Annotated in this window: 107 protein-coding genes and 3 tRNA genes (2 of these 110 running past the window's edge); 81 read left to right on the top strand and 29 right to left on the bottom strand. The window is 65.4% G+C overall.

The genetic code is table 11. The features are described 5' to 3' along the window. From serC to cysM, 14 genes are all read left to right on the top strand, one after another. On the top strand, positions 1-421 hold the final stretch of the coding sequence (gene serC, locus AB3147_RS07350) for a 3-phosphoserine/phosphohydroxythreonine transaminase (protein WP_367351658.1). Its footprint begins 710 nt before the window's first position; only the last 421 of its 1,131 coding nucleotides appear in the window; its start codon lies off the left edge, out of view; the stop codon is at positions 419-421. Beyond that, positions 414-1,499, top strand: coding sequence for a prephenate dehydratase (gene pheA, locus AB3147_RS07355; RefSeq protein ID WP_367351659.1), 1,086 nt, complete (start codon positions 414-416; stop codon positions 1,497-1,499). The genes serC and pheA overlap by 8 nt, the downstream gene beginning before the upstream one ends. A 10-nt stretch (positions 1,500-1,509) precedes the next feature. Beyond that, on the top strand, positions 1,510-2,631 hold the full coding sequence (gene hisC, locus AB3147_RS07360; RefSeq protein WP_175137462.1) for a histidinol-phosphate transaminase: 1,122 nt from the start codon (positions 1,510-1,512) through the stop codon (positions 2,629-2,631). After that, positions 2,628-3,530: a prephenate dehydrogenase gene (locus tag AB3147_RS07365; RefSeq protein ID WP_367351660.1), complete on the top strand. Its 903-nt coding sequence runs from the start codon at positions 2,628-2,630 to the stop codon at positions 3,528-3,530. Before hisC ends, AB3147_RS07365 begins: the two co-directional genes overlap by 4 nt. A gap of 4 nt (positions 3,531-3,534) precedes the next feature. Further along, positions 3,535-4,857: a 3-phosphoshikimate 1-carboxyvinyltransferase gene (aroA, locus tag AB3147_RS07370; protein WP_367351661.1), complete on the top strand. Its 1,323-nt coding sequence runs from the start codon at positions 3,535-3,537 to the stop codon at positions 4,855-4,857. Positions 4,858-4,878: 21 nt separating this feature from the next. Further along, on the top strand, positions 4,879-5,559 hold the full coding sequence (cmk, locus tag AB3147_RS07375; RefSeq protein WP_370633081.1) for a (d)CMP kinase: 681 nt from the start codon (positions 4,879-4,881) through the stop codon (positions 5,557-5,559). A 214-nt stretch (positions 5,560-5,773) separates the two neighbouring features. Continuing rightward, on the top strand, positions 5,774-7,486 hold the full coding sequence (gene rpsA, locus AB3147_RS07380) for a 30S ribosomal protein S1 (RefSeq protein ID WP_175122832.1): 1,713 nt from the start codon (positions 5,774-5,776) through the stop codon (positions 7,484-7,486). 3 nt (positions 7,487-7,489) lie between these two features. After that, the gene (locus tag AB3147_RS07385; RefSeq protein WP_056322254.1) at positions 7,490-7,852 is read left to right on the top strand and encodes an integration host factor subunit beta; all 363 of its coding nucleotides are present in this window, start codon (positions 7,490-7,492) and stop codon (positions 7,850-7,852) included. Positions 7,853-8,061: 209 nt separating this feature from the next. Further along, complete coding sequence (locus AB3147_RS07390) at positions 8,062-8,376, top strand: LapA family protein (protein ID WP_062838607.1); 315 nt, start codon at positions 8,062-8,064, stop codon at positions 8,374-8,376. Between the two features lie 45 nt (positions 8,377-8,421). Further along, positions 8,422-9,636, top strand: coding sequence for a lipopolysaccharide assembly protein LapB (gene lapB, locus AB3147_RS07395; RefSeq protein ID WP_175122831.1), 1,215 nt, complete (start codon positions 8,422-8,424; stop codon positions 9,634-9,636). After that, on the top strand, positions 9,633-10,574 hold the full coding sequence (gene rfaE1 / locus AB3147_RS07400) for a D-glycero-beta-D-manno-heptose-7-phosphate kinase (protein WP_343739011.1): 942 nt from the start codon (positions 9,633-9,635) through the stop codon (positions 10,572-10,574). The genes lapB and rfaE1 overlap by 4 nt, the downstream gene beginning before the upstream one ends. Then, a complete protein-coding gene (gene rfaD, locus AB3147_RS07405) occupies positions 10,571-11,560 on the top strand; it encodes an ADP-glyceromanno-heptose 6-epimerase (protein ID WP_343738984.1) in 990 nt (329 codons plus the stop codon). Before rfaE1 ends, rfaD begins: the two co-directional genes overlap by 4 nt. 222 nt (positions 11,561-11,782) lie before the next feature. After that, positions 11,783-12,292, top strand: coding sequence for a ComEA family DNA-binding protein (locus tag AB3147_RS07410; protein WP_367351662.1), 510 nt, complete (start codon positions 11,783-11,785; stop codon positions 12,290-12,292). 76 nt (positions 12,293-12,368) lie between these two features. Continuing rightward, positions 12,369-13,277, top strand: coding sequence for a cysteine synthase CysM (cysM, locus tag AB3147_RS07415; RefSeq protein ID WP_056569425.1), 909 nt, complete (start codon positions 12,369-12,371; stop codon positions 13,275-13,277). Between the two features lie 116 nt (positions 13,278-13,393). On the opposite strand, the gene mltB is transcribed toward cysM, so the two are convergent. Beyond that, positions 13,394-14,554, bottom strand: a complete 1,161-nt coding sequence (gene mltB, locus AB3147_RS07420) for a lytic murein transglycosylase B (RefSeq protein WP_218345144.1) — start codon at positions 14,552-14,554, stop codon at positions 13,394-13,396. A 10-nt stretch (positions 14,555-14,564) separates the two neighbouring features. Here mltB and AB3147_RS07425 point away from each other — a divergent pair, with 10 nt between their 5' ends. The 16 genes from AB3147_RS07425 (at position 14,565) to AB3147_RS07500 (ending at position 33,214) form a co-directional block, all read left to right on the top strand. Continuing rightward, complete coding sequence (locus AB3147_RS07425; protein ID WP_175124735.1) at positions 14,565-15,488, top strand: histone deacetylase family protein; 924 nt, start codon at positions 14,565-14,567, stop codon at positions 15,486-15,488. Positions 15,489-15,560: 72 nt separating this feature from the next. After that, on the top strand, positions 15,561-16,310 hold the full coding sequence (locus AB3147_RS07430; protein WP_175137468.1) for an electron transfer flavoprotein subunit beta/FixA family protein: 750 nt from the start codon (positions 15,561-15,563) through the stop codon (positions 16,308-16,310). A gap of 2 nt (positions 16,311-16,312) precedes the next feature. Next, a complete protein-coding gene (locus tag AB3147_RS07435) occupies positions 16,313-17,242 on the top strand; it encodes an electron transfer flavoprotein subunit alpha/FixB family protein (RefSeq protein ID WP_056567625.1) in 930 nt (309 codons plus the stop codon). A 182-nt stretch (positions 17,243-17,424) separates the two neighbouring features. Continuing rightward, positions 17,425-19,116: an aspartate-alanine antiporter gene (gene aspT / locus AB3147_RS07440; RefSeq protein WP_367351663.1), complete on the top strand. Its 1,692-nt coding sequence runs from the start codon at positions 17,425-17,427 to the stop codon at positions 19,114-19,116. Between the two features lie 108 nt (positions 19,117-19,224). After that, complete coding sequence (locus AB3147_RS07445) at positions 19,225-21,045, top strand: bifunctional aspartate transaminase/aspartate 4-decarboxylase (protein WP_239212445.1); 1,821 nt, start codon at positions 19,225-19,227, stop codon at positions 21,043-21,045. A gap of 99 nt (positions 21,046-21,144) precedes the next feature. Further along, positions 21,145-22,845 (top strand): aspartate-alanine antiporter, encoded by a 1,701-nt coding sequence (gene aspT, locus AB3147_RS07450; protein WP_367351664.1) that lies wholly within the window; start codon positions 21,145-21,147, stop codon positions 22,843-22,845. Positions 22,846-23,065: 220 nt separating this feature from the next. Beyond that, entirely contained in the window at positions 23,066-23,707 is a 642-nt protein-coding gene (locus AB3147_RS07455) for a peroxiredoxin (RefSeq protein ID WP_175124722.1), read from the top strand. Between the two features lie 213 nt (positions 23,708-23,920). Continuing rightward, positions 23,921-24,949 carry a sulfate ABC transporter substrate-binding protein gene (locus AB3147_RS07460; RefSeq protein ID WP_313066061.1) on the top strand — a complete coding sequence of 343 codons (1,029 nt, stop codon included), beginning with the start codon at positions 23,921-23,923 and terminating at the stop codon, positions 24,947-24,949. A gap of 24 nt (positions 24,950-24,973) precedes the next feature. Next, entirely contained in the window at positions 24,974-25,864 is an 891-nt protein-coding gene (cysT, locus tag AB3147_RS07465; RefSeq protein WP_279973142.1) for a sulfate ABC transporter permease subunit CysT, read from the top strand. Continuing rightward, entirely contained in the window at positions 25,861-26,760 is a 900-nt protein-coding gene (cysW, locus tag AB3147_RS07470) for a sulfate ABC transporter permease subunit CysW (protein ID WP_367351665.1), read from the top strand. Before cysT ends, cysW begins: the two co-directional genes overlap by 4 nt. Positions 26,761-26,787: 27 nt before the next feature. After that, positions 26,788-27,852: a sulfate/molybdate ABC transporter ATP-binding protein gene (locus AB3147_RS07475; RefSeq protein WP_175124718.1), complete on the top strand. Its 1,065-nt coding sequence runs from the start codon at positions 26,788-26,790 to the stop codon at positions 27,850-27,852. Then, the gene (locus AB3147_RS07480; RefSeq protein ID WP_367351666.1) at positions 27,849-28,592 is read left to right on the top strand and encodes a phosphoadenylyl-sulfate reductase; all 744 of its coding nucleotides are present in this window, start codon (positions 27,849-27,851) and stop codon (positions 28,590-28,592) included. Before AB3147_RS07475 ends, AB3147_RS07480 begins: the two co-directional genes overlap by 4 nt. 38 nt (positions 28,593-28,630) lie before the next feature. Continuing rightward, a complete protein-coding gene (cysD, locus tag AB3147_RS07485; protein ID WP_367351667.1) occupies positions 28,631-29,539 on the top strand; it encodes a sulfate adenylyltransferase subunit CysD in 909 nt (302 codons plus the stop codon). Between the two features lie 42 nt (positions 29,540-29,581). Continuing rightward, the gene (locus tag AB3147_RS07490) at positions 29,582-30,880 is read left to right on the top strand and encodes a sulfate adenylyltransferase subunit 1 (protein ID WP_367351668.1); all 1,299 of its coding nucleotides are present in this window, start codon (positions 29,582-29,584) and stop codon (positions 30,878-30,880) included. Between the two features lie 212 nt (positions 30,881-31,092). Next, the gene (locus AB3147_RS07495) at positions 31,093-32,631 is read left to right on the top strand and encodes a PA0069 family radical SAM protein (protein WP_367351669.1); all 1,539 of its coding nucleotides are present in this window, start codon (positions 31,093-31,095) and stop codon (positions 32,629-32,631) included. 76 nt (positions 32,632-32,707) lie between these two features. After that, the gene (locus AB3147_RS07500) at positions 32,708-33,214 is read left to right on the top strand and encodes a hypothetical protein (RefSeq protein ID WP_239212431.1); all 507 of its coding nucleotides are present in this window, start codon (positions 32,708-32,710) and stop codon (positions 33,212-33,214) included. Between the two features lie 33 nt (positions 33,215-33,247). Here AB3147_RS07500 and AB3147_RS07505 read toward each other — a convergent pair whose 3' ends face one another. Next, the gene (locus AB3147_RS07505) at positions 33,248-34,120 is read right to left on the bottom strand and encodes a DMT family transporter (protein ID WP_218345137.1); all 873 of its coding nucleotides are present in this window, start codon (positions 34,118-34,120) and stop codon (positions 33,248-33,250) included. A gap of 361 nt (positions 34,121-34,481) precedes the next feature. Between AB3147_RS07505 and rplS the strand changes: the two genes are divergently transcribed. Then, positions 34,482-34,862 carry a 50S ribosomal protein L19 gene (gene rplS / locus AB3147_RS07510; protein ID WP_175124715.1) on the top strand — a complete coding sequence of 127 codons (381 nt, stop codon included), beginning with the start codon at positions 34,482-34,484 and terminating at the stop codon, positions 34,860-34,862. Positions 34,863-34,985: 123 nt separating this feature from the next. Continuing rightward, positions 34,986-35,717 carry a CoA pyrophosphatase gene (locus AB3147_RS07515; protein ID WP_175137478.1) on the top strand — a complete coding sequence of 244 codons (732 nt, stop codon included), beginning with the start codon at positions 34,986-34,988 and terminating at the stop codon, positions 35,715-35,717. Between the two features lie 96 nt (positions 35,718-35,813). Here the strand turns inward: AB3147_RS07515 and rsgA are convergent, their stop codons facing one another. Next, a complete protein-coding gene (gene rsgA, locus AB3147_RS07520) occupies positions 35,814-36,716 on the bottom strand; it encodes a ribosome small subunit-dependent GTPase A (protein ID WP_175137479.1) in 903 nt (300 codons plus the stop codon). Next, complete coding sequence (locus tag AB3147_RS07525; RefSeq protein ID WP_367351670.1) at positions 36,713-37,963, bottom strand: M48 family metallopeptidase; 1,251 nt, start codon at positions 37,961-37,963, stop codon at positions 36,713-36,715. The genes rsgA and AB3147_RS07525 overlap by 4 nt, the downstream gene beginning before the upstream one ends. A gap of 61 nt (positions 37,964-38,024) precedes the next feature. Between AB3147_RS07525 and orn the strand changes: the two genes are divergently transcribed. Further along, a complete protein-coding gene (gene orn, locus AB3147_RS07530) occupies positions 38,025-38,570 on the top strand; it encodes an oligoribonuclease (RefSeq protein ID WP_367351671.1) in 546 nt (181 codons plus the stop codon). 52 nt (positions 38,571-38,622) lie between these two features. Continuing rightward, positions 38,623-39,264, top strand: coding sequence for an NAD(P)H-hydrate epimerase (locus AB3147_RS07535; protein WP_367351672.1), 642 nt, complete (start codon positions 38,623-38,625; stop codon positions 39,262-39,264). 19 nt (positions 39,265-39,283) lie between these two features. Here the strand turns inward: AB3147_RS07535 and paaX are convergent, their stop codons facing one another. Next, on the bottom strand, positions 39,284-40,213 hold the full coding sequence (gene paaX / locus AB3147_RS07540; protein ID WP_286893134.1) for a phenylacetic acid degradation operon negative regulatory protein PaaX: 930 nt from the start codon (positions 40,211-40,213) through the stop codon (positions 39,284-39,286). A 172-nt stretch (positions 40,214-40,385) separates the two neighbouring features. Between paaX and paaA the strand changes: the two genes are divergently transcribed. From paaA to paaK, 9 genes are all read left to right on the top strand, one after another. Next, positions 40,386-41,375 (top strand): 1,2-phenylacetyl-CoA epoxidase subunit PaaA, encoded by a 990-nt coding sequence (gene paaA / locus AB3147_RS07545; protein WP_175124709.1) that lies wholly within the window; start codon positions 40,386-40,388, stop codon positions 41,373-41,375. A 191-nt stretch (positions 41,376-41,566) separates the two neighbouring features. Continuing rightward, positions 41,567-41,851 carry a 1,2-phenylacetyl-CoA epoxidase subunit PaaB gene (paaB, locus tag AB3147_RS07550; RefSeq protein ID WP_006388300.1) on the top strand — a complete coding sequence of 95 codons (285 nt, stop codon included), beginning with the start codon at positions 41,567-41,569 and terminating at the stop codon, positions 41,849-41,851. A gap of 16 nt (positions 41,852-41,867) precedes the next feature. Beyond that, positions 41,868-42,632 (top strand): 1,2-phenylacetyl-CoA epoxidase subunit PaaC, encoded by a 765-nt coding sequence (gene paaC / locus AB3147_RS07555; protein ID WP_312994673.1) that lies wholly within the window; start codon positions 41,868-41,870, stop codon positions 42,630-42,632. Beyond that, on the top strand, positions 42,629-43,135 hold the full coding sequence (gene paaD, locus AB3147_RS07560; protein WP_175124734.1) for a 1,2-phenylacetyl-CoA epoxidase subunit PaaD: 507 nt from the start codon (positions 42,629-42,631) through the stop codon (positions 43,133-43,135). The genes paaC and paaD overlap by 4 nt, the downstream gene beginning before the upstream one ends. Before the next feature lie 14 nt (positions 43,136-43,149). After that, positions 43,150-44,238: a 1,2-phenylacetyl-CoA epoxidase subunit PaaE gene (gene paaE, locus AB3147_RS07565; RefSeq protein WP_175124707.1), complete on the top strand. Its 1,089-nt coding sequence runs from the start codon at positions 43,150-43,152 to the stop codon at positions 44,236-44,238. Between the two features lie 47 nt (positions 44,239-44,285). Continuing rightward, the gene (paaN, locus tag AB3147_RS07570; RefSeq protein ID WP_175124706.1) at positions 44,286-45,950 is read left to right on the top strand and encodes a phenylacetic acid degradation protein PaaN; all 1,665 of its coding nucleotides are present in this window, start codon (positions 44,286-44,288) and stop codon (positions 45,948-45,950) included. Positions 45,951-45,965: 15 nt separating this feature from the next. Further along, positions 45,966-46,754, top strand: a complete 789-nt coding sequence (gene paaG, locus AB3147_RS07575; RefSeq protein WP_367351673.1) for a 2-(1,2-epoxy-1,2-dihydrophenyl)acetyl-CoA isomerase PaaG — start codon at positions 45,966-45,968, stop codon at positions 46,752-46,754. Next, positions 46,754-47,224 (top strand): hydroxyphenylacetyl-CoA thioesterase PaaI, encoded by a 471-nt coding sequence (gene paaI, locus AB3147_RS07580; protein ID WP_056569414.1) that lies wholly within the window; start codon positions 46,754-46,756, stop codon positions 47,222-47,224. The genes paaG and paaI overlap by 1 nt, the downstream gene beginning before the upstream one ends. A 36-nt stretch (positions 47,225-47,260) precedes the next feature. Next, positions 47,261-48,574 (top strand): phenylacetate--CoA ligase PaaK, encoded by a 1,314-nt coding sequence (paaK, locus tag AB3147_RS07585; protein ID WP_313697714.1) that lies wholly within the window; start codon positions 47,261-47,263, stop codon positions 48,572-48,574. 60 nt (positions 48,575-48,634) lie between these two features. On the opposite strand, the gene AB3147_RS07590 is transcribed toward paaK, so the two are convergent. From AB3147_RS07590 to radC, 6 genes are all read right to left on the bottom strand, one after another. Beyond that, a complete protein-coding gene (locus tag AB3147_RS07590; RefSeq protein WP_175124703.1) occupies positions 48,635-50,035 on the bottom strand; it encodes an MATE family efflux transporter in 1,401 nt (466 codons plus the stop codon). Next, positions 50,032-51,762 carry an ArnT family glycosyltransferase gene (locus AB3147_RS07595; RefSeq protein ID WP_175124702.1) on the bottom strand — a complete coding sequence of 577 codons (1,731 nt, stop codon included), beginning with the start codon at positions 51,760-51,762 and terminating at the stop codon, positions 50,032-50,034. The genes AB3147_RS07590 and AB3147_RS07595 overlap by 4 nt, the downstream gene beginning before the upstream one ends. A 124-nt stretch (positions 51,763-51,886) precedes the next feature. Next, positions 51,887-52,153 carry a type B 50S ribosomal protein L31 gene (locus tag AB3147_RS07600; protein ID WP_008164119.1) on the bottom strand — a complete coding sequence of 89 codons (267 nt, stop codon included), beginning with the start codon at positions 52,151-52,153 and terminating at the stop codon, positions 51,887-51,889. A gap of 221 nt (positions 52,154-52,374) precedes the next feature. After that, positions 52,375-53,223, bottom strand: a complete 849-nt coding sequence (kynA, locus tag AB3147_RS07605; RefSeq protein WP_367351674.1) for a tryptophan 2,3-dioxygenase — start codon at positions 53,221-53,223, stop codon at positions 52,375-52,377. Positions 53,224-53,367: 144 nt separating this feature from the next. Then, complete coding sequence (kynB, locus tag AB3147_RS07610; RefSeq protein ID WP_175124733.1) at positions 53,368-53,994, bottom strand: arylformamidase; 627 nt, start codon at positions 53,992-53,994, stop codon at positions 53,368-53,370. A gap of 92 nt (positions 53,995-54,086) precedes the next feature. Further along, positions 54,087-54,764, bottom strand: coding sequence for a RadC family protein (radC, locus tag AB3147_RS07615; protein ID WP_175124701.1), 678 nt, complete (start codon positions 54,762-54,764; stop codon positions 54,087-54,089). 50 nt (positions 54,765-54,814) lie between these two features. Here radC and AB3147_RS07620 point away from each other — a divergent pair, with 50 nt between their 5' ends. From AB3147_RS07620 to maiA, 3 genes are read left to right on the top strand one after another with little or no spacing between them, the layout of a single operon-like run. Next, on the top strand, positions 54,815-55,291 hold the full coding sequence (locus tag AB3147_RS07620; RefSeq protein ID WP_175137484.1) for an FKBP-type peptidyl-prolyl cis-trans isomerase: 477 nt from the start codon (positions 54,815-54,817) through the stop codon (positions 55,289-55,291). Further along, positions 55,291-56,268 carry a 4-hydroxy-3-methylbut-2-enyl diphosphate reductase gene (gene ispH, locus AB3147_RS07625; protein ID WP_175124699.1) on the top strand — a complete coding sequence of 326 codons (978 nt, stop codon included), beginning with the start codon at positions 55,291-55,293 and terminating at the stop codon, positions 56,266-56,268. Before AB3147_RS07620 ends, ispH begins: the two co-directional genes overlap by 1 nt. Positions 56,269-56,317: 49 nt before the next feature. Then, positions 56,318-56,962 (top strand): maleylacetoacetate isomerase, encoded by a 645-nt coding sequence (maiA, locus tag AB3147_RS07630; RefSeq protein ID WP_175137486.1) that lies wholly within the window; start codon positions 56,318-56,320, stop codon positions 56,960-56,962. An 11-nt stretch (positions 56,963-56,973) separates the two neighbouring features. On the opposite strand, the gene AB3147_RS07635 is transcribed toward maiA, so the two are convergent. The 4 genes from AB3147_RS07635 to AB3147_RS07650 form a co-directional block, all read right to left on the bottom strand. Continuing rightward, positions 56,974-58,419, bottom strand: coding sequence for a DegQ family serine endoprotease (locus AB3147_RS07635; RefSeq protein WP_175124697.1), 1,446 nt, complete (start codon positions 58,417-58,419; stop codon positions 56,974-56,976). An 83-nt stretch (positions 58,420-58,502) separates the two neighbouring features. Further along, the gene (locus AB3147_RS07640) at positions 58,503-59,831 is read right to left on the bottom strand and encodes an ATP-binding protein (RefSeq protein ID WP_367351675.1); all 1,329 of its coding nucleotides are present in this window, start codon (positions 59,829-59,831) and stop codon (positions 58,503-58,505) included. Continuing rightward, positions 59,828-60,487: a response regulator gene (locus AB3147_RS07645; protein ID WP_175124695.1), complete on the bottom strand. Its 660-nt coding sequence runs from the start codon at positions 60,485-60,487 to the stop codon at positions 59,828-59,830. The genes AB3147_RS07640 and AB3147_RS07645 overlap by 4 nt, the downstream gene beginning before the upstream one ends. A gap of 142 nt (positions 60,488-60,629) precedes the next feature. Next, positions 60,630-60,705 (bottom strand) — tRNA-Thr (locus AB3147_RS07650). 212 nt (positions 60,706-60,917) lie between these two features. On the opposite strand from AB3147_RS07650, the gene AB3147_RS07655 reads away from it, so the two are divergent. The 3 genes from AB3147_RS07655 to AB3147_RS07665 all read left to right on the top strand — a co-directional run bounded on the left by AB3147_RS07655 (position 60,918) and on the right by AB3147_RS07665 (position 63,179). Next, a tRNA-Asn gene (locus AB3147_RS07655) sits at positions 60,918-60,993 on the top strand. Positions 60,994-61,122: 129 nt separating this feature from the next. Then, positions 61,123-62,172 (top strand): CobW family GTP-binding protein, encoded by a 1,050-nt coding sequence (locus AB3147_RS07660; RefSeq protein WP_367351676.1) that lies wholly within the window; start codon positions 61,123-61,125, stop codon positions 62,170-62,172. Between the two features lie 101 nt (positions 62,173-62,273). Then, complete coding sequence (locus AB3147_RS07665) at positions 62,274-63,179, top strand: LysR family transcriptional regulator (RefSeq protein ID WP_218345123.1); 906 nt, start codon at positions 62,274-62,276, stop codon at positions 63,177-63,179. Between the two features lie 718 nt (positions 63,180-63,897). Here the strand turns inward: AB3147_RS07665 and AB3147_RS07670 are convergent. Beyond that, positions 63,898-63,974 (bottom strand) — tRNA-Met (locus tag AB3147_RS07670). Positions 63,975-64,037: 63 nt separating this feature from the next. Between AB3147_RS07670 and scpB the strand changes: the two genes are divergently transcribed. The 8 genes from scpB (at position 64,038) to typA (ending at position 75,903) form a co-directional block, all read left to right on the top strand. Next, a complete protein-coding gene (gene scpB / locus AB3147_RS07675; RefSeq protein ID WP_367351677.1) occupies positions 64,038-65,315 on the top strand; it encodes an SMC-Scp complex subunit ScpB in 1,278 nt (425 codons plus the stop codon). A 35-nt stretch (positions 65,316-65,350) separates the two neighbouring features. Further along, a complete protein-coding gene (gene rluB, locus AB3147_RS07680) occupies positions 65,351-67,222 on the top strand; it encodes a 23S rRNA pseudouridine(2605) synthase RluB (protein ID WP_367351678.1) in 1,872 nt (623 codons plus the stop codon). Positions 67,223-67,736: 514 nt separating this feature from the next. Beyond that, a complete protein-coding gene (gene rimP / locus AB3147_RS07685; protein ID WP_367351679.1) occupies positions 67,737-68,237 on the top strand; it encodes a ribosome maturation factor RimP in 501 nt (166 codons plus the stop codon). After that, entirely contained in the window at positions 68,234-69,712 is a 1,479-nt protein-coding gene (gene nusA, locus AB3147_RS07690; RefSeq protein ID WP_056322387.1) for a transcription termination factor NusA, read from the top strand. Before rimP ends, nusA begins: the two co-directional genes overlap by 4 nt. A gap of 97 nt (positions 69,713-69,809) precedes the next feature. Next, entirely contained in the window at positions 69,810-72,866 is a 3,057-nt protein-coding gene (gene infB / locus AB3147_RS07695; protein ID WP_367351680.1) for a translation initiation factor IF-2, read from the top strand. Between the two features lie 21 nt (positions 72,867-72,887). Continuing rightward, the gene (gene rbfA, locus AB3147_RS07700; RefSeq protein WP_175124688.1) at positions 72,888-73,289 is read left to right on the top strand and encodes a 30S ribosome-binding factor RbfA; all 402 of its coding nucleotides are present in this window, start codon (positions 72,888-72,890) and stop codon (positions 73,287-73,289) included. Between the two features lie 41 nt (positions 73,290-73,330). Then, positions 73,331-74,083 (top strand): tRNA pseudouridine(55) synthase TruB, encoded by a 753-nt coding sequence (gene truB / locus AB3147_RS07705; protein WP_175124687.1) that lies wholly within the window; start codon positions 73,331-73,333, stop codon positions 74,081-74,083. Further along, positions 74,080-75,903: a translational GTPase TypA gene (gene typA / locus AB3147_RS07710; protein ID WP_175124686.1), complete on the top strand. Its 1,824-nt coding sequence runs from the start codon at positions 74,080-74,082 to the stop codon at positions 75,901-75,903. The genes truB and typA overlap by 4 nt, the downstream gene beginning before the upstream one ends. Before the next feature lie 100 nt (positions 75,904-76,003). Here the strand turns inward: typA and AB3147_RS07715 are convergent, their stop codons facing one another. Beyond that, entirely contained in the window at positions 76,004-76,402 is a 399-nt protein-coding gene (locus AB3147_RS07715; RefSeq protein WP_367351681.1) for a tautomerase family protein, read from the bottom strand. A 106-nt stretch (positions 76,403-76,508) separates the two neighbouring features. Here AB3147_RS07715 and AB3147_RS07720 point away from each other — a divergent pair, with 106 nt between their 5' ends. Next, a complete protein-coding gene (locus tag AB3147_RS07720) occupies positions 76,509-77,372 on the top strand; it encodes a LysR family transcriptional regulator (RefSeq protein ID WP_175137495.1) in 864 nt (287 codons plus the stop codon). A 75-nt stretch (positions 77,373-77,447) separates the two neighbouring features. Here AB3147_RS07720 and AB3147_RS07725 read toward each other — a convergent pair whose 3' ends face one another. After that, positions 77,448-78,074 carry an LOG family protein gene (locus AB3147_RS07725; RefSeq protein ID WP_175137516.1) on the bottom strand — a complete coding sequence of 209 codons (627 nt, stop codon included), beginning with the start codon at positions 78,072-78,074 and terminating at the stop codon, positions 77,448-77,450. Positions 78,075-78,126: 52 nt separating this feature from the next. Between AB3147_RS07725 and polA the strand changes: the two genes are divergently transcribed. The 3 genes from polA to AB3147_RS07740 all read left to right on the top strand — a co-directional run bounded on the left by polA (position 78,127) and on the right by AB3147_RS07740 (position 82,630). Beyond that, positions 78,127-80,844, top strand: a complete 2,718-nt coding sequence (gene polA / locus AB3147_RS07730; protein WP_367351682.1) for a DNA polymerase I — start codon at positions 78,127-78,129, stop codon at positions 80,842-80,844. Between the two features lie 103 nt (positions 80,845-80,947). After that, on the top strand, positions 80,948-81,784 hold the full coding sequence (locus AB3147_RS07735; protein WP_175124682.1) for a ZIP family metal transporter: 837 nt from the start codon (positions 80,948-80,950) through the stop codon (positions 81,782-81,784). A gap of 57 nt (positions 81,785-81,841) precedes the next feature. Next, entirely contained in the window at positions 81,842-82,630 is a 789-nt protein-coding gene (locus AB3147_RS07740; RefSeq protein ID WP_175124681.1) for a dienelactone hydrolase family protein, read from the top strand. 185 nt (positions 82,631-82,815) lie between these two features. Here AB3147_RS07740 and AB3147_RS07745 read toward each other — a convergent pair whose 3' ends face one another. Continuing rightward, the gene (locus AB3147_RS07745; RefSeq protein WP_175124680.1) at positions 82,816-84,477 is read right to left on the bottom strand and encodes a Na/Pi cotransporter family protein; all 1,662 of its coding nucleotides are present in this window, start codon (positions 84,475-84,477) and stop codon (positions 82,816-82,818) included. 175 nt (positions 84,478-84,652) lie between these two features. On the opposite strand from AB3147_RS07745, the gene AB3147_RS07750 reads away from it, so the two are divergent. Then, complete coding sequence (locus AB3147_RS07750) at positions 84,653-86,044, top strand: L-serine ammonia-lyase (protein WP_367351683.1); 1,392 nt, start codon at positions 84,653-84,655, stop codon at positions 86,042-86,044. A gap of 102 nt (positions 86,045-86,146) precedes the next feature. Here the strand turns inward: AB3147_RS07750 and htpX are convergent, their stop codons facing one another. Next, the gene (gene htpX / locus AB3147_RS07755) at positions 86,147-87,028 is read right to left on the bottom strand and encodes a protease HtpX (protein WP_056567464.1); all 882 of its coding nucleotides are present in this window, start codon (positions 87,026-87,028) and stop codon (positions 86,147-86,149) included. A gap of 153 nt (positions 87,029-87,181) precedes the next feature. Here htpX and AB3147_RS07760 point away from each other — a divergent pair, with 153 nt between their 5' ends. Together AB3147_RS07760 and AB3147_RS07765 are read left to right on the top strand one after the other, a co-directional pair. Then, positions 87,182-88,036, top strand: coding sequence for a DMT family transporter (locus AB3147_RS07760; protein ID WP_175124678.1), 855 nt, complete (start codon positions 87,182-87,184; stop codon positions 88,034-88,036). Between the two features lie 37 nt (positions 88,037-88,073). After that, positions 88,074-88,925, top strand: a complete 852-nt coding sequence (locus tag AB3147_RS07765) for a sulfurtransferase (RefSeq protein WP_175124677.1) — start codon at positions 88,074-88,076, stop codon at positions 88,923-88,925. A gap of 55 nt (positions 88,926-88,980) precedes the next feature. On the opposite strand, the gene AB3147_RS07770 is transcribed toward AB3147_RS07765, so the two are convergent. Then, on the bottom strand, positions 88,981-89,550 hold the full coding sequence (locus tag AB3147_RS07770) for a phosphonate degradation HD-domain oxygenase (RefSeq protein WP_175124676.1): 570 nt from the start codon (positions 89,548-89,550) through the stop codon (positions 88,981-88,983). 52 nt (positions 89,551-89,602) lie between these two features. Beyond that, positions 89,603-90,466, bottom strand: coding sequence for a LysR family transcriptional regulator (locus tag AB3147_RS07775; protein ID WP_175124675.1), 864 nt, complete (start codon positions 90,464-90,466; stop codon positions 89,603-89,605). A gap of 145 nt (positions 90,467-90,611) precedes the next feature. Here AB3147_RS07775 and AB3147_RS07780 point away from each other — a divergent pair, with 145 nt between their 5' ends. The 5 genes from AB3147_RS07780 (at position 90,612) to AB3147_RS07800 (ending at position 96,694) form a co-directional block, all read left to right on the top strand. Next, positions 90,612-91,685 carry a putative 2-aminoethylphosphonate ABC transporter ATP-binding protein gene (locus tag AB3147_RS07780; RefSeq protein ID WP_367351684.1) on the top strand — a complete coding sequence of 358 codons (1,074 nt, stop codon included), beginning with the start codon at positions 90,612-90,614 and terminating at the stop codon, positions 91,683-91,685. Continuing rightward, on the top strand, positions 91,663-93,477 hold the full coding sequence (locus AB3147_RS07785; protein ID WP_367351685.1) for a putative 2-aminoethylphosphonate ABC transporter permease subunit: 1,815 nt from the start codon (positions 91,663-91,665) through the stop codon (positions 93,475-93,477). Before AB3147_RS07780 ends, AB3147_RS07785 begins: the two co-directional genes overlap by 23 nt. A gap of 17 nt (positions 93,478-93,494) precedes the next feature. Then, positions 93,495-94,325 carry a phosphonoacetaldehyde hydrolase gene (gene phnX / locus AB3147_RS07790; RefSeq protein ID WP_376784596.1) on the top strand — a complete coding sequence of 277 codons (831 nt, stop codon included), beginning with the start codon at positions 93,495-93,497 and terminating at the stop codon, positions 94,323-94,325. 127 nt (positions 94,326-94,452) lie between these two features. After that, positions 94,453-95,475, top strand: coding sequence for a putative 2-aminoethylphosphonate ABC transporter substrate-binding protein (locus tag AB3147_RS07795; RefSeq protein ID WP_191576595.1), 1,023 nt, complete (start codon positions 94,453-94,455; stop codon positions 95,473-95,475). 88 nt (positions 95,476-95,563) lie between these two features. Beyond that, on the top strand, positions 95,564-96,694 hold the full coding sequence (locus tag AB3147_RS07800) for a TIGR03364 family FAD-dependent oxidoreductase (RefSeq protein WP_367351686.1): 1,131 nt from the start codon (positions 95,564-95,566) through the stop codon (positions 96,692-96,694). A gap of 103 nt (positions 96,695-96,797) precedes the next feature. On the opposite strand, the gene AB3147_RS07805 is transcribed toward AB3147_RS07800, so the two are convergent. The 3 genes from AB3147_RS07805 to AB3147_RS07815 form a co-directional block, all read right to left on the bottom strand. After that, positions 96,798-97,943: an aromatic ring-hydroxylating oxygenase subunit alpha gene (locus tag AB3147_RS07805; RefSeq protein ID WP_175124670.1), complete on the bottom strand. Its 1,146-nt coding sequence runs from the start codon at positions 97,941-97,943 to the stop codon at positions 96,798-96,800. A gap of 290 nt (positions 97,944-98,233) precedes the next feature. Further along, positions 98,234-99,244, bottom strand: coding sequence for an acyltransferase (locus AB3147_RS07810; protein ID WP_175138797.1), 1,011 nt, complete (start codon positions 99,242-99,244; stop codon positions 98,234-98,236). A gap of 213 nt (positions 99,245-99,457) precedes the next feature. Further along, positions 99,458-100,426, bottom strand: coding sequence for a Bug family tripartite tricarboxylate transporter substrate binding protein (locus tag AB3147_RS07815; RefSeq protein ID WP_175124668.1), 969 nt, complete (start codon positions 100,424-100,426; stop codon positions 99,458-99,460). Positions 100,427-100,594: 168 nt separating this feature from the next. Here AB3147_RS07815 and AB3147_RS07820 point away from each other — a divergent pair, with 168 nt between their 5' ends. The 12 genes from AB3147_RS07820 (at position 100,595) to AB3147_RS07875 (ending at position 110,699) form a co-directional block, all read left to right on the top strand. After that, positions 100,595-101,449 (top strand): IclR family transcriptional regulator, encoded by an 855-nt coding sequence (locus tag AB3147_RS07820; protein ID WP_367351687.1) that lies wholly within the window; start codon positions 100,595-100,597, stop codon positions 101,447-101,449. 82 nt (positions 101,450-101,531) lie between these two features. Beyond that, entirely contained in the window at positions 101,532-101,798 is a 267-nt protein-coding gene (locus AB3147_RS07825) for an exodeoxyribonuclease VII small subunit (RefSeq protein WP_056567431.1), read from the top strand. A 7-nt stretch (positions 101,799-101,805) separates the two neighbouring features. Beyond that, positions 101,806-102,717 carry a polyprenyl synthetase family protein gene (locus AB3147_RS07830; protein WP_175138796.1) on the top strand — a complete coding sequence of 304 codons (912 nt, stop codon included), beginning with the start codon at positions 101,806-101,808 and terminating at the stop codon, positions 102,715-102,717. A gap of 54 nt (positions 102,718-102,771) precedes the next feature. Continuing rightward, on the top strand, positions 102,772-104,634 hold the full coding sequence (dxs, locus tag AB3147_RS07835; RefSeq protein ID WP_175138795.1) for a 1-deoxy-D-xylulose-5-phosphate synthase: 1,863 nt from the start codon (positions 102,772-102,774) through the stop codon (positions 104,632-104,634). A 210-nt stretch (positions 104,635-104,844) separates the two neighbouring features. Continuing rightward, on the top strand, positions 104,845-105,642 hold the full coding sequence (gene folE2 / locus AB3147_RS07840; protein ID WP_175124663.1) for a GTP cyclohydrolase FolE2: 798 nt from the start codon (positions 104,845-104,847) through the stop codon (positions 105,640-105,642). 6 nt (positions 105,643-105,648) lie between these two features. Next, entirely contained in the window at positions 105,649-106,572 is a 924-nt protein-coding gene (locus tag AB3147_RS07845) for a DUF817 domain-containing protein (RefSeq protein ID WP_367351688.1), read from the top strand. A 186-nt stretch (positions 106,573-106,758) separates the two neighbouring features. Then, on the top strand, positions 106,759-107,133 hold the full coding sequence (gene rpsF, locus AB3147_RS07850; protein WP_056322467.1) for a 30S ribosomal protein S6: 375 nt from the start codon (positions 106,759-106,761) through the stop codon (positions 107,131-107,133). A gap of 50 nt (positions 107,134-107,183) precedes the next feature. Beyond that, complete coding sequence (gene priB / locus AB3147_RS07855; RefSeq protein WP_175124661.1) at positions 107,184-107,507, top strand: primosomal replication protein N; 324 nt, start codon at positions 107,184-107,186, stop codon at positions 107,505-107,507. A gap of 99 nt (positions 107,508-107,606) precedes the next feature. Continuing rightward, entirely contained in the window at positions 107,607-107,879 is a 273-nt protein-coding gene (gene rpsR, locus AB3147_RS07860) for a 30S ribosomal protein S18 (RefSeq protein WP_006218308.1), read from the top strand. A 14-nt stretch (positions 107,880-107,893) separates the two neighbouring features. Continuing rightward, positions 107,894-108,349, top strand: a complete 456-nt coding sequence (gene rplI / locus AB3147_RS07865) for a 50S ribosomal protein L9 (protein WP_175124660.1) — start codon at positions 107,894-107,896, stop codon at positions 108,347-108,349. Positions 108,350-108,480: 131 nt separating this feature from the next. Then, a complete protein-coding gene (locus AB3147_RS07870) occupies positions 108,481-109,320 on the top strand; it encodes an RIO1 family regulatory kinase/ATPase domain-containing protein (RefSeq protein ID WP_367351689.1) in 840 nt (279 codons plus the stop codon). Next, positions 109,317-110,699, top strand: coding sequence for a replicative DNA helicase (locus AB3147_RS07875; RefSeq protein WP_056322477.1), 1,383 nt, complete (start codon positions 109,317-109,319; stop codon positions 110,697-110,699). Before AB3147_RS07870 ends, AB3147_RS07875 begins: the two co-directional genes overlap by 4 nt. A 63-nt stretch (positions 110,700-110,762) precedes the next feature. On the opposite strand, the gene AB3147_RS07880 is transcribed toward AB3147_RS07875, so the two are convergent. The 4 genes from AB3147_RS07880 to AB3147_RS07895 all read right to left on the bottom strand — a co-directional run. After that, positions 110,763-111,740: a bile acid:sodium symporter family protein gene (locus tag AB3147_RS07880; protein ID WP_175184354.1), complete on the bottom strand. Its 978-nt coding sequence runs from the start codon at positions 111,738-111,740 to the stop codon at positions 110,763-110,765. 138 nt (positions 111,741-111,878) lie between these two features. Further along, entirely contained in the window at positions 111,879-112,859 is a 981-nt protein-coding gene (gene pdxA, locus AB3147_RS07885) for a 4-hydroxythreonine-4-phosphate dehydrogenase PdxA (protein WP_367351690.1), read from the bottom strand. Between the two features lie 18 nt (positions 112,860-112,877). Further along, positions 112,878-113,186: a hypothetical protein gene (locus AB3147_RS07890; protein WP_175124656.1), complete on the bottom strand. Its 309-nt coding sequence runs from the start codon at positions 113,184-113,186 to the stop codon at positions 112,878-112,880. Between the two features lie 82 nt (positions 113,187-113,268). Then, on the bottom strand, positions 113,269-113,503 hold the 3' portion of the coding sequence (locus AB3147_RS07895; RefSeq protein ID WP_175124655.1) for an Lrp/AsnC family transcriptional regulator. Its footprint extends 224 nt past the window's final position; the window shows 235 of its 459 coding nt (coding positions 225-459); its start codon lies beyond the right edge, outside the window; its stop codon occupies positions 113,269-113,271.

Below are 113,503 nucleotides of genomic sequence, written 5' to 3' on the forward strand. Positions count from 1 at the left end.
CTCGGCGTTCGACTACGCCAACGTAGCGGCCGAACACTCGCGCTACAACACCCCGCCCACCTTTGCGATCTACATCGCGGGCTTGGTGTTCAAGTGGGTCAAGGCCAACGGCGGCGTGGCCGGCATGGAAGCCGCCAACAAGGCGAAGGCCGATCTTCTGTACGGCTACCTGGACAGCACCGGCTTCTACCGCAATCCCATTCACGCGCCCGTGCGTTCGCGCATGAATGTGCCGTTCGTGCTGCATGACGAGTCGCTCAACGACGCCTTCCTGAAGGGCGCCGAGGCAGCGGGCCTCACGCAGTTGAAAGGCCACAAGAGCGTGGGCGGCATGCGCGCCTCCATCTACAACGCGCTGCCGCTCGAAGGCGTGGCGGCGCTGGTCGAGTACCTGAAGGAATTCGAGCGCCGCCATGGATGACGAGCTGCAGCGCAAGCTGCTTCCCCTGCGCAAGCGCATCGACGACCTCGATGCGCAGATCCTCGATCTTCTGTCGCAGCGCGCGCGCGCCGCGCTCGAAGTGGGTGAGGCCAAGCATGCCGCGCACGCCGATGGACCCGTGCTGCGTCCCGAACGCGAAGCCGAGGTCATCCGCCGCCTGCAGCAGATCAATCCGGGTCCGTTCCCGAACGCCGGCGTGGCGTCGGTCTGGACCGAAATCATCTCCGCATGCCGGGGCCTGGAGCGCGGCATGACCGTCGCGTTTTTGGGACCGCAGGGTTCGTTCTCGGAGCAGGCTGCGCTGGAACACTTTGGCCATGCGGTCCAGAAGCTGCCTTGCGCCTCGTTCGACGAGGTCTTCCGGGCTGTCGAGGCCGGTCAGGCAGACGTGGGCATGGTGCCGGTGGAAAATTCCACCGAAGGCGCTGTCAACCGCAGCCTGGACCTGCTGCTGAACACGCCGGTCAAGATCCTGGGCGAGCGTTCGCTCGTCATCCGCCATTGCCTGATGTCGCAATCGGGCGGCATGGACGGCATCAAGACCATTTCCGCGCACCCGCAGGCGCTGGCCCAGTGCCAGGGCTGGCTGACGCGCAACTATCCCGACGTCGAGCGCGTGGCCGCCTCCAGCAATTCCGAAGCAGCGCGCGCCGCCGCGTCGGATACGAGCATCGCGGCCATTGCCGGCGAAGTGGCTGCGCCCGCCTGGAACCTGCAGATCGTCGCCGCCGGCATCCAGGATGACCCGCACAACCGCACCCGCTTCCTCGCAATCGGCAACATCGAGCCCCTGGTCAGCGGCAAGGACAAGACCAGCCTGATCCTGGCGGTGCCGAACCGCGCGGGCGCCGTCTATGAAATGCTGGCGCCCCTGGCCGCCAACGGCGTGTCGATGACGCGCTTCGAGTCGCGCCCCGCGCGTACGGGCCAGTGGGAATACTATTTCTACGTCGACGTCCTGGGCCACCGGAACGACCCGAATGTCGAGCGCGCCCTGGCGGCCCTGCAGGCGCAGGTTGCCTACCTCAAAGTGCTGGGCTCGTACCCGGCGCAGTGAATCCCACATCATGACCCACGCATCCAAGCCCCTCGTTGCCCCCGCGCACGTCAGCGCCATCGCCCCGTACCAGGCAGGCAAGCCGATCGAAGAACTGGCCCGCGAATTCGGGCTGGATCCGGCGACCATCGTCAAGCTGGCGTCCAACGAAAACCCGTTGGGCATGCCCAAATCGGCGAAGGCGGCCATGCTGGCTGCGGCCGAATCGCTGGCACGCTACCCGGACCCCAACGGCTTTGACCTGAAGGCGGCGCTGGCTGAACGCTACGGCGTGCCGATGAACTGGATCACGCTCGGCAACGGCTCGAACGACATCCTGGAAATCGCTGCGCTGGCGCTGCTGGAGCCGGGCGCTTCCGCGGTGTACGCGCAGCACTCGTTTGCGGTCTACCGCCTGGCCACGCAGGCGCGCGGCGCGCGCCACATCGTGGTGCCGGCCGTGGACCACGGCCACGACCTGGATGCGATGTTCGACGCGATCGCCGACGACACGCGCCTGGTGTTCATCGCCAACCCGAACAACCCCACCGGCACCTTCGTGCCGGGCGACAAGGTCGCGGACTTCCTGGAACGCGTGCATGCCGCGCACGGCGACCGTGTCACGGTCGTGCTGGACGAGGCCTACAACGAATACCTGGATCCGGAGCTGCGCTTTGACAGCACCGCGCTGGCGCGCCAGTACCCGAACCTGATCGTGTCGCGCACGTTCTCCAAGGCTTATGGCCTGGCGGGCCTGCGCGTCGGTTTCTCGGTGGCGCAGCCCGGCCTGACCGACCTGCTCAACCGCGTGCGCCAGCCGTTCAACGTCAATACGCTGGCCCAAGCCGCGGCCATCGCAGCGCTCGGCGATGCCGAATACCTCGAGCAAGCCTACGCTTCCAACAAGGCAGGCAAGGCCCAGTTGTGCGCCGCGTTCGACAAGCTGAATCTGCGTTACGTGCCCAGCTATGGCAACTTCGTGCTGGTTCACGTGGGCGACGCGCCGCGCATCAATCTTGAACTCCTCAAGCGCGGCGTCATCGTGCGTCCCGTTGCGGGCGACGGTCTGCCGGAGTGGCTCCGCGTTTCCATCGGACTGCCTCAAGAGAACGCCCGATTCATCGACGCCCTGACCGCCATCCTGACCGCATGAACGACGCGTTACCTTCTTCAGATCAGGGGGCCGCGGGCCCCCTGATTCCTGTATTGGCAGTGGTTGGCGTCGGCTTGATCGGCGGATCGTTCGCGGCGGCCTTGCGGCAGGCAGGGCAGGTGGGCAAGGTGCTGGGCGTGGGGCGCAATGCGCAGTCGCTGGAACGCGCTGTGGCGCTGGGCCTCATCGACGAGGCCGTGACGGCCGAAGCCGCGGCGGCCCAGGCGGATCTCATCATGCTGGCCACGCCGGTCGGCGGCCTGACAAACGTGCTGTCGCAGATGCGGACGCACCTCTTGCCGCACGCCGTGCTGACCGACGGCGGCAGCACCAAGGCCGAAGTGGTCGAGGCGGCGCGCGATGCGCTGGGCGATCGCATCGGGCAGTTCGTGCCGGGCCATCCCATCGCGGGCGCCGAGCGCACCGGGCCGGAAGCCGCGGATGCGGACCTCTACCGCGGACGCACCGTCATCCTCACGCCCGTGCCTGAAAACGGCGCGGCGGCCATGGCGCTCGTGCGCCAGGCTTGGCAGGCTTGCGGCGCGCACGTGATCGACATGGACGCCGGCGCACACGATCGCGTGCTCGCGTCGGTCAGCCATCTTCCGCATCTGCTGTCGTCGGTGTATATGGAACAGGTAGCCACGGCCGCCGACGCCGCGACCCGGCTGGAACTGGCGGGCAGCGGCTTTCGTGATTTCACCCGTATTGCCGCCGGATCGCCCGAAATGTGGCGCGACATTTTTTTGTCCAATCGCGACGCGATGCTGGCCGAGTTGGCCGCTGTGCGCGGCGTGCTGGACCGGGCCGAGCGCGCCATTGCCGATGGCGACGGCGAGGCTTTGCTGACGCTGCTGGACACGGCGGCGCGTGCGCGCCGCGGCTGGCGCAAGGAGTAGTTCAATGGGCGCTTTGTCTTACCTCGATCTGCCGCGCGTGCGGCGTGCGCAGGGCGCGATGGCCTTGCCGGGATCCAAGAGCATTTCCAACCGCGTGCTGTTGCTGTCGGCCATCGCCGAAGGCACGACGGTCATCACCGGCCTGCTGGACTCCGACGACACTCGCGTCATGCTGGCGGCGTTGCGTCAGTTGGGCGTGCAGGTGTCCGACCTGGAAGCCGGGCGCGTCACGGTGCAGGGCGTGCGCCGTTTTCCGGTGGAAAGCGCCGACCTCTTCATGGGTAATGCGGGCACCGCAATCCGTCCGTTGACGGCGGCACTGGCCCTCATGGGCGGCGACTACCGCCTGTCCGGCGTGCCGCGCATGCACGAGCGCCCGATCGGCGACCTGGTCGATGCCCTGAACGCGCTGGGCGCGCGTATCGACTATCTGGGCCAGCCGGGTTATCCGCCGCTGCACATCGGCCGCGGCGACATCGCTGAAAACGCCGTGACCCGCGTGCAGGGTTCGGTCTCCAGCCAGTTCCTGACCGCCTTGCTGCTGGCCGCGCCTTTGCAGGCTGCTCGCAGCGGCAAGCCCGTCACGATCGAGGTCGTGGGAGAGCTCATTTCCAAGCCCTACATCGAGATCACGCTGAACCTGATGGCGCGCTTTGGCGTGCTGGTGCAACGGGACGGCTGGAGCCGATTCGTTGTGGACGCGGGCGCCGCCTATCGCAGTCCGGGGCAGATCGCCGTGGAAGGGGACGCATCGACGGCGTCGTATTTCCTGGCGCTGGGCGCCATTGGCGGCGGCCCGGTGCGCGTGACCGGCGTCGGCGCCGACAGCATCCAGGGCGATGTGGGATTCGCGAGCACCCTGGCCGACATGGGCGCCAAGGTTACCTACGGTCCGGACTGGATCGAGGTGTCGGGGGTGCAGGTTGCCGACGGCGAGCGCCTCAAGGCCTTTGATACCGATTTCAACCTGATCCCCGACGCGGCGATGACAGCCGCGGCGCTGGCCCTGTACGCCGACGGTCCTTGCCGGCTGCGCAACATCGGCAGCTGGCGCGTCAAGGAGACGGACCGCATCCATGCCATGCAGACCGAGCTGGAAAAGCTGGGCGCGCAGGTGGAGTCCGGCCCCGATTGGCTGCGCGTGACGCCGCCGGCGCAGGACGCCTGGCGCGATGCCCACATCGGCACCTGGGACGACCACCGCATGGCGATGTGCTTTTCGCTGGCGGCATTCGGACCGGCGGCGGTCCGCATTCTTGATCCCGGATGTGTCAGCAAGACGTTCCCGGGTTACTTTGACGTCTACGCCGGCCTGGTTTCGGCCTAGCGCTGCATCGCATCCATGACTTTGACTGCTTCAACTTCCGCCTCCCTGGCCCCGGTCATCACGATCGACGGTCCCACCGCGTCCGGCAAGGGCACCGTGGCTCATCGCGTCGCCAAGGCGCTGGGCTGGGCGGTGCTGGACAGCGGCGCCCTCTACCGGCTGACTGCGCTGGCTGCCATCAACCGCGGCGTTGCCGCCGACGACGAGCCCGCCGTGGCGCGCGTGGCCGAGACGCTGGATGTAAGGTTCGACGGACCGCACGTTTACCTCGAGGGGGCCGATGCCGGCCATGACATCCGCCGCGAGGAAGTGGGCAATTTCGCATCGCGCGTGGCGGCTTTCCCGGGGGTGCGGCAGGCATTGCTCGAGCGCCAGCGCGCCTTCCGGCTGCCGCCCGGCCTGGTTGCGGACGGCCGCGACATGGGCACCGTCGTGTTCCCGGACGCGTCGCTGAAGGTCTTCCTGGTCGCCGACGTGGTCGCCCGGGCGGAGAGGCGGCGTAAGCAGTTGATCGAAAAGGGAATTTCTGCTAATCTAGACGACCTTTTGCGGGATATGCGCGAGCGTGACGCGCGCGACACCGGGCGCGCCACTGCGCCGCTGGCTCCCGCAGCAGATGCACACGTGCTGGATTCGTCCAATCTGACGATCGCGGAAACGGTGCAGGCAATCCTGGATTTCTGGCAGCAAGCCAACCCGTGAAGTTAAGTGAATTTACGGGCAGTGTTGCTACAGGCAGTATTGCTACCGGCAGTTTTTTAGCATTTTTTGATTAGGCCCTGCTCAAGCCAGGCGACTCCCCCACGGGCCACCCCGCAAGGGTCAGCCAGCCGGCAGGTATTTTGACTCCACTGTGGCGGGCAATCCGCTGCGGTGTGTTCTTAACGGCCATTTCGGCCCAATGGATTTCAACCCCATGTCTTCCGTTTCCACTACCGCCACCGGCGGCGAAAGCTTCGCCGACCTTTTCGCACAAAGCCTCAAGAGCCAGGACATGAAGTCCGGCGAGGTCATCAGCGCCGAAGTCGTGCGCGTCGACCACAATTTCGTCGTCGTCAACGCCGGCCTGAAGTCCGAAGCGCTGATCCCCCTGGAAGAGTTCCTGAACGACCAGGGCGAGCTCGAAGTGCAACCCGGCGATTTCGTCTCGGTGGCCATCGATTCCCTGGAAAACGGCTACGGCGACACCATCCTGTCGCGTGACCGCGCCAAGCGCCTGTCGGCCTGGCTGCAACTGGAAAAGGCCCTGGAGAACGGCGAACTGGTTACCGGCACCATCACCGGCAAGGTGAAGGGCGGCCTGACCGTCATGACCAACGGCATCCGCGCGTTCCTGCCGGGTTCGCTGGTGGACCTGCGTCCGGTCAAGGACACCACCCCGTACGAAGGCAAGACCCTCGAATTCAAGGTCATCAAGCTCGACCGCAAGCGCAACAACGTTGTGCTGTCGCGTCGCCAGGTGCTGGAAGCCAGCATGGGCGAAGAGCGTCAAAAGCTGCTCGAAACCCTGCACGAAGGTGCCGTGGTCAAGGGCGTGGTCAAGAACATCACCGACTACGGCGCGTTCGTCGACCTGGGCGGCATCGATGGTCTGCTGCACATCACCGACATGGCCTGGCGCCGTGTGCGTCACCCCTCCGAAGTCCTGCAAGTGGGTCAGGAAGTCGAAGCCAAGGTCCTCAAGTTCGACCAGGAAAAGAGCCGCGTCTCCCTGGGCGTCAAGCAGCTTGGCGAAGATCCGTGGGTGGGCCTGGCTCGCCGCTACCCGCAAGGCACCCGCCTGTTCGGCAAGGTCACGAACCTGACCGACTACGGCGCGTTCGTTGAAGTCGAAGCCGGCATCGAAGGTCTGGTCCACGTGTCCGAAATGGACTGGACCAACAAGAACGTCGACCCGCGCAAGGTTGTGACCCTGGGCGAAGAAGTCGAAGTCATGGTCCTGGAAATCGACGAAGACCGTCGCCGTATTTCGCTGGGCATGAAGCAGTGCCGCCAGAACCCGTGGGAAGAGTTCGCCACGAACTTCAAGCGTGGTGACAAGGTCCGCGGCGCCATCAAGTCGATCACCGACTTCGGCGTGTTCGTCGGCCTGCCCGGCGGCATCGACGGCCTGGTTCACCTGTCCGACCTGTCGTGGGCGGAATCTGGTGAAGAAGCCGTGCGCAACTTCAAGAAGGGTGACGAAATCGAAGCCGTGGTTCTGGGCATCGACACCGACAAGGAACGCATCTCGCTGGGTATCAAGCAGCTGGAAGGCGACCCCTTCAACAACTTCGTCGCCACGTTTGACAAGGGCGCCGTCGTTCCGGGCACCATCAAGTCCGTCGAAGCCAAGGGCGCCGTCGTGACGCTGTCCGTGGACGTCGAAGGCTACCTGCGCGCTTCCGAGATCTCCTCGGGCCGCGTCGAAGATGCCACCACCGTGCTGTCCGCCGGCGAAAACATCGAAGCCATGATCGTCAACATCGACCGCAAGACGCGTTCGATCCAACTGTCGATCAAGGCCCGTGACAACGCCGAAACCGCCGACACGATCCAGCGCATGTCCGATGCCAGCGCTTCGTCCGGCACCACCAACCTCGGCGCGCTGCTGAAGGCCAAGCTGGACCAACAGCGCAACGACGGTTAATTCGTGACCAAGTCGGAGCTGATCGCCGCCTTGGCGGCCCGCTATCCTCAGCTGGCCGCCCGCGACACCGATTACGCGGTCAAGACCGTACTGGATGCAATGACTCAGGCCCTGGCCTCGGGTCAGCGCATCGAGATCCGCGGTTTTGGCAGCTTCTCGTTGTCGCAACGGTCACCCCGTATCGGTCGCAATCCCAAATCCGGCGAGCAGGTGCTGGTGCCTGGTAAACAGGTGCCGCACTTCAAGGCGGGCAAGGAATTGCGCGAGCGGGTGGACCTGGTCGGCGGCAATGACGAGGACGCTCAATCCTCTGGGTCGAGTGAGTCGATGCCGTCTTCCATGGCAGGTTTGCACGCCATGCACTGACGCGTCGGCCAGGCAGGGCTGCCTTCGGGCAGATCGGACCGCGAGCAAAGCCCCTTGAGAAATCAAGGGGCTTTGTTTTTGTGGCGCCGGTTCATGCGGGCGCCCAGCTTGCGCAAGGGCGGGCCGTGCTCCGCCGTGGGGCTTTTTTTTCTCTCGTCATGAAGACGTCGCTTACAATTGACGGTCTCGAATCATCTGGAGCATGCGCCATGCGCTATCTCGTCTGGGCCCTGCGATTGCTCGTCTTTGTTGCGGTGTTGATGTTCGCCTTGAAGAACACCGACCCCGTCGCCGTGAAGTTCTACGCCGACTACGTCATCCAGGATGTCCCGCTGATCGTCGTCATGCTGGTCGTGTTCGTGCTTGGCGCGCTGTTCGGCCTGCTGCTGACGGTGCCCGCCGCGCTGCGCCGCCGCCGCGAGGCCATCCGCCTGCGCCGCGAACTGGATCGCATCCAGGCCGCCGCCAATGGCACGACGCCCGTCGTGCCCCCCGAAGCCGTCGCTCCCATGTCGCCGCTGTGACACCGCGCCGCCTTTTTGCACCGAATTACCGCATGAGTCCGAATAGTGGATTTTGAACCTTGGTGGTTGATATTCGTCCCGGTGCTGTTCGCGCTGGGCTGGCTGGCCGCGCGATTCGACATCCGGCAGATGCTGCGGGAAACGCGCAGCCTGCCCGACTCCTATTTCCGCGGGCTGAATTTCCTGCTCAATGAAGAGCCTGATCGCGCCATCGACGCCTTCGTCGAAGTCGCCAAGCTGGACCCGGAAACCACGGAGCTGCACTTTGCGTTGGGCAGTCTGTTCCGCCGCCGCGGCGAAATGGAGCGCGCCATCCGGGTGCACCAAAGCCTGCTGAACCGTTCCGATCTGCCGCAGGCCGAACGCGAACACGCGCAGCACGAGCTGGCGCAGGACTTCCTGAAGGCCGGGATGCTGGATCGCGCCGAAAGCGGTTTCGAGCAGCTCAAGGACACGCGCTACGCCTTGCCCGCGCTGCGCTCGCTGATCCGCATTTATGAATCCGAGCACGATTGGCCGCGTGCGATCGAGGCCGTGAAGACCCTGCAGGGCCTGGTCGACGAGCCCGTCCCGCAAATCGTGCATTACTACTGCGAACAGGCCCAGACCGCGTTGGCGGCCAAGCCCGCCGACGTCGAGGCCGCGCACAAGGCGCTGGACGCGGCGGACCATGCGCTGTCCACCACCGAAGCCGCCTCGAGCAAGGGCGCCAAGGTGCGCACCGCCATGCTGCGGGCGCGCCTGGCGCTGATCGAACAGGATCCGAAGCGCGAACGGCTGTATCTCGAGTCGGTCATGACCGACGCGTCCGAATACGCCGGGCTGGTGGCCGAACAGTTGCTGGCCAATTACCGCAATGCCAATCAGGTGGCGGAGGGCTTGGATTTCCTGCAAAAGCAGTATGGCCGCCATGCGTCCCTGGACCTTTTCAATGTGGTGTTCCGGGAGCTGCGGGTGCAGCAGGGCGCCGCGACCGCGTGGGCCTTTGCCCGCGGCGCGCTGCGCAGCCATCCTTCGCTGTTGGGGCTGGATCGCCTGCTGGAAGCCGAACTCGCCAACGGCGACAGCGACGGCGATCACGGTCCGGTGCCGGGCGCCGACCTGACCCTGCTGCGCAGCCTGATTCACAAGCACACGCAACGGCTCGATCGCTACGCATGCCGCAATTGCGGTTTTCAAGCGCGTCGTTTTTACTGGCAATGTCCCGGCTGCAACGCCTGGGAAACCTATGCGCCGCGCCGTCTGGAAGAACTTGAATGAACTCTTTTCCCGCCGAAGCCATTTCGCGTAGCCGCGTGCTCGTGGTTGGCGACGTCATGCTGGACCGTTACTGGTTCGGTGAAGTCGAACGTATCTCGCCCGAAGCGCCGGTGCCGGTCGTGCGAGTCGCGCGACGCGAAGACCGTCTGGGCGGCGCCGCCAACGTCGCGCGCAACGTCGCGGCCCTGGGTGGCCACGTGACCCTGGTCGGCGTGCTGGGCCAGGACGAAGCCGGCGACAGCGTCCGGCGCCTGGCCACCGAGGCCGGCATCCAGGGCGACCTGATCGCCGACAACGAACTGCACACCACCCTCAAGATGCGCGTGCTGGGCCGCCAGCAACAGCTGCTGCGCGTGGACTTCGAACAGCATCCCACCCAGTCATCGCTTGACGCGGTGGACGCCGCGCTGGCCCGGCATCTGGCCAACCACGACATCGTCGTTCTGTCGGACTATGCCAAAGGCGTGCTGACCCGGGTCGAATCGCTGATTGCGCTGGCGCGCAGCGCGGGCATCCCGGTGCTGGTGGACCCCAAGGGCGACGACTATTCGCGTTATCGCGGTGCGACGCTGGTCACGCCCAACCGCTCGGAGATGCAGCAGGCAGTTGGCCGCTGGACGTCCGAAGCCGAATTGACCGATCGTGCGCAGCGCCTGCGCGCCGATCTGGACCTTGAAGCCTTGCTCGTGACGCGGTCCGAGCAGGGCATGACTTTGTTTTCCGACGCGGGACGCGACCACACCGACGCGCAAGCGCATGAGGTGTTCGATGTGTCCGGTGCGGGCGACACCGTGCTGGCCACGCTGGCGGTTACGCGCGCCATCGGTTTGCCGTGGGCCGAAGCCATGGGCTGGGCCAACAAGGCCGGCGGCATCGCCGTGGGCAAGCTGGGCACGTCCGTCGTCACGGCCGCGGAATTGGCAGGAGAATCCTCATGATCGTCGTTACCGGAGCCGCGGGCTTCATTGGCAGCAACCTGGTTCGCGGACTCAACCGCCGCGGCATCGAAGACATCATTGCCGTCGATGACCTGACCGAAGGCGACAAGTTCGTCAATCTGGTCGACTGCAAGATCGCCGACTACATGGACAAGGACGACTTCCGCCGGCGCGTTGCCGATGGCAGCCTGCCCGAAATCCGCGCGGTGCTGCACCAGGGCGCGTGCTCGGACACGACCGAGCGCAACGGCCGCTTCATGCTGGACAACAACTACCGCGTCACGCTGGAACTCTTCGAGTTCTGCCAGGCGCGCCGCGTGCCGTTCCTGTATGCGTCCTCGGCGGCCGTGTACGGCGGTTCGACGACCTACGTCGAGCATCCCGACAACGAAGGCCCGCTGAACGTCTACGGCTATTCCAAGCTGCTGTTCGACCAGGTGCTGCGCAAGCGCATGGACAGCCTGACGGCGCAGGTCGTCGGTCTGCGGTACTTCAACGTGTACGGTCCGCACGAGCAGCACAAGGGCCGCATGGCCTCGGTGGCGTTCCACAACATGAACCAGTTCCTGGAGCACGGGCACGTGCGCCTATTTGCGGGCTGGGACGGCTACGTGGATGGCGGCCAGAGCCGTGACTTCATCTCGGTCGAGGATGTGGTGGCGGTAAATCTGCATTTCCTGGATCACCCCGAGCAATCGGGCATTTTCAATTGCGGCACCGGCAAGGCGCAGCCGTTCAACGACGTGGCGGCCGCGGTGGTGAACACGCTGCGCGCCGAGCGGGGCGAAGCCGAGCTGACGCTGGCTCAGCTGGCCGAGCTGGATCTGATCCGCTACATCCCGTTCCCGGACGACCTCAAGGGGCGCTACCAGAGCTATACGCAGGCGGACGTCACGCAGCTTCGGGCCGCCGGTTTTGCTGCGCCGATGCGCGATGTGCAGACGGGCGTGGCCGAGTACGTGCGCTACTGGCGCGCCCGGAAGTAATCCGCCGCGCAGGCAAGGCGACAACGAAGGCCACCGCGACGCGGTGGCTTTTTTTTGCCCGCGACGTTGCCTGTCATTGGCCGGGGACATTGCCGGGGTATGTGCACGCGTAGTTGCCGGGGTGGATGTTTTGGTTCACCGGACCGGCGCTGCGAGCCGCCCGCCCCGATGATGGCAACGGGGCGCGGCAACCGTCGCGTCCGTAACTGTCAGGAGAACCCCATGAATCCCTTCGTCCATCCCACCGTTGCCCGCAACCTGCCTCTGGTCTCGTGGCGCCGCGCGCGTCCCGCTGCCATGACTGCATGCCCCCGAGAGCGGCACCGCATCCTGCGGCGGGCGCTCGGCGCGTTGCTGCTGTCCGCTGGCCTGGGCGTGGCCGCGCCGCCCGCGCATGCGGTGGACATCAACCAGGCCACTGCAGCCCAGCTAGAGGGCGTGCGAGGCATCGGCCCTCGCACCGCTGAAATCATCGTCCGTGAACGCGAGCGTGGCGGCGGCTTTGAGTCGCTGGACGACTTGACCGAGCGCGTGCGGGGCATCGGCCAGAAAAAGGCTCAGGCGCTGCAGGCGGCGGGGCTGACAATCGGCGCGGCGGGTGCGGCCGCCAAGCCGTCGGCAGGCGCGTCCGGCGCGGCGCCCGGAGCCCGGCCCGCGCCCGGCAAGGCCGCTGCGCCAAAGCCGGCGCCGCCTGCCGCCAGTGCGCCGGCACAGGTCCGCGCAAAGCCCTGAGTCGGGTTCTGGCTAACCCTGGCGGGTGCGCGGCTTTTGCGGCCGCGCGGCGCCGGGCGGAGTTATGATCGACCGCATGACTACTACCTACCCCACTATCGAGCAGACCGTCGGCAACACGCCCCTGGTGCGCCTGCAGCGCATTCCTGGGGCGGCGGGCGACGCGCGCGGCAATGTCATCCTGGCCAAGCTGGAAGGCAACAACCCGGCGGGGTCCGTCAAGGATCGTCCCGCCTTGTCGATGATCCAGCGCGCGGAAGAGCGCGGCGACATCAAGCCCGGCGACACCCTCATCGAGGCCACCAGCGGCAACACCGGCATTGCGCTGGCCATGGCGGCCGCCATGAAGGGTTACCGCATGATCCTGATCATGCCGGACAATCTGTCCGTCGAGCGGCGCGCAGCCATGGCCGCCTACGGCGCTGAGCTGATCCTGACGCCGGCCGACAAGGGCGGCATGGAATACGCCCGCGACCTGGCCACCGAGATGCAGGCCGATGGCCGTGGCGTGGTGCTGGACCAGTTCGCCAATCCCGACAATCCGCGCGCACACATCGAAACGACGGGCCCGGAACTCTGGAATCAGACGGAAGGACGCATCACTCACTTCGTCAGCGCGATGGGCACCACGGGCACGATCATGGGCGTGTCCACCTACCTGAAGTCTCGCAATCCCGCCGTGCAGGTGGTGGGCGCGCAGCCGGCCGAAGGATCGCAGATTCCCGGCATCCGCAAGTGGCCCGAGGCCTACCTGCCCAAGATCTTCGACCGCAGCCGCGTGGACGCCTACGAGTCCATCCAGCAATCCGAGGCCGAAGTGATGGCACGGCGGCTGGCTGCCGAGGAAGGCATTTTCGGCGGCATTTCGTCGGCCGGTGCGCTGGTCGCGGCGCTGCGGGTTGCCGAACGCGTCAACGATGCGACCATCGTGTTCATCGTGTGCGACCGCGGTGATCGCTATCTGTCGACGGGCGTGTTCAACTGACACGCAGGGCCCCCCCGGCCGCCCCGGCCGGTAGGGCACCCAAATGAAAAACGCCCTGGCGGTTGAACCTGCCAGGGCGTTTGTCTTTCGGCGCGGACGTGTCCGCACGAGGGCGCTCACCGCGCGACGCGGGCCTCGATCTCCGTGGCCAGGTCCGCCACCGACGTCGCATAGAAGTAACTGCGGTTGTACTTGGTCAGCGCAAAAAAGTTGGGCGTGCCCACGCGATACTGCGCCGTGCCGCGCATTTCTTCGACCAGATCCACCACGCCCAGCGGCTGGCTGCTCCAGCCATCGCTGGTCGCGCCGGGCTTGAGCTGCGAGCCGGCCGCCGACAGCGTGGTCCAGCTTTGCTTGGGCTCCAGGCCGCCGTCCACCAGCGCGGTGGGATCGGCGGGCAGCACCACGGGCGCGAACACCGGCAGGCCGCGCTGCCAACCGTGCTGCGCCAGGAAGCTGCCCACGGACATGATCGCGTCCTGCGTGTTGTTGGTCAGGTCGATATGGCCGTTGCCGTCGCCGTCCACGGCGTAGTGCATCACGCTGGTCGGCATGAATTGCGGCATGCCGATGGCGCCGGCATAGGAGCCCTGCGTTTCCAGCTCGAGCTTGTCGTTCATGACCAGCGTCAGGAAGTCCGCCAATTGGGTGCGGAACATGGTGGCGCGCTCGGGCTTGGCGGGATCGGGGTAGTCGAAGGCCAGCGTGGCCAGCGCGTCCAGGACGCGGAAGTTGCCCATGTTGCGGCCATACAGCGTTTCGACGCCGATGATGGAGGCAATGATGGGCGCGGGCACGCCGAACCGTTGCGCGGCCTGATTCAGGAGGTCGCGGTTTTCGTTGTAGAACTCGACGCCCCAGGCGATGCGCTTGGGCTCGACGAAGCGCGACCGGTAGGTCAGCCAGCTGCGCCAGACCTTTTTGCCCGGCGGGGAGGGCGCAATCAGCCGCGCGACCGTCGCGTTGTAGCGCGAGCTTTCCAAGGCGGACACCATCGGCGCCAGCGGCAGCTGCCGTTCGGCGGCCAGGTTCTCGACGAAGGTGCGGACCTCGGGGCGCAGCGCGCCCGACGGCGTCAGCGTGGCGGGCGCGTCGTCCGCCAGTTCGGGGCCGAGCGTCGGCGTGCTGGGCCCGATGCGGATGGGGGTTGTCCCTGAAGCCTGGGCCGTTTGGGGAGCGAGGGACGTGGAGGGTGCTGCGGTGGGAGTGGTGGTGGAGCACCCCGCCAGCAGGGCGGAAAGCGCGCCGAGTTGCAGTATTCGCCGACAGATGAACATAATCTTCCTTATGGAGACCATGTATCTTACCCACCCGGCATGCCGCTTGCATGAAATGGGAAGCTGGCATCCGGAAAGCCCCCAGAGGCTGGACGCCATCTCCGATCAGTTGCTCGCAAGCGGATTGATGCCTTATCTGGATGACCGGCAGGCGCCGCAGGCGTCCCGCAATGACCTCTTGCGCGTGCACACTGTCCAGTACCTGGACAGTTTGCAGAAACATACGCCGGACCAAGGGTATTACCCTATCGATCCCGACACCCTCATGAACCCGCACACCTACGAAGCCGCGCTGCATGCCGCGGGCGCCGGGGTGGCTGCGGTCGACGCGGTGCTGGGCGGGGAGGCGCGTACGGCCTTCTGCGCGGTGCGCCCGCCGGGGCATCATGCCTGCCGATCGCAGGCCATGGGATTCTGCTTTTTCAATAACGTCGCCATTGCGGCGCAGCACGCCATGGACTTCCACGGCCTGACGCGCGTGGCGATCGTCGATTTTGACGTTCACCATGGCAACGGCACGGAAGACGTCTTCGCCGGCGATGATCGGGTGCTGATGTGCAGCTTTTTCCAGCATCCGTTCTTCCCCAACAGCGGCGCGAATCATCCGGCCGCCAACATGCTGAATGTGCCCGTGCCTGCCTACACGGCGGGCGCCGCGGTCCGGACCATCGTCACGGACACGTGGCTGCCGCGGCTGGAAGCGCACCGCCCCGAACTGATCCTCGTGTCGGCGGGCTTTGACGCCCACCGCGAGGACGACATGGGGCAGATGGGGCTGGTCGAGGCGGACTATGCCTGGATCACCGAACAGCTTGTCGACGTGGCTGACCGCCACTGTCAGGGCCGGATCGTGAGCACGCTCGAGGGCGGTTACAACTTGTCGGCCCTGGGCCGCAGCGTGGTCGCGCACATACGGGCGCTGGCGAAGCTGTAGAATCAGGAAAAAATTGTGCAATGCGATCCCGGCGCAAAGCCGGGTCATTATTTTCCAATTGGAGGCAGCGGGATGAAGGTGTTGGTACCTGTCAAGCGCGTCGTTGACTACAACGTCAAGGTGCGCGTCAAGTCTGATCAGACCGGCGTGGATATCGCCAACGTGAAGATGTCCATGAACCCCTTTGACGAAATCGCCGTCGAAGAAGCCACCCGCCTGAAGGAAAAGGGCGCGGTCGCTGAAGTCGTGGCGGTTTCTTGCGGCGTTGCGCAATGCCAGGAGACACTGCGCACCGCCATGGCCATCGGCGCCGATCGCGGCGTGCTGGTCCAAACCGATGCCGAACTGCAACCGCTGGCTGTCGCCAAGCTGCTCCGCGCGCTGGTCGACAAGGAACAGCCCCAGCTCGTGATCCTGGGCAAGCAGGCCATCGACGACGACGCCAACCAAACCGGCCAGATGCTCGCCGCGCTGCTGGACTGGCCGCAAGCCACGTTCGCCAGCAAGGTCGAACTGGCCGACGGCAAGGTCACCGTGACGCGTGAAGTCGACGGCGGCCTGGAAACCCTGTCGCTCAAGCTGCCCGCCATCGTGACCACCGACCTGCGCCTGAACGAGCCGCGCTACGTCACGCTGCCGAACATCATGAAGGCCAAGAAAAAACAGCTGGACACCGTCACGCCGCAAGACCTGGGCGTTGATCCCGCGCCCCGCCTGAAGACGCTGAAGGTCAGCGAGCCGCCCGCCCGCAAGGCCGGCATCAAGGTTGCCGACGTCGCGGCGCTGGTGGACAAACTCAAGAACGAAGCGAAGGTGGTCTGATCATGACGACGCTGGTTATTGCCGAACACGATAACGCCCAACTCAAGGGCGCAACCCTGAACGCCATCGCCGCCGCCGCCAAGATCGGAGGCGACGTGCACGTGCTGGTCGCCGGCGCCAATGCGCGCGCCGTGGCCGACCAGGCTGCCCAAGCCGCTGGCGTGGCGAAGGTGCTGTTGGCCGATGCCCCGCATCTGGCGGACGGCCTGGCCGAAAACGTCGCGGCGCAGGTGCTGGCCGTGGCCTCGAACTACAGCCACATCCTGTTCCCGGCCACCGCGTCGGGCAAGAACGTGGCGCCGCGCGTTGCCGCCAAGCTGGACGTGGCCCAGATCTCCGACATCATCGGTGTCGAATCCGCCGACACGTTCCAGCGCCCGATCTACGCTGGCAACGCCATTGCCACCGTGCAATCGGCCGACGCCGTCAAGGTCATCACCGTGCGCACGACCGGCTTTGACGCCGTCGCCGCCCAAGGCGGTTCCGCCTCGGTCGAAGACGCCGCTGCCGTGGCCGATTCCGGCCTGTCCACGTTCGTGGGCCGCGAAGTCGCCAAGAGCGATCGTCCCGAACTGGCCGGCGCGCGCGTCGTGGTCTCGGGCGGCCGTGGTCTGGGCAGCGCCGAAAACTTCAAGATCCTGGATCCGCTGGCCGACAAGCTGGGCGCCGCACTGGGCGCTTCGCGCGCCGCGGTCGACGCGGGCTACGCGCCGAACGACTGGCAGGTTGGCCAGACCGGCAAGATCGTCGCGCCGCAGCTGTACGTGGCCGTCGGCATCTCGGGCGCCATCCAGCATCTGGCCGGCATGAAGGATTCGAAGGTCATCGTTGCGATCAACAAGGACGCCGAAGCGCCGATTTTCGGCGTCGCCGATTACGGCCTGGTGGGCGACCTGTTCACGGTCGTTCCCGAGCTGACGAACGCGCTGTAAGTTTCAGCCGGTTCGATCAAAACCGCGGGCCTTCGGGTCCGCGGTTTTTTTTTGCGGACGCGCCACGCATTTATTTCAGATATTCGAAAATCTTTGATTTTCTGAAAGACTCTGATAACGTACTTCGCGCTACTCACTGTTTGCGATTGTGCTTGACCTGTACAGAACGAAGGAGATTCGTGATGGAATGGTTCTTTGACACGCTACGTAAGTACCCGGAGCTGGCGATTTTCTTGACCCTGGGCCTGGGTTATTGGATCGGGGCCAAGAAAATCTTCGGATTCAATCTGGGCGCAGTGACCGGGACATTGTTGGTGGGCGTGCTGGTCGGCCAGCTCAACATCTCGATTGCTCCCATTCTCAAGCAGGTGTTCTTCCTGCTTTTTCTTTTTGGTCTTGGCTACGGCGTCGGACCGCAATTCTTCCGCGGCATGAAAAGCGATGGCCTTCCGCAGGTCATCTTTGCCGTCATCATCTGCGTGCTCTGCCTGCTCGTCACCTGGGTGACCGCCATCGGATTCGGCTTTGATGCCGGCACCGGCGCGGGGCTGCTGTCCGGCGCGCAGACGATATCGGCGGTCATGGGCGTGGCGACCGACACGATCAACGGCCTGTCCGTCGACGCGGCGACCAAGAAGCAGTGGATCGATAACATTCCCGTCGCGTACGCGGTCTGCTACATCTTCGGCACGGTCGGCAGCGCCTGGCTGCTGGCGTCCCTCGGTCCCAAGCTGATGCGCGTGGACATCGTGAAGGAATGCAAGGACTACGAGGCCAAGATGTCCGGCGGGGCCGATTCGATGGAATTGTCGGGCTACCGCAAGTTCACGGCGCGGGCCTACCGGCTGGACAATGCGGATTACGCCGGCAAGACGGTGGGCGAACTGGAAGCAAAGTTCGTGGACGCCCGGGTCTTTGTCGAGCGCATTCATCGCGGCGACCAGATCATCGACGCCGACTCGACCACGATGCTGCAGGCCGGCGACGTGCTCGGCGTGACGGGCCGCCATGACGCGCTGGTGCTGCAGGCCTCGGGCCTCATCGGCACCGAGGTCGAGGACCGCGACGTCATCAACCTGCCGGCGGAGATCGTCGAAGTCGTGCTGACCAACAAGAACGTGGCCGGCAAGACGCTCAAGGAACTTGCCGAAAACGAGACCGTGCGCCAACTGGGCCGCGGCGTGTTCCTGCGCAAGGTCGTGCGCGGCGGCCACGAGATGCCGGTCAACTGGGGCCTGAAACTGGACCGCGGCGACCGCCTCTTCATCCTGGGCGCCACACGCGACGTCGAACGCGTGGTCAGCAAGCTGGGCTACGTGGACCGCGCCACCAACCAGACTGACATGGTGTTCGTGGGCTTCGGCATCCTGCTGGGCGGCCTGTTCGGCACGCTGGTGCTGACGGTGGGCGGCATTCCGATCACGCTCTCCACCTCGGGCGGCGCGCTGATCTCGGGCCTCATCTTCGGCTATCTGCGGTCGGTGCATCCAACGTTCGGGCGCGTGCCCGAGCCGGTGCACTGGTTCCTGACATCGGTGGGCCTGACCGCATTCGTTGCGGTGGTGGGCATCGTGTCGGGACCGGGCTTTGTGCAGGGCTTCCAGCAGCTGGGCGCAAAGCTGTTCATCGCGGGCGTCATCGCCACCAGCATCCCGATGATCCTGGGCGTGCTCATTGCCCGCTACGTCTTCAAGTTCCACCCCGCCATCTCATTAGGCGTGTGCGCGGGGGCGCGGACCACCACCGCGGCGATCGGCCAGATCACCGAGACGGCAAAGAGCCAGGTCCCGGCGCTTGGCTACACGGTGCCTTACGCCATCGGCAATACCCTGCTCATCATCTGGGGCATTGTCATCGTCATGCTCATGGCTTAGCAGGATTGCCCGCAAGCGCCGGCTTGCGGGTGCTGGATAGAAGCGCGGCAATCGTAACGGCGCTCGACTTGATGGCGCCTGTCAACACGCACACCAGGAGTACACAAAATGGCTTCCACTGCGCCTGTCACCGTCAGCCTGGCCTCGGCCCTGAAGACCACGCGTTCCCACCAACGCGACCTGGAGCAACTCTCACCGTTCGAACTGAAGGACTACCTGATCACGTTGGCCAAGGACAGCCAGCAGTCTGCTGCGGCGTCCATGTTGAATGCGGGCCGCGGCAATCCCAACTGGATCGCCACGGAGCCGCGGGACGCCTTCTTCCTGATGGGCCGGTTCGCCATGAAAGAGGCGCGCCGGGTGCGCGACGAGGGCATCCTGGCGGGCATGCCGGCGAAGAAGGGATGCGCCGACCGGCTGCGCAAGTTTCTGTCCAAACACAAGAGCGAGGACGGCTACGATTTTCTGGTCGGGGTGCTGGAATACGGCGTCAAGATCAAGGGGTTCGATCCGGACGAGTGGATCCATGAACTGACCGACAGCATCATCGGCGACCACTATCCCGTGCCGCCGCGCGCGTTGGTGCACACCGAGCAGATCATCCACGACTACCTGATCAAGGAAATGTGCGACGGCCGCCCGCCCAAGGGCAAGTTCGACCTCTTCCCGGTGGAAGGCGGCACAGCGGCCATGTGCTACATCTTCGATTCGCTGATGGTCAACGGCCTTTTGAAGCAGGGCGACACCATCGCGCTGTTCCTGCCGACGTTCACGCCCTATATCGAGATCGCGCACCTGGAGCGTTTCCAGTTCAAGATCGTCGGCATCAACGCCAGCAGCCTGCGCGCCGACGGCACGCACGATTGGCATTATCCGGCCTCGGAAATCGCCAAACTGGAAGATCCCAAGATCAAGCTGGCGGTCACGGTGAACCCCAGCAACCCGCCGTCGGTGGCGTTCAGCCCTGCCGAGATGAAGCAGATCGTGCGCATCATCCGCAAGAATCCCGACCTGGTGCTGGTGACCGACGACGTGTACGGCACCTTCGTGCCGAACTTCCGCTCGCTCATGGCGGAGGTGCCGCAGAACACCATCTGCGTGTACTCTTTCTCAAAGAACTTCGGCTGCACCGGCTGGCGCCTGGGCGTCATCGCCACGCACGAAAACAACACGATGGACCGGCGCATCGCCGAGCTGCCCGCGTCCTGGAAAAAGCGCCTGGACAAGCGCTACGGCGCCATGACGATGGAGCCCGAAAAGCTGAAGTTCATCGACCGCCTGGTTGCCGACAGCCGCGAGGTGGCGCTGAACCATACGGCGGGGCTGTCCTTGCCGCAGCAGGTGCAGATGGGCTTTTTTGCGCTGTCGCACCTGCTGGACCTGAAGGACGCCTACAAGCACCTGACCATGCAGATCGTGCGCAGCCGGCGCGACGCGTTGTGGCGTGGGCTGGGCATCCCGATGCCGCCGGAAGATCCGATGCGCGGCTGGTATTACGTCGAACTGGACTTCATGGTCTGGGCCAAGATCATGTACGGCGATGCGTTTTGCAAGTACATGATCGACAACTACGAGCCGGTGGACTTCCTGTTCCGCCTGGCGGAGAAGACGGGCGTGGTGCTGATGGACGGCGGCGGGTTTGGCGGGCCGCCGTGGTCGATCCGGATCTCGCTGGCGAACCTGGACGATGCGGACTACGCCAAGATCGGCAAGTACATGGTCGAATCCGCGACCGAGTACGTCGAAGCGTGGAAGGCGTCCGAGCTGGTGCGCTCCGGCCCGACCGCGGGCAAGGGCCAGACGGTCAAGGCATCGGCCGCCAAAAAGCGCACGGCCGCCGGCAAGACTGCTGCCAAGAAGGCCGTGAAGAAGGCCGTGAAAAAGGCAGACACGGCAGCCAAGTCGGCCAAGAAGGCGACCGCGAAGTAGGAAGCCGTTCGGCGGGCAACTGTGAAGCGGGCAACTGCAACGCGGTTGTTCGCAGCGCAGGCCATTGCACAGCAGGCAACAACAGGGCGGCGTGGACTCATGACGTGTTCGGTCGGGTTTTTCAATAGCGTTCCCATCGCGGTGCTGTTCGTCACGGTGGGTTTGGGATACCTGATCGGCAAGCTGAAGGTCGGGCCGATACAGCTAGGCGGCGTGTGCGGCACGCTCATCGTCGCCCTGCTGATCGGCCAGACGGGCTGCCAGATGCGCGGCGACCTGAAGGAGGTCGCGTTTGCGCTGTTCATCTTTGCGATGGGCTACTCCGGTGGCCCGCAGTTCTTCGCGAACCTTAACCGGTCCAGCCTGCGCTATGTCGTCCTGCCGCTGATCGAGGCGGTGCTGGTGCTGACGATCGTGCTGGCGGCCGTGCCGCTGTTCGGGCTGGATGCCGGTACCGCCGCGGGCCTGGCGGCGGGCGCTGCGACCGAATCGGCCGTGGTGGGCACCGCCGCCGAGGCGCTCAAGCACCTGGGCCTGCCGGACGCGGAAGTGCAGCGCATGGAGGCCAACATCGCCACGGCCTACACGCTGACCTATCTGGTGGGCCTCATCAGCATCGTGTTCTTCACCAGCCAGGTGGCGCCCGCGTTGCTGCGCATCAACCTGCGCGAAGCGTCCAAGGCGCTGGAGGCCAAGCTGGGTGCGGCGCCCGGCGACAACGACGAGGCCAGCCTGCCGACGCTGCCGCGTCTGGTGGGACGCGCCCACGTGGTCAAGGACGTGGACGGCAAGCGGGTGGGCGACGTGGAGGCGCAACTGGGCGGGCGCACCGTGATCAGCCGCGTCCTGCGCAACGGCGAGGCCGTCGACGCCACGCCCGACTACGTGCTTGCGACGGGCGACATCGTGGTGGTGCTGGGGCTGCGCCGCTTTGCCCTGCGCGCCGGATCGGTGATCGGTCCGGAGATCCAGTTGCCCGAAGCGCACGCGGACGACCTGCAATTGAGCGAGCTGCAGGTCATCGTCAGCAAGAAGGCCGTGAACGGCCACACGGTGGGCGAGCTGGCTTTGCGGCCCAATGCACGACGCGCGCGAGGCGTGTTCCTGCAATCCATCTCGCGCTCCGGCCACGTGCTACCCCTGACGCCGGCGACCGTGGTGCAGTTCGGCGATCTGGTCACCCTGGTGGGGGCGGAGCCCGAACTGTCCGAGGCGGGCGCCGCGCTGGGTTCCGAATTGCGCCGCAGCGGGGTGACGGACCTGGTGTTTCTGGCGTTTGGCATTCTGGTCGGCCTGATGATCGGCAGCCTGGGGGCAAGACTGTGGGGGATTCCGGTCTCGCTGGGCAGCGGGGGCGGCGCGCTGGTCAGCGGTCTGGTGTGCGGCTGGATCAACGCCAAGCGGCCGTCGATCGGGCACATGCCGGCCCATGCGGTGCAACTGCTCAAGGACCTGGGTCTGGCGATCTTCGTGGCCTGCGTGGGCTTGTCCGCCGGACCGGATGCGCTGTCGCTGATCCGCGAGCATGGGGCGGTGCTGCCGCTGATCGGCCTGCTGGTGTCGCTGGGGCCCGCGTGCCTGTCGCTGTGGGTGGGACACAAGCTGTTGAAGATCGAGGGGCCGCTGCTGGTGGGCGCCATTGCCGGGCAGCATGTCAGCACACCGGCCATCAGCGCCATCCTGACCGCCAGCGGCAGCTCCGTGCCGCTGCTGGGCTACACGGTGACATACGCGATCGCCAATGTGTTGCTGCCCGTGCTGGGACCGATCATCGTGTCGCTGGCGTATCACCTGAGCTGACCCGGTGGCAGGGGCCGCCAGCGCTCGCCGTTAAGGCGGCTGCGAATATTGCATAAGGTTATATGACTTGCGTATTTCCTCGCCTAAAGGTTTGATGGAAGAATCGTTTCACACGCGGTAACGTCACACGGCAACCTCCGCCACGAAACGCGATTGCCCGCTGCAGTCCATGCCGGACCGTCAGCCGGTCCCTACAACTGAATCCCGTACAGGAGACATCATGAGTCAACTACGCCTGGGCGACGTCGCCCCCGATTTCGAGCAGGAATCCTCGGCTGGCAAGATCCGCTTCCACGAGTACCTGGGCAACAGCTGGGGTGTGCTGTTCTCGCATCCGGCCGATTTCACGCCGGTTTGCACGACCGAACTGGGCTACACGGCCAAACTGGCCGACGAGTTTGCCAAGCGCAACGTGAAGGTCCTGGCCCTGTCGGTCGATGGCGCCGATTCGCACGCCAAGTGGATCGAAGACATCAACGACACGCAATCGACGACGGTCAACTTCCCCATCATCGCCGACAAGGATCGCAAGGTTTCCGAGCTTTACGACATGATCCACCCGAATGCCAGCGCCACGGCGACCGTGCGTTCGGTGTTCGTCATCGATCCGAACAAGAAGGTCCGCCTGACCATCACGTATCCCGCCAGCACGGGCCGCAACTTCAATGAAATCCTGCGCGTCATCGATTCGCTGCAGCTGACCGACAGCCACAGCGTGGCCACGCCGGTCAACTGGGAAGACGGCGACGACGTCATCATCGTTCCGTCGCTGCAGGACGAAGCGGTGATCAAGGAAAAATTCCCGAAGGGCTACAAGGCCGTGCGTCCGTACCTGCGCATCACGCCGCAACCGAATAAGTAAATTCGAAAAATGGGGGGTTGGCCCCCCGGCTTGAACGCGGTCCCGCGCCGCCCGAACCGCCGCGATCTTCATAGAGGATCGCGGCGGTTTTTCGTTGTTGGGATGCCTGTCCTATATGCCTCTTGGCGATGAGCAACCAAATAATGATTCGTTCCGTTCAGATCGGCCAACACGCAAACTTGCCTCCACATTGCAGATCACAGGGAGCAAGGGATGTCTTTCAGGAAAGCCGGTTGGTTGGCCGCCTTGGCCGCAGTGACGGTTTCATTTGCCGCGATCGCGCCGGCGCAGGCGCAGCAGAAGCAGACGCTGCTGAACGTGTCCTACGATCCGACGCGCGAGCTCTACCGCGCGATCGATGACGCCTTCATCAAGCAGTACAAGGACAAGGCGAACGTCGATCTGACGATCCGCCAGTCGCACGGCGGTTCCGGCCGCCAGGCGCGCTCGGTGATCGACGGGCTGGAAGCCGACGTGGTGACGCTGGCGCTGGCCTACGACATCGACGCCATCGCCGACCGCGGTCTCTTGCCCGAGAACTGGCAGGCCCGCCTGCCGCAGAACAGCTCGCCGTACACGTCCACCATCGTGTTCCTGGTGCGCAAGGGCAACCCCAAGCAGATCAAGGACTGGGACGATCTGCTCAAGGACGGTGTGCAGGTCATCACGCCCAATCCCAAGACCTCGGGCGGCGCCCGCTGGAACTATCTGGCCGCCTGGGCGTATGCGCTGGAGAAGAATGGCGGCAGCGAGGACAAGGCGCGCGCCTTCGTCGGCGATCTGCTCAAGCACGTGCCGGTGCTGGATACTGGGGCGCGCGGCGCCACCACGACGTTCGTGGAACGCGGCGTGGGCGACGTGCTGCTGGCGTGGGAGAACGAGGCCTTCCTGGCGTTGGAAGAACTGGGTCCGGACAAGTTCGACATCGTGGTGCCGTCGCTGTCCATCCTGGCCGAGCCGCCGGTGGCAGTCGTTGACAAGGTCGTGGACAAGAAGGGCACCCGCGCCGCCGCGCAAGCCTATCTGGAATTCCTGTACACCCCGGCCGCGCAGGAAATCATCGCCAAGAACTACTACCGGCCGCTGGACAAGACGGTCGCCGCCAAATACGAAGCCAAGTTCCCCAAGGTCAAGCTCGTCACCATCGACGACAAGATCTTCGGCGGCTGGCGCAAGGCGCAGAAGGATCACTTCAGCGACGGCGGCACCTTTGACCAGATATATCAGCCGCAGAAGAAGTAACTGCATAACGTTCGGACGACGGCCATGACTTCAGCCTCGAACCCGGCGGCAATCGGCGCGCAAGCGCCTTTTGCCGTTCGGCGCAACAGCCCGGGCGTACTGCCCGGATTCGGCATTTCCATGGGCTACGCGGTGCTGTATCTCAGCGTGCTCGTGCTGATCCCGCTGGCCGCCTTGCCCATCAAGAGCGCCGGCCTGGGATGGCAGGGTTTCTGGGACGCGGTGACCGCGCCGCGCGTGGTGGCCTCGTACAAGCTGACTTTCGGCGCGTCGTTCATCGCCGCGCTGGTGAACCTGGTGTTCGGCACGGTCGTCGCCTGGGTGCTGGTGCGCTATCGCTTTCCCGGCAAGAAGATCCTGGATGCGCTGGTCGACCTGCCGTTCGCGCTGCCGACGGCCGTGGCAGGCATCGCGCTGACCGCGCTGTATTCGCAGAAGGGCTGGCTGGGCGGGCCGCTGTCCGACTGGTTCGGCCTGAAGGTGGCGTTCACGCCGCTGGGTATCGTCATCGCGCTCATCTTCATCGGGGTGCCGTTCGTCGTGCGCACGGTGCAGCCGGTGCTCGAAGACGTGGAGCGCGAAATCGAAGAGGCCGCCGCCAGCCTGGGCGCGGATCGCTGGCAGACCTTCCGGCGCGTGCTGCTGCCGACGATCATGCCGGCCCTGATGACGGGCTTTGCGCTGGCGTTCGCGCGCGCGGTGGGCGAGTACGGGTCGGTGGTGTTCATCGCCGGCAACATGCCGATGGTGTCCGAGATCACGCCGCTGCTGATCATTTCCAAGCTGGAGCAGTTCGACTACGCCGGCGCGGCCGCCATCGCGACCGTGATGCTGGTGCTGTCGTTCGTGCTGCTCCTCATCATCAACCTGTTGCAGGGCTGGCAGGCGCGCCGCGGCCTGGGGAGGCAGTCATGAGCGCACCGGATCGTCCCGCGCATTTGACCGAGCCGCGCTGGGTGCGCGGCGTTTTGCTGTTCATCGCGCTGGGATTTCTGGCGCTGTTTCTGCTGGTGCCGCTGGCGGCCGTGTTTGCCGAGGCTTTCCGCAAGGGATGGGCGCTTTATCTTGAAGCGATCGTCGAGCCGGACGCCTGGGCGGCCATCCGGCTGACGTTGCTGATCGCGGCCATCGCCTTGCCGGTGAACCTGGTGTTCGGCGTCGCCGCCGCGTGGGCCATCACCAAGTTCCAGTTCCGCGGAAAGCAGTTCCTGATCACGCTAATTGACTTGCCGTTCTCGGTGTCGCCGGTGGTGGCGGGCCTGGTGTTCGTGCTGCTGTTTGGCTCGCAGGGCTGGTTTGGCGAATGGCTGCAGGCCCACGACATCAAGATCGTCTATGCGGTGCCCGGCATCATTCTGGCGACGTTGTTCGTGACCTTTCCGTTCGTCGCGCGCGAGCTCATCCCGCTGATGCAGGCGCAAGGCAGCGAGGAAGAGCAGGCGGCGCTGACGTTGGGGGCGAGCGGCTGGCAGATCTTCTGGCGGGTGACGCTGCCGAACATCAAGTGGGGCTTGCTGTACGGGGCGATCCTGTGCAACGCGCGGGCCATGGGCGAATTCGGCGCGGTGTCGGTGGTGTCGGGCCAGATCCGCGGGCTGACCAACACGATGACGCTGCATGTCGAGATTCTCTACAACGAATATCAGTATTCCGCGGCGTTCGCCGTTGCCTCGCTGCTCGCGCTGCTGGCGCTGGTGACGCTGGTGGCCAAGAACGTGGTCGAGTGGCGCAACGCGCGCCTGCAGCAGAACGCGGACCAGCCGGTGGAGTATCCCGGCGCCGCGGTAGCCATCAAGCCGGCGGTTGCCTGACGTGGCCGGCCGGACAAGGAGACAGGCATGAGTATCGAAGTACGCAATCTATCCAAGCGGTTCGGACAGTTCCGCGCGCTGAACGACGTGTCGCTGCACATCGAAACCGGCGAGCTCGTGGCGCTGCTGGGCCCGTCGGGCTGCGGCAAGACGACGCTGCTGCGCATCATCGCCGGGCTGGAATCGGCCGATTCGGGCAGCGTGCTGTTCGCCGGCGAGGACGCCACCGCGGTGGACGTGCGCCAGCGCCAGGTGGGATTTGTTTTCCAGCACTACGCGCTGTTCAAGCACATGACGGTGTTCGAGAACGTGGCGTTCGGCTTGCGCGTCAAGCACCGTTCGCAGCGCCCGTCCGAGGACCAGATCAAGCGCAAGGTGCACGACCTGCTGGGCCTGGTGCAACTGGACTGGCTGGCCGACCGCTATCCGGCGCAATTGTCGGGCGGACAACGCCAACGCATTGCCCTGGCGCGTGCGCTGGCGGTCGAGCCGCGCGTGCTGCTGCTGGACGAACCGTTCGGCGCCCTGGACGCCAAGGTGCGCAAGGAATTGCGCCGTTGGCTGCGGCGGCTGCACGACGAGCTGCACGTGGCCAGCGTGTTCGTCACGCACGATCAGGAAGAGGCGCTGGAAGTCTCGGACCGCGTGGTGCTGATGAACGCCGGCCGCATTGAGCAGGTGGGCACGCCCCGCGAGGTCTGGGAAGGTCCGGCCACGCCGTTCGTCTACGGCTTCCTGGGCGACGTGAACCAGCTCCAAGGCACCGCCACGCGTGGCGTGTTTGAAGGCGCCGGCCTGTCGCTGCCCGCGCCCGAGCTGGCGCAGGCCGATGCGCAGCGCGCCACCGCGTACGTTCGCCCGCACGAGTTCGAGGTCGAGCGTTATCGCGCTGGCGCGGATGGCATTCCGGTGCGCCTGTCGCACGCCTATCTGGCCGGTCCCAGCGCGTATCTGGAACTGGCGCGCCAGGACACGGACGCGATCATCGAAGCCGAGGTGCCCGAGTCGCTGTATCAGGAGCTGAATCTGCGGGACGGCGAAATCCTGCTCGCGCGTCCCCGCCGGGCGCGCATCTTTGCGGTGCAGCCATGACGACGACCGATACCTCCGTTGAACTGACCCCGGCGCTGGCGGCGCGCTGGCGCGATCTGACGGCGCGCCTGGCGGACATCCAGCGCCGTTATCCGGACGCCGCGCTGGCCTCGTCGCTGGCGGCCGAAGACATGGTGCTGACCCACGCCATCTACGACTCGGGCCTGGACCTGGAAGTCTTCACGCTGGACACGGGCCGCCTGCACGCCGAGACGCTGGGCGTGCTGGACGCCGTGCGGGTGCGCTATGGCCGTGAGGTCACTGTATACCGGCCCGTTCAGGCGGCGGTCGACGAGCACGTCGCGGCGCACGGCGCTTATGCGTTCTACGAAAGCGTCGACCTGCGCAAGGCCTGTTGCCAGATCCGCAAGGTCGAACCGTTGAAACGCGCCCTGGCCGGCCGCGGCGCCTGGATCACGGGGCAACGGCGCGCGCAGTCCACGACGCGCGGCGAGCTGCTGCTGGAAGAGGACGACGCGACCTTCGGCCTCTACAAGTTCAACCCGCTGGCCGAGTGGAGCGAGGACGACATCTGGTCGGCCATCCGCGCGCTCGGCATTCCGTACAACCCGCTGCACGACCAGGGCTACCCGTCCATCGGTTGCGAACCCTGTACGCGCGCCATCCGCCCCGGCGAAGACCTGCGGGCAGGGCGCTGGTGGTGGGAGTCGTCCGACTCGAAGGAATGCGGCCTGCATGCGGGCAACCGGGTCATCACCATTGCGGCGCGCGCCGATTGAGCGCGGCCATGAATTCAAAATTGTCTTAGGGGAATACTATGTCTGCCGTGATCCAACGCAGCCACCTGGATTGGCTGGAATCGGAAGCGATCTTCATCCTGCGCGAAGTCGCCGCCGAATGCGAAAAGCCCGTCCTGCTCTTTTCGGGCGGCAAGGACTCCGTGGTGCTGCTGCGCCTGGCCGAAAAGGCTTTCCGGCCGGGCCGCTTTCCGTTCCCGCTGATGCACATCGACACCGCCCACAACTTCGACGAGGTGATCGCCTTTCGCGATGCCCGCGCGGCCGAGCTGGGCGAAACCCTGATCGTGCGCAGCGTCGAAGACTCGATCAAGCGCGGCAGCGTCGTGCTGCGCCGCGAGACCGATTCGCGCAACGCGGCCCAAGCCGTGACGCTGCTGGAAGCCATCGAGGAGTTCGGGTTCGACGCCTGCATCGGCGGCGCGCGCCGCGACGAGGAAAAGGCGCGCGCCAAGGAACGCATCTTTTCGTTCCGAGACGAGTTCGGGCAGTGGGATCCCAAGGCTCAGCGCCCCGAACTCTGGAACCTGTTCAACACCCGCGTGCATCGCGGCGAGAACATGCGCGTCTTTCCGATCTCGAACTGGACCGAGCTGGATGTCTGGCAATACATCCAGCGCGAACAGCTGGCGCTGCCGCCGATCTATTACGCGCACGAGCGCGAGGTGGTGCGCCGCAAAGGCCTGTTGGTGCCCGTCACCCGCCTGACGCCGCCTGCTGATGGTGAACAGGTCGAACGCCTGTCCGTCCGGTTCCGCACGGTGGGCGACATCTCGTGCACCTGCCCGGTCGCCTCCGACGCCGCCGACACCATGGCCATCATCGCCGAGACCGCCGTGACGGATATCACCGAGCGCGGCGCCACGCGCATGGACGACCAGACTTCCGAGGCCTCTATGGAGCGCCGCAAGAAGGAAGGCTATTTCTGAATGAGATGACGCGCCGGCGCATGCCGGCGCCTGGGGAACCACATGAATGCACTGAACGATTCCTTTCTTTCCGGCGCCGACACCGGCGTGCTGCGGCTGATCACGGCGGGCTCCGTCGATGACGGCAAGTCCACGCTGATTGGCCGCCTGCTGTACGACAGCAAGGGCGTCTTCGCCGACCAGCTCGACGCGATCTCGCGCGCCAAGCACAAGCGGGTGGCGGGCGACGGCATCGACTTTTCGCTGTTGACCGACGGCCTGGAAGCCGAGCGGGAGCAGGGCATCACCATCGACGTCGCCTACCGCTACTTCTCGACGCCCACGCGCAAGTTCATCATCGCCGACGCGCCGGGCCACGAGCAGTACACGCGCAACATGGTGACCGGCGCGTCGACCGCGGACGTTGCCGTGATCCTGATCGACGCGACCCGCGCCGCCGACGGCAAGCTGCTGCCGCAGACCAAGCGGCACAGCACCATCGCGCGTCTCCTGGGCATCCGCCACATCGTCGTGGCGGTCAACAAGATGGACCTGGTGGACTGGGACCGCGCGGTGTTCGAACGCATCCGCGATGCCTATGCGGACCTGGCGGTCAAGCTGGGCATCCCGCACTTCGACGCGCTGCCGCTGTCGGCGCTGAGCGGCGACAACGTCGTCACGTTGTCTGCCAAGACGCCTTGGTACGAAGGGCAACCGCTGCTCGCCCTATTGGAATCGCTGGATCTGTCGGGCGACGGCCGCACCTTGCCGCTGCGCTTTCCGGTGCAGTGGGTGTCGCGTCATGGCGGCGATCGCGCGGATGATTTCCGCGGCTATGCCGGCCGCGTCGCCAGCGGCGTGCTGCGCCCCGGCGATGAAGTGACGGTGCAGCCGTCGGGCGTGACGGCGGTGGTGCAGGAAGTGCGTGTGTTTGATCGTGCGCTGGATGAAGCGGTGGCCGGCGATTCGATCACGCTGGTGCTGGACCGCGACGTCGACGTGTCGCGCGGTGACGTGATCGTGCACACCGCCGCGCCGGCGCAGGTCTCGCGCGAGTTCGAAGCCGAACTGTGCTGGCTCGATGCGCAGGCGTTGAATCCTGCGCGCAAGTATCTGCTGAAGTCGGGCACGCGGCTGACGTCGGCGAAGGTGCGCGCGGTGTTGTCGCATCGGGACATCCATGAACTGCAGGAGGTCGAGAACACAGAAGGCACCTTGCGCATGAACGACATCGGACGCGTGACGTTGACGACGCGCGAGTCGCTGGCGGTTGATCGTTATGACGATGTGGCGGCGACCGGCGCGTTCATTCTGATCGACGAAGCCACACATCAGACGGCCGCGGCGGGCATGCTGCGGTAAACCGCAATCTTGGATGAAAGGCGGGCCCGCGCGGCCCGTTTTTTCGTGTTGTTTTTCGTCCAAACCCAATGTTGGCGCGGGTTTCCGGGCCATATCGCAAGATGAAATCGAATTGTTCAGACGATGTCTTCTTCTTGCGGTAAAGTTGGGCTGTCTTACGAAAAGGCTTTTGGTGCTTGTCAAAACCACTGTGTTTTTGTACAGTAGTTTTTATGGCACGCACCGATCATTCTTTTCCCGCCGGTTCTGGGTCCCCGGCTGCCGCCCCCGCCGCATTGCGCGGTCGGGGTGCGGTTACTAATGTTCGGCATCGCTTTCAGCGCGATGACCGCGTGCAGGTCGACGACGGCTGGTCCGCTTCCGGTCTGCCTGCCGACTTCGTCGATTCTGTCCCCGATTCCTTTCCCGATATTTCATCGTCCGCCGGTCAAGCCGCTGCGGTTGAACAGACTGCAGGCGCTGCTGCCCGCGCCACGGTCATCCCCATCCTGCCCGACACGCGCTCCACGCCGGCCGCCCCTAAAACCACGGTCACTGCAGAAGAGGCGCGCAAGATCCTGTCGCGCAACGATTCCCCTGACATTCCCTTTGAAGTGGCTGCCAATCCGTACCGGGGTTGCGAGCACGGTTGCGTGTACTGCTATGCCCGGCCCACGCATTCCTACCTGGGTTATTCACCCGGGCTGGACTTCGAAACCCGGCTGGTCGCCAAGGCCAATGCGGTCGAGGCCCTGCGCGCCGAACTGGCCCGCCCCGGCTACAAGCCGTCGCCCATCAATATCGGCTCGGCCACCGACGCCTACCAGCCCATCGAGCGCGACTGGCGCCTGACGCGCGGCATGCTCGAACTGGCGCTTGAAACCCGCCACCCGGTCACCATCGTCACCAAGAACGCGCTGGTTGCCCGCGACCTGGACCTGCTGGCGGCTCTGGCGCAGCAAAATCTCGTGGTGGTCTACATCAGCATCACCACGCTGGATGCCGGCATGGCCCGCACGCTGGAACCGCGCGCCGCCGCGCCGTGGCGCCGCCTGGAAGCGGTGCGCAGCCTCACCGACGCCGGCGTGCCGGTGGGCGTGCTGGTGGCTCCGGTCATCCCGTTCATCAACGACGAATCCATGGAACACATCCTCCAGGAGGCCAAGGCGGCCGGCGCGCATTACGCCAGCTACACGGTCCTGCGCCTGCCCTGGGAGGTCAAGATGCTGTTCGAGGACTGGCTCAACGCCCATTACCCGGACCGCGCGCAACGCGTCCTGCATCGCATCGAAGACCTGCGCAACGGCCGCCGCAACGATCCCAACTTCGGGTCGCGCATGCGCGGCACGGGCATCTGGGCTGACCTGCTGCGCCAGCGTTTTGCGGTTGCCACGCGCAAGCTGGGGCTGAACCGTACCCGCCTGTCGCTCGATTGCAGCCGGTTCGTGCCGCCCGCGGGGCCCGGTGCCTCAGCGTCGCTATTCGATGGCGCGGCGTCCGGAGCTGCAGGGGTTGACGCAGCGGGTGCTGCAACCGGCATAGCCGCAACGCCGTCGGGATCAACCAGCGTTGCTGGCGATGCTCGCTCGGCTGGCGCCGGCAACGCGGCCGGCTCCGCCAATGCCGCTACCGATTTTCAATCCCCGGTCGGCGCGAAAGCGTCTTCAGGGGTCCCTTTTCCTGGTGGTTTGCCCGCGGTCAGCGGCGCGTACGGGCGCGGTGCGCGCCAGTTGCGCGCCATGGCGGCCGGCCAATTGTCTTTGTTCGATTGACCGCAGGCTGCTGTTGCCTCGGGTGCATGCCAGGGCGATTTGCCTCGGCGCTGGAACGTTTATCCAAGGAGTTCCCATGAACACCGCTGATTTTTCCGTCCTGCCGGATGAGCTTGTCGTTTCCCTGAATCCGCTGCGCCGCGGCGCCAACCGCGCGCGCACCTTCTGCGCCCGGCTGACCGGCATGGCCATGCCCTGGAGCGGCACGATGTCCGGCCAGCCGGCACGGTCGACGCGCATGCCCGTCCGCTGGCCGTTCCCCCCGGCGCCCACCCCCGAGGAAGTCTCGGGCGCGGCAGGGGAGGCCGTCGCGCCGGCGGCCAGTGCTCCAGCGGTTGGCGTCCCGGCGGCCGGCCTTCCGGCGGCCGGCGTACTGGCGGGTCTGCCCGTCGCCGACGCCGCCACTTCCACGCCGGCCGCGACCGCCGCTGCGGCGCGCAATCACAGCATCGGAGACGCCAAGGCGCAGCCGGTGGCCAATCAGCTCACGATGAAAGCCATGATTACGGACGTAGTGCTGGTGCTGGCCTGGGGCGCGATGATCCCCGGCCTGATGTGGTTGGGCGTGGCTGGCGGCTTCTGATGGCCGCTGGCTTCTGACGACCCGCGGCGGCGGTCAGCTCGATCCCAGCAGGATCACGCCCGCCAGAATGGACACGCAACCAGCCAGACGGCCCACGCCCACTTTTTCGCGCAGCAGGAACATGCCGGCCAGGGTGCCGAGCATCATGGACATTTCCCGGGCAGGCGCCACCAGGCTTAGCGGCGCGCCGTTGCGCAGCGCATACAGCACCAGGATGTACCCCAGCGGCGACAGAAACCCCACGGCCAGTGCCAGATGCCAATGGCCGCGCATGGATTCCCACGATTGGGTGGGGCGGCGCAGCATATGCGGGGTCATCATGGCGGTGCGGGTCACACAGGTAAACCAGTCGAACAGCACCGGACTGATCAGCAGCACTTTCACGCCGTACGCGTCCACCACCGTATAGGCCGCGATGAACAGGCCGATCACCACGCCCCAACGCACGCCGATCCACGCCTGCGCTTGCTTGAAGATGGCGAGCCGACCCTGGGTGGCGATCAGCAGCACGCCGGCCACGACGCACAGCATGCCGGTGATGCCGGTGCTAGTGGCGGGTTCGCCCAGCAGCAGGAAAGCGCCTGTCGTCGACAGCAGGGGGCCGGTGCCCCGCGCAATCGGATACACCACGGACAGGTCGGCCACCTGATAGCCGCGCTGCAGGCACAGGCTGTAGCCCAGATGCAACAGGCTGGATGTCAGGATGGCGCCGACGACGGGCCAGGTCCAGTTCATGCCGTCGTGCATCAGCACCCAGATCACCCACGGCGCATACAGCACCGTCGCGCACAAGCCGTAGGCAAAGACGAACGGCGCGCCCACCATGGCCGCGCGCTTGGCAAGGAGGTTCCACGTGGCGTGGGCCATCGCCGCCAGGACGACCAAGATCAGGGACGAGTACGACATGAGGGAACAGCGTCAGATGACGTGTTTGTTACAGGGAGTTGGAAGGGTACCGCAAACCGTGCTCAAGGCGCACATGTTACCCGAGGCTCTGGGGAATTTTTGGTGTAGAATCATCGGTTTGCCAAATCTCATCCTCTGCTTGCGGCATAGCATCGCAATACACGCCAACAGGAAAACCGCATTGCGGCTTACGCATTGCGGCTTACCTAGCGGACAGGTTGCCATGCACACGCACCAGGCCGGATGTGGCCGAAATCTTGATTCTTCAGTCTGGAATCCTGGGCCACGCGAAAGCCGGGCGTGAACAACATCGATCGGCAAAAGTTTTAGTCCGCAAAGACATGATGATCTAGGAGTTCACATGAACCTCATCGCTATCCTGGAACAGGAAGAAATTGCCCGTCTGACCGGCGGTCAAGCCAAGCCTGAATTTGCTCCTGGTGACACCGTCATCGTGAGCGTCAACGTCGTTGAAGGCACCCGCAAGCGCGTGCAGGCTTTCGAAGGCGTTGTTATCGCCAAGCGCAATCGCGGCCTGAACTCCGCGTTCACCGTGCGCAAGATTTCGTCGGGTGAAGCCGTGGAACGTACGTTCCAGCTGTACTCGCCGCAAATCGCCAGCATCGAAGTGAAGCGCCGCGGCGACGTGCGCCGCGCCAAGCTGTACTACCTGCGCTCGCGCTCGGGCAAGTCGGCTCGCATCAAGGAAAAGCTGGTCAGCAAGCAAGCCCCCGCGGCTTGATCGCTTATCGGTACACGGCCCTGACAGTGTCGGACGTTCACGCCAATCCGCGTTTCCGTCCGGCACGGTTTTCCGGGTTAAAAAGGCACCTGCGAGGGTGCCTTTTTTCTTACTTCTGAGCGTATGTCTGAAACCTCGTCCTCCGCGCGGCCTCGACGGCCGCTGGCGCGCCCCGGATTCGATCCGGCGACGCAACCGTGGGTGGTGGCCAACGAATCGCTGCCGCCCGTGCCCACCCGCCTGCTGACGCCGGATTCCCTGCGCGGCACGCTGAGCCAGCCGTCCACCTGGACGCTGGAGCTGTCGCGCGACAACGATCTTCGCTATCCCGGCCGCGAGGGCACGCCTGTGCCCGCTGCCGTGCTGATCCCGCTGGTGACGCGCGACGAGGGCGTGAACATCATGCTGACGCAGCGCGCGGCGCATCTGCACGATCACGCGGGCCAGATCAGCTTTCCCGGCGGTCGCATCGAGACCAGCGACGCCACGCCGGTGGACGCGGCGCTACGCGAAGCCCAAGAAGAAACGGGCCTGCCGGCCAATCATGTCGAAGTCCTGGGCAGCATGCCGCCGTACCTGACGGCGACCGGCTTTTCGATCATTCCCGTGGTGTCGCTGGTGCGGCCGGGTTTTGAACTGGCGCCCGACGCGTTCGAAGTGGCCGAGGTGTTCGAGGTGCCGTTGTCGTTCCTGATGGACCCGGCCAATCATCGCCTTTATGAAGCCCGGCTCGATGACGGACGGGTGCGCCAGTATTACGGCATGCCGTACGGCAAGCACTTCATCTGGGGCGCCACTGCGGGCATGCTGCGCAACCTCTATCACTTGCTGCGCCACGGATTCACGCCACGCTGATTGGCCTTTGAATCCGCTTCGGAACGATCGGGCGTGCAGGCCCGCACAAGCAAACGGCCCCGATGGGGCCGTTTTCAATGGGGGGCGCGGCAAGCGTCAGTAGCGCTGCTGGCCCGCCAGGTTTTCTTCAAGGATGCGTTCGTACAGCGCGTAGCGCGCCGGATCGATCCTGCCGCTCTGCAGCGCCGCCACCACCCCGCACCCGGGTTCGTGGCGGTGCGTGCAGTTGTAGAAGCGGCATTCCTCGATGGGCTGCGTGAACTCCGGAAACCCGCGAATGATGTCATCCCGCGTCAGGTGATGCAGACCGAAGGCCTGGAACCCCGGTGAATCGATCAGGTCGCCCCCCGGCGCCGGCAAATGGTAGAGCCGGGTGCTGGTGGTCGTGTGCTTGCCCATGTCCAGCGCGGTGGAGTGCTCGCGCGTCGCTGCGGCGGCATCCGGCACCAGCGCGTTGAGCAGCGTGGATTTGCCCATGCCGCTCTGTCCCAGCAGCAGGTTCGTGCGGCCGGCCAGGCGCGGCGCCAGCAACGTGTGGACTTTCTCGGGCTCGAGCGCGCTCAGTTCGATGATGTCCACGCCCAGCGCCGCGATGGGCGCGAGCCGCGCGCGCGCGGCCGGCAGCTCGTCGGTCAGGTCCGTCTTGTTCAGGATGATGAGGGGCGCGATGCCGGCGCTCCATGCGCCCGCCAGCGCGCGGCCGGTCAGGTCGTCCGAAAAGGTGGGCCGGACAGCCACGACGATCAGCAACTGGTCGACGTTGGATGCAAACTGCTTGGACCGCATTTCGTCGGAACGATAGAGCAGGTTGCTGCGGGGCAGAATGGCGTCGATGGCGCCTTCGTCCTTGCCTTGCGGCGTGATCTTGACCCGATCGCCCACTGCGGCACCGGTTTTCTTGCCGCGCGGGAAGCACTTGCGTAGGGCCCCATCGGCCAATTCCACGGTGTAGTGGCGGCCATGCGCGGCGATGATGCGGCCTTCCATCGGCGCGCTCATGCGGCGGCCGCCATCAGGTGGCGGATGCGCACGGCGGCAGGAGGGTGACTGTCGTAAAAGGCGGAATGCACAGGGTCGGGCGTCAGGGTTGCAGCGTTGTCGTCGTACAGCTTGACCAGCGCGGAGACCAGACGGTCCGGCGAGCTTTGCTCGGCGGCATAGCGGTCCGCTTCGAATTCGTCGCGGCGCGAGTACCAGCTGGCCAGCGGCGTCAGCATGAAGGTGAATACAGGAATGACCAGGAAGAACAGCAGCAGCGCCATTGCGTCGTTGCGGCCGCCCAATTGCGGCATTACGCCCAGGCCCACATAGAACCACGGTTGCTGCGCGATCCAGCCCAGGATGGCAAAGAACACCAGCGCGGCGGCAAAGCTGAAGATCACGCGCTTGATGATGTGGCGCTTGGCGAAATGCCCCAGCTCGTGCGCCAGCACGGCCTCGATTTCGTCGGCGTTCAGGCGGGCCAGCAAGGTATCGAAGAACACGATGCGGCGGGATTTTCCGAAGCCCGTGAAATACGCATTGCCGTGGGCCGAGCGGCGCGAGCCGTCCATGACGAACAGGCCATTCAGGGCAAAGCCGCAGCGCTGCGCCAGACGCTGGATGCGGCCGGCCAGTTCAGGGTCGGACAGCGGCGTGAATTTGTTGAAGAGCGGGGCGATGAACATCGGGTAGATGATCAGCAGGGCCAGGTTGAACACGGTCCATAGCGCCCAGGCCCAGATCCACCAGTAGGCGCCGGCGCTGCCCATCAGCCAAAGCACCGCGGCGGCCAGCGGCAGGCCCAATACCGCCGCAACAAGGAGACCCTTGGCGGCGTCGGCGACGAACAGCGCCGGCGTCATGCGGTTGAAACCAAAACGCGCCTCCAGCTTGAACTGCCGCCAAAGCGTGAAGGGCAGACCGAGCAGGCCCAGCACCAGCGCAACCACCACCAGCAGCAGCATCTGCCGCACGAAGTCGTTGCTGGTAAGCTGGCTGACCATCAGGTCGATGAACTGCAGGCCGCCCAGCAGCGTCAGGGCGACCAGCACCAGGGCGTCATAGGTGCGCTCGAGCATGCCCAGCCGAACCCGCGCCACGGTGTAATCCGCCGCCCGCTGATGGCTGGTCAACCCGATGCGATGGGAGAATTCCGCGGGCACCTGGTCGCGATTGCGGGCGACGTGGCGGATCTGGCGAGACGCCAGCCACATGCGCACGGCAATATCGGTCAGCAGGAAGGCAACGAACAGCAGTGTGAACATGGGCAAAGCGTTTTGCTCAAGAAGGGATGTGCGAAAATCGCGCGTTTTAAAGGCAAATTATATGGCTGCGAACGAAAACCGCCTGATCTGGCTTGACATGGAAATGACGGGGCTGGACCCCGAAAAAGAACGCATCATCGAAGTCGCCGTCGTGGTGACCGAGCCTGACCTGACGGTCGTGGCCGAAGGTCCGGTGATCGTCGTGCATCAGTCCGACAGCCTGCTCGACGCGATGGACAACTGGAACAAGTCGACCCACGGCAAGAGCGGGCTGATCGACAAGGTCAAGGCGTCCACCGTGACCGAGGCAGAGGCAGAGGATACGCTGTTGGCGTTTCTTGCGCAGCATGTGCCGGCGGGCAAATCGCCCATGTGCGGCAACACCATCAGCCAGGACCGCCGCTTCATGTTTGCCTACATGCCGCGTCTGGAACAGTTCTTCCATTACCGCAACCTGGACGTCAGCACGCTCAAGGAGCTGGCGCGCCGCTGGGCCCCCACCGTCTACAAGGGATTCGAGAAAAAGAGCCGCCACGAAGCGCTGGCCGACATCTACGAGTCCATCGACGAGCTCAAGTATTACCGCGAGCATTTCCTGAAGGTCTGAGACCGTCGGGGGACCGGCCGGTTCCCACGGACTTTGGCCGCACCCGACTGTCATGCCGTCCTACTCCGTCGCGCAGATCCGCCAAGCCGAACAGCGCGCCCTGGCCACGGGGCGTGCGCTGATGCCGCTGGCCGGCGCGGCGGCGGCCGGCTTCGTCGCGGCGCGGGCGCCGGCCGGCACGTCGATTCTGGCGCTGGCCGGGCCCGGCAATAACGGCGGGGACGCATTGGAAGCGGCTGCGCTATTGCTGGCGCGCGGCCTGGATGTCCTCGTGGTGCTGCCGTCGGGGCCAGACAGGCTGCCTGCTGATGCAGCGCGCGCCTGGGACCGCTGGCTGGCCGCGGGCGGAGCATCCCGGACGCACGCCGTGTTGCCGGCCGGGCCGTTTCAGGGGCTGGTCATTGACGGGCTGTTCGGCATCGGCTTGAACCGTCCGCTCGATGCCGCGTGGCAATCCCTGATCGACACGGTCAATGCGTGGCAGGTTCCGGTGCTGGCGCTGGATGTGCCCAGCGGCATTGATGCCGACACCGGCGTGGCGCTGGGCCGCCCGATCCGGGCGCGATGGACGTTGTCGTTCATTGCGGCATGCCGTGGACTCACGCTGGCCGGCGCAGGACGCGAGGCGGCGGGAGAATGCCACGTCGACACGCTGGGCATCGTCATGGCCGGCGAGGACAGCCCGCGCCGCTAAGCCCGCAACGCGCCGGCCGTCAGGCTGGCCGGCCGCCAAAGCGCGATTCGACTTCGGACGACAGGGGGCGGTAGCGTTCGTTGTCCTGCCCGGCCAGGGCATTCAGGTGGGTTTCGGAGGGATCGAACACCTTCCAGTAGAGCCGTCCGCACAATTCCCGCGCGGCGTGGCCCGGCCAGTTGTCGGGCAGCATGGGGGCAGGCAGTTGCGGATCGTGCAGCACGATCCGGCGCCAGTTGTGCAGCACCATGACGCGTACGGTGAACGCCTCGGCGGGCGAGGGCGCCTCGTCCAGCAGCTTTTCCAACGGGCCGAAGTTGCGCGAGAACTGGCGGTATTGCTCGGCCACGTCGTCCAGGTTCCAGCATTGCGTGGCCAGGCTGGCGATCGGCAGCCCGCCGGCGCCGGCCAGGTCGCGAGCCGACAGCACCAGCGCCCGGTCCGGGATGCCCAGCTTTTCAAGAATGTCGTGCGCGGCGCGCGCCTCGGTATGCGGATGCGCAAACAGCCCCGGCGCGATCATGCCGAAGCCTTCCCATGTCAATTCGCGGCGCAGCTCGCCGCGTTCAGCCAGTCCGTTGCCTGTGCGCGGCAGCGCGACCAGCGTCCATTCCCCGTTCCATTCCTTGGCGCCGCCCACGTAAATGCGCTGCGACGCGTGCGACGTGTGGCGCAAGCCCTGCTCGGAGATCAGGTAGAGGCTGCGCCGGCCGTGGCGTTCGGATTGCAGCCAGTTTTGCGCCACCAGACGAAAGACGCTGGTGCGCAGCAGGCGTTCGTTGATCCCGAGCGGGGCCAGAAGCTCGATCAGGCTGCCCAGCCAGATGGCGCCGCCGTGCGGAGCCAATGCATCGCCCAGCACGCTGACGCAGAGCGATTTCGCGCGGGGCGGATCGCTTTTCAATAAGCGGGACAGAGCGCGTTCCAGGGTCGACTGAGGGTTTGCCATGAGGAGGGCCGCGGACGGCCGATATCGGGATGCCGGATATGATACATAAATCCAATGTGATACAGATTTGAGTTTGACAATGATTTTTTTGTATTAAATAATCGTCTCATGACATGACGGCACTGCGCAGCGTTTGCTTTGCGTTTTCGCAAACCGTCTCAAGGAGACAACTATGTACGCTCAACTCGTCGAAACCGGCGTCAAGCAGGTCAAGACCGCGGACCAGCTTGAAGGCCTGGAACAGACGTTCCAGCGGCGCATCGACGACGGCGTCCGCATCGAGGCCAAGGACTGGATGCCCGAGGCCTACCGCAAGACGCTGGTGCGGCAGATTTCGCAGCACGCGCACTCGGAAATCGTGGGCATGCTGCCGGAAGGCAACTGGATCACCCGCGCGCCGTCCCTCAAGCGCAAGGCCATCCTTCTGGCCAAGGTGCAGGACGAGGCGGGCCACGGGCTCTACCTGTACAGCGCCGCCGAAACCCTCGGCGTGTCGCGCGACGACCTGATCGACGACCTGCACGCCGGCCGCGCCAAGTACTCCAGCATCTTCAATTACCCCACGCTGAGCTGGGCCGACATCGGCATGATCGGCTGGCTGGTCGACGGCTCGGCGATCATCAACCAGATCCCGCTGTGCCGCTGTTCCTACGGCCCGTATGCGCGCGCCATGGTGCGCGTCTGTAAGGAAGAGTCCTTCCATCAGCGCCAGGGTTACGACCTGCTCATGCAGATGTGCCTGCACGGCACGCCCGAACAGAAGGCGATGGTCCAGGACTCGCTCAACCGCTGGTGGTGGCCCGCGCTGATGATGTTTGGCCCGTCGGATGCGGATTCGCCCAACAGCGCCCAATCGATGGCCTGGAAGATCAAGCTCTTCTCCAACGACGAGCTGCGCCAGAAGATGGTGGACCAGACCGTGCCGCAGGCCGAGTACCTGGGCCTGACCGTGCCGGATCCCGATCTGAAGTGGAACGCCGAGCGCGGTCACTACGACTTCGGCGAAATCGACTGGACGGAGTTCTACGCCGTGCTCAAGGGCAATGGTCCGTGCAACCGCGAACGGCTTGCCGCGCGCGTGAAGGCGCATGAGGACGGCGCCTGGGTGCGCGACGCGCTAGTCGCCTACGCCGACAAGCAGTCCGCCCGTAAAGCCGCTTGAGGTCCCCCCCCCGGAGCGCTGCGCGCTTCCCCCCCAGGGGGGCGCCGCAGCGGACCGGCGGAGCCCGGATCCGCGCGGCCCCGCTGGCCCTCGCTGCGCTTCGGGATTGGGCACATCAGGCATTCGCAGTCCTAATTCATTTATTGCAGACCGGCCGTGCACTGCGCACCCGGCACTAGAGGAAATCCATCATGAGCAAAGACTGGCCTCTGTGGGAAGTCTTCATCCGCAGCCAGCACGGCCTGGCGCACAAGCACGTGGGCAGCCTGCACGCGCCGGATGCGGAAATGGCGATCAATCACGCCCGCGACGTGTACACGCGCCGCAACGAGGGTCTGAGCATCTGGGTGGTGCGTGCGTCGGATATTTCGGCCAGCAGCCCGGGCGACAAGGATCCGCTGTTCGAGCCGGCCAACAGCAAGGTCTACCGGCATCCGACCTTCTTCCCGATGCCCGAAGAAATCAAGCACATGTAAGGCGGGTGGGGGAGACATGGACAAAGCATTGTTTGAATACCTGCTGCGCCTGGGCGACACGTCGCTCATCCTGTCGCAGCGGCTGGGCGCCTGGACGGGCCACGGTCCCATCCTGGAAGAGGACCTGGCGCTGACCAATACCGCGCTCGACCTGCTGGGCCAGGCCCGCATGTGGCTGACGCTGGCCGGCGAGGTCGAAGGCGCGGGCCGTGACGAGGACGCGCTGGCCTACCTGCGCGACACGCACGAGTTCCGCAACGCGCTGCTGGTCGAGCGCGACAACGGCAACTACGCCGACACGATGGCGCGGCAGTTCCTGTTCGACGTCTGGCACTACTTCCTTCTGCAGCGCCTGGAGGCGTCCACGGATGAGCGTGTCGCGGCCATCGCGGCCAAGTCGCTCAAGGAAGTGACCTATCACGTGCGCCGCTCCTCGGACATGGTGGTGCGCCTGGGCGATGGCACGGCGGAAAGCCACGCCAAGATGCAGGCCGCCATCGATGACGCCTGGCGTTTCACGGGCGAGCTCTTCACCGACGACGCCATCGACCAGGACGTCGCGGCGCGCGGTATCGGCTGTGCCCTGTCTGCGCTGCGCCAGCCGTGGCTTGCGCACGTGCGCGAAGTGCTGGAAGAAGCCACGCTGACCGTTCCCGACGAAGCCGCCGCCAACCATGCCGCGCATCGCGGCGGCCGCCAGGGCAAGCACACCGAGGCGCTGGGCTACGTGCTGGCCGAGATGCAGCATCTGCACCGCGCCTACCCGGGAGCCACGTGGTGAACGCGCTGGCGCCCATTTCCGCCGACCAGGTCTTTGCCTGGCTGCAGGAGGTCCCGGACCCCGAGATCCCCGTGCTGTCCGTGGTGGACCTGGGCGTGGTGCGTGAAGTGTCGTGGGACGGTGACGCCTGTGTCGTCGTCATCACGCCCACCTATTCGGGCTGCCCAGCCATGCGCGAGATCACGCAGGACATCCGCCAGACGCTCGAACGCCACGGCGTGTCCGAGGTCCGGGTGGAGACGCGTCTTGCGCCCGCCTGGACGACCGACTGGATGAGCGAAAAAGGGCGCGAGGCGCTCAAGGGCTACGGCATCGCCGCGCCCGCTGAACGCGCCATCGACATTTCGGGCATCAGCCGCCGTACGGCGGCCCCGGCCATCGCCTGCCCGCGCTGCGGCTCGCGCGACACGCGGCTGGTCAGCAATTTTGGGTCGACGTCGTGCAAGGCGCTGTATCGCTGCGTTTCGTGCCGCGAGCCCTTCGATTATTTCAAGACTCACTAAAGAGTGGTTTCGAGATGAGCCAGAACCAATTCCATGCTTTGAAGGTGGCGTCCGTGGCGCGCAATACGCGCGATGCCGTGGTCGTGACCTTTGATCTGCCCGACACGCTGACGAACGAGTTCGCCTTCCTGCCCGGCCAATACCTGACGCTGCGCACCCAGCTCAATGGCGAAGAACTGCGCCGTTCGTATTCGATCTGTTCGGCGCCGCACGACAAGCTCTTGCGCGTGGCGATCAAGAAGGTCGACGAGGGCGTGTTCTCGAGCTGGGCCAATCACGAGTTGCAGCCCGGCCAGACCCTGGAGGTCATGGCGCCGGCGGGCAACTTCACGGTGGACTTCTCGCCCGAGAACCAGCGCCACTACGTGGCGTTTGCCGTGGGCAGCGGCATCACCCCCGTGTTTTCGCTGGTCAAGACGGCGCTGTCGACCGAGCCGCGCAGCAAGTTCACGCTGTTCTTCGGCAACCGCGCGTCGTCCGCGGTGCTGTTCCGCGAGGAAATCGAGGACCTGAAGAACCTGTACATGGACCGCTTTTCGCTGGTCTACGTGATGAGCCGCGAAACGCAGGACATCGAGCTCTTCAACGGCCGCCTGGATGGCGACAAGGTCGACCAGCTGATGTCGGCCTGGATGAGCCCCGAAGATATCGATTACGCTTTTGTGTGCGGTCCGCAGACCATGACCGAGAGCGTGGTCGAACGGTTGCAGGCGCGCGGCATCCCCAAGTCGAACATCAAGTTCGAGCTCTTCGGCGCACCCAAGGGGCCGCGTGCGCTGCGCACCGGCCAGGACGCCCCGCAGGCGCCCGGCAAGGGGCAGTGCGAAGTCACCGTGGTGCAGGACGGACACAGCCGCATGTTCGTCATCGACAAGAACAAGGACAGCGTGCTGGATTCGGCGCTGGCGCAGGGCATTGAACTGCCGTATTCGTGCAAGGGCGGGGTGTGTTCCACCTGCCGTTGCAAGGTGATTGAAGGCGAGGTGGACATGGACGCCAACTTCGCCCTTGAAGATTATGAAGTCGCGCGCGGGTTCATCCTGAGCTGCCAGAGCTTCCCGGTCAGCGACCGGCTGGTCATCGACTTCGACCAGGAAACCTGACCCGGCGCACGCCAGGCAAGCATTCAAAACTTATTGGAGAGATGAGCGTGTCCCAGAAATTCTTCGAACGTCACCAGCCCCTGCTGGAACAATCCCTGGCTGCCGCCGCGCTGCGCGGTTACTGGAGCCCGTTTGCTGAGTCGCCCAGCCCGCGCAACTACGGCGAGACCGCCAACGACGAAGGCCGCGCCGCCTTCGAAGCGCTTCAGGGCAAGCCCTTTCCGCTGAACCTGCATGATGCCGACGGCGTCGTGGGCGGCGAAAAATCTCCTTATGGTTTCGACCTGGGCATCACGTATCCCCGCGTGCCGGCGGACAAGCTGATCGCCGCCTCCAAACGCGCGCTGGAAGACTGGCGCCGCGCCGGTCCCCACGCCTGGGTGGGCGTGTCGCTGGAAATCCTGGCGCGCCTGAACAAGCTCAGCTTCCAGATCGCCTACGCGGTCCAGCACACCACGGGCCAGGGCTTCATGATGGCCTTCCAGGCCGGTGGCCCCCACGCGCAGGACCGCGGCTTTGAAGCCGTGACGTACGCCTGGCAGGAAATGTCGCGCATCCCGGGCATCGCCGTCTGGGAAAAGCCGCAGGGCAAGAACGATCCCATTCGCATGGAAAAGCAGTTCACCGTCGTGCCGCGCGGCGTCGCGCTGGTGATCGGCTGCTCGACCTTCCCGACGTGGAACGGCTACCCGGGCCTCTTCGCCAGCCTGGCGACGGGCAACACCGTCATCGTCAAGCCGCACCCGGGCGCGATCCTGCCGCTGGCCATCACCGTGAAGGTGGCGCGCGAAGTGCTGCAGGAAGCGGGCTTCGATCCCGACGTCGTGCAACTGGCCGCCCACGAGGCAGGCGACGACACCGCGCAGAAGCTGGCGCTGGACCCGGCCGTCAAGATCGTTGACTTCACCGGCAGCACCGCCAACGGCGACTGGCTCGAAAACAATGCGCGCCAGGCTCAGGTCTACACCGAGAAGGCCGGCGTGAACCAGGTCATCATCGATTCGACGAACGACCTGAAGGGCGTGGCCCGCAACCTGGCGTTCTCGCTGGCCCTGTATTCCGGTCAGATGTGCACCGCGCCGCAGAACATCTACGTGCCGCGCGACGGCATCAACACGCCGGAAGGCCGTGTCAGCTTCGACGACGTGGCCGCCGCGCTGGGCGTGGCGCTGGAAAAGGTGGGCGCCGACGCCGCCAAGGCCGTCGAACTGACGGGCGCCATCCAGAACGAAGGCATCGTCGAGCGCATCGAGAAAGCCCGTGCGCTGGGTCTGCCCGTTGTGGCGGACAGCAAGACGCTGGCGCATCCCCAGTTCGAAAACGCCCGCGTGCGCACGCCGCTGCTGCTGCGCACCGAGGCCGGCAATGCGGCGCTGGGCCAAGAGTGGTTCGGCCCCATCGCGTTTGTCGTCGCCACGGATTCCACCGCTCACAGCATCCAGCTGGCGCGCGACAGCGTCATCAAGCACGGCGCGCTGTCGCTGTCGGCCTACACGACGGATGATCGCGTGGCCGAGCAGGTGCAGGATGCCGCCGAAGTCTCGGGCGTGTCGCTCTCGCTGAACCTGACGGGCGCGGTGTTCGTCAACCAGACCGCCGCCTTCAGCGACTTCCACGGCACCGGCGCCAATCCGGCGGCCAATGCCGCGCTGTCGGACACGGCGTTTGTCTCGAACCGCTTCCGCGTGGTGCAAACCCGCCGTCACATCTAAGCCGGGCGATCGCAGATGAGCTATCAGGATATTCAATTCGACCTGTCCGGCGGCGTTGCGCGCCTGACGCTGAACCGCCCGGACAAGCTGAACAGCTTCACGGCCAACATGCACGCCGAAGTGGCCGACGCGCTGACCCGCGTCGAAACCGAGGGCGCGCGCGTGCTGGTGCTGACCGGCGCGGGCCGCGGCTTCTGCGCCGGCCAGGACCTGAGCGAGCGCAAGCCCGCGCCGGACGGCACGCCGCCCGACCTGGGTGAGACCGTCGACAAGTTCTACGGCCCGCTGGTGCGCCGCCTCAATGCCTTGCCCATGCCGGTCGTGGTGGGCGTCAATGGCGTCGCGGCAGGCGCGGGCGCCAATCTGGCCTTCGTGGGCGACATCGTCATCGCCAAGGCCTCGGCCAGCTTCATCCAGTCGTTCTGCCGCCTGGGCCTCATCCCCGACACGGGCGGCACGTTCGTGCTGCCGCGTCTGGTGGGCCGCGCGCGGGCCATGGGCCTGGCGATGCTGGGCGACAAGCTCAGCGCCAAGCAGGCAGAAGAGTGGGGCCTGATCTGGCAGTGCGTGGCTGACGAGGAATTCGACGCCACGCTCGATCGCCTGGCCACGCATTTCGCGGCCGCGCCCACCAAAGGCCTGGCGTTCACCAAGCGCGCCCTGCAGGCCAGCTTGTCCAATGACCTGTCCACGCAGCTCGACCTGGAACGCGACATGATGCGCGAACTGGGCCAGAGCGCGGACTACGCCGAAGGCGTCGCCGCGTTCCTTGGCAAGCGTGAACCGCAGTTCAAGGGGCAATGATGAGCGTGCACGTTCCCCCCGTTGAAGTGCCGACCGACCCGCAGGCGCTGGCGCAGGCCGTGGGCTCGGTGATGTATGCCGGCGACGCGGCCACGCAAGGCCTGGACATGAAGATCGAGGAAATGGCGCCGGGCTATGCGCGGCTGACCATGCGCGTTCGGCCCGACATGCTGAACGGCCACAAGACCTGCCATGGCGGTTTCATCTTCGCCCTGGCCGACAGCGCGTTCGCGTTTTCGTGCAATTCGCGCAACGTCAGCACGGTGGCGTCGGGCTGCACGATCGACTATCTGGCGCCGGGCTTCGAAGGCGACCTGCTGACCGCCGTCGCCCAGGAGCGTTCGCTGGCCGGCCGCACCGGCGTCTATGACGTCACCGTCACCAATCAGGATGGACGCAACGTGGCCTTGTTCAGGGGGCGTTCCTACCGCATCAAGGGCCAGATCGTCGGGACGCCCACGGACGCCTGACTGCTGCACCGTACCAAAGAGAAGAGAGACATCATCATGCCCAACACCATGAGCAAGCCGGGACTGGATCCTATCGAGCATGCCAGCCAGGACGAGCTGCGGGCCCTGCAGCTCGATCGCTTGAAGTGGACCCTCAAGCATGCGTACGAAAACGTCCCGCACTACAAGAAGGCGTTCGACGAAGCCGGCGTGCATCCCGACGACCTGAAGCAGTTGTCGGATATTTCGAAGTTCCCGTTCACGACCAAGAAGGAACTGCGCGAGAACTATCCGTTCGGCATGTTCGCCGTGCCGCGCGAGCGCATCTCGCGCATTCATGCGTCCAGCGGCACGACCGGCAAGCCGACCGTGGTCGGCTACACCCAGGGCGACCTGGACAACTGGGCCAACCTGGTGGCGCGTTCGATCCGTGCCGCAGGCGGCAAGCCCGGCGATACCGTGCACGTGGCCTATGGGTACGGGCTGTTCACCGGCGGTCTGGGCGCGCACTACGGCGCCGAGCGCCTGGGTTGCACGGTCATTCCAATGTCCGGCGGGCAAACCGAAAAGCAGGTGCAGCTGATCAATGATTTCCGTCCGGACATCATCATGGTCACGCCGTCCTATTTCTGCAACATCCTGGAGGAGCAGCGCCGCCAGGGCATCGACCCGCGTCAAAGCTCGTTGCGCATCGGCATCTTCGGCGCCGAGCCGTGGACCGGCCAGATGCGTGCCGACATCGAAGCCGAAGCGGGCATCGACGCGGTCGATATCTATGGGCTGTCTGAAGTGATGGGCCCAGGCGTGGCGAGCGAATGCGTCGAGACCAAGGACGGTCCGGTAGTCTGGGAAGATCACTTCTATGCCGAGATCATCAACCCGGATACCGGCGAACCGGTGGCCGACGGCGAACCGGGCGAACTGGTGTTCACGTCGCTGACCAAGGAAGCGATGCCCATCGTGCGCTACCGCACGCGCGATCTGACCCGCCTGTTGCCGCCCACCGCGCGCAGCATGCGCCGCATCGGCAAGATCACCGGCCGCAGCGACGACATGCTGATCGTGCGTGGGGTGAACATGTTCCCCACGCAGGTGGAAGAACTGGTCCTGAAGATCGCGCAGCTTGCGCCGCACTATCAGCTGGTGCTGTCCCGGTCGGGCAACATGGACGAGCTGGAAATCCTGACTGAAGTGCGCGCCGAGTTCTCGAGCCTGTCCGACGCCGAACGCGCCAATCTGGGCAAGCAGCTGCAGCATGCCGTGAAGACGCACATCGGCGTGAGCGCGCGGATCCAGGTGTCGGATGCGGGGCATGTCGAACGCACCTTGACCGGTAAGGCACGCCGGGTGATCGACAAGCGTCCGAAGTAGAGGGCGCGTCCCTACGCAAAAAAGGCAGCCAACCGGCTGCCTTTCTTCATTTCGCGACCTTTATCGCCCCACCGTCCGCAGTATGCGCCGATACCAGAGGTGCAGCAGGACCGCCGACAAAGCCAGCCCGAACATGGCCATCAGCCACATGCTGCCGGCCCCCTGCGGCGAGCCCGGCACCAGCACTTCGCGCAGACCGTCGATCCCGCCCCGGCCGGGACCAAACCCAAACCACCAGCCCCCAACCAGCCCCACGCCCGCCAGCGCGACCGTCTGCAGGATCAGCGGCACGACCGCGATCTTGTACGCGCGCAGCAGGTACGAGTTGATGCACTGCATCGAATCGAACAGGTGAAAGAGCGGCAGCACGGCAAGTAGCGTGGTTGCGACGGCGGCGACGGCGCCGTCGTCCGTGTACGCGGCCAGGATCAGCGGGCGGCCGATCAGCAGCACCGCAGCCGTCAGCAGCGCGCCGATCAGACCCAGCGCCAGACCGGCCATGCCGGTGCGATGGGCGTGCGCATAATTGCCCGCGCCGATGGCCTGCGCCGTCAGCGCAGCGGTCGCCACGCCCAGCGCCATCGGCATCATGTAGCAGAGCGCGGCCAGGTTCGACATGATCTGATGCCCGCCGGTCACGAAGGTGCCCTCGCGCGCCACCAGCAGCGCCATGAACGTGAACGCTGAGACCTCGACCAGGTACGAGCCGCCCATCGGGATGCCCAGGCGCAGCAGTTCCTTGAGCGCCTTCCAGTCCGGCTTGCCGATGCGAAGCTGGAAGCGGCGGTAATAGCGATCGTGCGTGATCACCCACAGACCCAGGCCCAGGCTCATCCACGACACCACGGCCGTCGCCAGCCCCGCACCGGCCGCACCCATCGCCGGCAGGCCCAGCTTGCCGTAGATGAAGAGCCAGTTGAACAGCGCCTTGAAGCCGATGATGGACAGGTTGATGGCCATGACGAGCTTGGGCCGCGACACCGCGGTGCCCAGCGCGTAGATCGTGCGGAACACCAGCGCGGCGGGCAGGGCCAGCACCAGTGCCTGCAGGTACGACGCGATGCGGTCGCGTACGCCCGGGGCGACGTCCCCCGACATGAAGAGCCACATGTCCGGAAACAGCATCAGCGCGGCGCCCACGACCGACAGGCCGAGCGCCAGCCACACGCCCTGGCCCCAGCTCTTTCCGACTTCCGCGTTGTTGCCGGCGCCGAACTGCTGCGCCAGGATCGGGATCAGGGCGTGCACGACACCCATCAGGCCGACGAAGACGGTGATGTAGATGGAAGCGGAAAGCGCCATCGCCGCCAGATCGTCGGGGCTGGAGTGTCCCGTCATGGCGGTGTCCAGCACCCCGAAAGAGATGCTGGCCCACTGGCTGATGAGGACGGGCCAGGCCTGCTTGGCGATGCCGCGCAGGGTGGCGCCGAAGGTCATCGGCGCCCCGATCGCGGCGGTCATGGCTTGACGCCGGTTCGCAGCAGGCGGAAGACTTCGGAACGGTCGGCGCGGCGGCCGCCTTGCCAGAGGACTTCGGCGCCTTCGCTGTACGCGGCCGTGCCGTCGCGCAGGCTCTGGTTGGTGGTCTGTTGCAGGACCAGCGTGCAGCGCGTGTCGAACGGGAACGACAGGTTGTTGAAGATCAGGAACGAGGCACGCTGCCCGCTGCCCAGGCTGAGCCCCCGGATGCACTCGCCCGGGCGCTTGTGCTGCGCGATGGCCTGGGCCAGTTGGCCGGACACCGTGCGATAGCTGCGTGCGTAGTCCACGGCAGGTTGCCACAACAGCACGAGCAGGATCCACGTTACGGTCAGGCCGCCGGCCGACAGCACGGTGCCGCGCCACAGCGCCTGCGGGCGCACGCGCAGCCGCCAGACGACCAGGACGATCCAGCCCAGGGTGAAGAGCACCGCCAGCGCAAAGGCCACCCACGAGATCACAGGTTCATAACCGGTGGTCTGGCGGGCGATGTTGCGGGAAATCTGCGCTGGCCAATGGAAGTGCAGCGCCACCCAGCCGAGCCAGGCGGTGGCCACCGTCAGCGAAAAACACATGACGGCAAACCAGTCCAGCGTGTTCACCACGCCGCGGCGCAGCGTGGGCAGCGAGAACGCGCCCAGCACCGCGCACGGCACGGCCAGCAGCACGAATTCGGAATCGCTGGCCTCATCCACGAAGAACAGGATCACAGCTGAACACACCAGCAGCATCAGCGGCACCCAGATGTGCGGCGCGTAGATCCAGGCGCGCCACCGCCAGATCGCCAGCAGCGCCAGCGGCCAGGTCGGCCACAGGTACCACGGCAGGTCGCGTAGCGTGCGGGCGGCGTCGTGCAGGCCAGGGATGGCGAAGGACGACAGATTCCAGGTCTTCCAGTTGCGGATCCAGTACTCGCTGCCCTGGCTGGCGGGAATCCACCAGGCAAGGATCAGACCGGTGGCCAGCACCGCGGCCCACAGCATCCAGCGCTTGCACTTCCAGAGCTGGCTGCGCGGATAGAAGGCCAGCGCCACGCCGACCATGATGGGCAGGGCGCCCACCCAACCGCGCGTCAGGAAGCTGGCAGCCAGCGCAATGCCCAGCGTGGTCGAGCCGGTGACGGGACGATCCACCGTGCGCGCCAGCGAATAGAACGCAAGCGCCTGGCAGGCCATGATGGCGGGGATGACGGTGGTTTCGTGGGTGCGCTGCAGGATGCCGACCGTGGCAAGCAGCAAAAGGAGGGCGGCGTCGGCCAGCATGCGGCCGTAGTCGCGCGGTTCGGGTTCCCCGCCAAAAGGCAGCGCCAGCGGCTGGGCTTCGGCCCGGCGGCCGAGCAGATATGTGCCGTACCAGACGCTCGAGGCCGTGATGCCGAACCACAGCAGATTGGGCAGGCGGCCGGCAGTGATGTCCCCGATGAACGGCCCGAACAGCCAGATGCTGATGGCGCCCACCCAGGTGATCAGCGGACCTTCCTCGGCGTGGGCCAGGTGCCCCACCTGCGGCAGCAGCCAGGTCAGGCCGCCTTCGCGGATCGCGGTGATCATCGTCGCCAGTCCGACGGCGTCGTCGGTTTTCCACGGGTCGCGCATGAACAGCCCGGCCACGATGTAGGCCAGGGACAGGCCCAGCAGGATAAGGCGGGGCAGTTTTGCGGTGGCTACCGACGTAAGCCGGGCCGGCGTGGAAATGGAAAGTGGGGACACGGGCGTTAATGTAACCGAGTGGTCGGGATGCGCCACCCCCTGACCGGCCTTCTGGCGTCGAGGGGGGAAAAAAAAGCAGCCCGAAGGCTGCCTTTTTGCTGTGACTCCCGTAGGAGCAACAGGATCAGGAAGCGGACTTGACCGTGCCAGCCGTACGGGCGAAGCGGGCGCGGAACTTTTCCACGCGGCCGGTTTCGACGATGCGGGTCTGGGCGCCAGTGTAGAACGGGTGCGATTCGGAGGTCACGTCGCACTTGAAGAGCGGGTACGTCTTGCCGTCGAGTTCAACGGTTTCGCGCGTTTGGACGGTCGAACGGGTGATGAACTTGTTGCCCGTTTGCAGGTCGGCGAAGACGACTTCGCGGTATTCGGGGTGAATGCCTTCTTTCATGGTGCTTTCCTAGACTCGGTCGAGTCTTTTTCAAGAGTTAGGGTCGCCAGCTACAGCTGCCTGGTTCCGCTGCCGCGGTTCGCTACCAAATCTTGGCGCGACAGGCGCTAGCCACGTATCCAAAAAGTAACCCCGCATTCTAGCACGCGATCCCGCCTGCGGCCAGCCGCAAATGGGTGCCCGGGCTGTCACGCAGCCCGGGTTTCAGCGCGACGCAAATGTCAGAGATCCGTGCGCAGTTTCCAGATCTCCGGAAACAGCACCACTTCCAGCATGCGCCGCAGGTAATCCACGCCCGACGTGCCGCCCGTGCCCCGCTTGAAGCCGATGACGCGTTCTACCGTCGTAACGTGGCGGAATCGCCACAACCGGAAGGCGTCTTCCAGGTCGGTCAGCTTTTCACCAAGCTGGTAAAGCGCCCAATAACGGTCCGTGTTGCGGTAGACCGTCAGCCAGGCGGCTTCGACCGCCGCCGACGCCTGATACGGCTGGGTCCAGTCGCGTTCCAGGTGATCGGCCGGGATATCCAGGCCGTTCCGCGCCAGCAGCCGCAGTGCCTCGTCGTACAGCGACGGAGCTTCGTAGGCGCTCTGCACCTGGGCCAGCAGGTCGGCGCGGTGCGAATGCGGCTTGAGCATGGCCGCGTTCTTGTTGCCCAGCAGGAATTCGACCTGGCGGTACTGGTAGCTCTGGAATCCGCTGGAACGCGCCAAGTAGGGACGCAACGCAGAGTATTCAGGCGGCGTCATGGTTGCCAGCACGTCCCAGGCGTGGACGAGCTGCTCCATGATCTTGCTGACGCGCGCCAGCATCTTGAAGGCCGGCTGCAGGCGGTCCTCTGCGACGCTGGCGATCGCGGCCCGCAGCTCGTGCAGCATCAGCTTCATCCAGAGCTCGCTGGTCTGGTGCTGGATGATGAACAGCATCTCGTTGTGCTCGGGCGACATCGGGTGCTGGGCGCCAAGCAGTTCATCAAGATGCAGATAATCGCCGTAGGTCATGTCGCGCGCGAAATCGAGTTGCGCCTTTTCCTGGTGGACGATGTCTTCGGGGCGTTCGTTCTGGCTCATGCGCGGCCTCCGTGGCAGGGCGGCGCAGCGCGGCGGGCGGATGCGGGCAGGGCGCGCCAGTGGGGCGCGAATAGGAATTGCATGGTCGATTCTCCAAGCGGGGCGGCTGCTGTCGGGCAGCCGCGCCCGGGCCGGCAAATCAGCCTACAGTTCGCGCAGGACCGCGCGGACCGGGCTGGCATCGGCCTGGATCAGCGCCAACGGCAAGGCGATCAACTCGTAATCGCCTTCCGGCACGTCGTCGAGCACCAGGTTCTCCAGTACCCGCATGTCGTGCCGCAAGATCGTATGGTGGCTGTCCAGGGTCTTGCTGGAAGCGGGGTCGATGCTGGCGGTGTCCAGACCGATCAGCATGACGCCGCGTTCGGCCAGCCATTCGATGGTCTGGGGCGCGTAGGCGGAGAAGTCATCCGTCCACCAGTCCTGCGCGGCGTGCTTGGCGGTGCGCACCAGCACGCGGGGCGGCAGGTTGTGCGCCGCATGGGCTAGATGGTCGATCGTGATGAGATCGCCGCAGTCGATCGCATGGATTACGCGGCAAGGACCCAGGAAGGGTTCAAGCGAAACCGCGCCGATGGCTGCGGCCCCGTTCTGGTAGTGCAGCGGGGCGTCGGCATGCGCGCCGATGTGCGGCGACATCGTGATTTCGCTGACGTTGACCGGACAGCCGGGCGTGAGCGTCCACTTCCATTGCTGGCGGTACGGCGTGTCGCCCGGAAAGACGGGAGATGCCGTCGAGACGGGCGGGGAAATGTCCCACAGGCGTTTCATGGCGGGCAAGGAAAGGTCGCGAGGGCCGGAATTAGGTTAAGCCTAAAACAATATCGGGCGGTAGTCTAACGGAATTCCGGCGCTTGTTGCGGTCAGAGGCAGCCCAGTTCAGCCAGCGACACCGCCGAGCCTCCCGCGACGATCAGGTGGTCGATCAGTTTGATGTCCACGAGCGCCAGGGCTTCCTTCAGGTGCCGCGTGAAGCCGTGGTCTGCTGCGCTGGGCGACGCCACGCCGGACGGGTGGTTGTGCGCCACGATGAGGGCCGCCGCGTGGTGGCGCAAGGCCTCGCGCACGACCTCCCGCGGGTAGACTGCCGCCTGCGAGAGCGTGCCCCGCGCCAGTTCGCCCGTGGCGATCAGGCGCAGCTGGGCGTCCAGGTACAGGGCGATGCAGTGCTCCACTTGCAGATGGCCGAGCGCCGCCTTGCAATATTGTTTCACTCGGGTGGGGTGGTTCATGGCGGTGTCCCGGACCAGGTCTTCTTCCATGGCGCGGCGGGCCAGTTCCAGCAGCGCCGCCAGGGTGCAGGCTTTGGACGCCCCTAATCCGGCGATGGACATCAGGTCCTGGGGCGAGGTGCTCAGCAACCCGCGCAGCCCGCCGAACCGGTCCAGCAATTGACGGCACAGATCCACTACATTCAGCCCTGGAATCCCCGTGCGCAGCGCGACGGCCAGCAGCTCGGCATCCTGGATCGATGCGGCCCCGTGACGGAGCAGACGCTCTCGGGGACGGTCTTGTTTTGGCAGCCGGACGGACAATTTCATAAGAGGCTCTAAAATCAGGGTTTACTCAAATACCCATACGGTGGCAGATCGTGAGCATCGCCTCTAATGAAGTGAACGTTTTGGTCCGTCCGGATTCCTACCTGACGCTGCATTACCGCATTACCCTGGCCTCGGGCCCGGGCGCGGGTTCGGTGTTCACCGACACCTTCGACGGCCGTCCCGGCACGTTGCAGATGGGCGGCGGGCAGTGGGCGCCTGGCCTGGAGGCCGCGTTGGTCGGCCGCGCCGAGGGCGACAAGTTCAGCGTCACCATCGAGCCGTCAGACGCCTACGGCGACCGCAATCCCGAACTGATCCAGCGCGTGACGCGCGCCATGCTGGCGCAGCACGCCGGCGAGGACGCCACGTTCGAACCCGGCGACCTCGTGGAATTCACCGCGCCCAACGGCGGCCGCTATTCGGGCGTCCTCAAGGAAATCAACGACGAATCCGCGCTATTCGATTTCAACCACCCGCTGGCAGGCATCAGCCTGAAAGTGGACGTGGCGCTGCTGGGAGTGCTTTGATGAGCCAGGCTGTCACCGCCTCCGACGCCGAAGTCCTGCTGGCGCAGCCGCGCGGCTTCTGTGCAGGCGTGGATCGCGCCATCGATATCGTCGAACGGGCCATCGAACTGCACGGCGCGCCCATCTATGTGCGTCACGAGATCGTTCACAACCGCTACGTCGTGGAAGACCTGCGCGCCAAGGGCGCCATCTTCATCGACGAGCTCGACGATGCGCCCGCGGGCGCCATCGTGGTGTTTTCGGCGCATGGCGTCTCCAAGGCCGTGCGCGCTGAAGCGGAAGCGCGCGGGCTGCAGGTCTTTGACGCCACCTGCCCGCTGGTCACCAAGGTGCACATCGAAGTCGCGCGCATGCGCGCCGCCGGCCGCGAGATCATCATGATCGGCCACAAGGGGCATCCCGAGGTCGAAGGCACCCTGGGCCAGGCGCAGGGCGGCATGTACCTCGTCGAAACCGTCGAAGACGTCGCCAGCCTCGAAGTCACCGATCCGGAAAACCTGGCCTACGTCACGCAGACCACGCTGTCGGTCGATGACGCGGCCGCGGTGTCGCAGGCGCTGAAGGCGCGCTTTCCCAGCATCGCCGAGCCCAAGAAAAGCGACATCTGCTACGCCACGCAGAACCGGCAGGATGCGGTCAAGATCCTGGCGCCGGAATGCGATCTGGTGCTGGTCGTGGGCAGCCCCAACAGCTCGAACTCCAATCGCCTGCGCGAAGTGGCCGAGCGCAAGGGCGTCGCGTCCTATCTTATCGACGGCGCGGAATCCATCGACCCCGCCTGGCTCGTCGGCCGCAAGCGCATTGGCGTGACCGCGGGCGCCTCGGCGCCGGAAGTGCTGGTGCAGCAGGTGATCGCGCGCGTCAAGGAACTGGGCGCCGTCTCGGTGCGCAAGATGCCGGGGCTGGAAGAAAACGTCGCGTTCCCGCTGCCCAAGGGCTTGTCGCGCAAGGCGGCCCAGACCGAATCGCTGGAATGAACAAGCGCCGCCCACGCGGGCGGCGCCACAAGAATACCGAGGAGACACCATGCAGCTTTACAGCTACTTCCGCAGCTCGGCCGCGTATCGCGTACGCATTGCCCTGAACCTGAAGGGCCTGCCGTACGAGACCGTGCCGGTTCATCTTCTGAAGGAGGGCGGCCAGCAGTTGTCGGCCGGCTACCGCAAGGTGAACCCGACCGCGCTGGTTCCCACGCTGATCGACGGCGATGCGGTCATCGGCCAATCGCTGGCCATCATCGAATACCTGGAAGAAACGCACCCGGAAACGCCGCTGCTGCCTGCCGACGCCATCGGCCGCGCCCGTGTGCGCGATCTGGCGCTGGGCATCGCCTGCGATACGCATCCGCTGAACAACCTGCGCGTGCTGAAGTATCTGAAGCACACGCTGGGCGTGGATGAAGCCGCCAAGACGGCCTGGTACAAGCACTGGGTGCATCAGGGTCTTGAAGCGTTGGAAACCCAACTGGCTGCTTCCCGCGCCACGGGTAAGTTCTGCCACGGCGACACGCCGACCATCGCTGACCTGTGCCTGGTGCCGCAAGTGGCGAATGCGCAGCGCTTCGAGTGTGACCTGTCGGCCATGCCCAATGTGCTGCGCATCGACGCGGCGTGCCGGGCCCTGCCGGCATTTGAAGCGGCCGCGCCGGGCAAGCAGCCCGACGCGGAGTGACGCCCGGCTGATCAGCCGATCTGCACCGGCACGAAGATCTTGTCTTCGCCGCGTTGCACCAGCAAGGCTACGGTCTTGCCCGCCTTCGACAACTCGGCCTTCACCTGGCCGACGTTGTGCACCGGCACCCCATTGAGGGACAGCAGCACGTCGCCGGGCTGAATGCCAGCCTTGGCGGCGGGGCCTGCAGAACGCTCGATGAGCAGGCCTTCCGCCCCCGACTCCTGCTGCTCCTGCGGGCTCAGGGGGCGCAGCGCCAGGCCAAGCTGGCCGCGCTGCACTTCCTGGCCGTCGGCCGACGCCTGGGTCTTGTCCTTGGGCACGCCACCCAGCGTTGCGACCATCTCCTTCTGCCCGCCGTTGCGCCATACGTCCAGCTTGATCTTCTCGCCGGGGGCGGCCATGGTGATCGTCGAAGCCAGGTCGCCGGAAGACACGATGGTCTTGCCGTCGATCTTGCGCACCACGTCGCCCGGCTGCAGGCCGGCCTTTTCGGCGGCGCTGCCCTTTTCGACGCTCGACACCAGTGCGCCCGACGGCGAATCCAGCTTGAACGAGTCGGCCAGGTCCTGATTCACTTCCTGCACCGTCACGCCCAGGCGCGCATGCTGCACCTTGCCGTGCTCAAGGATCTGGTCCTTGATCTTGTAGGCCAGGTCGATGGGAATCGAGAACGACAGGCCCTGGAAGCCGCCGGTGCGGCTATAGATCTGCGAGTTGATGCCCACGACTTCGCCGCGGTCGTTGAACAGCGGACCGCCCGAGTTGCCGGGGTTCACGGCCACGTCGGTCTGGATGAACGGCACCGAGGTGTCGTCCGGCAGCGAACGGCCCTTGGCGCTGACGATGCCGGCGGTGGCGGTGTTCTCCAGGCCGTAGGGCGAGCCGATGGCCAGCACCCATTCGCCCACCTGCAGCTTGTTCACGTCGCCCACCTTGATGACCGGCAGGTTCTTTGCCTCGATCTTGATGACGGCGACGTCGGTCTGCGGGTCGGCGCCCAGGACCTTGGCCTTGTATTCGCGGCGGTCGGTCATCTTCACGGTCACTTCCTTGGCGTCCTGGACCACGTGCGCATTGGTCAGGATGATGCCGTCGGAACTGACGATGAAGCCCGAGCCTTCGCCGCGCATCGGGACTTCACGAGCCGGCGCGCGGCCACGAGCGCCGGGCACCTGGCCAAAGAACTGCGCGAACGGGTCGTCGCTTTCGGCGGCCGACACCTTGCGCGTGCCGCTGACGCTGATGTTAACGACGGCCGGACCGGACTCGCGCGTGATCTGCGCGAAGTTGGGCGGCACGGACGCGCTGATCGGCTGGGACGCAGCGGTGGCGGCGGGGGCTTCGGCAGCCATCGAAACGCTGCCGGTCAAGGCGGTTGCGCCTGCGCCGCCAATGGCGCCGGCTGCCAGCAGCGCCAGGACGAGGCGCGAGGGTTTGATTTGCGTGGTCTTCATGTCGGCTCCTGCGATCATGTTGGGAACATGGCGCTATCTTCGGGCCGCACACTTAGGGGAAACTTAAGCGCGAAAAATCCAGGCTAAGCGGGAAAATGGACGCGCGCCCGCAGGCCTTGGCCGGACGGCGCGTCTTCAAGGGTGATGGTTGCGCCGTGGCGGTCGGCAATGGTGCGTGCGATGGCCAGTCCCAATCCGCTGCCATGCGTCGTGTTGCCTTCGGCCCGGTAGAAGCGGTCGAACACGCGTTCGCGCTCATGGACCGGGATGCCGGGTCCCTCGTCGTCGATCATCAGCGAAATGCGGCCCGGGCCGTGTTCCAGACGCATCCCGATGCGGCCACCGGCAGGCGAGTGCTTGATCGCGTTGTCCAGCAGATTGCGCACCAGCAGCACCAGCGCATCGCGATTGCCCTGCATCTGCGCTTGCGTATCGCCGTCCAGCGTGACGTCGATGGATTTGGCGTTTGCGTCGGGCAGTGTCTCGGACAGCGCCTGCCGCAGCACGTCCGCCAGATCCACCGGCGCCAGCGGCGTCTGCTCCTGGGCGCCTTCTTGGCGCGCCATCGACAGCAACTGCTCGACCAGCCGCGTAGCGCGGTCGATGCCGGCAGTCAGGCGCTGTTCGGCAAGCTGGCGCGCGGCGGGGTCTGCTGCGCGCTGCAGCGCCTGCATCTGCAGGCGCAACGCCGCCAGCGGCGAGCGCAGTTCGTGCGCCGCGTCGCCCACGAATTGCTTCTGCTGCGCAAAAGCGCCGCGCATGCGTTCGAGCAGCAGGTTCAGTTCCTGCACCAGCGGGCGGATTTCATCAGGCAGCCCGCGTACGCTGACGGGCGACAGATCTTCGGGCTGGCGAGCGGCCACCTGGGCGCGCGCGCGCTTGACCGGACGCAGCGACCAACTGACGACGCACCAGATGATCAGCATCAGCAGCGGCGCGGCGGCGGCGATCGGCGCGACGGTGCGCAGCGCAAGGGCGCTGGCCATGTTCTTGCGCACGCGCATGTCCTGCGCCACCTGAATCACCTGGAAGGGCGTGGCCAGCGAATACACGCGATAGGTTTCGCCTTCCAGCTTCGCGTCGGAAAATCCCAAGACGATTTGGCTGGGCAGGCGCAGGCGCGAGCGTGAGTTGAAGACGCGCAAGCCGTCCGGCGTCCAGATCTGGATGATGAGGTCATCGGCAACCGGCGATCCGGCGCCGCGCGCATGTGTGGGGCCGGTGCTCAGCAGCCCGTCGCCGGTGCCCAACGACAGGGCGGTGCGCTGCAGCAGCGAGTCGAAGATGTCGTCGGCCTGCGCCAGGGTGCTGCGGTAGGCGATTGCGCCTTGCACGAGCGCGCCGACCGCGATGGCGGCCAGCAGAAAGAAAAGCAGCCGGGCTCTCAGCGAATAGCTAAGCGGAATGCTCATGTTTTGGGGATGACATAGCCGACGCCTCTGACGTTCTGGATCAGGTTGGGACCCAGTTTCTTGCGCAGGCCATGAATATAAACCTCAACGGCATTGCTGCTGATGCTGTCTTTCCAGCTATAGAGTTTTTCCTCGAGCTGTGCGCGCGAAAAAATCATGCCCGGCCGCGCGATCAGCGGTTCCAGCACCGCCCATTCGCGCGCGGTCAACGCCACCGGCGCGCCGTCGACCATGGCGGCGTGCGATTGCGGGTCGATGGTGACGCCGTCGTGTTCAAAAATGGGCTCAGCCCGGCCCGCGCTGCGGCGGATCAGTGCCCGCATGCGCGCCAGCAGTTCGTCCACGTCATAGGGTTTGACGATGTAGTCGTCGGCACCAGCGTCCAGCCCGGCGATCCGGTCGCTGACCGCGTCGCGCGCAGTGGCGATGAGCACCGGCGTGCGGTCCTTGCGGGTGCGCATGTCGCGCAGCAACGTCAGTCCGTCCCGCTTGGGCAGGCCCAGGTCGAGCAGTACAAGGTCGTAAGGATCGGTGCGCAGCGCAGAGTCCGCCGCGCTGCCGTCCCGAACCCAATCGACGGCGTAGTGTTCCGCGCGCAGGCAGTCCAGTACGCTTTCGCCGATCATCATGTCGTCTTCCACGAGAAGAATGCGCATGGTTTATTCCGCTGGGATGGTCCAAGGGGGTTGGACGCGCGGCGATCAGCGCGAGTTCCCGGCCGGGGTGGCGGGGTGGAGATGAGGGCGGGCAGGGATGAAAAGAAAAAAAGCAGCCCGAGAGGGCTGCTTTTTGGAAATCTGGTGCCGGCAATAGGAGTCGAACCTACGACCTTCGCATTACGAATGCGCTGCTCTACCAACTGAGCTATGCCGGCAAGACCATTTGCTTTTGTTTCTGGACCAAGCCGGAAAGCGCTAGCAAAACATCTTTTTTCTTCCAGTTCGTCGGCTTTTTAGGGCCCGATCTGGAAAGACCGAAACTATATCAGAGTTTTTTCGCGATGGGCAACAAGAAGCGCAAAAAATTCAGAAAAAAACGAGATTTGCATGCGCCGAATTTTTAGTTCATAATTTCGGTCTTGGCAGATCCCCGATAGCTCAGTCGGTAGAGCGACGGACTGTTAATCCGCAGGTCGCTGGTTCGAGCCCAGCTCGGGGAGCCAAAAGAATTTTGGGCCGCTCACGCAAGTGAGTGGCCCTTTTGGTTTTTGCGGTGGTGTTCGCGTCTCTGTGCGTAAAGGTCCACAGCATGGGTATTTACCAAGTGCGCATCGACAACTAAGGCGATCGGCATGAATGACGACAAGCGCGGCCGAGATCAACGCGGGCAGGGCGACCGGCCGGTGCAAGACAAGCGCATCGGTGTCACCGTCATCTCGGGCTTTCTGGGCAGCGGCAAGACGTCGCTCTTGAACCGGCTGCTGCAAGCGCCTGAGTATGCCGACGCGGTGGTCATCGTCAATGAATATGGCGATATCGGCGTGGACCATCATCTGGTGCGTCTGGCGCCGGACAAGGTTGTGCTGGTCGAGGGCGGATGCCTGTGCTGCGTGGTCAGCGGTTCGGTGGTCGACACCTTGCGTGATCTCTTCATGCAGGCGCTCGCGCGCAAGATCAAGCCGTTCCGGCACGTCATCATCGAGACCAGCGGTCTTGCCGATCCGGCGCCCATCCTCTTCACACTGAAGCACGAACGCTTTCTGGCCGAGCGCTACGCGTATCGCGGCGCAATCGTCGTGGTGTCGGCTGCGCACGGCGCGGAACAGCTGCGCGCGCAGCCCGAGGCGGCCCGGCAGCTTGCGCTTGCTGATGCCGTCGTAATCAGCAAATCCGATCTTGTCGATGCGGCGCAACTGCACGAAGTCGAACTGGCGATCGAGGCCATCAATCCTGGCGCGCGGCGCTACGTGCAGCGCCCGGATGCCCCGTTGGCCGATGGCTTGCTCCAGGGGCCGGACCTGCTTGCTCGTCGCGATGGGAAGGTCACGGCAAAGTGGCTTGGCGCATTCTCGTCATCGGCCGCTGTACGGCATGCGGACGTAAGCAGTTTTTCGCTCACGCTGGAAGCGCCGATGAGCCGAGCGGCGTTTCTGGCAGGCGTCGCGCGTATCCAGGAGCGCTACGGGCCGGGCGTGCTCCGGATGAAAGGCATCGTGTGTTTCGCCGGTGAATCAAGTCCGTGTGAAGTGCGTGGCGTGCATGGCGAGTTGTATCCGTTGCAGTCCTTGAACGAATGGCCGGATGATGTGCGCGTCTCGCGGCTGGTGTTCATCGTTCGCGGCTTGGCCGTGCCGGAAGTGGCTGCCGCTGTGCGCCACGCTTTGGGCCAATCGTCCGCGTGATTGCGCCGAAGGACCCCGTTTCATTGATCGATATTCCGTTGCGGATGCTGCACGGAAATACGGTATAACCGGTACGGTCTGATGCACTTGCCGAGACAGTGATGGATCGACTGAAAGCCATGCAGGTGTTCGTTGAGGTTGCCGATCGGGGCAGCCTGTCGGCGGCCGCCGTGCATCTGGACATGTCTCGCGCCATGGTGTCGCGATACCTGGCCGAGATGGAGCAATGGGTTGGGGTGCGCCTGCTGCATCGCACGACGCGGCGCCTGAGCCTCACGCCGGCTGGCGCCGAAACCCTGCCGCGCTGCCGCCAGATGCTGGATATGGTCGGCGATCTGCACAGCGCCGTCGCCACACCCGAGGATACGCCGCGCGGCCTGCTGCGCATCACGACGAGCATGTCGTTTGGCGCCCGCCATCTGGCGCCGGCCGTCACCGACTACGTCAAACGCCACCCCGGAACGTCCGTGGATCTGATGCTGGTCGAGCGCGCGGTCAATCTGGTGGAAGAGCGGGTCGACCTCGCGGTGCGCATCACCAACGATCTGGATCCCAATCTGATTGCGCGCAAGCTGGCGGTGTGCCGATCGGTGGTCTGCGCGTCTCCGGAATATCTCGCGCGCGAAGGCGTGCCTGCGCGCGTCGAGGATCTGTCGTTGCGCAACTGCCTGACCCATTCGTATTTCGGCAAGAGCCTGTGGCGTTTCGAGCGCGATGGCGAGCCGGTCGACGTGCCCGTGGGTGGAAGCATCAGTGCCAACGAAGTCTCGGTGTTGTGCAGTGCCGCCGTGGAAGGGGCGGGCGTCGCGATGTTGCCCACGTACTATGCGGCCGAATACATCGCGTCAGGCAAGCTGCAGGTCATCCTGCCCCAATGCAAACCCCAGGAGCTAGGCATTTATGGCGTGTACGCCTCGCGCCGGCAGATGCCCCTGATTTTGCGTTCGATGATGGATTATCTAGCCGAGCGGCTGGGGTCGGCGCCTTGGGACAAGCCGGCGGGCTGAGCGGCGGACGGGTGAGAGGTAGGCTGGCGCGGCTGGTTGGCGGGCCGATAACGGGTGCGCCGCAGCTTGAGGCCTGAGTAGATGGCGGTATAATTTGCCAGCTTTTGACCCAAAAAATACCTAACAATCGTTCCGGCCTGGTGGCAGGCCGGCGCAACCCAGAGCCCGGCTCGGTTTGCGCAAGGGGGCGAGCCGGTCTGGCAGCGGCGTTTCGGCCGCACGGCAATGGCCGATGCCCGTCGGTTCTAGTCTTTGCTATCAATCTTCGCGGAAAGGGTTGGTGCCGGAGGTTCCGGCGCGTTCCGCGGCCTTATTGGCGATAGGCGTCAGCGTTGCTGGCGCCAGCTTTTCCAGAATTTGCTCAGACGTTTTGCCGCAGCCGCGCAGCCGCGGCAGGCATTCCGCCTTACGGGCGCCAGCGTGGTGGTTTTAGCGCAGGGCAGCGCCATGAGGTGTGGGCGTGGCGGTAAACAGGAACCCAGTGACAATTTCGCAAGCCAACATTGACTGTTGCGTCGCCGCTTCTGCGGCGGCCCGGTCGTTTGCGGGCGAGCGTCGCGTTGGGAGATCCGGTTTGAGCTGCGGTGCGGGATTGAATCGCGGCACGGATTTGAACTGCCGCCCGGGTTTGAATTGCCACGCCGACCGCTCGATTAATTATTTTGAATCTGGCGCCGCAAATGAAAAAGGCCCGGCGAATGCCAGGCCTTCATCAAATTGGTTGCGGGGGCAGGATTTGAACCTACGACCTTCGGGTTATGAGCCCGACGAGCTGCCAGACTGCTCCACCCCGCGTCTGAGAAAAGAATATTAACCTTATTTCCAACCAAGCGCAAGTTAGCCCATTTTTGAATTTGGATGTCGATGAACGATAGCGAGGCAATACTCGTGCTGGAAACCGCGCTGCTGTGCGCGGTTCAGCCGATGCAGATTTCCGATATGCGCAAGCTGTTCGGGGATGATGAACAATTCGACAGCGGCACGGTGCGCCGGCTTCTGGAGACCTTGCAAGGCAACTGGGCCGACGGCGGGCTGGAGCTTGTACAGCTCGCCTCCGGCTGGCGTTTCCAGAGCCGCCCCAGCATGCAGCGCTACCTTGAGCGCCTCAGTCCTGAAAAGCCGCCCAAGTATTCGCGCGCCGTGATGGAAACGCTTGCCATCGTCGCCTGGCGCCAGCCTGTGACGCGCGGCGACATCGAAGATATCCGCGGCGTGACGGTTTCGTCGCAGATCGTGAAGGCCCTCGAGGACCGCGGTTGGATCGAAGTCATTGGCCACCGCGACGCGCCGGGTCGTCCCGCGCTGTTCGGCACTACGCGCCAGTTCCTTGACGATCTGGGGCTGCGTGCGCTGGACGAGCTGCCGCCGCTGGAAACCGCGCACGCTGCCGCCGCGCTCGCCGGGCTGGATCTGGGCGAAGTGCAGCAGGTGCTGGGCGAGACGCCGGAACCGGCTGAGGGCGAGGGCGGTGCGGACGCGTCGCCGGAGCCGGCTGATGGTGAGGGTGGTGCGGACGCGTCGCCGGCGGAAGATGGCGCGCAAGCGCCCGTTTCCGGGGCGGACGACATCGTCCAGGACGGGGCGGACGCCCCGCAACAAGCGTCGCAAGAAGACGAAAATCCGCCTGCTGCCGATCCTGATGCCGAATCCTCCGAGATTTTCCCCGTTGCGGAATTGTCTGTTTCGGAAGACGATGTCCCCATAGCGGCCATCGATAGCGTAGAATCCCAGCTTTCGCGCACAGAAGAAGGCGCGGATCCCGCCGACGAATCCACCGTCCGGGAGCAAGCCGAAGGCTTGTCCAATACGCCGCTCTCGTCCGATCTTCCCGACGACAGAGCTGGCAACGACATTTCCGATATGGCCGCCGATGCCTCCGAGGCCGGTGCTGCAAAGGAAAGAGTCGAGAACGCAAAACACGCGGAACCGACTGACCCGACTGACAAGACCGATGCCGAGGCCCCTGGCGACGCCAGGCGTGAGCCCGTTCATGGTCTTGACGAGGCCGTTCAGCCCGAACCCGATGCTGCCGCCGCGGCCTCGGAACAGGCGGACCCCGACCGGTCCGGGTCTGAACCGGATTCGGCGTCCCCAGATGATGACGAGCCTGCTCCCGGCAGGCCTACCCAAGTTTGAAATTCGGAGCTGTCCCAGTGACAACGAATACAGCAATGCAGGACGACACCCCCCGTTCGGATGACGCCGCTGCCGGCGCGCAGCCGGAATCCTCCGCCGCGCGCGAACCGGCCGCCGAGGGCGAAGCCGGCGCCCGCAGCCGCGGTCGCAAACTGAGGACCCCGTTCCGCCGCCGCCGTGGCGACGCTGCCGCCGAACAGGCGCCCGCCGCCGAAGGGCAGGCCACTGCGCCCGCCGCGCCGGTCGAGTCCGTAGACTCCCGGGGTGGCGAGCAGGAAGCCGAGCAGGCGCTGTCCTACCTGGATACGGCTGACCGCATGGAGCAGCGTCTGGGCAAGTACCTGAACAGCGAAGCGGTCATGCCCAAGCTGCACAAGGTGCTGGCCGATGCCGGCATCGGATCGCGCCGCGAAATGGAAGAGCTGATCGTCGCGGGCCGGGTGTCCGTCAACGGCGAACCGGCGCATATCGGTCAGCGCGTGGGGCCCAACGATCAGGTGCGTGTCAATGGCAAGCCCATCATGCGCACCAACACGAAAAAGCCGCCGCGCGTGATCCTGTATCACAAGCCCGCCGGCGAGATCGTCAGCCACGACGACCCCGGTGGCCGCGCCAGCGTGTTTTCCCGGCTGCCCAAGCTGCGTACCGGCAAGTGGCTCTCGGTGGGCCGCCTTGACCTGAACACCGAAGGCCTGCTGATTTTCACGACGTCGGGCGACATGGCCAACCGGATCATGCACCCCCGTTACGGCACGGAACGCGAGTACGCCGTTCGAGTCCTGGGTGAAATGGACGAGGCGCAGCGCCAATCGCTGGTCGACGGCATCGAACTCGAAGACGGCCTGGCCGCCTTCGGCGCGCTGGACTACCTGGGCGGAGACGGCAGCAACCGCTGGTACCGCGTCACGCTGCAGGAAGGCCGTAACCGCGAAGTCCGCCGCATGTTTGAAGCGGTCGGCGTCACTGTCAGCCGCCTGATCCGCACGCGCTTCGGCGATGTCGTGCTGCCGCGCACGCTGCGCCGTGGCCGCTGGGACGAACTGGACGCTTCGCTGGTGACCGCGCTGATGGTCCAGTTGGGACTGTTGCGCGATGACGACGATTCGTCGGGCAACCGTCGTCGCTCCAAGCAGCCGCAATCGCACGACAGCGCCTTGCCTCCCGGATTCGGCACGCTCGACCGCAACGGCATGAACGGCGCCCGCATCGGTCGCCGTGGCAAGTTGCAGGGCGGCGGCCTGGGCAGTGCAGGGCAGGCTGCGGCGTGTCCTTCTGATCCTTTCGGCACCGGCCTCATGATCGCCGGTGGTTACGCCAACGGCCACCCGCTTTCGGGCGAGCCCGGCCTGGGCAATCGCAAGGGCAAATCGGGTCCGCGCTCCGCGGGTGCCGGCAAGTCCGGTGGCAAGCAGGGCGGCAAGGCCGGCGGCAAGCCGGGTGGGCGCGCGGGCGGCAACGCACGCGGACCCCGCGCCGCAGCGAACGCCGCGGCCGGCAATCCGATGGCAAGCAGCCCGGTGGCCGGCAGTCCGGTGGCCGGCAATCCCGCAGCGGGCGGCATGGGCGATGCGCCGGCTGGCGCTGGCCGCCGTCCTGGCGGCAAGTCCGGTGGCAAGCCTGGCGGCGGCAAGCCGGCTGGCGGCAAACCGGCAGGCGCGCGTAGCGGCAATCCGGGTCGTGGCGGCAAGCCCGCCGCGGGCGGTCGCGGCGGCAACAAGGCCGAAGGGGCGCGCACGGGCGGCAACAACAAGGGTCCGGGCGCCGGTGGCAAGCCGCGTGCGCCGCGTAGTGGCGGTCCCCGCGCCGACGGCGGCCAGCGTGGCGACGATTGGCAACCCCGCAGCGCTTCGGCTCACGAATCGCGGCTGGGCGTCATGGGCGGTGGCCGGGGACGTCAGGGTCGCTGATCCCCGCAGGGCGGCCCGCAGACTGCGCCGCCGCCCCGCATCCGTCCCATATAAGCGTAAGCCCGTGACGAATCAGGCGATTTTCCCGTTTATCTGGTAAAATCAATGGTTTTCATGGCTTCGCGTCATGGCTTTTTGCTGGAAGCACTGGATTCTTTAAGTGCGCTTTACCGCAAAAAGCACGTCGGCCGCATGCTTGTTGGCTGCATTTGGGCCGATCGGGCGCACGGCCTTGTGCTGGCGTGTTGCTGGCTGGCGTGTTGCCGGGCGCTGTTTGCAGCAATCTCCTTGGCGCGTGCCGCTAATTCGCGGAAGGCGCACAGGCGCCTGAGTACCCAGCCAAGTCCGGCGAAAGCCGGGTTCGGCACCGGGTCGGGAATCAGGGCGGCGCAAGCCAAAAATTAGGTCGCAATATAGGGCACTGCCCAGCATTGCTCCTTACGTGTAGTAGGGAAGCGGCTGGGCTCTGTGCAATATCGGTGGGCTGGGCGTACAGCCCATTTTTTTTGAGTATATGGCTGATTTATTCGCATTGACCGAAGAGGCTCTGGCCGGCATGGACGTCGAACTTGTCGACGTGGAACGTGCCGCCCTGGGCCTTTTGCGCGTCACGATCGATCGGGTCGGCGGTGTGCGCATCGAAGACTGCGAGCAGGTGTCCCGCCAATTGTCGCGGGTCTATGAGGTCGAGGACATCGACTACAAGCGCCTCGAAGTGGGTTCGCCGGGTGTTGACCGCCCGCTGCGCACCCAGGCCGAGTTCCGCCGTTTCGCAGGCGAGCGCATCGAAATCAAGCTGCGTGAGGCATTGGACGGCCGCAAGGTTTTCTCGGGCACGTTGACCGTGCCGGAAGACGAGGGCGCAGCCGACGCAGCTGCTGGGATGCACAAGACCGTGTTCGGTCTCGAATTTGAGGCAAAAAAGAACGAAGTCCAGGTGTTGAATTTCACGGTCGAAGATATCGAGCGTGCAAAACTGGATCCCGTTCTGGATTTCAAGGGCAAAAAGCGATGAGTCGCGAAATTCTTCTGTTGGTCGATGCCTTGGCGCGTGAAAAAAACGTCACGCGTGACGTCGTGTTCGGCGCTCTCGAAAGTGCGCTGGCCTCGGCCATGAAAAAGCGCTTCAAGGATGATGCGGACATTCGTGTTTCCATCGATAGGGAAACGGGAGACCACGAAGGCTTCCGCCGCTGGCTGGTCGTGCCCGACGAGGCCGGTCTGCAAGAACCCGACAAGCAGGAAATGCTGTCGGATGCCGAGGAAATCGTCCCCGGCATCAAGGAAGGCGAGTACATCGAAGAGCCCCTCGAACCCATCGAGTTCGGCCGTATCGGCGCCCAGGCGGCCAAGCAGGCCATCCTGCAAAAGATCCGCGACGCCGAACGCGAACAGGTGCTGAACGACTTCCTGGACCGTGGTGAAACCATCGTGTCCGGAACGATCAAGCGCATGGACAAGGGCGACGCCATCGTCGAAACCGGCAAGATCGAAGCGCGCCTGCCGCGCTCCGAAATGATCCCCAAGGAAAACCTCCGGGTTGCCGACCGCGTCCGTGCCTTCGTGTTGCGTGTTGACCACGCCGCGCGTGGCCAGCAAGTGATCCTGTCGCGCACGTCGCCCGAGTTCATCCGCCAGCTGTTCGAGAATGAAGTGCCCGAAATCGAGCAGGGTCTGCTCGAGATCAAGGCTGCCGCCCGCGATGCCGGCGTGCGTGCGAAGATCGCCGTCGTGGCATACGATAAGCGTATCGATCCCATCGGGACGTGTGTGGGCATGCGCGGTTCGCGCGTGACCGCCGTGCGCAACGAACTCGGCGGCGAGCAGGTCGACATCGTGCTGTGGTCCGAAGACCCCGCGCAGTTCGTCATCGGCGCGCTGGCGCCGGCCAACGTCGAATCCATCGTTGTCGATGAAGACAAGCATGCGATGGACGTCGTGGTGGACGAGGAAAACCTGCCGAAGGCCATCGGCGCCAAGGGCCAGAACGTGCGCCTGGCGTCCGAACTGACCGGCTGGCAGATCAACATCATGACGCCGGAAGAAAGCCTGAACCGCCAGGAAGTCGAGCGTTCGGGTCTGCGCACCACGTTCATGAGCAAGCTGGACGTCGACGAGGAAGTCGCTGACATCCTGATCGACGAAGGATTTACCGGTATCGAGGAAATCGCCTACGTTCCCATGCAGGAACTGCTGGAAATCGAGGCGTTTGACGAAGACACCATCAACGAGTTGCGCGCCCGTGCCCGCAATGCGCTGCTGACCGAGGCAATCGCCCAGGAAGAGCGCCTTGAGACCGCACAGGATTTGCTTGAACTCGAAGGCATGACGCCGGAACTGGCCGCCAAGCTGGCCGAGCGTCAAGTGCATACGCGTGATGATCTGGCCGAATTGGCAACGGACGAACTGGCGGAAATCGCCGGTCTGACCGAACAGGAAGCCAGCGATCTCATCATGCGTGCCCGCGCCCATTGGTTCGACGAAGAATAACCAAAAGGACACGGGTCTGCGGTGGGCGCTGCAGCCGCTTCATCCACCGCAAGTTCACGTTGTTTGTAATAGCTGCCTATAGGGAAGAGAGAGCCTAATGTCGAGTAATACCGTCGCCCAGTTCGCTACCGAGCTGAAAATGCCTGCCAACGTGCTGCTGGATCAGCTGCGTTCGGCTGGCGTTGACCTCAAATCGGTCGACGACTCCGTCACCGACAGCGACAAGGCGAAATTGCTCGAATCGCTGCGTCGCGCACACGGCGCAACCGAAGGCAAGAAGATCACGCTGACGCGCCGCCAGACTTCCGAGATCCGGCAAGCCGACGCCACCGGGCGTTCGCGCACGATCCAGGTCGAAGTGCGCAAGAAGCGCGTCTTCGTCAAGCGCGACCCGTCCGAACTCGCCGCCGAACAGGCCGCCTCGGCCCGTCCCGAAGAAGAAGTCGCGGCAGACGCCGCTCCGCAGGTTTCCGCACCGGCTGCACCCGCAGCTCCCGCGGCGCCTGTCGCCGCAGAAGCTCGCGAAACGGCGCCTGTAGAGGCCGAAGCTCCCGCCCAGGCCGAAGCGCCGCAGCAGGAGCCCGTCGCAGCCGAAGCCGCCGCCCCGGCAGAAGCGCCCGCGGCAACCGAATCCGTCGCGGCCGAAGCGCCCGCCCCCGTCGAGGCCCAAGCGCCTGAAGTCCAGGCTCAGCCTGAACCCGAACCGACGACGGCGCCTGCTCCTGCCGAGCCCGTGGCCGAAGAGGCCAAGCCCGAAATCAAGACTGAAACCACCGAGCCTCTGGCTGAAGAAGCCAAGCCGGAACCTGCTGTGCTAGCCAATAAGTCCGAAACATCTTCCTCCCAGGCCGCCGCGCCTGTCGCCCAGGCGCAGCCTGCCGCGAAACCCGAATCCGTGAAGCCCGCCGCCGCCGCGCCCGCCGCTGCGCCCAAGGTGGGTGGTCGCGTCGACAACCGCCGTGCCGCGCCGCCGCTGGCCGCTTCCGCCACGACCGCAGGCCGCGACGAAGCCCGCCGCGCCGCCGAGGCCGAGGCCGCCGCGCTGCGCGAAATGCTGAACCGTCCCCGCAAGGTGCTGCGCGCGCCTGAGCCCGAGGCGCCTGCCGCCGCGCCGATCTCCGGCACGCTGCACAAGCCGGCCGGCAAGCCCGGCGCCGCACCCGCGGCCAAGAAGGACGCCAAGCCGGCTGCCCCTGGCGCCAAGAAAACCATCAAGACCGCCGAAGTCGCTTCGACCTGGTCCGATGATTCGTCGCGCAAGAAGCCGGCCGACAAGCCGGCAGCCCCGGCCAGCCGTGACGGCTGGCGTGCGGGTGGCAAGGGCGGTGGCAAGTCGGGCGGCCGTGGTGGCCGTAACCAGCAGAACGACCGCCGCAACGAGCCGGCGCCGCAGGAATTCATCGCACGTGAAGTCCACGTGCCGGAAACCATCAGCGTGGCCGACCTGGCTCACAAGATGTCCGTCAAGGCCGCCGAAGTCATCAAGCAATTGATGAAGCTGGGCCAGATGGTCACCATCAACCAGGTGCTGGATCAGGAAACGGCCATGATCGTGGTCGAGGAACTGGGCCACGTGGCCATCGCCGCCAAGCTGGACGACCCGGAAGCCTTCCTGGACGAATCCGCCACCCAATCCGAAGCCGAGCAACTGCCGCGCGCGCCGGTCGTGACCGTCATGGGCCACGTCGACCACGGCAAGACCTCGCTGCTGGACTACATCCGTCGCGCCAAGGTTGCCGCGGGCGAAGCCGGCGGCATTACGCAGCACATCGGCGCCTACCACGTCCGCACCGAGCGCGGCATGGTGACCTTCCTTGACACCCCGGGCCACGAGGCGTTTACCGCCATGCGTGCCCGCGGCGCCAAGGCGACCGACATCGTGATTCTGGTGGTTGCCGCCGACGACGGCGTGATGCCGCAGACGCGTGAAGCCATCCACCATGCCAAGGCCGCAGGCGTGCCCATCGTGGTGGCCGTGACCAAGATCGACAAGCCCGCCGCCAACCCGGAACGCGTCAAGCAGGAACTGGTTGCCGAACAGGTCGTGCCGGAAGAATACGGCGGCGACGTGCCGTTCGTGGGTGTGTCCGCCAAGACCGGCCAGGGCATCGACGACCTCCTTGAAAACGTGCTGCTGCAAGCCGAAGTGCTGGAACTGAAGGCGCCCGAAGACGCACCCGCCAAGGGTCTGGTCATCGAAGCCCGTCTGGACAAGGGCCGCGGCCCGGTCGCGACGATCCTCGTGCAAAGCGGCACGCTCAAGCGCGGCGACGTCGTGCTGGCCGGCGCAAGCTTTGGCCGTGTGCGCGCCATGCTCGACGAAAACGGCAAGCCGATCCAGACGGCCGGTCCCTCGATCCCCGTTGAGATCCAGGGCCTGACTGAAGTGCCTGCCGCCGGTGACGAACTGATGGCACTGTCCGACGAGCGCAAGGCGCGCGAAATCGCGCTGTTCCGCCAAGGCAAGTTCCGCGACGTCAAGCTGGCCCGCCAACAGGCTGCCAAGCTCGAATCGATGTTCGACAATCTCGGCGAAGGCACCCAGACCCTTACCCTTATCGTCAAGACCGACGTGCAGGGTTCGCAGGAAGCCCTGGTGCAGTCGCTGGTCAAGCTGTCCACCGACGAAGTGCGTGTGCAGGTCGTGCACGCCGCGGTTGGCGGCATCTCGGAAACCGACATCAACCTGGCCATCGCCTCGCACGCCGTCGTCATCGGCTTCAACGTGCGCGCCGACGCCAGCGCCAAGAAGCTTGCCGAGAACAACGGCATCGACGTGCGCTACTACAACATCATCTACGACGCCGTGGATGAGGTTAAGGCCGCCATGTCAGGCATGCTGGCGCCCGAGAAGAAGGAAGAAATCATCGGCCTGGTCGAGATCCGCGAGGTGTACAGCATCTCCCGCCTCGGCAACATCGCCGGTTGTATGGTGCTCGACGGCATCGTGCGCCGCGATTCCCAGGTCCGCCTGCTGCGCAACAACGTGGTTCACTGGACGGGGCACCTCGAGTCGCTGCGCCGCTTCAAGGACGACGTCAAGGAAGTCAAGTCGGGCTTCGATTGCGGTCTGACGCTGCGCGGCAACAATGACATCCAGGTGGGCGACCAGCTGGAAGTCTTTGAAATCAAGGAAATTGCGCGCACGCTGTAAAGCAGGCGCCAGGCATTGTTAATGAGCCGTCACAAGTCCAAAGCCATTCCCGGCCGCAATCTGCGGCTGGCCGACCAGATCCAGAAGGATCTGGCCGGGATCATCCAGCGCGAAATCGACACGAAACGCGCTGGACTGATCACGATTTCGGGTGTGGAACTGTCGACCGACTACGCGCATGCCAAGGTGTGGTTCACGGTTTTGGGCGCCGAGCCCGAAGCCGCCACCACCTTGCTGAACGAGAAGGCCGGCTGGCTGCATTCGCAGCTCTACAAGCTTCTGCACATCCACACCGTCCCCACTTTGCGCTTCTTCCACGACGAGCAAGTCGCCCGTGGCATCGAAATGTCGATCCTCATCGACCGCGCAAACCGCCCTGGCCCGCACTCGGGCGTACCCGACGAGCCTGAAGACAAGTCCTGATCGGGCTGTCGTCACTGCTTCATTTTTTCCGGATTTCGACGATGGCTAAACGACGCGGGCTTGCGCTCGACGGTGTGCTGTTGCTTGATAAACCTGTGGGTTTGTCGAGCAATCACGCCTTGCAGCGCGCCAAACGCGCCATGGACGCGGCCAAGGCCGGCCACACCGGCACGCTGGACCCTTTTGCCACCGGCCTGCTGGTGTGCTGCATGGGCCGCGCCACCAAAATTTCCGGCGCGATGCTTGACGCCGACAAGGCATATCGCGCTACGCTGCAATTTGGATCGGAAACCGATTCCGGCGACCTGACGGGCAACGTCACCGCGACTGCCGAACCCGGTTTTGTTGTCGAGGAACAGGCGCTGCGCGATGCACTGTCACGTTTCTCGGGCACCATCGAGCAGATTCCGCCGATGTACTCGGCGCTCAAGCGCGACGGCAAGCCGCTGTACGAGTACGCCCGCGCGGGCATCGAGCTGGAGCGGGCGCCGCGCAAGATCACGATATACCGCATCGAGCTGTTGTCCCTGACCGGGACGCAGGCAGAGATCGATGTGGCTTGCAGTAAAGGCACATACATCCGAACACTGGCCCAGGACATCGGGCGCGTGCTGGGCTGTTTCGCCCACCTGACGGCGCTGCGGCGCACGCACGTCGGGCCCTTCTCTCTGGAACGCGCCGTTGAACTGGAAGCCTTGCAGGCCATGCCAGACCCCAAGCAGGCATTGCTTGCACTGAACGAATTGCCGGAGGGCTTGCTGCCCTCCACCCTGACCTTAAAGGACTCGCTATGACTCGCGCCTTGCGCAACGTCGCCATCATCGCCCACGTTGACCACGGAAAAACCACCCTGGTCGACCAGCTGCTGCGCCAATCCGGCACCTTCCGCGAAAACCAGGCGCTGACCGAACGGGTCATGGACTCGAACGACCTGGAAAAGGAACGTGGCATCACGATTCTGGCCAAGAACTGTGCCGTTGAGTACGAAGGCACCCACATCAACATCGTCGACACCCCGGGCCACGCCGACTTCGGCGGTGAAGTCGAGCGCGTGCTGTCCATGGTCGACGGCGTGCTGCTGCTGGTTGACGCGGTCGAAGGCCCGATGCCCCAGACCATTTTTGTGACCCGCAAGGCACTGGCCCTGGGCCTGAAGCCGATCGTCGTGGTCAACAAGGTCGACCGTCCGGGCGCCCGCACCGATTTCGTCATCAACGCCACGTTCGACCTGTTCGACAAGCTGGGCGCCACCGACGAGCAGCTGGACTTCCCGGTCGTGTACGCATCGGGTCTGTCCGGTTACGCCGGCCTGACGCCGGATGTGCGCGAGGGCGACATGCGTCCCTTGTTCGAAGCCATCCTGCAACACGTGCCGCAGCGCGAGGACGATCCCAACGGCCCGCTGCAGATGCAGATCATTTCGCTGGACTACAACAGCTACGTCGGCAAGATCGGCGTGGGCCGCATCAACCGTGGCCGTATGCGCCCGGGCATGGAAGTGGCCTACAAGTTCGGTCCCGATGGTCAAGGCGGCCGCGGCCGCATCAACCAGGTGCTGAAGTTCCATGGCCTGGAGCGCGTCGTGGTGGACGAAGCCGAAGCCGGCGACATCGTGCTGATCAACGGCATTGAAGACCTGGGCATCGGTTGCACGGTGATGGATCCGGTCAACCAGGAACCGCTGCCGATGCTGCGCATCGACGAACCGACGCTGACCATGAACTTCATGGTGAACACGTCGCCGCTGGCCGGCCGCGAAGGCAAGTTCGTGACCAGCCGCCAGGTGCGCGACCGTCTGGATCGCGAACTGAAGTCCAACGTGGCGCTGCGTGTGCGCGACACGGGCGACGACACGGTTTTCGAGGTGTCGGGCCGTGGCGAACTGCACCTGACCATTCTGCTGGAAACGATGCGCCGCGAAGGCTACGAGCTGGCCGTGTCGCGTCCGCGCGTGGTGTTCAAGGAAATCGACGGCGTGAAGTGCGAGCCGTTCGAGTCGCTGACCGTTGACGTCGAAGACGCGCACCAGGGTGGCGTCATGGAAGAGCTGGGCCGTCGTAAGGGCGACCTGCAGGACATGCAGCCGGACGGCCGTGGCCGTACGCGTCTGGAATACCTGATCCCGGCCCGCGGCCTGATCGGTTTCCAGAACGAATTCCTGACGCTGACGCGCGGCACGGGCCTGATGAGCCACATCTTCCACGAGTACGCGCCGATCAAGGAAGGCTCCATCGGCGAACGCCGCAACGGCGTGCTGATCAGCCAGGACAACGGCGACGCCGTGGCCTACGCGCTGTGGAAGCTGCAGGATCGCGGCCGCATGTTCGTCAACCCGGGCGATGCGCTGTACGAAGGCATGATCATCGGCATCCACAGCCGTGACAACGACCTGGTCGTGAACCCGATCAAGGGCAAGCAGCTGACCAACGTGCGCGCGTCGGGCACCGACGAAGCCGTGCGCCTGGTTCCGCCGATCCAGATGTCGCTGGAATACGCCGTGGAATTCATCGACGACGACGAACTGGTGGAAATCACCCCGAAGTCGATTCGTCTGCGCAAGCGCTACCTGCTCGAAAACGAGCGCAAGCGCGCCGCGCGCGAAGCCGCGGTCTGAGCATGAAGGCGGCAGTCGCCGCCTGGTCGCCGGATCAATGAAAAGCCGCGCACCTTCGGGTGCGCGGCTTTTTTTGTTTTGCAACCACTGCGGCCGCCGGCTATACCGCGCCGTGCTGGTGCCGGTACTCTTGCGTTCGCCCGCCATAGCCATAGGCCGCCGCGCGTGCGTCGATCACATGGACGTACGAGCACTCGTGCAGTTCGCCCAGGATCTCCTGGAACGCGGCATAGACGTCCTTGATGAAGCGCGCCTTCTCGGCCTTGGTGTTGGTCTCGTCCGTGACGCTGATGTCCAGGTGGAATGCGTTCTTGCCTTGTTCGGACAAAGGACGCCCGCCGATGAACCAGAGTTCGTGCGGAATGTGCTGCAGCGTGATGGCGATGACGGGCAGCTTTTTGCCGAGCACGGACTGGGTCAGTCTGGCGACGGATTCGACGATGCGTTGGTCAATGGCGGCGTCGGGCGTGCCGGAACGATGGATGACGATGTGAGGCATGACGGCTCTCCGGTTGGGTAGGTATAGGGCCAGTGTAGGAAGCGCGTTGACATCGGAAAAGCGGGAAATTACGATTCCATCCATCGACTTAGCCGGTGGATAAATCATGAGCGGATTCGACCTGGACCAGCTTCGGACGCTGGTTGCGGTGTTGGACGCGGGCAGCCTGACGGCCGCGGCGCCCAAGGTGTTCCTGTCGCAATCGTCCGTCAGTGAACAGATGCGCAAGCTGGAGGACAGGGCGGGGCAGCCATTGCTGGTGCGTGGCAAGGCGGGCGTGCGCGCTACGCCGGCCGGTCAGCGCCTCCTGGCGCATGCGCGCACGATCCTGGCCCTGAGCGACGAGGCCTACCGCGACCTGCGCGGCGTGGCGCTTCGGGGCGAACTGCGCCTGTGCATCACCGATTACTTCCGGCCGGGGGACGTCGCCCGTCTGCTGCGCCGCCTGAACGAGCAGTATCCGCAGGTGCGGCTGCACGTCACCATCATGAAAAGCGGCGCGATCGAAGCGGCTTACGAGCGCGGCGAGATCGACGTCGGCATATCCATGGTCATCCAGGAGCGGGGCGCGACGCGCGGCCGGGCGGACGGCGCGCTGCTGCGGCGTGAACCGCTGCTTTGGATGGCGGCCGAAGGCGTGACGCCGCCGCTGGCCGAACCCTTGCCGTTGCTGGCGCTGCCGGAAACCTGCGCGCTGCGCCAATACGTTGAGCGGATGTTGTCGCGCCGCGGCGTACCGTATGCGGTATCGCACGTGGCGTCCGGCGTCGCGGGACTGCAGTTGGCCGTCGCCGCGGGATTGGGCGTTGCGTGCCTGAACGAATCGGCGCTGGGTGCGGGCATGGCGCGGCTGCAGGCGCCCGGCTTGCCGGCGTTGCCATCGGTGGAATTCAGGTTGCTCGCTGCCCGCCCCGGCGAAAGCGAGTTCGTGGGGCTGGCGCGCGAGGCGATCGTCAAGGCGATGACGTAGGCAGCGCCTTGACTGAAAGTGGCGGTGCGTGCGGACAAGCGCGGGCGACGCCCTGTCCGCAGCACGGGTGCCGTGTCAGGCGGGCAGGGAAGGGGCGTACTGTTCGGCGGACATCACCCGTTCGTGGAATTCCACGACCTTTCGCACCACCTTGACGGGGTCGTCTTCGATGATGAAAAGATCCAGGTCGTGGGCGGCGATCATGCCGTTGCCGAGCACCTGGTCGCCCAGCCATTCGGCCAGTCCCGACCAGTACTCGCTGCCGACCAGCACGATCGGCGCCGGCGGCACCTTGCCCGTCTGGATGAGCGTCAACGCTTCGAAGAGCTCGTCCAGCGTGCCAAAGCCGCCGGGCATCGCCACGTAGGCGAAGCTGTGCATGAAGAACGCTGCCTTGCGAGGAAAGAAGTACTCGAAGGACAGGCTGATGGTCTGGAATTCGTTGTTGTGGGCTTCGTGCGGCAGGCTGATGTTCAACCCGATGCTCGTGCCTCCTGCTTCAAATGCACCTTTGTTGGCGGCTTCCATAATGCCGGGGCCGCCGCCCGCGATGACTGCGAAGCCAGCTTCTGCCAGCGCCGCGGAGATCGCGATGGTGGTTTCATAGTACGGGGAATTACGGCTGACTCGTGCGCTACCGAAAACGCTGACTGCGGGCCCGATGTGAGCGAGCTTGTCTGCCGCCGTCCTTATCTCTGACATAATCAGCGGAATTTGTTTGCCGGCGGGTGTATCCATATCTGCCTTTGTAACCATGAAAAAAACGCTATTACTGGTCGACGGTTCAAGTTACTTATACCGCGCTTTCCACGCTATGCCCGATTTGCGCAACGCGCAAGGCGAACCGACAGGTGCGCTTTACGGCGTGGTCAATATGCTGCGCAAGCTTGTATCTGACCATAAGGCAGAGTATGCCGCATGTATCTTCGATGCTCGCGGCAAGACGTTTCGGGACGATCTGTATCCGGAATACAAGTCGCACCGTCCCCCTATGCCTGAGGACCTAGCAGCACAAATCGATCCCATCCACCGCGCGGTGCGCGCTTTGGGTTGGCCTGTGCTGGCGATCGAAGGCGTCGAGGCGGATGACGTCATTGGCACGTTGGCACATCGTGCCGCGCAGCATGACGTTCACACCATCGTCTCTACGGGCGACAAGGACCTGGCGCAACTGGTCAACAGCCACGTCACGCTCGTCAACACCATGAGCGGCGAGGTCCTGGACGAAGCCGGCGTCGTGAACAAGTTTGGCGTGCCTCCCGAGCGTATCGTCGACTACCTGATGCTGGTGGGCGACACGGTCGACAACGTCCCGGGCGTCACCAAGGTCGGGCCCAAGACGGCCGCCAAATGGATTACGGAATTTGGCTCGATTGACAAGCTGATCGAAGGCGCTGATGGCATCAAGGGCGTGGCCGGCAACAACCTGCGCGAAGCCATCCCCAATTTCCCGTTGACGCGCCAACTGCTCACGGTCAAGTGTGATTGCGATCTGACCGGCCACATCGACAGCGTGGACGACCTGACGCCGCGCCCGCGCGACGACGCCACGCTGACCGAGCTGTACGAACGTTACGGCTTCCGCACGTGGCTGCGCGACCTGACCGGTGACGTCGAGCGCGTGCCCGCGGGCGATGCGCGCGTCGCGCACGAGGCGCCCGCCGCGCCCGCCACGCTGGATTACCGCATCATTTCCGACTGGGCGGCGTTCGACGCCTGGATGGAACTGATGCAGCAGGCATCGCTGGTTGCGCTGGACACCGAGACGACGTCGCTGGACGAGATGCAGGCCCGGCTGGTGGGCTTGTCGATGTCGGTGGCGCCCGGCGTGGCCTGCTACATCCCGGTCGCGCACCGGGGGCCCGACGGTGCGGTCCAGTTGCCCAAGGATGAAGTGCTGGCCCGTTTGAAGCCCTGGCTGGAAGACGCGGCGCGGGCCAAGCTGCTGCACCACGCCAAGTACGACACGCACGTGTTCGCCAACGAAGGCATCCGTTTGGCCGGCGCCGCCGAAGACACGATGCTGCAGGCCTACGTGCTGGAATCGCATCGCGGCGTGGGCCTGAACGATCTGGCGCAGCGTTATCTGGGACGCAGCGGCGTGTCCTACGAGGACCTCTGCGGCAAGGGCGCCAAGCAGATCGGGTTTGACGAAGTGGCGGTGGACAAGGCCGGGCATTACGCGGCCGAAGACGCCGATTTCACGCTGCAACTGCATCAGGTGCTGCGTCCGATGGTCGCTGCCGACGAAGGGCTGGAACGCATCTATCGCCTGGAAATGCAGGTGTCCGGCGTGCTGACCACCATCGAACGCAACGGCGTGAAGGTCGATGCCGCCGAACTGGGCCGCCAGAGCAACAAGCTGGGCCAGGAGATGCTGCAGCTCGAGCAAAAGGCCTATGAACTCGCCGGCCAGCCGTTCAACCTGAATTCCCCCAAGCAGCTTGGCGAGATCCTCTTCGGCCGCATGCAGCTGCCGGTGGTGCGCAAGACCGCGAGCGGCGCGCCGTCCACGGACGAGGAAGTGCTGAGCAAGCTGGCGCTGGACTATCCGCTGCCGCAGGTGCTGCTGGACTACCGCGGGCTGTCCAAGCTGAAGTCCACCTACACGGACAAGCTGCCGCGCATGATCAACCCGGCGACCGGACGGGTGCATACGCACTATTCGCAGGCCGCCGTCATCACCGGGCGTCTGGCGTCGTCGGATCCCAACCTGCAGAACATTCCGGTCCGCACCGAGGCCGGGCGTCGGGTGCGCGAGGCGTTCATTGCCGAGCGCGGCCTGCTGTTGTCCGCAGACTATTCGCAGATCGAGTTGCGCATCATGGCGCACGTCTCGGACGACGCGAATCTGCAAAGCGCCTTCGCGGCGGGTGAAGACATCCATCGCGCCACCGCATCCGAAGTGTTCGGCGTGCCGCTGGACGCCGTGACCACCGATCAGCGCCGTGCCGCCAAAGCCATCAACTTCGGCCTGATCTACGGCATGGGCGTGTTCGGCCTGGCGTCCAACCTGGGCATCACGCGCGACGCCGCGCAGGCTTACATCGACCGCTACTTTGCGCGCTATCCCGGCGTGGCCATGTACATGGACGACACGCGGCGCCTGGCGCGCGAGCAGGGCTACGTGGAAACCGTCTTTGGACGGCGGCTGCAGTTGCCGGAAATCCGCGGCGCCTCGGGGCCGCGCAGGCAGGGCGCCGAGCGGGCGGCCATCAATGCGCCCATGCAGGGCACCGCGGCCGACCTCATCAAGATGGCCATGGTGGCGGTGCAGGACTGGCTCGACACCGAGAAGCTGCAGACGCGCATGATCATGCAGGTGCACGACGAACTGGTGATGGAAGCGCCGGACGAGGAGCTGGAACTGGTCAAGGAGGCGCTGCCGCGCCTGATGTGCAACGTGGCGACGCTGCGGGTGCCGCTGGTCGCGGAAGTGGGCATGGGCAAGAACTGGGAACAGGCGCACTAAAGGGACAGAGCGCCCCGGGCCGTCTTCGGACGGCCCATTTCCGGTTTTTGGATTGCAACAATATAATGTTGCGCTTCCCCCCGCCTGATCTTTTCCCCCCTCCATGCTGCTGCTCTGGGTTTTGCTCGCCACCATTACCGGCGGCCTTATTGCTGTCCTCATCGCGAGCTGGCTCGCGTACAAGGTCTTTGCCAAATACCTGCATCACATGGTGAGCCTGTCGGTGGGCGTGCTGCTGTCGGTCGCGCTGCTGCACCTGCTGCCCGAAGCGTTCGAGACCGGCGTCGGCAACGCGCATGTGCTCTTCGGGCTGATGCTGGCGTCGCTGATCGGGTTCTTCGTGCTGGAGAAGATTGCGCTGCTGCGCCACAGCCATCACCACGAAGGCGACGGCCATCACCATCACAAGGGTCACGACCGGCACGAGGCGGGGCGCGGCGGGATGCTCATCCTGATCGGCAGCTCGCTGCACAACCTGTGCGATGGCGTGCTGATCGCCGCGGCGTTTCTCACCGATCCGCTGTTGGGGGTGCTGACCGCGGCGTCGATCATCATCCACGAGATACCGCACAAGCTGGGCGACTTCGTCGTTCTGATCAATGCCGGCCTGCGCCGCCGCCGGGCCTTCGCGCTGATTCTCTTTACCAGCTTGTGTTCAGCGGTCGGCGGCATAATAGGCTACTTCGTGCTGCAGCAGGCGCAGGACTGGACGCCGTACATTCTGGTGGTTGCCGCCAGCAGCTTCCTGTACATCTCGGTGGCCGACCTGATGCCGCAGATGCACGAGCGGGTATCCCTGTCCGATGCCGTCCCGCAATTGCTGCTGGTCGGCGTGGGTGTGGCGCTGATCTACAGCGTGACGACCCTGATGCACCACGGGCACGACCATGGCGGCCATGACCATGGCGCGCCGCATGCGGAGCACGGCCACCAGCACTAGCGCTGGCACGGCGGTGGGGATGGCCGGCTTTCGTCGACCCCAACCAAGGAGTTCTCCATGAGTTTTTCCACCGCCGCAGGCAATGTCGCCCCCACCGTGATCCACACGGACACGCAGGGCCTCGTCCACGGGGATTTCCAGCTACCCGTCACGGGTGGCCCCATCGATGCCTACTACGCGGCGCCGGAGGGCAAGCGCGATCTGCCGATCGTGCTGGTGATCCAGGAAATCTTTGGCGTGCATGAACACATCAAGGACATCTGCCGCCGGGTCGCCAAGGCCGGCTATCTGGCCGTCGCCTGCGATCTGTATCAGCGCCAGGGCGACGCATCCTCCTACACCGACATCCCGAAGCTCATTTCCGAACTTGTCAGCAAGGTCCCGGACGAACAGGTGTTTGGCGACTTGGACGCCAGCGTCGCCTGGGCCGCCGCCAACGGCGGGGACCCGCGCCGGGTGGCGGTGACGGGTTTCTGCTGGGGCGGGCGCCTGACGTGGATGTACGCCGCGCACAATCCCGACGTGAAGGCGGGCGTGGCCTGGTACGGCAAGCTCAGCGTGGGCCACGGGCCGCTCATCAAGCGAGTCGCGCTGGATGTGACAAACGAGCTGCATGGTCCCGTCCTGGGCCTGTACGGCGGGCGCGACGCCAGCATTCCGCTGTCTGATGTGGAAGCCATGAAGACGAAGCTGGCCGCCGGCAACGCTGCGGCGAAGCAGTCCGACATTGTGGTGTATCCCGAGGCCGATCATGCGTTCCTGGCGGATTACCGCGCCAGTTATCACCCGGAGGCCGCGAAGGATGGCTGGGCGCGGATGCTGGAGTGGTTCAAGCGGTATTTGTGAGGCGGGGCAGCCTAGCCACGAAAGGGGCCCACCGGATGTGACCTTCGCAGAAGAAAGCCGACCCGCGGGTCGGCTTTTTTTATGCAGGGCCGCTAGGACGCTAGCCCCGTCGCCCGGCCGCCCGAAGGCGGGGCCGCCCCCTCGGGGGGCAGCAAGCGTGCGAAGCGCGCGCGGCGTGGGGGCTATTAATTCCCCGCTTCGCGCAGGCGGCTGGGCAAGAGCTCGCCGTGACGCGCCAGCAGCGGATACGCCGCCGCGCCCACCAGATGCGAGTTGATGCCCTTCATATCCCGCAGGATGTCCAGATACAACGCACCGACTTCCGCCGCGTCGACCTGGCCCGACTTGATCTTCTGCAGGTGCGTGTCGGCCGCCTGGGTTTCGATCGTGCGGAAACGCGCCTTTTCGCCGGCCAGCGAACGCGCCTGGCGCAGGTCGTCGTTCACGAAGAGGGCGGCGGCCGTGCGCTGGTTGGCGATGAGCTGGCCCAGCGTGTCGTCCAGGCTGGCACGTTGCTCGGGCGAGAACGTCCATCCCTGCTTACGCAACTTGGCGACGTGGCTGAGCAGCCCGTGATGAGCGATATCGCCAGCGTGTCCGATGTTGCTGGTGAAGGCCAGGATGTCGTCGAGCCGCTGGATGTCGTCGCGGGTCATGTTTTCCTGGTCCAGCGTCGCCAGATACGTCGTGATGGCGTTCTCCAGCTTGTCCAGCGCGCCGTCGAGCTGGCGCGCCTGAACCATGCGGTGGCGGTTGTCGCGCTTGAAGCCCGCCCGCGCGTAGAGCAGCAGCGTCTGCAGCATGTCGGCCATCCGCAGGGCTTCGCGCGCGGCGTTGCCCAGCGCCACGGCCGGCACGTCGTGCGCCCATTCGTCCAGGTATTGGGGCCGCGACGGGTCGTTCGGGTCGGCGCGTTTGGGCAGCCAGCGGGTGAGGAGGGCGGCGTACGGCGTCAGGAGCGGCAGGAAGGCCAGGGCAATGACCACATTGAACAAGGTGTGGAAGTTGGCGACCGCGCGAGCGGGGTCGCGCGCCAGGTCGCTCATCCAGGGCTGCAGGAGCGGTAGCAGCAGCAGGCCGGCCAGCACGCCCAGCACCCGTGTCAGCAGATTGCCCAGCGGCAGGCGGCGGGCGGCGGGGTCGTCGCCGGTCACGCCTTCGATCATCGGGTTGATTGCCGTGCCCAGGTTGGCGCCCAGCACCAGCGCAAATGCCACATGCGGCGCCACCATGTTGTGGCTGGCCAGCGACATCACCAGCACCACCACGGCCACGCTGGAGTGCGCCGCCCAGGTGAATGCCGCGGACAGCAGCACCGCAGCGACGGGCTGGGTCGCCAATGCGTCCAGGACCATGCCCAGCATGGGCGCGGTCTGGAAAGGGGCAAAGAGTTCGACGAGCTGGTGCAGCGACAGCAGCAACAGGCCCAGGCCGATGAAGACCCGGCCCAGGTCGCGGGTGCGGCCCGGCGGGTAGCGCCGGAACATCCAGACGCCGGCAAGGATCAGGATCGGCGCAAGCTCGGTCAGGTCGAAGGACAGCAGCTGGACGATCAGCGTGGTGCCGACGTTGGCGCCCAGCATGGCCGCCAACGCGGGCACCAGGCCCACGACTCCGCCCGCGGCAAAGCCGGTGATCATCAAGCCGGTGGCGGTGCTGCTCTGCAATGCGGCCGTGATGCCCAGGCCGGCAAAGAATGCCCGCAGCCGCGTGCCAAGGGCGCGCCCCAGCGCCGCGCCCAGTGCCGCACCAAACGCGCGTTGGACGCCCGTTTGCACCATGTGCACGCCCCAAAGCAGCAGCGCCACGTAGCCGGCGAAGTCAAGCAGGGTAATGAGTCCAGACATCCAGGCGTTTTTCCGTTCTTTTTATGACAAGTAATAATTCTGTAATGATCGCATGCCCCGCCGGGCTTTGACACCCGGCGCGAAGATACAGGATACGCCCGGCGGGGCTTTGCTGCGTGCGCCCGGAGCTACGCGTATCATTGCCTGATCATTTGTGGATGTCTTGGAGTTTGGCGTGGCCGTTTCCGTTTTCGATCTGTTCAAGGTGGGTATCGGCCCGTCAAGTTCCCACACCGTGGGTCCGATGCGGGCGGCGCTGCTGTTCGCCCAGGGCCTGGAGCGGGACGGTCTGATTCCACGGGTCGCCAGCGTGCGGGCCGAACTGTACGGATCGTTGGGCGCCACCGGCAAGGGCCACGGCACCGACAAGGGCGTGCTGCTGGGCCTGATGGGCGAGGCGCCCGACACCGTCGATCCGGCTGCCATCGCTGGCATGGTCGCCTCAGTACGCGCCAGCCGCCAACTGCCGTTGCTGGGCAAGTACCCGGTGCCCTTCGTGGAAAAGGAACACCTGATGTTCTACCGCCGCGAAGCCATGGCCGAACACCCCAACGGCATGAAGTTCCACGCCTTCGACGCCGACGGCCAGAGCCTGCGCGAGGCGCGCTACCTGTCGGTGGGCGGTGGCTTCGTCGTCACGGCGGGCGCGTCCAACAGCCAGGTCATCGCCGCGCACGACCAGTTGCCGTACCCGTTCCGCATGGGACGCGAGCTCTTGGCCATGTGCCAGGAAAACGGCATGACCGTCGCGCAGATCATGATGCAGAACGAGCTGACCTGGCGCGAAGCCTCGGAGGTCAACGCCGGGCTGGACCGGATCTGGCAGGTGATGCAGGACTGCGTGGCGCGCGGCTGTGGCATCAACTATCCGGAGGCGGACGGCGAGCTGCCCGGTCCGCTGCGCGTGCGCCGCCGTGCCCCGGAGCTGTACCGCAATCTCACGCAGCGCGCCGAGCGCACGCTGTCCGACCCGCTGTCCGTCATGGACTGGGTGAACCTGTACGCGATGGCCGTCAACGAAGAGAACGCCGCGGGCGGGCGGGTGGTCACCGCGCCCACCAACGGCGCGGCGGGCATCATCCCGGCGGTGCTGCACTATTACGATCGCTTCGTGCCTGGCGCCAACCGCGATGGCGTGCGCGACTTCCTGCTGACCGCCGCCGCGATCGGGCTGCTGTACAAGTACAACGCGTCGCTGTCGGGCGCGGAAGTGGGCTGCCAGGGCGAAGTTGGCGTGGCCTGTTCCATGGCGGCCGGCGGATTGGCGGCGGCGCTGGGCGGGTCGGTGGAGCAGGTTGAAAATGCGGCCGAGATCGGCATGGAGCACAACCTGGGCCTGACCTGCGACCCGGTCGGCGGACTGGTGCAGATTCCCTGTATCGAGCGCAACGCCATGGCCTCGGTCAAGGCCGTCAACGCCGCCCGCATGGCGCTGCGCGGCGACGGCCAGCACTACGTGTCGCTGGACTCGGTCATCAAGACCATGCGCGAAACCGGCGCCGACATGAAGACCAAGTACAAGGAAACGGCGCGGGGCGGCTTGGCGGTGAATATCGTCGAGTGCTGAGCGCGGCCTGGGTGGCGGCCTCCCATCCACGCACTTGTGCTTGATACGTACGCAAAAAAGCCCGCCGAAGCGGGCTTTTTCGCGGCCAAGGGCCGGGGCCGGTCAGATCACGCGCGCATTCTGCAGCGCGGCGATGCGGGCCGGGATCGGCGGGTGCGAGGCGAACATGGCTGCCAGGCCGCCCTTGCCGGTGATGCCGGACGCTTCGAAGGACTTGGGCAGTTCGCCCGGTTCCAGGCCGCCCAGGCGGGCAAGGGCGCGGATCATCGGTTCGCGGGCGCCCATCAGGTGGGCCGAGCCGGCGTCGGCGCGGTACTCGCGCTGGCGCGAGAACCAGGCCACGATGATCGAGGCCAGGACGCCGAAGATGATTTCACAGACCAGCACCGTGACGAAGTAGCCCGGGCCGATGCCGCGTTCGTTCTTGAACACGACGCGGTCGATGAAGTAGCCGACCACGCGCGCCAGGAAGATGACGAAGGTGTTCACCACGCCCTGGATCAGGGTCAGGGTGACCATGTCGCCGTTGGCGATGTGCGCGACTTCGTGCGCCAGCACGGCTGCGACTTCCTCTTCGGACATGCTTTCCAGGAGGCCCGTCGACACGGCGACCAGCGAGTCGTTCTTGAACGCGCCGGTGGCAAACGCGTTGGGGGCGCCTTCGTAGATGGCGACTTCGGGGCGGCCGATGCCGGCGCGGTCGGCCAGTTGGTGGACCGTGTCGACCAGCCAGGCTTCGCGCTGGTTGCGGGGCGCGTTGGGGTCCAGCACCTGCGCGCCGGTGCTCCACTTGGCCATCGGCTTGCTCATGAGGAGCGAGATGATGGCGCCGGTGAAGCCGACCACGACCGAGAAGATCAGGAGCGCGTTGAAGTTGATCCCGTTGGCCGTGATGACACGGTCCACGCCCAGGATGCGCAGCGTGGCCGACAGCACGAGCATGACGGCCAGGTTGGTGATGACGAACAGAACAATGCGTTTCATGTTTTTTTATTCCTCTGCGAGCGGCAAATACCCGGATTTCGACATCGCGGGGCCTCGCCAGTTCCCCGACTCGCCGGCTCCGCTCCGGGTGACGGAGAGTATAGTATCGCTTTCCCTTATTCCTTCCCCCCTTTTCCCTTAGCGTAGACCCGCATGCAGGCACTTTGGATGTTGGTGGCGTCCGCCATGTTCGCCATCATGGGGTCGTTCGTGAAGCTCGGCACCGAACACGGCGCGTCGCTGCCGCAGGTCGTGCTCTTTCGCGGCCTGCCGTCGGTGATCCTGTTGCTGATCTGGGCGCGCGCCGGCCGCCAGTCGATCATTCCCACGAGCTGGAAGCTGCACATCTGGCGCAATCTGTCCGGCGTCACGTCGATGTGGCTGGGCTTTTTTGCCATCTCCCATCTGCCGCTGGCCACGGCCACCAGCCTGAACTACACGGCGCCGCTGTTCATCGCCTGTTGGATGCTGGGGTGGGGCGGGGCGCAGCGTGATCCGGTGCGGATCCTGGCCGTGGCGCTGGGGTTCATGGGCGTGATTGCCGTGCTGCGGCCCAGCATCAACGAAGACCAGTGGCTTGCCGCCCTGCTCGGCATGGGGGCGGGCGCCATGTCCGCCATCGCGATGATGCAGATCCGCCAGCTGGGCCGCATCGGCGAACCCGAATGGCGCACGGTGCTGTTCTTCTCGGTCGCGGTGTGTGCGTCCAGCGGCGCCGGACTGGCGTTTGAAGGCTGGGGCTATGCGGACTGGACCGGTTATCTTTCGCTGCTGGGCGTGGGCGTCGCGGGGCTGTTTGGCCAGTTGGCCATGACCCGGGCGTTCGGCATGGGGTCGGCGCTGCTGACCGCCGCCCTGCAGTACAGCACCATCATTTTTGCGGCGCTGATCGGCATGGGCTTCTGGGGCGACCATCTGGACGTCGTGGCCTGGGCCGGCATGGGCCTCATCATCTTCGCGGGCCTGCTGTCGGTGTGGCGCACCATGCGCGATCCCAAGCCGGTCTGAACCCAGCATCCGCCGAATTCCACAGGAGCCCCCTCGCATGACGACGACCCTGATCTCCGCCGCTGACCTGGCCGCGCGTTTGGATACGCCCGACGTGCGCGTGTTCGACGTGCGCCACGATTTGACCAACCACGCGGCGGGCCGCCAGGCCTACGACGCGGGCCACATTCCCGGCGCCCGCTACCTGGATCATGAAACCGAGTTGGCCGCCGCGAAGACGGGCAAGAACGGCCGCCATCCGCTGCCGGACCGCGCCCAGTTCGGCGCGCTGATGGCCGCCCACGGCGTGACTCCCAGCACGCTGGTCGTGGCGTACGACGCCAGCGGCGGCATGTATGCGGCGCACCTGTGGTGGATGCTGCGGTGGCTGGGCCATGACCAGGTCGCCGTGCTGGACGGCGGATGGCAAGCCTGGACGGCCGCTGGCCTGCCCGTCAGCCACGACGCGGCGCCCGCCGTGCAGCCGGGCAAGCCGGTCGAGCCAGGCGCGCCGCTGGCCGGCACGGTGGACGCCCAGACGGTGCTGGCCAACATCGCCCAGCCGGCCTTCACCGTGATCGACGCGCGCGCCGCCAATCGCTATCGCGGCGAAGTGGAACCGATGGATCCGGTGGCCGGCCATATCCCCGGCGCGTTGAACCGCCCGAACGGCGAAAATCTGCAGCCGGACGGCCGCTTCAAGTCAGCCGACGCGCTGCGCGCGGAATTCGGGGCGCTTCTGGCGGGGCGCGATCCGGCGTCCATCGTCCACCAGTGCGGCTCGGGCATCACCGCCTGCCACAACCTGCTGTCGATGGAAATCGCCGGCCTGTCCGGTTCCCGCCTGTATCCGGGTTCCTGGAGCGAATGGTGCAGCGACCCCGCCCGGCCGGTGGCCAAGGGCGAATGAACGACAAAAAGCCAGGGCGTACACCCTGGCTTTTTTCATAGTCGCGGGCGGGCAGTTACCAGACCGCGGCCAGCTTGACGCGTCCGGACACGCTTTCGGCGATTTCCAGGAAGTGATCGAGCGGCGGCGTCGCCAGCCCCGGCACCTTGGCCATGTCGTCCCACCGCCGCAGGCGGATTGCGTCGGGCGCGCCAGGCATGCTGGCGAAGTCCACCGCCTGGCCGGCGTCGAAACTGCCGCCCTGCAGTGCCAGGCTGCGGCGGGAATCCTCGGACAGCCTCGCTTCGTACTGCGGCTCGACATAGCAGAGGTAGCGCTTGGCCTCGACGTGCAGGCGGATGGGATCCAGCACGGCGGCGCTGAACAAGCCGCGCAGGAAGGGCAGCACAAAATACTGATGCTTGTCGTCGATGCCGCGCAGCGTCGGCGTGCCGGGCCGGTCGGCGATCAGGTGGCCCAGGTCATGCAGCAGGCACGCCGTGATGAGATGGGCGTTGGCGCCGTTCTGTTCGGCCAGCGTCGCCGTCTGCAGCGCGTGCCGCAGATGGCTGACGGATTCGCCATGATAGGAACGGTGCCCGCGTTCCAGGAAAAGCTGTTCGATATCCTGCAGGGTCAAGGCCATGGTTGTCTCCTGAGTGGCCGCAAGGGGAAGAGGCGGGCAGTGACCGCAACGGTCAGCCGGCTGCCGGCGCCATCTCCAGAAAGCGCGCGATAAGCTGCACCGGTTGGCGCTCGCGCAGGCAGTACAGGTACTCATTCATCACGATGCCGGCGTCTTCGATGTCGAGGGCCGCCAGATCGGGGTGGGACGGGATTTCGCGCGACGGGATCAGGCTGATGCCCAGTTCGCATAGGATGGCTTGGCGGATCGACTCGCGGCTGCCAATCTCCAGGGTGCGGCGCACGGTGACGCCGGCGGCTTGCAGCGCCTCTTCAGTCAGGTGGCGCGTCATGGAACCCGGCTCGCGCAGCAGCAGCGCATAGTCCGCCAGATCGGCAAGGCGCACCTGCCCGCGCCGGGCCAGCGGATGTGTCCGGTGCACCACCACGCGGATCGGGTCCGCGGCGATCTTGCGCCGGTACAGATGCTTGTCATCCATCAGAAAGGAAGACGTGGCAATCTCGATGCGATAATCCTGCAGCGCCCGGAGCATCGACTGCGAATTGCCGATCGTGACGGTCAGGTCGATGCCGGGATAGCGCTGGTTGTAGCGCCGCACGGTGTCCATGATGTAGTACGGGCCGGTCGCGCCGATGCGCAGGTTGCCCTCGCGCAGATCGCTCGCGTCGCGCAGCCGGAAGTCGATCTCGGTCTCCTGCTGCACCAGCTTCTCGACCATCGGCATCAGGTTCTGCCCGGCGTCCGACAGCCGCATGCCGCGCCCCTGCCGGTGGAACAGTTCGATGCCGTAGCGCGATTCGAGCTGACGCAACTGCCCGGTCACCGTGGGCTGGCTCACGCCCAGCTGGGCGGCGGCCTTGGTGACGGTTCCGCAGCGGGCCACGGCATAGAAGGATTTGAGTTCGGCGACGAGCACGATCGGGGGCGAGGATTGGACGCAATGCGCAAGACCGCCAGTACACCAAAATAATTTGATGTTTTTATTACTGCATTTGCGCGAAGTGTCATAAACGCTCAATACGCCGATTCCATACTGCCTTCGTTCCCAGACCGGAGGCCTCATGCCCCAACGCGATACCGCCTTTCTCTCCGTGCAGAATCTCGTCAAGCGATTCGGCACCCACACGGCGCTGGCCGATGTGTCGCTGGATATCCGCGCCGGAGAGCTGGTGTGTCTGCTGGGGCCGTCGGGTTGCGGCAAGACGACGCTGCTGCGCGCGATTGCCGGGCTGGAGCGCCAGGACAGCGGCACCATCGTGCTGTCGGGCCGCGACATCTCCCATGCCGAGCCGCAGGCGCGTGACTACGGGATCCTGTTCCAGTCGTATGCGCTGTTTCCGAACCTGACCGTGGCCCAGAACGTGGCTTACGGCTTGAGCGGCAAGCGCGCCCACCGCAGCCACGTCGCCAGCCGCGTCGAGGAAATGCTGACGCTGGTGGGTCTGGCGGGCGCGTCGCACAAATACCCCGGCCAGATATCGGGCGGCCAGCAGCAGCGCGTGGCGCTGGCGCGCGCGTTGGCGCCGTCGCCGTCCCTGCTGTTGCTGGACGAACCCATGTCCGCGCTGGATGCGCGGGTGCGTGAACACCTGCGCATCGAACTTCGTGCGCTGCAAAAGCGCCTGTCCATCACCACGCTCATGGTGACGCATGACCAGGAAGAGGCCATGGTGATGGCCGACCGCATCGCCGTGATGAACGGCGGCGTCATCGAACAGTACGGCACGCCGCGCGAACTGTATCGTCAGCCGGGATCGGCCTTCATCGCCGATTTCGTGGGCGAGGCCAACTGGCTGCCGTTTGAACGCATCGACACCCACCGCGCCCGCGTGGGCCGCCAGGAGCTGGCGGTGGACGCCGCGCTGGACGCTGGCTCGGGCAAGCTTTTCGTGCGGCCCGAGGCCGTGCGCGTTTCCATGGCCAAGCCGGAAGCGCCGAACGCCATGCTGGCCGACGTCCTGGATGGCGTGTTCCTGGGTCGCAGTTATCGCCTCGCCCTGCGCCTGGAAGGCGTGCCCGGCGCGACGGTCCATTCCATCGTGTCCCCTGAAACCGGAGACGCCCTGTTGGGCGCTCACGCTGCCGGCCGCTGCTGGGTGGAGCTGCCGCGCCATGCGATACGCGCCTACGCTTGATCCGGCCGTGAACAATTCCCGCGCCATTGGCCAGCCCGCCGCGGTTTCCGCCGCGCCCGCGATCCCCACATCCGCCGCCGCGCCGCTGCCCGCCTTGGGACGCCGCCCGTTGCCCGCCTGGATCGGCGCGCTGGGTCTGGCGCTGGGGCAGGGCGGCCTGGCGCTCGGCCTTCTGATATTCCTGGCGTTGCCGTTGGCGGCGATCCTGCTCAAATCCGTGACGGACACCGACGGCGGCTGGGCGGGTGTGTCGGTCATCACCAGCATCATCGGCGCCGACGGCTTCATGGACATGGTCGGGCGCAGCCTGGCCGTGGGCGTCGTGACGACCCTGCTGGTGGTGCCGTGCGCGTACGGTTTTGCCTATGGCCTCACCCGCACCCGCCTGCCGGGCAAGGGTCTGCTGCGCACGATCGCGCTGCTGCCGCTGCTGGCGCCGTCGCTGCTGCCCGGCATCGCGCTGGTCTACCTGCTTGGCAATCAGGGCCTGCTCAAGGGCCTGACCGGCGGCGCCACCATCTACGGCTTCTGGGGCATCGTCGTCGGCGAGGCCTTCTACACGTTTCCGCATGCGCTCATGATTTTGCTGACCGGCCTGGCGCTGGCAGATGGGCGCCTGTATGACGCCGCACGCGCCATGGGCGCGGGGCCGTGGCGCACCTTCATGACGGTCACGCTGCCCGGCACGCGCTATGCGGTGTTCTCGGCCTGCTGCGTGGTGTTCACGCTGACCGTCACGGACTTCGGCGTGCCCAAGGTGGTGGGCGGCGATTACAACGTGCTGGCGATGGAAGCCTACAAGGCGGTGGTGGGACAGCAGAATTTTCCGAAGGGGGCGGCGATTGGCATCCTGCTCCTGCTGCCGGCGCTGCTGACCTTCGTGCTGGACCGCCGCTTGCGTGCCCGTCAGGGCGCCCAGATGAGCGGCCGCGCGCAGCCTTACGCGGCCGGCGTGAACGGCCGGCGCGACGCGGCGTTCCTGGCGCTGGCGGGCGTGATGGCGGCCTTCTTGCTGCTGATCATCGGCGTGGCGGTCTGGGCCTCGTTCGTGAAGATGTGGCCGTACAACCTGTCGATGTCGCTGCGTTCGTACGACTTCGACAATATGGACGGCGGCGGCTGGCTCGCCTGGCGCAACAGCCTGCAACTCGCGTTCTGCACCGCGCTCGTCGGAACTTTGGTGGTCTTTGTCGGCGCGTGGATGATGGAGAAGGTGCCGGCCCGCAGCACGATGGCGCGCGGCCTGCGCGGCACGGCCGGCATGCTGGCGCTGATGCCGATGGCGGTGCCGGGGCTGGTGCTGGGTCTGGGCTACATCTTCTTCTTCAACAGCGTGTCGAACCCGCTGAACGTGCTGTACGGCACGATGCCGCTGCTCGTGCTGTGCACGGTGGTGCACTTCTATACCAGCGCCCACCTGACGGCCGCCACCGCGCTCAATGCGCTGGACCCGGAGTTCGAGGCCGCCTCCGCATCGCTGAAGGTGCCGCGCCTGACGACCTTTTTGCGCGTGACGCTGCCGATGTGCCTGCCCGCGGCGCTAGACGTGGCCCGCTACCTGTTCGTGTCCGCCATGACGACCGTGTCGGCGGTGGTGTTTCTGTACAGCCCGTCCACGGTGCTGGCCGCCGTTGCCGTGCTGAACATGGACGACGCCGGCTTCATCGGCCCGGCCGCCGCCATGTGCACGGTCATCATGGCCAGTTCCGCCGTCGCCGCGCTGGTCCTGCACCTGGCGAGCCGCGCCCTGGTGGCGCGCACCCAGGCCTGGCGGCGCCCGGCGTCCCGCTGACCGATCATTTTTCCAGGATGACTTTCATGACTGCTCAACCTTTGCCCGTCCGCCTAGAGGCGGTGATCTTCGACTGGGCCGGCACGCTGGTCGACTTCGGTTCCTTTGCCCCCACCAAGGTGTTCGTGGATGCGTTTGCGCAGTTCGGCATGGACGTGTCGCTGAAAGAAGCGCGCGGCCCGATGGGCATGGGCAAGTGGGATCACATCCGCACGCTGTGCGACCAGCCCGCCATTGCCAGCCAGTACCAGGCCCGCTTCGGCCGCTTGCCGAGCGACGACGACGTCACCGCCATCTACGAGCGTTTTCTGCCGATGCAGCTGGAAAAAGTGGCGCAGTACTCGGCCGCCATTCCGGGCGCCGCGGACGTGATGCGCGCCTTGCGCGCGCGCGGACTGAAGATCGGATCGTGCTCCGGCTATCCCGCCAGCGTGATGGGCCGCGTGGTCGAACGCGCCGCCACCGAGGACCTGACGCCCGACTGCATCGTCGCCAGCGACGAAGTGCCGCGTGCGCGTCCCGCGCCCGCCATGGCCTTGAAGAATGTAGTGGAACTGGGGCTGTCCGATGTGGCCGGCTGCATCAAGGTCGACGACACCGCGCCCGGCATCGAAGAGGGCCGCCGCGCCGGCATGTGGACCGTGGGGCTGCTGCTGTCCGGCAACGCCGCGGGCCTGACGCTGGACGAATACAAGGGCCTTTCCGAACCCGCCCGCGACGCGGCACGCGATGCTGCTCGCGCGGAACTGAATCCGGCCGGTCCGCACTACCTGATCGACACGGTGGCCGACCTGCCGGCCGTGGTCGACGACATCGAAGCCCGACTGTCGCGAGGCGACCGTCCCTGAACTAGACGCTGCCGCCCGGCGTCCCGGGCCATCCATAGACCTTTGACTCACCACGATCCGCAGCCGGCAGCCGCCGGCCGTGGGGACCTCGTTCACCCTGCTTTTCCGCTCACTCACGGAGTTGTTCATGAATCGCTACAAGCTGCTTGCACTGGCCGCCGCCCTGACGGGCGTGATGGGCGCCGCCTCGGCCGAGACCACGCTGACCGTCTACACGGCGCTGGAAGCCGACCAGATCAAGGCCTATCAGGCCGCCTTCGAAAAGGCCAACCCCGACATCAAGATCCAGTGGGTGCGCGACTCCACCGGCATCATCGCCGCCAAGCTGCTGGCCGAAAAGAACAACCCCAAGGCCGACGTGATCTGGGGTCTGGCCGGCACGGCGCTGGGCCTGATGGACAAGGAAGGCATGCTGCAGCCCTACGCCCCGAAGGGCCTGGACCAGATCGCCGCCAACATGCGCGACGCCAAGGCCGAACCGGCCTGGGTCGGCATGGACGGCTACGCCGCCGCCATCTGCTTCAACACGATCGAAGCCGAAAAGCAGAAGCTGCCCAAGCCCACGTCGTGGCAGGACCTGACCAAGCCGGTGTACGCCGGCAAGATCGTCATGCCGAACCCGGCCTCGTCCGGCACGGGCTTCCTGGACGTCAGCGCCTGGCTGCAGATCTTCGGTGAAGAAAAGGGCTGGGCCTACATGGACGCGCTGCACAAGAACATCGGCTCGTACACGCACTCGGGTTCCAAGCCGTGCAACATGGCTGCCGCCGGCGAATTCCCGATCGGCATCTCGTTCGACTACCGCGCCGCCAAGCTGAAGGCCGACGGCGCGCCGGTCGAAGCCGTGTTCCCGTCGGAAGGCCTGGGCTGGGAGGTCGAAGCCACCGCCATCATGAAAGGCACCAAGAACCTCGACGCCGCCCGCAAGCTGGCTGACTTCTCGGCAAGCCGCGAAGCCAACGAGCTGTACAAGGCCAACTTCGCAGTGCTGGCGATCCCGTCGATTGCGACCGCCAATCCCAACCTGCCGGCCGATCTGACCTCGCGCATGATCAAGAACGACTTCACGTGGGCCGCAACGAACCGCGACCGCATCATTGCCGAGTGGACGAAGCGCTACGACGGCAAGTCCGAGCCGAAGAAGAAGTAATCCCTGACCCACCGCGGCGGCAGCGCGCCGCCGCGCATCGGGAGACCCGCGGGGGTCTCCCCGACATTCCTCTCGCAGTAGTTCAAAAATGAAGACTTACGACGTAATCGTGGTGGGCGCGGGCATGCTCGGCATCGCGCATGCCTGGGCCGCCGCCAAGCGCGGCCTGTCCGTGGCCGTCATTGAGCGCAGCCGCCAGGCGCACGGCGCGACGATCCGCAACTTCGGCCAGGTCATCGTGACGGGCCAGGCGCCCGGCACGATGCTGTCGCACGCGCAGCAGTCCCGCGAGCTGTGGCTCGATCTGGCGGACAAGGCGGGTTTTCATGTGCGTGCCAATGGCGCGCTGGTGCTGGCGCGCAATGCCGACGAGGCCGACGTGTTGCGGGAATTCGCGGACATGCGGCTGCGGCAGGAAGGGTACCGTGCCGACCTGCTGTCGGCTCGCGAGGTGGGGGCGCTGTACAACGGCCAGCTGGCCCACCACTGCCTGGCGCTGCGCGGCCACGATGACCTGCAGATCTATTCGCGCGAGGCGCTGCCGGCCATCACGCACTATCTGCAGTCCTCGCTGGGGATCGACTTCATCACGGGAACCCTGGCGCGCGCCGTGGAGAACGGCGAAGTCAGCACCTCGGCGGGCGACTTCAAGGCGTCGCATGTGTTCGTGTGTCCCGGCCACGATTACCTGACCCTGTTGCCCGAACAGTTCGCGCCGCTGAACCTGGAGGTCACGCGCCTGCAGATGCTGCGTGCGGTGTTCGACGGCCCGCCCATCGCGCTGGACCGGCCGCTGCTCACCGGCCTGTCCTGCGTGCATTACGGCGCGTTCTCGGACCTGCCGACGGCGCAGACGCTGCGCGGCGTGATCCAGGCGCGTACGCCGATGCTGCTGGAAAACGGCATCCACCTGCTGATCAGTCCCACGCCGTACGGCGAACTGATCATCGGCGACTCGCACCAGTACGGGCAGGACGCATTGCCATTCAACGACGAAGCCGTCGACAACGCCATGCTGGATCTGGCCTCGCAGGCGCTGGGTGCGCGGCTGCGCGTGGTCGAGCGGTGGCAAGGCGTCTACGGCGCGCACGGACCGGCGCCGTTTTCCGTGATTCCGGTGGACGCGGCCACCACGGTGGCGGTCATGCACTCTGGCGTCGGCATGACGGTGGGGTTGGCGATCGGCGAAAGGACGGTGGCGGGCGTTATTGGACGTTAAACTCGGACGCTGAACCGCACAACGCCGCTGGACGAAAAAAGGGCCTTGCGATCCGTAAAGGATGTCGCAAGGCCCTTTGTCATGCGGGCTGAGGCGGTGGGGACTACACCGACTGCATGATGCGGCGGTACCACTCGTGGAAGTGCTGCATGCCGTCTTCCATGGGCGACTGGTAGGGACCGGTCTCGTTCACGCCGCGCAGCATCAACGCCTTGCGGCCGGCATCCATGCGTTCGGCGATCTCGTCGTCCTCGATGGCCGTTTCCATGTAGGCCGCGCGCTGCGCCTCGACGAACTCGCGCTCAAACGCAGCGATTTCCTCGGGGTAGTAGAACTCGACCACGTTGACCGTTTCCTGCGGGCCCTTCGGGTACAGCGTGGACAGCACCAGCACGTGCGGATAGAGCTCGATCATGTGGGTCGGGAAGTACGTGACCCACACGGCGCCGAAGTCGGGGGCGTCGCCTTCGCGGAACGACAGCAGGCGGTCGTGCCACTGCTTGTACACGTCCGAACCCGGCTGCGCCAGCGCGTTGTGCACGCCCACCTTCTGCAGGCTGTACCAGTCGTTGAACTCCCAGGTCAGGTCGTCGCACGTGACGAAGCGCCCCAGTCCGGGATGGAACGGGCCGACGTGGTAGTCCTCGAGGTAGACCTCGATGAAGGTCTTCCAGTTGTAGTTGCACTGATGCACTTCAACGTGGTCCAGCACGTAGTCGCCGAAGTCGAACTCGGGGCGCCCGAACAGCGGCGCCATGTCGGCAGCCGGGTCGCGCGGGCCTTCGAAGAGCAGCCCGTGGCAATCGCGCAGGCGGAACTTCTGCAGGTTCATGCAGGGCGTGGTTTCGAACTGCGGCGCGCCCAACAACTCGCCTTGGTTGTTGTACGTCCAGCGGTGCAGCGGGCAGACGATGTTGCCGCCGGTTGCCTTCAAGTTGCCGTGCGTGTTGCAGTTGCCGGCCACGTTGCCGGCTTCGCCACCAAGCATCAATGCCTGACGGTGACGGCAGACATTTGAGATGAGTTCGACGCCATGCTGGTTGCGAACCAGCGAGCGCCCTCCGTTTTCCTGGACCAACGTACGCCAATCCCCGATTTCGGGCACCAATTTCTGGTGGCCGACGTACAGCGAGGATTGCTTGAAAATGAGTTCTTGCTCGCGGGCAAAGAGGGCTTCGTCAAAATAAGCGCTGACGGGTAGCTGGGTGCGAGCTGGCACGACATGTGCCATCCGACCGATGTCGGTCATGATTCCCTCCGCTCGGATAAAAAAGCCAGGACGGTTTGAGCCTTGCCAGGCGCTTTTGTTCAAGTCCAGGTCCCTCGCGGTGTTTGCCGGGGGCCTTGTTCGTGAATTCGAGCCTGGTTGAATCCGTACTGGCGCGAAGAAAAATCGGTGTCTGGCCGATCAAATAAGCCGTGAATTGTACCCCAAGGGCTTGTACGACGCCCGTGGCAAAAGGGCAGGCCATTCGCGTGAATCCCGGGGTGGGTTTGACCGCGCGCAAACCGCGATTAACCCTTTATTCCGTAGGTCTTTCAGACGAGCCGGCGGGTGGCCGGATGACGCCTGAGCAACCAGCTGCTGGCGGCCGACAAGGCGAACACCATCATCGTCAGGAGCGGCACCACCCACGCATCGCGGTCCTGGCCCGAAAAAGCCCCGACGCGGCGCGCGACATCCAGGAAGACGGGATGGATGAGATAGACGCCAAACGTCAACGGGGCCAGCGCTGCAAGCCTGGGCAATCGCGGCGAGGACACGATCCATTGGAACGCAGCCAGCGACATGAACGGCACCGTCAGGCTGAAGTAGTCGTAGAAGTAGGTGTCCAGCACGTGGCCGTTGGACATGACGGTCACGCCCAATGCGGTCGCGGCCACGGTGGCGGCCAGCATCAGGCCCGGGCGCGGAACGCGCATCTCGCCATCGAAGATCAGACGGCCGGCGACGAAGTAGCCCAGGTAAGGCAGGAACCACGTCAGGAAAAAGCCATGCGGCGCGCCGAGCGCGCGGCGGTACAGGGCGTCAAGAATCGCCACGCCCAGGATGCCGACGACCCACAGCGCGCGCGCCTTCGGCGTGCTGCGCACATAAAGCACGCGGACCAGCGGCGCGAACAGGTACAGGCCCACGATCATGTACAGGTACCAGAGGTGGTAGTAAGGCTCGCCCTGCGCGACCTTGCGCGGCCAGAACGAAAAATCGATGCGGCCGTCGTCCCACCAGTCCAGCCCCGTGCGCCATGCCAGGTAGAAGAGCGTCCAGAACAGCAGCGGGGCCAGGATGCGCGCAAGACGGCGGCTGTAGAAGCGGCGCGCGTCCTGGGGCTTGTCGGGGTCGAGCAGCAGGGCGCCGCTCACCATCACGAAGACGGGCACGCACCAGCGTGCGGCGGAGTCGTACAGATTGGCGGCCAGCCATGCGCCGCGGCCGTGGGCGGCGGGATCGCTGACGATGAGTGCGGCGCTGTGCAGCAGAACGACGGCCAGCGCAGCCAGCCAGCGGGCTGAGTCCAGGCGGGCGTATCGGTCTTCGGTCTGAGGCATCGGGCTCCCGGAATGGTTCGGCGACTGCGCCTTACCTTAGCAGCGACGTGACGCCGATTTCTGTATCCAGGGGTTAGACCGCGCGTAAAAAACCGACAGGGCCGCGAGGGCGCTGTCGGGGGGAAAGGCATGCTCGCGGCAGGGCCGCGGGCACACCGGTCGCGGGCCGGCACTCCGCGAACGTTTTGTCACGAAACCGGCATGAAGGCAGGCTTACTGCAGGACGATGTTGGCCTGTTTGATGAGCTGCGACACGATGGGCTGCTCGGTCTTGATCTGCTTGTCCAGCTCGGCCGCCGTGCCCGAACGCGGGTCGATGCCCATGTCCAGCAGGCGCTTTTTCACCGCTTCGTCCTTCAGCGTTTCGGTCAGCGCGGCCTGCAGGCGCTCGACAACGGGTGCCGGCGTGCCCTTGGGGGCCACGAAGCTGAACCACGCGGTCATGTCGAACGCGGGATAGCCTTGCTCGGCCAGCGTGCTCACATTGGGCTCGGTCGCCAGGCGCGTGGGGCTCGTGATCGCAAAGACCTTGACCTTGCCGGCGTCAGCCTGCGGCATGCCGGTCGCCACCATGTCGAAGAACAGGTCCACGTCGCCGCTGATCAGGGCGGGCAGGGCCTGCGTGGCGCCCTTGAAGGGCACGTGCAGGATGTCGATGCCGGCGCGTTCCTTGAAGAGTTCGCCGGCCAGGTGCGACGACGTGCCCGGGCCGAAGGTCGCGAACGTCAGCTTGCCCGGATTCTGCTTGGCGTACGCCACCACGTCCTGCGTGCTGTTGAACGGCCGCTTGGGCGAGGACAGCAGAACCAGCGGGCCGACGCCGACCATGCCGATCTTGGCGAAGCTGTCCGGGTCGTAGGGCAGTTCCTTGTAGAGATAGCGGTTGGTCACCAGCGTCGAGTTGGTGGCCATGAGGATGGTGTAGCCGTCCGGCGCTTCGCGCGAGACATAGGCCGCGCCAATCGACGTGCCTGCGCCGGCCTTGTTCTCCACGATCATGGACTGGCCCAGGTTCTTGGCCATCCGCTCGGCCAGGACGCGCGTCAGCACGTCGGTGGCGCCGCCCGCCGGGAAGGGCGAGATCACCTTGATCGGGCGGGACGGATACGTATCGGCCTGGGCGCCCAGCGCGGCGGCGCTGAGCACCAGGGTGGCGAGCAGTTTGAAGCTGTTGCGAATCATGTTTTCCCCTTGAAGTCGCATGGTCAGAGTGGATCGCCGGGCCTGGCTTGGCTGACGCGCATATCGTTCACGACGTCGCTTGCCAGGTCTCCTTGGATGTTTTAAATTCCGGAATATGGAATTTAATTCTGTCTTTCGAAATAAACTATAAAAACGAAGCGTATATAAATGCAACCGTTTTCTGCCGGCAAGCGCATTGCCCTCCCTCCGTCCAAGCCGGACCAGAAGCTTGAACTGAGCCTGCCTGCCCGCCGCAAACGGGCCGCTGGCGCGAGCGAGGGCGCCAATTCCCCTGACTTCATCACGGCGCTGGCGCGCGGCCTGGATGTGCTGCGGTGCTTTCGCCACGGCGTGGCTGCGCTGGGCAACCTGGATCTGGCGCGCCTGACCGGCCTGCCAAAACCCACCATCAGCCGCATCACCTACACGCTGACGGAACTGGGTTACCTGCGCTATCACCCCGACACCGGCAAGTACTCGCCCGGCTACGGCGTGCTGGCGCTGGGATTCGGCCTGCTTGCCGGCCTGGAAGTGCGCGAACTGGCCAAGGCGTCCATGACCGATCTGGCGCGCGAGACCGGCGGCGCGGTGGCGCTGGGCGCTTTCGACGGCGACGCCATGACCTACGTCGAAGCGATCCACGGCTCGTCCGCGCTGTACCTGCGCCTGCCCGTCGGCTACCGCGCCACGCTGGACAGCGCCATGGGGCGTGCGTACCTGGCCAGCCTGCCCGAAGACGAGTGCGACGCCGTCCTCGCGCGCCTGGACCAGGCGGCGCCGGCGCCCGAGGCCATCGCGCGGGCGCGCGCCGAACTGGCGCAGGCCGGCTGCTGCTGCGCCATCGGCGAATGGCAATCCGGCATCAATGCCGTGGCCGTGCCGTTCACGGCCATCACGGGCGAAGGCGTCTTCGTCATGAGCTGCGGCGGGCCGGCCAGCTTGCTGGAGGCTTCGCATCTTCGGGATCACGTCGCCCCGGCGCTCCTGGCGGCGGTGGCGGGCCTGGCGGGCACGCAGGCCTAGGGCATGGGACGCATCCGGGCCGCGCCTGGCTATCTCGTACAATTCACGGATTAATCCACCCCCAAGTGCCCCGGAGGCCCGTTTGGCCAAACCCACTCAAGCTGATCCGCAGAACGACGATCGTCCCTTGCCCCAGGATTTCGAAACGGCGCTGGCCGAACTGGAATCACTGGTCGCGGCCATGGAAGACGGATCGCTGCCGCTCGAGCAATCGCTGGCTGCCTACCGGCGCGGCGTGGCGCTCACGCGGGTGTGCCAGGATCGCCTGGCGCAGGCCGAGCAGCAGGTCAAGGTCCTCGAAGGCGGCCTGCTGCGGCCGCTGGATCCCGCGGCGCTGGACGACGAATAAGACACCGATGAAGCAAACTCAACTCGCATTTTCCGAGTGGTTGCAAGGCCGTGCGCGCCACGTCGAAGACGTGCTCGACGACCTGCTGCCCCCGGCGGATCAGGCGCCTGCCCGCTTGCATGAAGCCATGCGCTACGCCGTGCTCGGCGGCGGCAAGCGCGTGCGCGCCGCCCTGGTCTATGCCGCCGGGCAGGCCTGCCCCGTCAGCGGCAGCGTGCTTGCCATCGAGGCCTCGCTGGACCGCGCGGCCGCCGCCGTCGAACTGATCCACGCCTACTCGCTGATCCACGACGATCTGCCCTGCATGGACGACGACACGCTGCGCCGTGGCCGTCCCACCACGCACGTGCAGTTCGACGAAGCCACCGCCATGCTGGCGGGCGACGCGCTGCAGCCGCTGGCATTCGAACTGATCGCGTCCATGCCGATCGCCCCGGCGTTGATCGTCCAGGCCACCCAGTCGCTGGCCCGCTCGGCCGGCAGCCAGGGCATGGCAGGCGGGCAGGCGATCGACCTGTTCAGCGTCGGCCGCTCGCTGTCGCGCGATGAACTGCAGATGATGCACGGCATGAAGACCGGCGCCATGCTGGCATGCAGCGTGGCGTTGGGCGGCATCGTGGCGGGCGCCAGCTCGGCATCGCGTCAGGCGCTGGACGCCTACGCGCAGGCCATGGGCCTGGCGTTCCAGGTGGTCGACGACATTCTTGACGTCACCGCGGACAGCGCCAGCCTGGGCAAGACGCCGGGCAAGGACGCCGCCGAAAACAAGCCTACGTACGTGTCCCTGCTGGGCCTGGACGAAGCCCGGGCCTTTGCCGAGGAACTGCGCGTGGCGGCGCTGGCCGCCCTGGCGCCGCTGGGCGACGCCGGCGCGCGTCTGGCCCAGCTTGCCGACTTCATCGTTCTTCGAGACCGCTGATCCGAGATCAGCCCGGCCTTCTTGGTAGGCCGGGCCAACGAACCCCATAAAAGCATGACGACAGATTTACTGGACCGTATTCAATCGCCGGCTGACCTGAAGCGCCTGGATCGCCGCGAACTGAAAAAGCTTGCCGATGAACTGCGCGGCTTTGTGCTGGAGTCGGTGTCCAAAACGGGCGGACACCTGTCGTCCAACCTGGGCACCGTCGAACTCACGCTGGCGCTGCACCAGGTGTTCGACACGCCGCACGACCGCATCGTGTGGGACGTGGGTCATCAGTCCTATCCGCACAAGATCCTGACGGGACGCCGCGCCGGCATGGCCAAGCTGCGCCAGCAGGGTGGCATTTCGGGCTTCCCGAAGCGCAGCGAATCCGAGTACGACGCCTTCGGCACCGCGCATTCGTCCACGTCGATCTCCGCGGCCCTGGGCATGGCGGTGGCCTCGCGCAATGCGGGCGAACAGCGCCAGCACATTGCCGTGATCGGCGACGGCGCCATGTCCGCGGGCATGGCGTTCGAGGCCATGAACAACGCGGGCGTCACGCCCGACATCAACCTGCTGGTGATCCTGAACGACAACGACATGTCGATCTCGCCGCCGGTGGGGGCGCTGAACCGCTATCTGGCGCGCCTGATGTCCGGACGCTTCTACGCCACGGCCAAGAACGTGGGGCGGGCGGTGCTGCAGCACGTGCCGCCGGTGCTTGAGCTGGCGCGCCGTTTCGAGGAACACGCCAAGGGCATGGTCACGCCCGCCACGCTGTTCGAAGAGTTCGGCTTCAACTACGTTGGCCCCATCGATGGCCATGACCTGGACGCGCTGGTTCCCACGCTGCAGAACCTGAAAGCCCTCGAAGGCCTGCAGTTCCTGCACGTCGTCACACGCAAGGGCCAGGGCTACAAGCTGGCCGAAGCCGATCCCGTGCTTTATCACGGTCCCGGCAAGTTCGATCCGGCGGTCGGCATCCAGCAATCGAAGGCGCCGGGCAAGCGCACCTTCACGCAGGTGTTCGGCACGTGGCTGTGCGACACGGCGCAGCAGGATGCGCGCCTCGTGGCCGTCACGCCCGCCATGCGCGAAGGCAGCGGCCTGGTCGAATTCGAACAGCGCTTCCCGCAGCGGTATTTCGACGTGGGCATTGCCGAACAGCATGCCGTCACGTTCGCCGCGGGCGTGGCCTGCGAAGGCCAGAAGCCGGTCGTCGCCATCTATTCCACCTTCATGCAGCGCGGCTACGATCAGTTCATCCATGACGTCGCCCTGCAGAACCTGGACGTCACGTTTGCGCTGGACCGCGCCGGCATCGTGGGCGCCGACGGCGCCACGCACGCCGGCAATTACGACATCGCCTTCCTGCGCTGCGTGCCGAACATGGTGGTGGCCACGCCTTCCGACGAAAACGAAACCCGCCTGCTTCTGTCGACCTGTTATCAGCACCCCGGTCCGGCATCGGTGCGTTACCCGCGCGGCGCGGGCTGCGGCGCGGCTGAAAGTCAGAGCCTCGATACCGTTGAACTGGGCAAGGGCGTCGTCCGCCGCGAAGGCAAGAAGATCGCCATCCTGGGCTTTGGCACGCTGGTGCAGGCTGCGCTGGGCGCCGCCGGCAAGCTGGATGCCACCGTCGCCGACATGCGCTTTGCCAAGCCGATCGACCGCGACCTGATCCTGGATCTGGCCAGCCGCCACGACGCGCTCGTCACCCTGGAAGACGCCTGCATCATGGGCGGCGCAGGCAGCGCGGTACTCGAGGTGCTGAGCGCCGCCGGCGTGCTGATTCCGGTGCTGCAGCTTGGCCTGCCGGATGAATTCATCGACCACGGCGAGCAATCGGCCCTGCTGGTGGGGCTCGGCCTGGATGCCGTGGGCATCGAGCAGTCGATCCGCACGCGCTACGCCGACCTGTTGAAGTGATCCGGCCGGCCTGATCCCGGCTGATCCTTGCGGCCGAGGACATGCGTCTTCGGACGCAAGGATGAAACACACTGTTCCGGCCCCGCCCGCATGGGCGCCGTGGGGTTACCCCTTCTCATTGCGCGTGGCTGGGCGATAATTAGCCCCTTCTCAAGACAACTGGGCCAGCACGTTGCGCCATGGCGGGCCGGCCCGGACAGGTAAGCCGAAATGAATTCTCCGATCGACCCCGCCATCGTGATGCCCGACGTCCAGAGCGCCACCGATACGCGGCATATCCCGATCCAGCGCGTTGGCATCCGCGGCGTGCGTCATCCCATGCTGGTCCAGAGCGGCGACGGCTCGGCGCAAGGCACGGTGGCCAGCTGGACGCTGACCGTGGCCCTGCCGCCCGAAGAAAAGGGCACGCACATGTCCCGTTTCGTGGCCCTGCTCGAAAAATACCGCACTACGGCCATGACGCCGGCGCTGTTCCGCACCATGGCAGCCGACATGCTGCCGCTGCTGCATGCCGAACGCGGCGACATCACGGCATCGTTCCCGTACTTCATCAACAAGTCCGCGCCGATCTCCGGCGTGCAGAGCCTGCTGGATTACGAGGTCCAGTGGATCGCGCGCGCGCAGGCCGACCGCGTCGAATTCGAGCTCGTGGTCCAGGTGCCGGTCACCAGCCTGTGCCCGTGTTCGAAGGCCATCTCCGAATACGGCGCGCACAACCAGCGTTCGCACGTCACGGTGTCGGCCATCCTGAATGAAGACATCTCGATGGACGGCGTGATCCGCCTGATTGAAGACGAAGGCTCGTGCGAACTGTGGGGCCTGCTCAAGCGCCCCGACGAAAAGTTCGTCACTGAACGCGCCTACGACAATCCCAAGTTCGTCGAGGACCTGGTGCGCGACGTGGCGGCCCGCCTGAACGCGCACCCCGGCATCGCGCGCTATCGCGTCGAGGCCGAAAACTTCGAGTCCATTCACAACCACTCGGCCTACGCCGTCGTCGAAGGCTGAACGCCCGTGCGCCACCCGGCGGCCAGCGACTGGCCGCTCATCGCCGATCTGCAGCAATGGGAAGCGCGGCTGGCCAGCAATCTGGCGAGCCGCGGCCGCTTTGGCGTGGCGCTTTACGAGTTCTTCCGCTTCGGCGTGAAGCAGGCGTGGGCGTGCCTGTTCGGCGGCCTGATGTGCGCGCTGCTGCTGGGCACGCACTGGTGGTATCCCAAGGATGCCGCGCTGGCGCGCTACGACTTCCTGACGCTCGCCGCGCTCGGCATCCAGGCCGCGCTGCTCGCGCTGCGCATGGAAACCTGGAGCGAAGCGCGCGTGATCCTGATGTTCCATGTGGTCGGCACCTGCATGGAAATCTTCAAGACCGCCGCCGGCTCGTGGATCTATCCCGAGGCCAGCGTGCTGCGCATCGGCGGTGTGCCGCTTTTCACGGGCTTCATGTACGCCGCGGTGGGCAGCTACCTGGCACGCGTGTGGCGGCTCTTCGATTTCCGCTTTCGTGCGCATCCGCCGCTGGCCGCGACCGCCGTATTGTCGGTGCTGATCTACGTGAACTTTTTCGCGCACCATTACGTGATGGACTTCCGATGGGCGCTGTTCGCCATGACCGCCGTCCTGTTCGCGCGCACGTGGGTGTATTTCCGGATCTGGCAGGTCTACCGGCGCATGCCGCTGCTGCTGGGCTTCGTGCTGGTGGCGCTTTTTATCTGGTTTGCCGAAAACATCGGCACCTTCGCCAATGCGTGGCGCTATCCCAACCAGACGCAGGTCTGGCAGGCCGTTTCCATCGCCAAGCTGGGATCCTGGTTCCTGCTCATGATCATCAGCTACGTCATGGTCAGTGCCGTCAACCGGCCGCGGGCGATCACCGCCGCCGACCTGCCTGCAACTGGCGGGCAGGAACCTGCCCGAAACGCGTCCCTTATTTCTTAAGCCTACGCCGGCTTGCAAGCGACCGCCCAATCGGTGATAATCGAGAGCTTTCTTGCTCGACCACCCATGGTTTTTGGGTAGCGGGCTGCCCCTTGCGGCGAAACGTCAACGATGTTGATCCACCCATGATGGAAAGCGCGGGTGCAAGACGTTTGGCCAGCAAGACATCCTCAAGGAGTTTTACTCATGCGTCACTACGAAGTAGTGTTTATTGTTCACCCCGACCAAAGCGAGCAAGTGCCCGCCATGGTCGAGCGTTACCAAGCGCTGGTCACGGGCCAAGGCGGCTCGATCCATCGCCTGGAAGACTGGGGCCGCCGTCAACTGGCCTACCCGATCCAGAAGCTCGTCAAGGCTCACTACGTCTGCCTGAACATCGAGTGCGGCCAAGCCACGCTGGATGAGCTGGAACACTCGTTCCGCTACAACGACGCCGTGCTGCGCCACCTGGTCATCAAGACCAAGAAGGCCCAGACCACCCCGTCGATCATGATGAAGTCGGTCGAGCGCGAAGAAGCCCGCAAGGCTTCGGCGGAAGCTGCTCCGGCTCAGGCCGAGTAAGCAGGCTCACGCAGAGCTCATTGCATCAAGTCCCCTCGGTACCAGGCAGGATGAACAAGCTGGAACTCAGCGCCCGCGTTCTCGAATGCGAGCCTTTGCGCCACACACCCGCCGGTTTGCCAGCGCTGGAAATGCTGCTGGCGCACGAGTCGGAAGTCATCGAAGCCGGCCACCCGCGCCGTGTCGAACTGACGATTTCCGCCGTGGCACTGGGAGATCTGGCGCTGCTCTTGAGAAACACCGCTTTAGGGTCTGAATTGCTGGTGCAGGGGTTTTTGGCTCCCGCCCGCAAGGACTCGGTGAAGATCAAGCTGCATCTGCAGCAGGCGCGCAAGATCAGCGGAAGCGCTGGACGCGATCCGCAGGTGGCCTGAAGGCAATGAGACACAGGGTGCGAGAGCGCCTTCTGAATTCGGATAGGTTATGGGGAAGTGGGCATTGACCCCGTCCCCTCAAACATAAAGGCACATATCATGGCTTTCTTCGGAAAACGCAAAGAAAAACGCAAATTCACGCAGCAGAACCCGCTCTTCAAGCGTCGTAAGTTCTGCCGCTTCACCGCAGCCGGCGTCGAAGAGATCGACTACAAGGATCTGGACACCCTGCGCGACTTCGTGCAAGAAAACGGCAAGATCATCCCGGCTCGCCTGACCGGCACCAAGGCAATCTACCAGCGCCAGCTGGACACCGCCATCAAGCGCGCGCGCTTCCTGGCTCTGTTGCCTTACACCGACAACCACAACTAATCCGGGGCACTGAAATGCAAGTTATTCTGCTCGAAAAAGTCGTCAACCTGGGCAACCTGGGTGAAGTCGTGCGTGTGCGTGATGGCTACGCCCGCAACTTCCTGATTCCCCAGAAGAAGGCCCGTCGCGCAACCGACGCCGCCCTGAAGGAATTCGAAGCCCGCCGCGCCGAGCTGGAAAAGGTCCAGGCTGAAAAGCTGGCCGCTTCCCAAGCCCTGGGCGAGCGCCTGAACGGCTACCAGCTCAAGATCGTTCAGAAGGCCGGCGTTGACGGTCGTCTGTTCGGTTCGGTCACCAACGCCGACATCGCCGAAGGTCTGAAGAAGGCTTCGTTCGAAGCCGTCGAAAAGGCCCAAGTGCGTCTGCCCAATGGCCAACTGAAGGCCATCGGCGAGTACCCGGTCCAGGTCGCCCTGCACGCCGACGTCGTGGTCGACATCACGGTTCTGGTCGAAGGCGAACTGTCCTGATCCGGCAGTCGCGGTAAAAAGAAGCCGGCCCGCGTGCCGGCTTTTTTTCTTTTTTCAGCCATGTGCCGATGTCGTGCTGAATGGTGCGCGGCGACGCACCCTCGTTTTACGCTGTCATTCCAGAGGACCTCTTGACTCATCCGCCTGTCCATCACAACGCGCCGCCCGGCCTGCGAGCCTGGCTCGACAGCGTGGATGCGTCGCGTGAACCTTCGGTGCGGGATGTGACGATAGATGGCGTGCGCTGCATCATCAAGCGGCGCCGGCCCGGCATCCTGCAGAGCGTGAGCTATGTGCTGCGCTACGTGCGCGCCTTGTTCCTCGCCGTGGGCTGCAAGGTTTTTTTGGGCGAGTTTCCCCGTCCCAGCGTGCTGTTGCGCAACGGTCTGGCCCACGAAGGGCAGCGCCTGGCGCAGTTGCTGGAAGCAGGGTCGCGCGTCCCCGAGGTGTGGTGGCGGGAGCAGAACCTGCTGGTGCTGGAGTTCGTGGGCGAAGACCTGGCGGACCTCATCCGCAACGAAGACTCCACCTCGCGCATGTGGCTCGCGCGCGCCGCGGCGGCCGATCTGGCCGCTTTCCATGCCCGCGGCATGTGGCATGGCGGGGCGCAGATCCGCAACGTTACGCTGCGCGATGGCGAGATCTGGCGCATCGACTTCGAGGAAAACATCGGCGCGACGCTGTCGCGGCCGCTGGCGCAGGCCTATGACCTGTTCCAGATGCTGGCCTCGCTGGTGTCGCTGCGCAAGTTGGGCGATGCAGATGCGCGCACGCTGGGCAAGCTGGCGCTCGATGTCTACCTGGACTGCAATCCCGACCCCGAGGTCAGGGCCCGCTTGAAGCGCCTGGCGCGCGCGCTGTGCGGCATCGCCATGCCGCTGCGCCCCATCCTTGCCCGATTCCCCTCGCGCGACATCCAAGGGTTTTTCCGCGTCGCGGATATCCTGCAGCCGTTACTATTGAAGCCATGAACACACCCGCCGATTCCCAGCTCGAGTACCTGCGCGTCCCCCCGCATTCCATCGAGGCGGAGCAGTCGGTCCTGGGCGGACTGCTGCTGGACAACGCTGCCTGGGACCGTATCGCGGATGTCCTTCTCGAAGAAGACTTCTACCGTCACGACCACCGGCTGATCTGGCACCACATTGCGCGCCTGATTGGTCTGGCGCGCCCGGCCGACGTCATCACCGTGCACGAGTCCCTCGTCAGCGCGGGCAAGGCCGAAGAGTCCGGCGGGCTGGCTTACCTGAATGCCCTGGCGCACAACACGCCGTCGGCCGCCAACATCCGCCGGTACGGCGAGATCGTGCGCGAGCGCGCGATGCTGCGCAAGCTGGTGTCGATCGCGGACGAAATCTCGTCGGCCGCCATGAACCCGCAGGGCAAGGAAGCGCGGCAACTGCTGGACGAGGCCGAATCCAAGGTGTTCAAGATCGCCCAGGAAGGCGCGCGCGGCGCGGCCGGCTTCCAGGAGATCCAACCGCTTCTGACGCAGGTCGTCGAGCGCATTGACGAGCTCTACCACCGCGAGAGCACGTCCGACGTGACGGGCGTGCCCACGGGCTTCACCGATCTGGACAAGATGACGTCGGGCATGCAGGGTGGCGACCTGATCATCGTGGCCGGCCGCCCGTCCATGGGCAAGACGTCGTTCTCCATGAACATCGGAGAGCACGTCGCCATCGAAGAGGGCCTGCCCGTGGCGGTGTTCTCCATGGAAATGGGCGCGGTGCAGCTCGCCATGCGTATGCTGGGTTCCGTGGGACTCCTGGACCAGCACCGCATGCGTACGGGCAAGCTGATCGCCGAAGACTGGCCGCGCGTCACGCACGCCGTGCAGCTCATGCAGGATGCGCAGGTCTACATCGACGAGTCGCCGGCGCTCAGTCCCATGGAAGTGCGCGCCCGCGCGCGTCGTCTGGCGCGCCAGTGCGGCCAGCTTGGCCTCATCATCATCGACTACCTGCAGCTCATGTCCGGCAACGGTTCCGGCGAAAACCGGGCCACCGAAGTGTCGGAAATCAGCCGCTCGCTCAAGGGTCTGGCCAAAGAACTGAATTGCCCGCTGATCGCACTGTCGCAGCTCAACCGAAGCCTGGAACAGCGTCCCAACAAGCGCCCCGTCATGAGCGACCTGCGCGAATCCGGCGCAATCGAACAGGACGCGGACGTGATCCTGTTCATTTACCGCGACGAGGTCTACAACCCCGATTCGCCGGACAAGGGCACGGCCGAGATCATCATCGGCAAGCAGCGTAACGGCCCGATCGGCACGGTGCGCCTGACGTTCCAGGGTTCCAGCACGCGCTTTTTGAACTTCTCCGGCGCGCAGCCGCGGGACATGTACTGATTCCGCACATCGCCACATCAAAAAAAAACCGCGCAGCAGCGCGGTTTTTTTACGAGACGGCGATCAGTGCGTGGCGTCGGGGCGCTTGCCGTAGCGCGCCGCCAGTACGCCGCAGACCATGAGCTGGATCTGGTGGAACAGCATCAGCGGCAGCACCACAGCACCCACGGCGTGACCGGCGAACAGCACCTGGGCCATCGGAATACCGCTGGCCAGGCTTTTCTTCGAGCCGCAGAAGAGCAGCGTGATGCGGTCTTCGATGCTGAAGCCGAAGATGCGGCCGGCCAGTGCGGACAGGCCCAGCGCCAGCGCCAGGATCACGCCGCAGCTCACGACCAGGCCGACCAGCGCGGGAATCGGGGTGCTGCTCCACAGGCCTTCATTGATGGCCTCGGAGAACGCCGTGTAGACCACCAGCAGGATCGAGCCCTGGTCCACGAACTTCAGCATGGCCTTGCGCTTGTGCACCCACGCGCCGATCCATCGCCGGGCGAACTGGCCCAGCACGAACGGCAGGAGCAGTTGCAGCATGATCTTGCCGACGGCGTCGAACGAGATCGGCGCGCTGCCGGCGTTGGCGACGACCGTACCGACCAGCAGGGGCGTGAGGAAGATGCCCAGCAGGCTGGAGGCCGACGCGCTGCACACCGCGGCGGGCACGTTGCCGCGCGCCATGGAGGTGAACGCGATGGCCGATTGCACGGTGGCAGGCAGGCAGCACAGGAACAGGATGCCCAGGTAAAGCTCCGGGGTGACCAGCGGCTCCAGCACGGGCTGCAGCGCCAGCCCCAGCAGCGGGAACATCAGGAACGTGGCCGAGAAGATGGTCAGGTGCAGCTTCCAGTGCGTGAGGCCGGCGATGATGGCCTCGCGCGAAAGGCGCGCCCCGTGCAGGAAGAACAGCAGGCCGACGGCCACGTTGGTGATCCAGCCGAACACCACCACGCCTTGCCCATGGGCGGGCAGGAAGCTGGCGATGATGACGGTGCAGATCAGGTAGAGGGTGAAGCGGTCGGGCAGAAGTCGAACGAGGCGGGACATGGGAAGGGAGGAAGAACGGAAAAGCGGCGGCGCGGGGCGCCGGAAACGGGGCGTATTGTAGACCCGCACCGTCGCGGACCCGTCGCGAGAAGGCCGCAAGCGTCCGCGCGCTGAGGCAGTCTGCGGATCTTTACGCGCTCAAGGCGTCATCGCCAGCGCCAGATCGAACGCTTCCACCAGCGACGCGTGGTCGGCCACGCCCTGGCCGGCGATGTCGAATGCGGTGCCGTGGTCCACGCTGGTGCGCACGAACGGCAGGCCGACGGTGACGTTCACGCCGTGGTCCAGGCCCAGATACTTCACCGGGATGAGGCCCTGGTCGTGGTACTGCGCCACCACGATGTCAAACTCTCCGCGGCGGGCGCGCATGAAGACGGTATCGCCCGGCCAGGGGCCGCTGGCATCGATGCCTTCCGCGCGGGCGGCAGCGATGGCCGGTTCGATGATGTCCATGTCTTCGCGGCCGAACTTGCCGCCTTCGCCCGCATGCGGATTCAGACCCGCGACGGCAACGCGCGGCTGCGCGATGCCCATCTGGCGGCAGGCGCGATCCGCAAGCCGCATCGCGGTCAATTCGGCCTGCGGCGTGATGCGCGCCATGACGTCGGCCAATGCGACGTGGATGGTCACGAGCAGCACGCGCAGCTCATTGTTGGCCAGCATCATCGCAAAGTCCTGCGTGCCGGAGCGGTCCGCCAGGATTTCGGTGTGGCCCGGATAGTCGATGCCGGCCTCGTGCATGGACTTCTTGTTCAACGGGGCGGTCACGATGGCGCGGATGTGTCCGGCAAGCGCGTCGTCGATGGCCGCGCACACATAATCGTAGGCGCCGCGGCCCGCCAGGGCGCTGACCTTACCCAGCGGCAGGTCCGCGGGCAGGATGGGGCTGCAAGCCACCACCTGGATACCAGCCGCGACCGGCCGGGCCTGGCTGATGTCCGCGATCTCGGTGATATCCAGGCGGGCGCCCAATTGCGTCGCCGCGCGGCGCAGCGCGCCAGCATCGCCATACACCACACAGGGCGCGCCCAATCCCTGCGCACAGGCTTTGACGACGATTTCGGGACCGATGCCGGCGGCATCGCCCATGGTGATGCCCACAGGCAGGAGAGTGTTCACAATGGTGGCCGTGGGCGCTTACTGAGCGGTGCTCTTGGGAGGATCGATAGGCGCGCATTCGAACGTGACCGTGGCGCGCTTGGAACCCAGCCCGGTGGCGTGGTTGGACGTCACGCTGGGCTTGACCAGCTTGCGGCCAAGCGACTGGCAGTGCTGGTCGGCACGCTGCAATGCCTGGTTCTTGATCTCGACCCAGCTCAGCAATTGCGTGCCGGAGCTATACGTGACGCTGTATTGGTCCTTGTTGACGGACGTGACCTCGCTCATGCTGGAACACGCGGTCAACAGGACGAGGAGGGCGGCGGCAGGGGCAAGGCGAGCAAGCATGAAAAATCCAGGATTCGCGACAGGCCCCATTACACCACCATGTGGCGCCCGCCGGAAAGACGCGCGAGGGGCGCGAGGCGGCTCAGGGAGCGGCAACCGCGCTGCGCCGATCAACCTTGCGACTGAGCACGATCGAGGTCTGCGTCTGCTTCACGCCGTCGATGAGTCCGATACGGTCCAGCAGCGCGTCCAGTTGTTCGTGGGTCTCGCAGCGCAGGAAGATGAGGTAGTCGTAGGGTCCGCTGACCGAAGACACTTCCTCGACCTCCGGCATCCGCTCCAGTTCACGGATCACAGCGGCCGGCGTCTTGGGCAGC

This window comes from Achromobacter animicus (assembly GCF_040775605.1).
GTDB classification, from domain to species: Bacteria; Pseudomonadota; Gammaproteobacteria; order Burkholderiales; family Burkholderiaceae_B; genus Achromobacter; species Achromobacter animicus.

Coding starts and splice junctions, on each gene's coding strand:
- pheA (WP_367351659.1), top strand. CDS start 414: ATGGATGACGAGCTGCAGCGCAAGCTGCTTCCCCTGCGCAAGCGCATC.
- hisC (WP_175137462.1), top strand. CDS start 1,510: ATGACCCACGCATCCAAGCCCCTCGTTGCCCCCGCGCACGTCAGCGCC.
- AB3147_RS07365 (WP_367351660.1), top strand. CDS start 2,628: ATGAACGACGCGTTACCTTCTTCAGATCAGGGGGCCGCGGGCCCCCTG.
- aroA (WP_367351661.1), top strand. CDS start 3,535: ATGGGCGCTTTGTCTTACCTCGATCTGCCGCGCGTGCGGCGTGCGCAG.
- rpsA (WP_175122832.1), top strand. CDS start 5,774: ATGTCTTCCGTTTCCACTACCGCCACCGGCGGCGAAAGCTTCGCCGAC.
- AB3147_RS07390 (WP_062838607.1), top strand. CDS start 8,062: ATGCGCTATCTCGTCTGGGCCCTGCGATTGCTCGTCTTTGTTGCGGTG.
- rfaE1 (WP_343739011.1), top strand. CDS start 9,633: ATGAACTCTTTTCCCGCCGAAGCCATTTCGCGTAGCCGCGTGCTCGTG.
- rfaD (WP_343738984.1), top strand. CDS start 10,571: ATGATCGTCGTTACCGGAGCCGCGGGCTTCATTGGCAGCAACCTGGTT.
- AB3147_RS07410 (WP_367351662.1), top strand. CDS start 11,783: ATGAATCCCTTCGTCCATCCCACCGTTGCCCGCAACCTGCCTCTGGTC.
- cysM (WP_056569425.1), top strand. CDS start 12,369: ATGACTACTACCTACCCCACTATCGAGCAGACCGTCGGCAACACGCCC.
- mltB (WP_218345144.1), bottom strand. CDS start 14,554: ATGTTCATCTGTCGGCGAATACTGCAACTCGGCGCGCTTTCCGCCCTG.
- AB3147_RS07425 (WP_175124735.1), top strand. CDS start 14,565: ATGGAGACCATGTATCTTACCCACCCGGCATGCCGCTTGCATGAAATG.
- AB3147_RS07430 (WP_175137468.1), top strand. CDS start 15,561: ATGAAGGTGTTGGTACCTGTCAAGCGCGTCGTTGACTACAACGTCAAG.
- AB3147_RS07435 (WP_056567625.1), top strand. CDS start 16,313: ATGACGACGCTGGTTATTGCCGAACACGATAACGCCCAACTCAAGGGC.
- aspT (WP_367351663.1), top strand. CDS start 17,425: ATGGAATGGTTCTTTGACACGCTACGTAAGTACCCGGAGCTGGCGATT.
- AB3147_RS07445 (WP_239212445.1), top strand. CDS start 19,225: ATGGCTTCCACTGCGCCTGTCACCGTCAGCCTGGCCTCGGCCCTGAAG.
- aspT (WP_367351664.1), top strand. CDS start 21,145: ATGACGTGTTCGGTCGGGTTTTTCAATAGCGTTCCCATCGCGGTGCTG.
- AB3147_RS07455 (WP_175124722.1), top strand. CDS start 23,066: ATGAGTCAACTACGCCTGGGCGACGTCGCCCCCGATTTCGAGCAGGAA.
- AB3147_RS07460 (WP_313066061.1), top strand. CDS start 23,921: ATGTCTTTCAGGAAAGCCGGTTGGTTGGCCGCCTTGGCCGCAGTGACG.
- cysT (WP_279973142.1), top strand. CDS start 24,974: ATGACTTCAGCCTCGAACCCGGCGGCAATCGGCGCGCAAGCGCCTTTT.
- cysW (WP_367351665.1), top strand. CDS start 25,861: ATGAGCGCACCGGATCGTCCCGCGCATTTGACCGAGCCGCGCTGGGTG.
- AB3147_RS07475 (WP_175124718.1), top strand. CDS start 26,788: ATGAGTATCGAAGTACGCAATCTATCCAAGCGGTTCGGACAGTTCCGC.
- AB3147_RS07480 (WP_367351666.1), top strand. CDS start 27,849: ATGACGACGACCGATACCTCCGTTGAACTGACCCCGGCGCTGGCGGCG.
- cysD (WP_367351667.1), top strand. CDS start 28,631: ATGTCTGCCGTGATCCAACGCAGCCACCTGGATTGGCTGGAATCGGAA.
- AB3147_RS07490 (WP_367351668.1), top strand. CDS start 29,582: ATGAATGCACTGAACGATTCCTTTCTTTCCGGCGCCGACACCGGCGTG.
- AB3147_RS07495 (WP_367351669.1), top strand. CDS start 31,093: ATGGCACGCACCGATCATTCTTTTCCCGCCGGTTCTGGGTCCCCGGCT.
- AB3147_RS07500 (WP_239212431.1), top strand. CDS start 32,708: ATGAACACCGCTGATTTTTCCGTCCTGCCGGATGAGCTTGTCGTTTCC.
- AB3147_RS07505 (WP_218345137.1), bottom strand. CDS start 34,120: ATGTCGTACTCGTCCCTGATCTTGGTCGTCCTGGCGGCGATGGCCCAC.
- rplS (WP_175124715.1), top strand. CDS start 34,482: ATGAACCTCATCGCTATCCTGGAACAGGAAGAAATTGCCCGTCTGACC.
- AB3147_RS07515 (WP_175137478.1), top strand. CDS start 34,986: ATGTCTGAAACCTCGTCCTCCGCGCGGCCTCGACGGCCGCTGGCGCGC.
- rsgA (WP_175137479.1), bottom strand. CDS start 36,716: ATGAGCGCGCCGATGGAAGGCCGCATCATCGCCGCGCATGGCCGCCAC.
- AB3147_RS07525 (WP_367351670.1), bottom strand. CDS start 37,963: ATGTTCACACTGCTGTTCGTTGCCTTCCTGCTGACCGATATTGCCGTG.
- orn (WP_367351671.1), top strand. CDS start 38,025: ATGGCTGCGAACGAAAACCGCCTGATCTGGCTTGACATGGAAATGACG.
- AB3147_RS07535 (WP_367351672.1), top strand. CDS start 38,623: ATGCCGTCCTACTCCGTCGCGCAGATCCGCCAAGCCGAACAGCGCGCC.
- paaX (WP_286893134.1), bottom strand. CDS start 40,213: ATGGCAAACCCTCAGTCGACCCTGGAACGCGCTCTGTCCCGCTTATTG.
- paaA (WP_175124709.1), top strand. CDS start 40,386: ATGTACGCTCAACTCGTCGAAACCGGCGTCAAGCAGGTCAAGACCGCG.
- paaB (WP_006388300.1), top strand. CDS start 41,567: ATGAGCAAAGACTGGCCTCTGTGGGAAGTCTTCATCCGCAGCCAGCAC.
- paaC (WP_312994673.1), top strand. CDS start 41,868: ATGGACAAAGCATTGTTTGAATACCTGCTGCGCCTGGGCGACACGTCG.
- paaE (WP_175124707.1), top strand. CDS start 43,150: ATGAGCCAGAACCAATTCCATGCTTTGAAGGTGGCGTCCGTGGCGCGC.
- paaG (WP_367351673.1), top strand. CDS start 45,966: ATGAGCTATCAGGATATTCAATTCGACCTGTCCGGCGGCGTTGCGCGC.
- paaI (WP_056569414.1), top strand. CDS start 46,754: ATGAGCGTGCACGTTCCCCCCGTTGAAGTGCCGACCGACCCGCAGGCG.
- paaK (WP_313697714.1), top strand. CDS start 47,261: ATGCCCAACACCATGAGCAAGCCGGGACTGGATCCTATCGAGCATGCC.
- AB3147_RS07590 (WP_175124703.1), bottom strand. CDS start 50,035: ATGACCGCCGCGATCGGGGCGCCGATGACCTTCGGCGCCACCCTGCGC.
- AB3147_RS07600 (WP_008164119.1), bottom strand. CDS start 52,153: ATGAAAGAAGGCATTCACCCCGAATACCGCGAAGTCGTCTTCGCCGAC.
- kynA (WP_367351674.1), bottom strand. CDS start 53,223: ATGAGCCAGAACGAACGCCCCGAAGACATCGTCCACCAGGAAAAGGCG.
- kynB (WP_175124733.1), bottom strand. CDS start 53,994: ATGAAACGCCTGTGGGACATTTCCCCGCCCGTCTCGACGGCATCTCCC.
- radC (WP_175124701.1), bottom strand. CDS start 54,764: ATGAAATTGTCCGTCCGGCTGCCAAAACAAGACCGTCCCCGAGAGCGT.
- ispH (WP_175124699.1), top strand. CDS start 55,291: ATGAGCCAGGCTGTCACCGCCTCCGACGCCGAAGTCCTGCTGGCGCAG.
- maiA (WP_175137486.1), top strand. CDS start 56,318: ATGCAGCTTTACAGCTACTTCCGCAGCTCGGCCGCGTATCGCGTACGC.
- AB3147_RS07635 (WP_175124697.1), bottom strand. CDS start 58,419: ATGAAGACCACGCAAATCAAACCCTCGCGCCTCGTCCTGGCGCTGCTG.
- AB3147_RS07640 (WP_367351675.1), bottom strand. CDS start 59,831: ATGAGCATTCCGCTTAGCTATTCGCTGAGAGCCCGGCTGCTTTTCTTT.
- AB3147_RS07645 (WP_175124695.1), bottom strand. CDS start 60,487: ATGCGCATTCTTCTCGTGGAAGACGACATGATGATCGGCGAAAGCGTA.
- AB3147_RS07660 (WP_367351676.1), top strand. CDS start 61,123: ATGAATGACGACAAGCGCGGCCGAGATCAACGCGGGCAGGGCGACCGG.
- AB3147_RS07665 (WP_218345123.1), top strand. CDS start 62,274: ATGGATCGACTGAAAGCCATGCAGGTGTTCGTTGAGGTTGCCGATCGG.
- scpB (WP_367351677.1), top strand. CDS start 64,038: ATGTCGATGAACGATAGCGAGGCAATACTCGTGCTGGAAACCGCGCTG.
- rluB (WP_367351678.1), top strand. CDS start 65,351: ATGCAGGACGACACCCCCCGTTCGGATGACGCCGCTGCCGGCGCGCAG.
- rimP (WP_367351679.1), top strand. CDS start 67,737: ATGGCTGATTTATTCGCATTGACCGAAGAGGCTCTGGCCGGCATGGAC.
- nusA (WP_056322387.1), top strand. CDS start 68,234: ATGAGTCGCGAAATTCTTCTGTTGGTCGATGCCTTGGCGCGTGAAAAA.
- infB (WP_367351680.1), top strand. CDS start 69,810: ATGTCGAGTAATACCGTCGCCCAGTTCGCTACCGAGCTGAAAATGCCT.
- rbfA (WP_175124688.1), top strand. CDS start 72,888: ATGAGCCGTCACAAGTCCAAAGCCATTCCCGGCCGCAATCTGCGGCTG.
- truB (WP_175124687.1), top strand. CDS start 73,331: ATGGCTAAACGACGCGGGCTTGCGCTCGACGGTGTGCTGTTGCTTGAT.
- typA (WP_175124686.1), top strand. CDS start 74,080: ATGACTCGCGCCTTGCGCAACGTCGCCATCATCGCCCACGTTGACCAC.
- AB3147_RS07715 (WP_367351681.1), bottom strand. CDS start 76,402: ATGCCTCACATCGTCATCCATCGTTCCGGCACGCCCGACGCCGCCATT.
- AB3147_RS07720 (WP_175137495.1), top strand. CDS start 76,509: ATGAGCGGATTCGACCTGGACCAGCTTCGGACGCTGGTTGCGGTGTTG.
- AB3147_RS07725 (WP_175137516.1), bottom strand. CDS start 78,074: ATGTCAGAGATAAGGACGGCGGCAGACAAGCTCGCTCACATCGGGCCC.
- polA (WP_367351682.1), top strand. CDS start 78,127: ATGAAAAAAACGCTATTACTGGTCGACGGTTCAAGTTACTTATACCGC.
- AB3147_RS07735 (WP_175124682.1), top strand. CDS start 80,948: ATGCTGCTGCTCTGGGTTTTGCTCGCCACCATTACCGGCGGCCTTATT.
- AB3147_RS07740 (WP_175124681.1), top strand. CDS start 81,842: ATGAGTTTTTCCACCGCCGCAGGCAATGTCGCCCCCACCGTGATCCAC.
- AB3147_RS07745 (WP_175124680.1), bottom strand. CDS start 84,477: ATGTCTGGACTCATTACCCTGCTTGACTTCGCCGGCTACGTGGCGCTG.
- htpX (WP_056567464.1), bottom strand. CDS start 87,028: ATGAAACGCATTGTTCTGTTCGTCATCACCAACCTGGCCGTCATGCTC.
- AB3147_RS07760 (WP_175124678.1), top strand. CDS start 87,182: ATGCAGGCACTTTGGATGTTGGTGGCGTCCGCCATGTTCGCCATCATG.
- AB3147_RS07765 (WP_175124677.1), top strand. CDS start 88,074: ATGACGACGACCCTGATCTCCGCCGCTGACCTGGCCGCGCGTTTGGAT.
- AB3147_RS07770 (WP_175124676.1), bottom strand. CDS start 89,550: ATGGCCTTGACCCTGCAGGATATCGAACAGCTTTTCCTGGAACGCGGG.
- AB3147_RS07780 (WP_367351684.1), top strand. CDS start 90,612: ATGCCCCAACGCGATACCGCCTTTCTCTCCGTGCAGAATCTCGTCAAG.
- AB3147_RS07785 (WP_367351685.1), top strand. CDS start 91,663: ATGCGATACGCGCCTACGCTTGATCCGGCCGTGAACAATTCCCGCGCC.
- phnX (WP_376784596.1), top strand. CDS start 93,495: ATGACTTTCATGACTGCTCAACCTTTGCCCGTCCGCCTAGAGGCGGTG.
- AB3147_RS07795 (WP_191576595.1), top strand. CDS start 94,453: ATGAATCGCTACAAGCTGCTTGCACTGGCCGCCGCCCTGACGGGCGTG.
- AB3147_RS07800 (WP_367351686.1), top strand. CDS start 95,564: ATGAAGACTTACGACGTAATCGTGGTGGGCGCGGGCATGCTCGGCATC.
- AB3147_RS07805 (WP_175124670.1), bottom strand. CDS start 97,943: ATGACCGACATCGGTCGGATGGCACATGTCGTGCCAGCTCGCACCCAG.
- AB3147_RS07810 (WP_175138797.1), bottom strand. CDS start 99,244: ATGCCTCAGACCGAAGACCGATACGCCCGCCTGGACTCAGCCCGCTGG.
- AB3147_RS07815 (WP_175124668.1), bottom strand. CDS start 100,426: ATGATTCGCAACAGCTTCAAACTGCTCGCCACCCTGGTGCTCAGCGCC.
- AB3147_RS07820 (WP_367351687.1), top strand. CDS start 100,595: ATGCAACCGTTTTCTGCCGGCAAGCGCATTGCCCTCCCTCCGTCCAAG.
- AB3147_RS07830 (WP_175138796.1), top strand. CDS start 101,806: ATGAAGCAAACTCAACTCGCATTTTCCGAGTGGTTGCAAGGCCGTGCG.
- dxs (WP_175138795.1), top strand. CDS start 102,772: ATGACGACAGATTTACTGGACCGTATTCAATCGCCGGCTGACCTGAAG.
- folE2 (WP_175124663.1), top strand. CDS start 104,845: ATGAATTCTCCGATCGACCCCGCCATCGTGATGCCCGACGTCCAGAGC.
- rpsF (WP_056322467.1), top strand. CDS start 106,759: ATGCGTCACTACGAAGTAGTGTTTATTGTTCACCCCGACCAAAGCGAG.
- priB (WP_175124661.1), top strand. CDS start 107,184: ATGAACAAGCTGGAACTCAGCGCCCGCGTTCTCGAATGCGAGCCTTTG.
- rpsR (WP_006218308.1), top strand. CDS start 107,607: ATGGCTTTCTTCGGAAAACGCAAAGAAAAACGCAAATTCACGCAGCAG.
- rplI (WP_175124660.1), top strand. CDS start 107,894: ATGCAAGTTATTCTGCTCGAAAAAGTCGTCAACCTGGGCAACCTGGGT.
- AB3147_RS07875 (WP_056322477.1), top strand. CDS start 109,317: ATGAACACACCCGCCGATTCCCAGCTCGAGTACCTGCGCGTCCCCCCG.
- AB3147_RS07880 (WP_175184354.1), bottom strand. CDS start 111,740: ATGTCCCGCCTCGTTCGACTTCTGCCCGACCGCTTCACCCTCTACCTG.
- AB3147_RS07890 (WP_175124656.1), bottom strand. CDS start 113,186: ATGCTTGCTCGCCTTGCCCCTGCCGCCGCCCTCCTCGTCCTGTTGACC.